Consider the following 113,873-nt stretch of genomic DNA (forward strand, 5'->3'; position numbering starts at 1 on the left):
CTGGCGCTACGTAGTGCCCGAAGAGGGCACGCTGCTCTGGGTCGATTGCCTGTCGATACCGGCCGGCACCGCGAAGAAGGCGCTGGCGCGACGCTTCCTCGACTTCCTCCAGCAGCCGGAAATCGCCGCCCTGAATGCCGCCGATCTGGGCGTCGCCACACCGAACGCTGCGGCGCGGGCACTGCTGCCGGCGGATATCCGCGCGGATTCGACCATATACCCGGCGGAAGCGGTACTGGAGAGAAGCCAGGTCTACGAGACGCGACCGCTGGAGGGCACGCAGACGCGGCGGCGCATCATCAGTGCACTGATCAACGCCCATGACGCTAGGTAAACGCACGCTGCTGGTGATCTTTCCGGTCATTCTGATCATCCAGCTGGTTGCCTCGACCTCCGCCTACCTGACCCAGCGCGCCTCGCTGCTGGGGCTGGAGCAGGCGCGCCTGGAGCAGCAGCTCTCGGCGCTGACCTCCGCCTACCTGGACTACGAGGCGTTCAATCGCAGCGTGCTCTACTCGATCATGGATAGCGAGGCGCTGCTGCTGTTCCTGCGCGAGTCGGACACCGACTTTCGCAACGACACCCTCGGGCTGCGCATCCAGCAGAGCATCCGCTCGCTATCCAATACCGAGCTGACTTTCGTTTCCCTCGCCGTCGTGCAGCCCGACGGCAGGCCGGCCTACTACTTCGAAAGCAGCCTGTCGCCATTCGCCTCGATGAATGCGAGCCAGCAGCGTATCGTCAGCGAAGCCAGACGGTCATCGGCATCCGGCAACACCCTCTATGTGGAGCAGGCCGATGACGACCCGCTGCTGATGAACACCGACTTCATCCTGCCGGCCTCCAGCAGCCGACCACTGCCGAGCCAGCGCGCTGAGGCCTTCGCCATTCAGCTGGCGGTGCGCCCGGAGCGCTTCCTCAAGCTCAAGCGCAGCCTGGAAAGCGAATACGGTGCGCCTGTCGAAATCTCCGACGAGCCGTTGCCGGCGGTCGCCGGGTTGTCCGCCGGGGTTTCGCTATCGCGCTCGCTGCATGCACGGCTGACACCGGCGCCACACTACACCGCCGAGCGCCTGCAGACCCTCGGGCTCGCCTTCATCGCCGGCGGTGCGCTGATCTGTCTGATCTCCATCGGCCTGCTGCTGTGGCTGATCCGCCGTTCCATTACCGGCCCCATCAGCCAGCTGGACGACCAGCTCACCGACCTGCTGCTGTGCAAGCGCGACGCGCTCGACGAGCCGACCGATGGCGGCGAGATCGGCCGGCTGACGGTGAACATGAAGACCCTGCACGACCGCAACACCGAAGCGCTGCAACGCATCCGCGAAATATCCTGGGAGGACAGCCTGACCCAGGTCAGCAATCGGGCGCACTTCGGCGTGCTGGCCAATACCATGTACGAGCAGTGCATGCGCACGCACAAGCGGCTGGCACTGCTGTTTCTCGATCTGGACAACTTCAAGCAAGTCAACGATCAATACGGCCACGAGGCCGGCGACGCTCTACTGCGAATCTTCGCCCAGCGTGCCCGCGGCGTGCTCGAACGGCATCGCACCGACTACCCGCAGACGGAAACGGCCCTGGCGCGCCTGTCCGGCGACGAGTTCGCCATCCTGCTGCTGAGCGAAACCGGCGACGGCGGCCTGCAGCAACTGTGCGACGCGCTGCTCGGCCTCTGCCGCGGCGGGTTTCGTCTGGAGGATCGCCTGTATCCGGTCAGCGTCAGCATCGGCACCGCCTGCTACCCGGAAGATGCGGACTCGATCACCCAGTTGCTCACCCGTGCCGACACTGCCATGTACCAGGCCAAGGCCGAGGGCAAGAACACCGCGGTGGCCTTCAGCGGCGAGCTGGAGCGACGCAACGAGCGAATCCGCCTGATCGAAGACCAGCTGCGCGAGCTCGACGGCGACGACCAGCTGCGGCTGGTCTACATGCCGGCGCTCGATCGCGAAGGCGCAGTGGTCAGTTGCGAAGTGCTGCTGCGCTGGCATTCACCGATCCTCGGGACGGTTTCGCCCGGCGAATTCATTCCCATCGCCGAGCGTGCCGGGCTGTTCCCGAAGATCGACAGCTGGGTCATTGATCATGCCCTGGCGGAGTACCCGAAACTGGTGCAGCTGTTCGGCGAAGGGGTGCTGCTGGCGATCAACGTGTCCTCCGCGCAGCTCAACGACGACCGCATCTGCCGCTATCTGGTCGAGCGCGCCGCCCATCACGGCGTCGAGCCGGGCAGGATCGAGATCGAGCTGACCGAAACCTACGCCGCCGAGCTGTGCAAGAACACCATGGAAGTGGTCCAGGCGATTCGCCGCGCGGGCTTCCGCGTCGCCATCGACGACTTCGGCGTCGGCTATACCTCGATCCAGCAGCTGCTCGAGTACCCCGCCGACACCATAAAGCTGGACATGGCGATTATCACCCGGCTGACCCGCCCGGAGATGCAGCAGAGCCTGAGCGCCCTCATCGCCTTCTGCCACGCCCAGGGCAAGCGCGTGAATGCCGAGGGCGTCGACAACATGGAAAAACAGTCGGCACTGCTGCAGGCCGGCTGCGACCTGTTCCAGGGCTACCTGATCTCGCCGCCGCGCTCGCTGGCAGCACTGGAGGACTGGATGGCGGTACGCAACCGCGCCCACGGCGCGCTGCGTCTGGAGCCGCTGCCGCCATCGGCTAGCCCGCTAGCCAACCCGGCAGCAGTCAGCAGCGACTACTAGATGGAATCCTCCTCGGCAGCGCCGGCGGGATTGGCGCGCGTCGACATGGCGAGGATTTCCGGCACCACGTCGCGCGCGAACACATCGTGCAGCCGGCGCAGCTCGGCGAACGGGTCTGGATGATGGTCGACGCGGATATCCCAGAGCGGGTATTCCTCGTTATCGACCACATACACCGTTGCCGATGATTCGCCATGGCGATCGCCACCCTGGGCGTCGCCGGCAGCGATCGCCGCCATCAAACGCTCCACCAGTGGCTGATGCGCGCTGCGCTCATAGGCTTCGCAGGCGGCCTCCAGCACCTCGCGCCCCTTGAGCCGGTTACCCTGCACACAGAACTGTTCGCCGGCGATCGAGCCGGCCCAGGGCAGGCACTTCTCTCCAGTCCAGCAGGCCGTGCGGCCCTTGCTGTCGATCACCGCGCACTGGCGCTGGCTCATACAGGGATCGGTGCGCCGCAGCCGCTCCAGCACCTCGGCCGCCGGGCTGAACTGGCGCAGGAAACGCAGGCCGTCGATACCCAGGTACGGATTGATCTGTGCCTGGGTCGCCACCGCCCCGACATGGGCCGCCGCGTGGGTCAGCAACTTGCCCACCGCGGGCATCGCCGTGGCCGCAGCCACGCCGAACTGACCGGTGCGCGGGCAGCGGGCGATGATGGAAAAGGTCATGGGCGTGCTCTCTGGATTCGTCAGGAGTTAGGCCGATGCAGAGGGATAAACGTTCCGGTGAGCGTTTGCGAGCCCGTCGACAGCGTACCGACGAATGGCTGTGACGCCTCGCACCTTGTCACCGCACCAGTGCTGGCACATTGCCAAAGGGATTTGTAGACTCGCCACCGCTCGGCACGGCTGCAAGGAACGGCAACGCGACCGGCGAAACGGCCAGGCACGATTCCCAGCCAAGCATCAGCAGGATCCGACACATGGAAGCGTCCGAATACCTACCCCGCCCCGCCGGCACCCGGCCGCATCGCCTGCAGCCGATTGCTGAAGCAACAGCACACATTCGCCCCAAGCCAGACCACAGGGACCTGTGACTCGGCGTCATTGATCGAGAACCCGATATGAAGAAGCATTTGATGGCCGCGCCTTTGATTGGCCTGAGCATCCTGTTTAGCGGCTGCGCTACAGAGCAGTCGCGTACGCTGGAGGTCGCCAAGGTGACTTCGGCACAGAGCGTCTACCATGGCCAGCGCAGCCCGATTGCGGTGGGCAAGTTCGACAATCGTTCGAGCTACATGCGCGGCTTGTTTTCCGATGGCGTCGATCGCCTCGGCGGCCAAGCCAAGACCATCCTGATCACTCATTTGCAGCAGTCGAACCGTTTCAACGTCCTCGACCGCGACAATATGTCCGAGATTGCCCAGGAAAGTGCCATCGCGGCCAGACGCGCAAACCTGCGCAGTGCGGATTTCGTCGTCACGGGCGACGTTACCGAATTCGGCCGCAAGGAAGTCGGCGATCATCAGCTGTTCGGCATCCTGGGCCGAGGCAAATCCCAGATCGCCTACGCCAAGGTCAACCTGAACATCGTCAATGTCAGTACCTCCGAGGTGGTTTATTCAGCACAGGGCGCTGGTGAGTACAGCCTTTCCAACCGTGAAGTTATCGGCTTCGGCGGCACCGCCAGCTATGACTCGACGCTCAATGGCAAGGTGCTGGATCTGGCCATCCGCGAAGCGGTGAACAACCTCGTCACCGGCGTCGACAGCGGCGCATGGCGCCCCGTGCAATAACCCTCAAGGACGAGAACGATGAATACCTATCTGAGAACCGGCGCGCTCGCAGTCGCACTGCTGTCGCTCGCCGCCCTGACTGGCTGTGCCAGCCAACCGAAAACCCTCTACCACTGGGCCGGCTACGAAGAGCAGGTCTATGAGCACTTCAAGAACGAAAAAGGCCCGCAGGAACAGATCGCCGCACTGGAAGCCAGCCTGCAGCAGGCCCGCGCGCGGGATGTGACGCCGGCACCGGGCTTTCACGCCCACCTCGGCATGCTCTACGCCGAAGTTGGCAAGGGCGATCAGGTTCGCCAGCAGTTTGAAACCGAGAAAACCCTGTTCCCAGAGTCCGCGCCCTACATGGACTTTCTGATGCGCAACTTCGAGAAATAAGAGGCCATGATGCCAAACATCAGTCTGAAAACCCTGCTGGTGCTCGCTGCCCTGAGCGTGCTCGGCGGCTGCGCGACACCGACACCCTACGACTACAGTGCATTCGAGCGGAACAATCCGGCATCGATTTTGGTATTGCCCCCGGTCAATCGCTCACCGGACATCAAGGCCAGCTACAGCGTGCTCTCGCAAGTCAGCTACCCGCTCGCCGAAGCCGGCTATTACGTGCTGCCGGTGGCTGTGGTGGACGAGACGTTCAAACAGAACGGCTTGATGAATGCCGACGAGATGCACATGGCCCCGCCGGCGAAACTTCGCGAGATTTTCGGCGCGGACGCAGCCCTGTATATCGAGGTCACCCGTTACGGCAGCAGCTACAAGGTACTGACTAGCGAAGTCGCAGTGGAAGCGCACGGCAAGCTCGTCGACCTGCGCAGCGGCGACCTGCTCTGGGAAGGGAAGGCGCTGGCCAGCTCGGCGGAAAACCAGAACCAGAGCAGCGGAGGCCTGGTGGGCATGCTCATCACCGCAGCCGTCAACCAGATCGTCAACACCCTCAGCGATCGCGGCCATGAGATCGCTGGCATCACCAGCCGTCGCCTGCTGACTGCCGGCATCCCTAACGGCATTCTCAGCGGGCCCCGCTCGCCGCAACACCCGAGCCGGTTGGCCAGCCGCTAACCAGGTGTCATGCGGGCGGCCGCGTAGAGAACGCTCAGCCGCCCTTGCCGCTCAACCCTGGCGCAGCGAAAGGCCCTTGAGGAAATTGCGCAGCAGCTGATCGCCGCAGGCGCGGTAGTTGCTGTGGCCGGGCTTGCGGAACAGCGCGCCGAGTTCGGATTTCGACAGCTGCAGGTCGGCGGCATGCAGGATCGCCTGCAGGTCTTCGTCGCGCAGCTCGAAGGCCACCCGCAGTTTCTTCAGGATCTGGTTGTTGCTGACCGGCAGCTCCAGCGGCGGTGCCGGACGGCTTTCGTCCTTGCCGCGCTTGAAGTAGATCAGCCCGTCGAGAAAACGCGCCATCGCTTCGTCCGGGCATTCCTGATAGCCGTCCTCGTCCTCGCGGCTGAGCCAGGCGCGAACCTCGGCATCGTCCACCGTGCAGCCACCCAGGGCGGCAATTTCGGCCATCTGTGCATCACTGGCCTTGAGGGTGTAGCGCAGGCTGCGCAGGACGTCGTTATTGAGCATGTTCGCTCCTCACTGAGAAAAGGCCGGCAGTGTGCGCTTTCGGGCGCCTTGCGGCGAGTCCGATCAACCGTCTTCACGCTCGCCGAGGCGACGGTACAACGTGCGCCGGCCGATGCCGAGCAGGGCCGCGGCGCGGCGCTTGTTGCCGTCCACCAGCTTCAGCACATGCTCGATATAACGCAGCTCCAGCTCCTCCAGAGTCGGTAGCAGCGGGCCATCGCTGAGCTGAGCGAGCAGTTCGGCGCCGGCACTGCGCGCCTTGTCATCACGATAGTCGGCGATGCGGCTGGGCAGGTGCTCCAGCTCGATGCTGCGTCCGTGGCAGAAGGTCACCGCACGCTCGATGGCGTTCTGCAGTTCGCGCACGTTGCCCGGGAACGGATAGCGTCGCAGCTGCGCCAGTGCCGCCGGCGCGATGCCGCGCACCGGCCGCCCGCTGCGCGCGGCAAAGTGGGCGACGAAGCCGGCGGCCAGCAGTTCGAGGTCCTCCTCGCGATCACGCAGCGGCGGCACCTGCAGGATGAAGGTTTCCAGGCGGAAGAACAGGTCCTCGCGGAAGGCCTCACGGCCGGCCTCGGTTTCCAGCGGGCGGTTGCTCGCCGCGATGATGCGCACATCCACGCTCAGCTCACGCTCGGCACCCACCGGGCGGATCGTGCCTTCCTGCAGCACGCGCAGGAGCTTGGCCTGCAGCGGCAGCGGCATCTCGCCGATCTCGTCGAGAAACAGCGTGCCACCGTCGGCCTGCTGGAAAAGTCCCTTGTGCGCGCGGTTGGCGCCGGTGAAGGCGCCAGAGACATGGCCGAAGAATTCGCTTTCCAGCAATTCGGCCGGCAGCCCGGCGCAGTTGATCGCAAGGAATGGCCCTCTGGCACGTTCGCTTTCCGCATGCACGGCGCGGGCGACCAGCTCCTTGCCGGTGCCGCTCTCGCCAATCACCAGCACCGGCCCCTCGGCGCGGGCAAGCTGGCGGATCTGATCGAACAAGCCGCGCATAACCCGGCTGCGGCCGAGCATGCCGTGGAAACGGTCGTCGCTGAGCAGCTGCTGGAAGCGCCGCACCTCGTCGCGCAGGCGTCGCGTCTCCAGCGCACGGGCCACCGCCAGGGCGAAGTGCTCGAGGTCCAGCGGCTTGGTAAGGAACTCGTCGGCGCCTTCCTTGAGCGCCGCTACCGCCTGCTGAATGCTGCCGAACGCGGTGATCACCAGGAATGCCGGCGCCGCCTGCATCGTCCTGACCCGTCGCAACAGCGCCATGCCATCGGCACCGGGCAGGCGCAGATCGCTGACCACCAGCGCCGGCTCCCAGCTTTCCAGCGAGCCGACCGCCTCCTCCGCACTGGCCAGCGCGCGCACCTGCAGGCCGCGGTCTTCCAGCTCCTCGACCAGCAACTGGCGCAGGCTGTCGTCGTCCTCGACCAGCAGGACCCGCTCCTGCGTCACTTCAGTCATGCTCAACCTCCTCGTCGATCAATGGCAATGCGATACGGAAGGCCGCGCCCGGCAGGCTGCCGTCGACCAGTTCGATTCGTCCACCGCACTCGCTGACCACGCCATGGGCAACCGCCAGCCCCAGCCCACTGCCCTCGCCCACCGCTTTGGTGGTGAAAAACGGCTCGAACAGCGCGACGCGGTTCGACTCGGCAATGCCGGGACCGTCGTCCTCGACCTGCAACATCAGCTCGGCAGCATCGCGCCACCAGCGCAGGCGCACCAATCCGCCAGGGCTGGCCTGGGCGGCATTGCGCAGCAGATTGGTCAGCGCCTGCTCGAAACGCGGCGGGTCGACCCGGCAGTACAGGGTTTGTGCCGGTGCCTGCAGCTCCAGCCGCACCTGCAGCGCGGCCAGCTCATCGGCCACCGCCGCGGCTGCCGAATGCGCCAGCACCTCGGCGGGCACCTTGCGCAGCGGCGAGCCTGCGGCGCGGCCGAAATCCAGCAACTGGCGGACGATGGCACTGAGCCGGGCCACCTGCTGGCGAATCTGCAACAGCGCACGGCGATGGGTTTCGCCCAGCTCGTCGTCGCGCAACACGCGCTGCGCCTTGCCGTCGATCACACTCAGCGGGCTGCCCAGCTCATGCGCGACACCAGCCGCCAGCCGCCCCACTGCCGCCAGTTGCTGACTCTGGCGCAGGCGCGCCTGCAACTGCTCTTCGCGGGCCTGCTGCTCGGCCACCTGGCGCTCGGCGGCGGCGATGCTGTCGAGCATCTGGTTCAGCGCGCCGGAGAGCACGACGATCTCCTGTGGCCCGCTGCGTGGCGCACGATGCTCGCGCTCGCCGGCCGCGACGCGCTCCATGCTGCGTGCCAGCTGCTGCAGATGCTTGCCCACCGCGGAGCGATGGCCGAGCAGGATCACCACCAGCGCCACCCCGGCGAGCAAGCCGCCCAGGCCCGCGGCGATCAGGCGCAGGCGGCGGATGTCCTGCTCGAAATCGCCCCAGCGCCGGGTTACCTGCAGCAGGCCATTGATCTGCCCGCCACTTTCCTCCAGCGGAACGAAGTAGGAATAAACCGGGCGGCCATTGATGCGCTGATAGGTGCCGGTCAGCTCGCCGCCGGCGGTGAGCTGCTGGATCGCCGACTCGTCCTGATCCGGTTCCACCGCACCGGCGTAGGCCGCGAGCTTGCCATCGCGGTCGTAAACATAGGCGCCATACACGCGACCGACGCCGAGCACCGATTCCAGCACCTGCTGCAGGGTGCGCTCGTGGTTCTTCTCCAGGCTGGCGCTGAGCGGCAGGCGCACCGCTCGCGCGACCAGCTCGACCTCGGCCTGCAGGCGCCGCTCGCTGCTGCGCTCGACCGTCCAGAGCACCACCGAACTGAAGCCGAACATGATCGCCATGAGCGGCACGATGACCTTGAGCAGAAGCGCGCCACGCAGGCTCGCCGGGCGCTGCCAGATTGATACATGTGTCATACCGGCACACTACATGACCTCGCGACGAGGGGCCACCGCGCGCCGATGAAAAGGACAATTAGTTATTTATCAATCGGTTATGCGATAGATGCAGACCTGGCACGGCTGCTGCACTGCTGAAGGCGTCTTTAACCGAAGCAGGAATGAACATGACCCAGCACAACGCTCGTCTCGCCTTCGCCGGAATCTTCTCGCTGTTCCTCGGCCTGGCCGCCCCCCTTGCATCGGCGCAATCAGCCAACCCGGCACCTACCGCGCAGCCAGCCGCCGGCGCACAGGTGCAGCAGTTCGGTGAGAAAAAACTGGAAAGCTTCGCCGAGTCGCTCGGCGAGATCATGGAGATCCGCGAGGAATTCACCGGCAAGCTGCAGAAGACCGAAGACGCCGACAAAGCCCGCGATCTTCAGCAGCAGGCCAACGAAAAGATGCTCGGCGTGATCGAGGAAAACGACATCAGCATCGACGAATACAACGCCATCAACGAAGCCGTGCAGACCGACCCGGAACTGCGCAATCGTGTGATCGCGATGATGCAGCAGTGATACACCGCTGACGCCGCGCGGCGCTGCCTGAGGCAGCTCGCGCAGGGTAACGAGGAAGCCCCGTTTGGCTGATGCCGGCGGGGCTTCTTGCGTCTGGATGCCAGAACCCTGAAGTTGCTGTATTCAAACGGGTATCTGACGGGAATAACCGGCCGGGCGACCTCCCCCAGGTCTTCATTCAGCAAGGCCTATCGCCCTTGTAGCCACTCCGACGCCGATGCACCACCGAACAGGCTAGCGTGCCGCCGACTCAACAGTCGCGGTGTACAGAGGCATGGCGCGTCGAAAGTCGAAGTAGTGTTCAAGCACCCGCTCAGGCGCCTCGACCTGCGGGTAGTGACCGATGCCCTCCAGCAGCACGGTGTCGGGCCTCGGAATCAGCTCGCGGTAGCGAGCGACCATATGTGCACCGGAGATCGGATCGGCCGCGCCGTCGATCACCCGCAACGGCACATTGCAGCGCTGCATGGCCGTAACCCAGCGCTCGCGTTGCCTGACCCGCTCGGGCATGTAGCGGATCAGCCGGTGCATCACCGCCGGTCCGTCGCTCTCGGCGATCAGTCGCCAGTAATCGTCCAGCTCAGCGTCGCTCGGCTGCGTCTGCGCACCGAACACCCGGCCGAAGGTCGTCCCGAGCGTACGCCGCGAGAACAGCCTGCCCAGCAGAAAGCCGAACGGGCCGAGCAGCAGTTTCTGCACCCGCACCGGATGATGGGTTTCCGGGAACAGCCCGCCATTGAGGAACACGCAACTGGCCAGCGCGATGCGCCCTTCGCAATGCCGCGCCAGCAGCTCCTGAGCGACGCTGTCGCCATAGTCATGCGCCAGCACATGGATCGCACCGTCTATACCCAGCTCCGCCAGCAGCGCCTGCTGCAGATCGGCCTGCTCGATCAGGCTGTAGGCGTGCCCGCGCGGCTTGGCCGAATAGCCGAAGCCGAGCATGTCGCAGGCAACCAGCCGATAGCGCGCCGCAAGTGGCTGCCAGACCTTGTGCCAGTCCCAGCTGGCGGTGGGAAATCCATGGATCAGCAGCAGCGGCTCACCTTCGCCAGCCGTCCAGTAGCGGATGCGCCTGCCGCCAAAATCGAACTCGCGAGCGCTGGCGCGCCAGGTATCCAGTGCCATGCCGTCGGTGCTACTCATTCGTTCTTCTTGTTTTCATGGAGACGAAGCCAGTCTAGCGGGCTGCTACGGCATGACGACTTGCCGTGCCGGCCAGCTTGGTGGCCCGGCGAGTCAGCTGGGCGCTGCTGGGAGGAAAAGGGGGGGCGAATCAATGGTTCTGCATACGCGGAAAACGCCATTACTGCGACGGAACCAAGGTTCGCCCAGTCCCTCTCGGGCGCCTGGAACGGTTACCGCCCGACCGCGCCACCAGGTCAGTTCACGGCTGCCCCGCCATGATCCGGGCCACCTCGCCTTCGGCCTGCAGATGCTCGAAGGCGGCCTGGGTGCGCAGCACGGTGTCGTCGTCGGTCTGGCGGCTGTAGGCCATGTAGAGCTGTGTCGAGGTGTGCGGGCTGAAGACCTTCTCGACCGTGGCCGGGTCGACGCCGGCCTCGGCGCACAGGGCGAGCATGTCGTGCTCGGGCATCGGCACCAGGTCGACCTGGCCGTTGACCAGGCGCTTGAAGTTGTCGCTGTTGTGCGCACTCACCACGATCTTGCTGAAGCCGTTGGCCTGCAGGTACTGGTGCCGGACGTCCTCGCGCATGACGCCGATCCGGTAGGCCTTGGCCGCCTCCAGGTCCGGCACCCGGATATCGCCCCGCTCGCTGAGTTTGTAAAAGTGGTAGTCGATGCGCATGATCTCGCCGACCCAGCGGAACAGCGCTTCGCGTTCGGAGGTGCGTGCGATCAGGTAAATCAGTACGCCGGGCTCGCGCAGGGCCATGTCATACGCCCGCGCCCACGGGTAGAGGCTGACCTGGTAGTCGTTGAGGCCGGCGCGCTGCAGGGTGGCCTCGACGACCCGGCTCGCCGTGCCGGCTACCTTGCCGTTCTCCAGGTAGCTGTAGGCGGTGTCTTCGGTCACCACGCGCAGCGGACCGGCGTTGGCCGTGGTGGTGCCGAGCAACGCAAGGAAGAAAGCGGTCCAGGCAAACGGATGCATCATGCAGTCCTCATGCGATCAGGCGGAAATGCAGTTGCGCCCGTGGGTCTTGGCCCGATAGAGGGCCTCGTCCGCGCGGTGCAGCAGTTGGTCGAATTGGTCCATGGTGTCCGGATCGAGCACGGCCAGGCCGATGCTGAAGGTCACGTAGGGTGAAACGGCGGAAGCCTCGTGGGGCAACTCGCGCTCGGCCAGGCGTTGCTGCAGGCGCACCGCCGCCCGCCGCGCGGCCTCGGCATCGACGCCGGGCAGCAGCACGACGAATTCCTCGCCGCCAAGCCGCGCGACCACCTCGCCAGCGCGGGCGAACACGGACTGCAACGTGTCGGCGACCATTCGCAGGCACTGGTCGCCCTGGGCGTGGCCGTAGTGGTCGTTGTAGCGCTTGAAGAAATCCACGTCGCACATCAGCACCGCCAACGGCTGGTCCTGACGCAGCGCACGGCGGAATTCGACTTCCTTGATCTCGTCGAACTGTCGCCGATTGGCCAGTCCGGTAAGCGGATCGCTGCGCGACAGCTCTTCCAGTTGCACATTGGCGGCGCGCAGTTCGGCAGTGCGCTCTTCAACCAGCTCGGCAAGGCGGTCCCGGTGCGCGGCCAGGGCCAGCTCATCCTGGTGCTGGCGCTCGAGATAGGCCGAGAGTTTCGCCTGCAGGCTGTTGACGCCGCCTTCCAGCAGGCTCAGCTCGTCGTGCCGCTTCGGCGAACGATCAAGGCGCAGGCTGCGATCGAGATTGTCCGGCGTCAGCCGCGTCAGGTGACGGGCAATGCGCCGCACATGCAGGGTGACCGTGCGGTTGAACATCCACATGATCAGCCCGGCCAGCAACAGCGACTGGATGACCTGGGTGATGACGATGTCGTAGACCTCGGCAAGCATGCGCTCCCAGAGCAGTTCTTCATTGCCTTCGAGCACCAGCTCGCCTACCGTCTCACTGGCGCCAGCGTAGGGTTCGTAGCTCAACTGATGCTGCAGGCGCGGCGCGCGATGCTCGGCCGGCTGCTCACCGCGTTGTCGCTGAACCAGTTCCGGCTCGCGGCCGGCGCGGATGATCCGCAGCTCGACGCGGCCGATGGGCGCGGCCTGCACCACGCTGTCGAGCTGCGAATGCAGGGAATCACTGTCCATTTCCCAGATCGCCTTGGACAGGGTGCTGCGGAACACCTGATCGATCAGCGCCAACTCGGCGTTCATCTCCGCCAGGTTGTTCTGCCAGGCGGTCCAGGTCCGCAGCCCGACGGTGGCGAGGGTGAACAGCAGGCAGAAACCGAGTGTGGCCAGCACCAGCCGGCGGCCGAGCGAACCCACCGGCCGCGGCACCGGCTCGCTGATCGTGCTGGTTGAGTCGTCGTTCATTTCAGCCATTTCGCGACAATCGCGTCGTAGCGCCCATCGGCCCGCACGCGAGCCAGCGCCTGGCGGAAGCGCTCGACGACCTCATCCGGCGTGTCGCGACTGAACGCCATGCACAGGCCATCCGCACCGCCAAGGTCGTCCAGGCCCAGCTGCGGCACCGCCGCCTCGTTCGGATCGCCACTGGCCTGGCGCACCAGGTAATGGGCATTGAGTTCGTTGGATATCCACAGATCCACCCGCCCCGCCTTGAGCTTCTGGTAGTTGTGCTCGTACTTGTTGCTCGACTGCAGGTTGCGGCCGACGGCGAAGCCCTTGTCGATCAGATACTGCTCGCCGACATCCGCCTTGACCGTGGCTATCTGGTATTGCCGGGCATCGTCCAGGGTTTTCAGGCCGAACTCGGTGCCGGGCAGCGAGAACAGGAACCAGCGGGTCGGCGCGATCACCCCGACCCACTTGAACAAGGGCTCGCGCTGCGGCGTGCGGGCGATGGAATAGATCAGCACGTTCTCGTTGTTCAAGGCGATGTCATAGGCACGGGCCCAGGGCATGGAACGGATGCGCACGTCCTCGCCGGCCTCCTCCAGTACCGCCTTCACCACCTCGGTGCCCATGCCGGTCAGCTCGCCATCGACGGTCATGTTGTAGGGCGGCAGCTCTTCGGTGACCGCGGTGATTGCATGGGCATAGGTGAGCGCGCTATAGGCCCCAGACACCAGCAGGACAAGGGCGACGCTCAGATCGCGGAGCCAGGACGAACGCATGCAGTGTCCTCGGAGGGATGCCGGCATCGGGGGCAGGCCACTAGAATCAATCAGATACCCCTTTCTCGGCGCCAGCCCATCACACTTGAGCAGATGGGCGTGCCCGTCCACAGCTCTCCGACGTATGGCGAGCCCGGTGGGGGCGGGAATGTGGGGGAAGAGGCGCCGCTCACATGGCGTAGATCGCCGGGCCAGCTTGTTCAACCGTCAGCCGGGCTATATCACGCGTTACGCGGCACGCCCGCGTTTCCCGCTCAGGGCCGCTGTCGCTTGTGCTCGAACGCCTCTACGCAGGCAGGCAAGTCATAGAAGCGAGGCGCACCGCCGGCGCGGTTGCCGTTTTCACCGGCGGTCTTGCGCCGACATTCGGTCTCGGCGCGACTGTTGCGGGTCGTTCTCATGCAGTCCTGAAACGCCGCTTCGCGCAGCGGCGCCAGCTTCGCCTCCCGGGCCGACTCGCAACGCTGGTCGAGCTCGGCCTGGCGCCTGTCGAACGCCTCCCTGTCCTTCTGGAAACCGGCCTGCGCCTGTGTCGCCAACACAGCCAGCAGCACCGTAGCCAACAATCCCTGTTTCATCGAATCGCTCCTTTGAATACCGGTGGCGAGCATGGCGCGGCGGTGGCGGCTTAGCAAGCAGCCGCGAGATGTGGCCGCGGGCAAAAGTCTTACGGCACACCTTCCGAGCGTTCAAACCCGCGCCCGCACCTGCCGCGGGCTGATGCCGAACTGGCGTTTGAACGCCGTGGCGAAGTTGGCCGGACTGTTGTAGCCGGCGCGCCAGGCCGCCTCGTTGACGCTGGCACCTTCACATTCCAATGCCTCCCGCGCCAGTTGCAGTCGGCGGGCACGCTGGTACTCGAACACGGTCATGCCCTTGAACAGGCGAAACTGCCGCTGCAGCGTGGTGGCATTGACGCCCATCTCCCGGGCGATGCGCTCCAGCGTCCAGTCGTCGGCCTCACCGCTGTCGAGGAGCGCGAGGAGGCGTTGCAGACGACGGTACTCCTGCGGGCGCAGGCCCTGTTCCGCCGACGCCGAGCCATCACCCAGGCTGATCAGTGCTTCGCAGGCGATGTCCAGTGCGCGGCTTTCCAGGTACAGGCCCTGAAGCAGCGCGCCATAGCCGGGCGGGTTGAGCATCTGCTCGGCCAGGGTCAGCAGCCGCGCCGAGGGCTTCCAGATGCGCGGCGTCAGATGACTGTCCATGAAGCGGCGGATCGCGCCATCACTCGAGTCGACACCCTCCCCGCGCCCTTCGAACCAGTCCGGCGTCAGGCTAACCACCAGCTTGCGGATATGACTGCCGCGGCGCGCCTGGCGGCGGAACAGCACGGGCTCGTTCATCGAAACCGCCACGCCCTCGGGGGCTCGCTGCGACGCCGACTGACCGAGCGTCAGCGACAGATCGCCATAGCTGACCCGGCTCTGGCCCTGCAGAAAGAGCACGAACGATACCCGCGGACCAACCACGTTTTCGGTGACGAAATCCTGCAGCTCTTCGCAATCGGACCAGTGCAGCGACAGGCCATCCCGCAGCTGCGCCCACTTCACCCGGCCGTAGAGCAGGCGGTCGTCATCCTCGTTGGGCAGGCGCAGCCCCGGCCTGCTCATGGCCGGCAACTCATCGCCACGAATGATGTGATCGGCTTGATTCATGCGGCGCTGCGCCTCGAACTGACGGGATTGCAAAGCAAATGTTCGGCCCCGCAAAGGTTCGCGGAGCGGCTGGGTGGCAGACTACGCGCCGACATCTTTTGATGCAAATCATTATCATTAAGCAGCGCGAACGTTTGCCAACACGTCGCCGCCGCTGCGACAGGAGCCGCCCATGGACAGAATTCTCCGCACCTCAAGCCTCAGACCATTGCTGCTCGCCGGCCTGCTCGCCCCGTTTCCGTTGAGCGCCCTGGCGCAGAGTGTCGCCGCTCAGGCCGAGCCGGTGCAGCTGGAGAGCATCACCGTCGAAGGCAACCGCCTGTACGACATGCCGTCTTCGGAGCAAAGCGGAGGCTACACCGTGCCGGCCGCCACCGTCGGCACCAAGACGCCGGCCGAACTGCGCGACATCCCGCAGTCGATCAGCGTGTACACCAGCGATTACATCCGCGACCGCCAGTTCGTGAACCTGGATGACCTGGCCAAGTACTCCACCGGCCTGCGCACCCTGAGCAACGACAGCGGGCGCTCGTCGATCTATGCGCGCGGCTACGAGTACGACGAATTCAACATCGATGGCCTGCCCGCGCCGATGGCCAGCATCAACGGTACGCTGCCGTCGCTGTCGCCGTTCGATCGGGTCGAGGTCATGCGCGGGCCGTCCGGGCTGTTCAACAGCACCAGCGAGATGGGTGGCATCGTCAACATGGTGCGCAAGCGCCCGACCCGCGAATTCCAGGGCAGCCTGACCGGGCGCTACGGCAGCTGGGACACAAATTACCTGGAAGCCGACCTGTCCGGCCCACTCGACGAGCAGGGGCGCGTGCGCGGCCGTACGGTGATCTCCCGCGCCGACACCAACGGCGAGGTCGACTACAACGCCAACACCAGCGAGAGCTTCTACGGCGCGCTGGACATCGACCTGTCCGACGCCACCGTCATGTCCTTCGGGCTGATTCACCAGACCAAGGACATCCTTCCGCACAACGGCTATCCGGCCGCCATCGACGGCAGCCTGGAAGACTTCAGCCGCTCGACCTACCTGGGCGCCGACTGGGGTGATTTCGACAGCCGCGGCACCGACGTCGTCGCCGAGCTGACCCATCGCTTCGACAATGGGGGCTACGGTCGCGTGGCGGTGCGCGGCTCCAGGCGCGCGACCGATTACCTCTATGCCTTCACCGCGCGCAACGTCAACAGCGGCGCGACCAGCCTGGCCTACACCGCCCGCGATCTGGAGCAGGACACCCTCGCGGTCGATGCCAACTACAGCCAGCCGTTCGAGCTGCTCGGGCAGGTCAGCGAGTTCGTCATCGGCAGCGATTTCAAACGCTACGAGACCGAGTATGCGGACGCCCGCGGCAATCTCGGCGCCATCGACGTCGCCAGCTACCAGCCGGGCGACACCAGCAAGCCGAACGTCACCTTCGGTACGCCGACCGAAACCGACGAGCGCGAAGTCGGCCTCTACGCCAAGCTGACCTTCCGCCCGATCCAGCGCCTGGCGCTGATCGGCGGCGCGCGGGTCAGCAGCTTCGAAGGCGAGAACAGCAGCGCCACGCAGGATGTGCGCGAATCCGGCTATGTCACGCCCTACGGCGGCCTGGTGTTCGATCTGGATGACCAGCACTCCCTCTACGCCAGCTACTCGCAGGTATTCAAGCCGCAGAGCGAAGCCGGCGCCGACGGCCGCATCATCGACCCGCGCGAAGGCGAACAGTACGAGGTCGGCATCAAGGGCAGCTATTTCGGCGGCGACCTGAACGCGCGCATCACCGCCTTCCAGCTCACCGACGAGAACCGCGCGGCCGGCGCCATTGATGACAGCGGCGCGCCGATCAGCGGCGTCTACGAGGCCACCGGCAAGACCCGCATCCGCGGTGGCGAACTGGAAATCAGCGGCTACCTGACCCCCGACTGGGAAGTGCTGGCCGGCTACACCTACATGAAGACCGAGAACCTGGCCGGTGACGACAACGCGCTCTTCGCGCTGATGCCCCAGCACCAGGCCTCGCTGTGGACCAAGTACACCCTGCCCGGCGGTGCCCTGCGCGGCCTGGGGATCGGTGGTGGCGTGACCGCGATGAGCGACTACTACATCGAACGCGCCGGCAGCCCGCGCCTCAGCGCACCGGGATATGCAGTGGTGGATGCCAAGCTGTCCTACCCGATCACCGACAAGCTGACCGGCACCTTCGACGTGAACAACCTGCTCGACCGCAAATACGTTTCGCGGGTTGGCAGCGTCGGCACCTTCAACTTCTACGGCCCGTCGCGCAGCTTCACGGTGGGCGCCCGTTACGAATTCTGATCCACCTGGCCGCCTGCGCCCGTAGGCGTCGGCGGCTGACTTCCGGAGATCACCATGCCCCAGTTTCACGCCCAGGTGGCGACACCCCGCGCGTCGCGCAACATGATGCGGCTGTGCAAGCACTTCGCGCACAAGGCCGAAGTCCAGCTGGACGAACGTCAGGCGCAGGTCGAATTCGCCTTCGGCCAGTGCCGGATGCTCGCCGATGACGAGCGACTGCTGATCGACTGCCAGGCCGAGGCCGGCGAGGCGGAAAAGCGCCTGCGCTTCGTCATCGACGACCACCTCCATCGCTTCTCGGGCGAGGAAGCACTGAAGGTGAACTGGCTGGACGGGCCGCTACCGCCAGGCCACAGGCAGGTCGAGCCATGAAAGGCGCCCTGCTCGTCGTGCTCGCCAGTCTGGGACTTGCCGCCGTACAGGCACACGCCGGGGAAGAAGCCGGCTGGCAGCCAGTTCAGCTACCGCACAGCAGCCAGCGTGACCTGCATTCGCAACGCACTGGCAAGGACTACCGCATCTTCGTCTCTGAGCCGCGACACGCGCCGCCGCCGGGTGGCTATCCGGTGCTCTATGTGCTGGATGGCAACGCCCTGTTTCCGGGGTTGGCGATCCAGGCCCAGGCCCTGGAGGATCGGCCCGACCCTAATCTTCGCGATTCGGTACTGGTGGTCGGCATCGGCTACCCCGGCGAGGCCCTGTACGACTTCAAGGCGCGTGCCGAGGATTACACGCCCAAAGCCGAGGATCGCCAGCGCCTGCCGGGCCGCGAACCGCCGCCATCGGGCGGTGCCGATGACTTTCTGGCCTTTATCGAGCACGAACTCAAACCGCTGATCGCCCAGCGCTACCCGGTCGACGCCCGACGGCAGATCCTGTTCGGCCATTCCTACGGCGGCCTGTTCACCCTCTACACACTGTTCACCAAGCCGCAGGCATTTCAGGGCTATGTGGCCGCCAGTCCGTCGATCTGGTGGTACCAGGGCTATGTCGAACGAACACTCGCCGCATTCGAACGGCAGCTCGCGGACCAACCTGTCGGTGCGCGCCTGCTGGTCACCGCCGGCGGCGCCGAACAGCCCGCGGCGGATGCCGCCATGGATGACCTGCGCCAGCGCCATATGGCCGAACGGCGCATGGTCGGCAATGCACGGGATCTGGTCGACCGTCTGCAGCGGCTGTCCGGCCACGGCCTGCACAGCGAATTCCAGCTGTTCCCGGGAGCCAACCACGGCACCAATGCCGCACACAGCTCGGTCGTGGCACTGGCGTTGGCGGCCGCGATCGGACGCCAGCCATCCCGCGATCAGGACGACTGAGGATGACGAAAGCGACGAGAACCGACCGGTCAGCCAGCCAGCGCCAGCGCCGGCACAGGCCCGGTGCTAGAGTCGGCGCTGCCTTTTCCATCACGGGAGATACCATGCGTCCTCTTTTCAATGCCCTGCTGCTGGCCCTGCCACTCTCGCTCTCGTCACTGGCCCTTGCCGCCGAATCACCTGCCGGCCGCTGGCAGACCATCGACGACGAAACCGGAAAGCCCAAGTCCATCGTCGAAATCCAGGAGGCCGCTGACGGCACACTGAGCGGCAAGGTCGCCGAAATCCTCAAGTCGGATCACGGGCCGAATCCGGTCTGCAGCGAATGCGACGGCGAGCGCAAGGACCAGCCCATCACCGGCATGACCATCCTCTGGGACCTCAAGCCGGACGGCGAACAGGCCTGGAGCGACGGCACCATTCTCGACCCGGCCAAGGGCAAGACCTACCGGGCCAAGGCAGAGCTGCTCGAAGGCGGCGACAAGCTGGAGGTTCGCGGCTACATCGGCATCGAGGCACTGGGCCGTACGCAGACCTGGATTCGCCAGTAACATCGATCACCTTCGCGGAGCCAGGCCACCGCCCGGCTCCCGGATTGCACGGTGGCGCCAGGCCAGGGTCGAACCCTGCATGCACTCACTTGCCCTGCGCCTCCCGCACCCATCACGACCTCACGCTCGCCGCGCTTTCTGCCTGGTGGCGCTGTTCCTGCTCTGCCCCCTGGCAGCCGCCGATGCCCGGCTGACCGCCGCGCTCGAGCAGGGCGAGCGTCTGGAGCAGCTGCACACCCTGATCATCGCCCAGCGTGGCGAGATCCTTGCCGAGCGTGGTTACCGCGGCCATCGCACGACCACGCCGAGCAACATCAAATCGGCGTCCAAATCGGTGGTTTCCGCGCTGGTCGGCATCGCCATCGACAAGGGCGTCATCGAGAGAGTCGAGCAGCCCATTGCGGAGCTGCTGAAAAGCGATCTGCCGAGCACGCCCGATCCACGTCTGCAGCAGGTGACGGTGGGCAACCTGCTGAGCATGCAGGCCGGGCTCGGCTCCACCTCCGGGCGCAACTACGGTGCCTGGGTGGCGAGTCGCAACTGGGTTCGAGCGGCACTCGCACGCCCGTTCGAGGCCGACCCGGGCACGGCGATGATCTATTCGACGGGCTCCAGCCATCTGCTCTCGGCCATCCTCACGCGGCGCACCGGCAAAACCACATTGCAGCTGGCGCGACAGTGGCTGGCGCCGCTCGACGACTTCGCCATCAGCGCCTGGACGCGCGACCCGCAGGGCATCTACCTGGGCGGCAACGAGATGGCGATGACACCTCGCTCGCTGCTGGCCTTCGGCGAGCTCTACCGCCGCGGCGGGCTCAGCGCATCCGGCGAGCGATTGCTCTCGCAGGACTGGATAGACGCGTCCTGGACGCCGCGCACCCGCTCGCGCTACACCGGGCACGGCTACGGCTATGGCTGGTTCATCACCGAGCTTGGCGGAGAAGCGGTGCGCTACGGCTGGGGCTATGGCGGACAGATGGTCTACGTGGTGCCAGGCCTCGAGATGACGGTGGTGATGACCTCCAACGCCCGACAACCCTCCAGTGGTGCCATGGGGCATCGCGACGCGCTGCACCGGCTGCTCGGCGAGATCATCGGCGCGTTGCATGCAGCAGGCACCCGTCCCTAACCCTGCACCAGCCTTTGCAACGCGGCGCGGTCCAGGCAGCGATAGCGAAACGAGGGCCGGCCGATCTGCCCGTAGTGAAAGGATTCTTCCAGCAGCTGTGCATCACTCAGATGCTTGAGGTACTTGCGCACCGACACGCGCGACATGCCGGTGGCCGGCAGCAGGGTTTCGCTGGTGAAGCTGTCCTCGTCCAGCGCCAGGATCGCCTGCGCCACCTGCGCCAGCGATGCCGGTGTCAGCCCCTTGGGCAGGTCGCCGGGGCGGCGCAGGTCGGTGGCGGGCGCTTGGCTGAACAGCCGGTCGATATCGCCCTGGCCGAGCTGATCCGGCAGGCGGGACAGCGCATCGCGCGCACGGCGGCAGGCCTCGACCGCATCGCGGAAGCGCTCGAAACTGAACGGTTTGACCAGGTAATCCCGCGCGCCGAGGCGTTGCGCCGCGCGCACGGTCTCGATCTCCGAAGCGGCGGTGATCAGCACGGCATCGGTGTTGCGGTCCTGCGCGCGCAGGTGGCGCAGTACCTCCAGCCCGGAGCGGTTGCGCAGGTAGACGTCGAGCAGAAGCAGGTCCACCGCCTCGCGCTCCAGCAATTCGAGCGCGGCCGGCACGCTCTCGCACTGGCCGACCAGCTCGACGCCCTCGAGCCGGGCCAGGTAATCGACGTTCAGGCGCATGACCATCGGGTCGTCCTCGACGATCAGCACGCGCATGGCTGCTTTCATGATTCGACGTCTCCCGCGGCGCTCCGATAGGGCAATTCAACCTCGAACAGGCTGCCACGACCGGCCTCGGAATACACCGCCAGGCTACCGCCCCAGGCCTCGACCTGCTCCTGCACCGCGGCCAGGCCGATGCCACGCCGCTCGCCCTTGGTGGATACGCCGCGCTGGAAGATCTGCTCGCGCACTGCGGCTTCGATTCCGCCACCGCTGTCCTGCACGTGCAGCGAGAGCAGCGCTTCGTCGTAGTCCAGCGTCAGGTTGACCCGTCGCTCGTCCTCTTCGGCCACCGCTTCGAAGGCGTTTTCCAGCAGGTTGCCGAGGATGGTCACCAGGCCATGGATCTGCTCGGGCGCGGCGGCAGGCACCGGGTGCTCGACATCCACCTGAAAGAGGATGCCGCGCTCGCGGGCCTCGCTCTGCTTGCCGAGCAGAAAGCCCGCCAGCACCGGCTCACCGATCCCCTCGACCAGGGACGTCGCCGGCGCCAGCTGGTGATCGGCGAGGTCGCGCAGATAGGCGCGCAGGGCATCCAGATCACCCATCTGTGCCAGGCCGAGCAGCACGTGCAGCTTGTTCTTGAATTCGTGGGTCGCCGCCCGCAACGCTTCGGCATAGCGGCTGACACCGGTCAGCTGCTCGGCTAGCGCGTTGACTTCGCTCTTGTCGCGGAAGGTCGCGATGGCGCCGATCACCCGGCCCTGATGACGGATCGGCGCACGATTGGCGAGGATCGCCCGCCCGTTGAGGCTGAACTCACGGTCCCGCTGCTCGGTTGCGCTGGCCAGCACTTCGGGCAGGCCACTGTTGGGCAGGTATTCGGCGATCGGCCGGCCTAGCGGTGGTTTGCCGAGGCCGGTGCTGGCCAGCAGGCGCTCGGCGGCGGGGTTGACCAGGGTGATGCGCGCCTGGTCGTCGACCGCCAGAACGCCTTCGCGCACCGAGGCCAGCATCGCCTGACGCTCCTCCACCAGCCAGGTGATCTCGTAGGGTTCCAGCCCCAGCAGCACGCGCTTGATATAGCGTGCCAGCATGTGCGCACCGAGGGCGGTGACCAGCATCAGCGCCAGTACACCGAGCACCACGCCGCGCTGATGAGCCTTGAGCAGTTCGCCGAGCGAAGCCAGGGTAACCCCCACCGAGACGGCACCGAGCACCGCTCCCTCGTCGTTCAGCACCGGCGCAAAGCCGCGAATACTGCGCCCCAGGCTGCCATCGGCACGCGAGGCATAGGTCTCGCCGGCCAGCGCCGGACCTTCGTCGTCACCACGAAAGGCCTGGCCGACGCGGGCCGGCTCCGGGTGCGTCAGGCGCAGGGCGCGCGGGTTCATCACCACGATGAAGTCCACGCCCAGACGCTGGCGCAGGCCATCGATGTCTCGTTGCAGCGGATTATCGGGACTGAATTCGGCATCCGGGTTGGCCAGCGCTCGCTGCACGTCGGTGCGTGCGGCCACGCTCTGCGCCAGGTTGGTCACCCGCGAAGCCTGCCCCTCTTCGAGAGTGTCCTGCAGCTGCACGTTGAACAGCCAGAGGGCGAGCGCCAGCGCCAGCACCACCATGACGGCGACCAGCAGCGAGATCAGCGTATTCAGGCGCAAGCGCACAGCCATCACTCCAGTGCATGAGCGGACGCTCGACGCGCCGCGCTAGAGGGCCGGATCGAGCCAGCCCTGTGCTCCAGGGTCAAGCTCGGCTCCACTTTTTTTAGTTTCGTAATGGTTTTTTAACTTCGCCAAACATTGGCCGCGAAGCATCTCTGCTTAAGGTAGCCCCGGCGTGGTTGTCCGACCGCGCATTCGCAAACATCACCCGTACGTGCGCCGCCTGGCCGCCACGTTCGAAGGAGTACAACAATGAATCGGACCACGCTGAGCGCTGCCGTGCCTGAAGGCAGCCCGAACATTCCCCTGCTGTCCCAACGCATCTTCAACCTGCCGTTGCCTCTGTTCGCCATCGCCTTGCTCGTCATGGCCGCCGCCATCGCTACCGACACGCTGCCCAGCGGCATGATCGGCGCGCTGCTGGTGATGATGCTGCTCGGCGAGCTGCTTGGCTTCGCCGGTGACCGACTACCGATCATCAAGACCTACCTCGGCGGCGGCGCGATCCTGGCGCTGTTCGGCGCCGCGGCGATGGTCTATTTCGGCTGGCTGCCGGCAGCCGTGGCCGATGACGTCGCCAGCTTCATGAAGGGCGGCGGTTTTCTAGACTTCTATATCGCCGCGCTGATCACCGGCAGCATCCTCGGCATGGACGCCAAGGTGCTGGTCAAGGTCGGCTCGCGCTACGCGTTGCCGCTGCTCTGCTCGGTGCTGTTCGCCGCGCTGTTCGCCATGGCCGTGGGCGCGCTGCTGGGTTTCTCGCCGCAGGATGCGGTGGTGGTCATCGCCATGCCCATCATGGGCGGCGGCATGGGCGCCGGCGCGGTACCGATGAGCCAGATCTACGAGCAGCTGCTCGGCCAGCCGGCCAGCTACTACATCTCGATCCTGGTGCCGGCCCTGGCGCTGGGCAACGTCTTCGCGATCATCATCGCCGGGCTGCTCAATGGCCTCGGCAACCGCTATCCATCGCTGACCGGCAACGGCCAGATGATGCCCGGCGTGGACGTCAACGAGAAGGAAGGGCCTATCACCCTGCCGGCGCTGGGCGTCGGTCTGGTCGCGGCGCTGAGCTTCTTCGTCGCCGGGCAGATTCTCGGCGAGTTCGTGCCGCTGCATCCCTACGCCCTGATGATCGTGCTGGTGGCGCTGCTCAAGGTGAGCAACCTGGTGCCCGAGTCGATCAACGACGCCGCCTCCCAGTGGTTCCGCTTCGTCGCGCGCAACTGGACCTTCGCCCTGCTGTTCGGCATCGGCGTGGCCTTCACCGACCTCGGTCAGGTGATCGACGCCATCTCGCTGACCTATGTGCTGATCGTTTTCGCCGTGGTCGCCGGTGCCGCCTTCGGCGCGGGCCTGGTGGGCAAGCTGGTGGGCTTCTACCCGATCGAATCGGCTATCACCGCCGGGCTGTGCATGGCCAACATGGGCGGCACCGGCGATGTCGCGGTATTGTCCGCCGCGCGTCGCATGTCGCTGATGCCCTTCGCACAGATATCCTCGCGCCTGGGCGGCGCGCTGATCCTGCTGATCTCCAGCGTGGTGGTGCCGCTGTTCTTTACCTGAGCGACGGTGACCCTGGAATGAAAAAGCCCCGGCCTTGCGGTCGGGGCTTTTTTTTTATTCGGCGAACGGGCTGCGTCAACCGCGGAAATAGTTGACCCGCCGATTCAGCTCCTCGGCCAGCATGGTCAGGTCCTGGCTGGAGGACGCCACCTGATTCGATGCAGCGGAACTGGCGACAGTCGAGTCGTGGATGCGCGTGACGCTCTGGTTGACCTCTTCCGCCACCGCGCTCTGCTCCTCGGAAGCCGTCGCGATCTGCGCGTTCATCTCGTTGATCGAGCCCACTTCCTGACGAATCTTGGTCAGCGCATTTTCCGCCTGCAGCGTCTGCTCGACGGTCTGCTGAGCCAGCAGCTTGCTCGACTGCATTACCTCCACCGCCCTGCCAGCGCCGGCCTGCAGCGAGGCGATCATCTCGCTGATCTCGCTGGACGACAGCTGCGTGCGATTGGCCAGCGAGCGCACCTCGTCGGCTACCACCGCGAAACCACGGCCATGCTCGCCGGCACGCGCCGCCTCGATGGCGGCGTTGAGCGCGAGCAGGTTGGTCTGCTCGGCGATAGCGGTGATGACCTGCAGGATCTTCTCGATGTCGCCGCTTTGCGCCGAGACCTGGTTGACGGTTTCGGTCGCGCTCTCCAGCACCTTGGCCAGGTTATGGATGGAGATGGCCGTCTCGCCGACGATCCGCGTACCGGTCTCGACCTGCTCGTCGGCGCTCTTCGCCGCAGCCGCGGCACGGGCGGCGAAGCTCGCCACCTCGTTCACCGTCGTGGCCATCTGGTTGATCGCCGTGGCGACCTGCTCAGCCTCGGCCGACTGGTGCTGGATCTGCTGATTGCTGTTCGCCGATGAGGTACGCAATTCACCCGAGGCGACGCCGACGCCATCGGCGGCCGCGCGCACCTCGGCGATGATCGAGGTCAGCCGGCTGGCCATCTTCGCCGTCGCACCCATGACGCTGTCTGGGTATGGCGTGACGATCAGCTGACCCAGATCGCCATTAGCCAGGTTGCCGATCACCCGCGCCACCTCGTCGGGCTCGGCACCGAGGGTCGAACGCAGCTTGCGAATGATCACCACGGCGATGGCCACACCCAGCAGAACCGCCACACCGGTCACCGCGACGATGAGCGCGAGGAAGCCGCTGGCGGTTTCGCGGACCACGGTCACGTCCTGATTGATGCTCGCTTCCTGGTGATCGATGAACGCATTGATCAGCCGCAGCCACTCGCTATAGGCCCCGGCGACGTTTTCCAGGAGGAATTCGTAGGCGCGCCCCGAGCCCTCGCTGAAGCGCAGTTCGACCACCTGCTGGGTCAGCGCGTTGGTCTTCGCCTCGATGGTCTCGATCTGCAGCATCAGCTGCTTTTCCACGGCGTCGGCGGAGGGCTGCGCAAGCATCGCCTTCATCGGCTGCGCCGAATCGGTGTACAGCTGCGCCAGCCCCTCGATCTCCGCCACCTGCTCACGGGCGAACGCCGGATCGGCCGCACTGACGGCGTCCCGCACGGCAATCGCACGATCGTGCACGCTGCCGCGGAAGTTGATCGCATAGCGTTGCTTCAGGCCGGCCTGCGAGCTGATCTGGCTCATGCTGCGGTCGATGACGTCGACTTTGAGCGCACTGACCACGGCGACCGCCACCATAAGCGCCAGGATCACCAGAAACCCCAGGCCCAGGCGCATGGATACCGACATCTGCTTGTTCATCGAACACTCCTCTAGCCAGACTGCGAGGCAGCCATTCAGTCAGTCGTTGATGCTCCGAGCAATACTCGGAGCGGGGCAAAACTTGTACAACATGATGTCACTGTGACATTGCTTGTACAAGTTTTATCGGCATCCTGATTACCCGAAACAGCTGAGTCCGGGCGTTCTAGTGTTCGCAGCGAGATATCGCAAGCTCAAGAACGGGACCTGTAGAAGCCTTGTACAATTTTCTGATTTGCCGGTCGCCGGTTTGCAATGACTGGTACGGCCGCACGCAGGAACTCCACGGCCGGCAATCTAGGCGAGCCCCCGGGCGTCTGTCGAAGGGGGGTACCAGCGGGCACCGCCCGAGCCTCCTTCGCTACATAGAAGGTATTGCTTTTATCGGCTTTTGGTATCGCTGCGCGCGCGGACGCCCAAGCCCCGCGGCATACCTGAGTATGCTCGTACATGCTAGCGCCGACTCCCTGTAGCTTGCCTGCGGAGGCGTGGCGACTCGCGCCATCTCATACAAGCCTCGTGCAGGACCCTCTCCATGAAAACAATAGCAATGTGCGCCGCTGTGCTTATCACCCTGGCGAATCCGACCTGGGCAGCCGACCCCATTGAGCGGCTCGCCGTCAGCGATATGCAGGCATTCCGCCTAGGACAGCTCGACTGGCAGGCCGAAACGAGCCTGCCGCCTGGGGCTCAGAGTGCGCTGCTTGTCGGCAACCCCAGCCAGGACGGGGTGTTCGTGGTCATGTTGAAGTTTCCGCCGAACTATCCGATTCCAGCCCACACGCATCCGTTCAGCGAGGTGATAACCGTACTCAAGGGCAAGCTCGGCAACGGCATGGGAAAGACATTCGATAAGGCCCGGGGGGAGGTTCTGCAGGCTGGTGACAGCTTTGCTCTGCCCGCCGAGCATGCCCACTACGTCTGGACCGAGGAAGAGGAAACCATCGTGCAGCTGATTGCCACCGGCCCCTGGGGCATCAGCTATCTCGACCCGGCGGATGATCCGCGCAACGGCTCAAAACGCTGAGCGATACGGCTTTCTTTTTTAGCTCCACGGCTCAGGCCTTTCGCCATATGAACGAAAGGTCAGACAGCAAAAAGGCGCCCGAAGGCGCCTTTCTGTTGTCTCGCAACGGGTGTCAGACCTTGCTGCGCTCGAAGCGCTTGCGGTCGTTCTCGTTGAGGTACTTCTTGCGCAGGCGGATCGACTTCGGCGTCACTTCCACCAGCTCGTCGTCGGCGATGAATTCCAGCGCCTGCTCGAGGGTGAACTTGATCGGCGGAACCAGGGCGATGACTTCGTCCTTGCCGGAAGCGCGCATGTTGTCGAGCTTCTTGCCCTTGGTGGGGTTGAGCACCAGGTCGTTGTCACGGCTGTTGATGCCGCACAGCTGGCCTTCGTAGATCTCGTCGCCCGGCGCCAGGAACAGCTTGCCGCGTGCCTGCAGGGTTTCCAGCGAGTAGGTCAGCGCGGTACCGGTGGCCATCGAGACCAGCACACCGTTCTGGCGGTTGGTCACTTCGCCGGCCTTGATCGGGCCGTAGTGGCTGAAGGTCGAGGTCAGGATGCCCGAGCCGGAAGTCAGGGTCAGGAAGTTGTTACGGAAGCCGATCAGGCCACGCGCCGGGATGGTGTACTCCAGGCGGACACGGCCCTTGCCATCCGGAACCATGTTGCTCAGGTCGCCCTTGCGCAGACCCATCTGCTCCATCACCGGACCCTGGTGCTGCTCCTCGATGTCGATGGTGACGTTCTCGTACGGCTCCTGCTTCTCGCCGTCCTCGTTCTCGATGATCACCACTTCCGGACGGCCTACGGCCAGCTCGAAGCCTTCACGACGCATGGTTTCGATCAGTACCGACAGGTGCAGCTCGCCACGACCGGAAACCTTGAACTTCTCGGGGCTGTCGCCCGGCTCGACGCGCAGGGCGACGTTGTGCAGCAGTTCCTTCTCCAGACGGTCCTTGATGTTGCGGCTGGTGACGAACTTGCCTTCCTTGCCAGCGAACGGCGAGTCGTTGACCTGGAAGGTCATGCTCACGGTCGGCTGGTCGACGGTCAGCGGCGGCAGGGCCTCGACGGCGTTCTGGTCGCACAGGGTGTCGGAGATGTACAGCTCATCCATGCCGGATACACAGACGATGTCACCGGCTTCGGCTTCCTGCACTTCAACGCGCTGCAGACCGGAGTGGCCCATGATTTTCAGAATGCGGCCGTTGCGCTTCTTGCCGTCGGCGCCGATGGCGGTGACCGGGCTGTTGGCCTTGATGGTGCCGCGAGCGATGCGGCCGATGCCGATCACGCCGAGGAAGCTGTTGTAGTCCAGCTGCGAGATCTGCATCTGGAACGGACCGTCGAGGTCGACCTTCGGGGCCGGAACGTGGTCGATGATGGCCTGGAACAGCGCATCCATGTTGTCGTCCATCTTCTCGTGGTCCATGCCGGCAATGCCGTTCAGGGCACTGGCGTAGACGATCGGGAAGTCCAGCTGCTCGTCGGTGGCGCCGAGGTTGTCGAACAGGTCGAAGATCTGGTCGATGACCCAGTCAGGACGCGCGCCCGGACGGTCGATCTTGTTCACCACGACGATCGGACGCAGGCCGGCCTTGAACGCCTTCTGGGTCACGAAGCGGGTCTGCGGCATGGGGCCGTCCTGGGCGTCGACCACCAGCAGCACGGAGTCGACCATGCTCATGACGCGTTCGACTTCACCGCCGAAGTCGGCGTGGCCGGGGGTGTCGACGATGTTGATGTTGTAGCCGTTCCACTTCAGCGCGGTGTTCTTCGCCAGGATGGTGATACCGCGTTCCTTTTCCTGGTCGTTGGAGTCCATCACGCGCTCGTTTTCCAGCTCCTTGCGATCCAGGGTGCCGGACAGACGCAGCAGCTTGTCGACGAGGGTGGTCTTGCCATGGTCAACGTGGGCGATGATGGCGATGTTGCGTAGATTCTCGATCACTGATTCTTTTCTCTGTAGATAGCTTCGAGCTGAGGCTGGAAGCTGGAAAAAGTCCGGACGAAGACAGTCTGTCCGAGGGTTGTACGGCCTGGCCTTGCGATCAGTGCCGGTCGGGAGGGCGGTGGCGGATGCTGCCGCCAAGCAGCCCCGGCTGTTTCACCGATGAGTCAGGCCGGACGATAGACGCGTACATTGACATGCCCCTCGCTCAGCAGATGGTGAGCATGCAGGCGGCTCATGACACCTTTGTCGCAATACAGCAGGTACTGGCGGTTTTCATCCAGCTCCTTGAATCGGTTGTTCAGTGCATAGAACGGTAGCGTCTGCACTTCGATGCCCGGCAGCTCGAGCGGTTCGTCCTCGGCGCTGTCGGGGTGACGAATGTCGAGGATGACCTGGCCAGCGCTCGGCTCGACGACTTCTTCCACCTGCAAATCCTGGCCCAGCTCGTCGATCACGCGGTCGATGGCAACCTGGCGGGCATTCGCCAGCGCACGCTCCAGGATAGCCATGTCGAACTGCTTTTCTTCGTGCTCTATACGATAGCGCTTGGCCTTGGTGGTCGGGTTCACCGAGATCACGCCGCAGTACTCGGGCATGTTCTTGGCAAACTCGGCGGTGCTGATCTCGAAGGCGGTGTCGATGATGTCCTGCTTGTGACTGGCGATCAGCGGGCGCAGCACCAGCATGTCGGTGGCCGAGTCGATTACCGAGAGGTTCGGCAGGGTCTGGCTGGAGACCTGCGAGATCGCCTCGCCGGTAACCAGCGCGTCGATGTGCAGGCGCTCGGCGATCTGCGTCGAGACGCGCAGCATCATGCGCTTGAGGACGACGCCCATCTGGCTGTTGTCGACCTTCTGCAGGATTTCGCCGACCACTTCCTCGAACGGCACGCTGATGAACAGCACGCGGTGCGAGCTGCCGTACTTCTTCCACAGATAATGAGCGACTTCCATCACGCCCAGCTCGTGGGCGCGGCCACCGAGATTGAAGAAGCAGAAATGCGTCATCAGCCCGCGGCGCATCATCTGATAGGCGGCCACGGTGGAATCGAAGCCACCGGACATCAATACCAGCGTCTGCTCCAGAGCGCCCAGCGGGTAGCCGCCGATGCCGTCATGCTGCTCGTGCACGACGAACAGGCGCTGGTCGCGGATCTCCATGCGCACTTCGACTTCCGGTGTTTTCAGCGAAATACCGGCGGCGCCGCACTGCTGGCGCAGCTGGCTGCCAACGTGGCGCTCGACGTCCATGGAGCTGAACGGATGCTTGCCGGCACGCTTGCAGCGCACGGCGAAGATCTTGCCTGGCAGGCGCTCGGCGTAGTGCGCCTTGCATCTGGCGACGATGTCATCAAGATCGCCCAGCGGGTACTCGTGCACTTCCAGGCAATGGGCGATGCCGGGCGTGCAGCGCAGGCGCTCGATCATCTCGCGCAGCAGCTTCGGCTCGCTGCGCACGGTTTCCACCTCGATGTTGTCCCACACGCCCTCGACCCGCAGGTCGGGATCGAGCTCGCGCAGCACGGTGCGGATGTTCTTCGCCAATTGGCGAATGAAGCCCTTGCGCACCGGCGGGCTCTTGATGGTGATTTCGGGGAAAACCTTGACGATCAGCTTCATGGAAACAGCGCGGCGCCGATGTGGCAGGAAAAGAGGGGCGCGGAGTATAGCGGAAACTGCTCAACATTTAACCGCTTTCTTCAAACGCAGCAGAACGCACCAAAAGAATGCACTTTACTGGCGAGCCGCACCAATACCGCGCATCAATCCAGTGCAGCAGCTACGCTTTGAGACGCGCAAACGCTGCCGCAGCGCTGCCAGAGGCCTGCAGTCCCAAGAAAGAGCACTGGCATGCAATTTGCTCCCTTGTGAGGCAGGTCGCCTTGGCGGAACATCGCCGCCCGGCTTCACCCTGATTCGGAAGCTCACTGTCACGCTTCCACCACTTGGAGAACACCATGTCGAAGTCGCTTCAACTGATCAAAGATTACGATGTGAAGTGGATTGATCTGCGCTTCACCGATACCAAAGGCAAGCAGCACCACGTCACCGTTCCGGCTCGTGATGCCCAGGATGAAGACTTCTTCGAGCACGGCAAGATGTTCGACGGCTCCTCCATCCATGGCTGGAAAGGCATCGAAGCCTCCGACATGATCCTGATGCCGGTCGACGAAACCGCCGTGCTGGATCCGTTCACCGAAGAGCCGACCCTGATCCTGGTCTGCGACATCGTCGAGCCGAGCACCATGCAGGGCTACGACCGCGATCCGCGCTCCATCGCCAAGCGCGCCGAAGAGTTCCTGAAAGGCACCGGCATCGGTGACACCGTATTCGTCGGCCCGGAGCCGGAGTTCTTCATCTTCGACCAGGTCAAGTTCAAGTCGGACATCTCCGGCTCGATGTTCAAGATCTACTCCGAGCAGGGCTCCTGGATGACCGACCAGGACGTCGAAGGCGGCAACAAGGGCCACCGCCCGGCCGTCAAGGGCGGCTACTTCCCGGTTCCGCCGTGCGATCACGACCACGAAATCCGTACCGCCATGTGCAACGCCATGGAAGAAATGGGCCTGGTCGTTGAGGTTCACCACCACGAAGTGGCGACTGCCGGTCAGAACGAGATCGGCGTGAAGTTCAACACCCTGGTTGCCAAGGCTGACGAAGTTCAGACCCTGAAGTACTGCGTACACAACGTCGCCGACGCCTATGGCAAGACCGCGACCTTCATGCCGAAGCCGCTGTATGGCGACAACGGTTCGGGTATGCACGTACACATGTCCATCTCCAAGGATGGCAAGAACACCTTCGCTGGCGAAGGCTATGCCGGCCTGTCCGAGACCGCCCTGTACTTCATCGGCGGCATCATCAAGCACGGCAAGGCGCTGAACGGTTTCACCAACCCGTCGACCAACTCCTACAAGCGTCTGGTCCCGGGCTTCGAAGCACCGGTCATGCTGGCCTACTCGGCCCGCAACCGTTCCGCCTCGATCCGTATTCCGTACGTTTCCAGCCCGAAAGCCCGTCGTATCGAAGCGCGCTTCCCGGACCCGGCTGCCAACCCGTACCTGTGCTTCGCTGCACTGCTGATGGCTGGCCTGGACGGCATCCAGAACAAGATCCACCCTGGCGATGCGGCCGACAAGAACCTGTACGACCTGCCGCCGGAAGAAGGCAAGCTGATCCCGCAGGTGTGCGGCAGCCTGAAGGAAGCCCTGGAAGAGCTGGACAAGGGCCGCGCGTTCCTGACCAAGGGCGGCGTGTTCTCCGACGAGTTCATCGATGCCTACATCGAGTTGAAGTCCGAGGAAGAGATCAAGGTGCGCACCTTCGTGCACCCGCTGGAATACGACCTGTACTACAGCGTCTGATCCAGCTCGCGTGACAGGAAGGCCACCCTCGGGTGGCCTTCTTCGTTTCTGCAGTCCGGCGGCGGTTCGTGCAGCTTGTCACGCCTCGCAAATCCCACCGATCGCACTTGCCTGCAACTCGGCGCAGTGCAAGGCTTCGGCAGTCCAACTCCGCGGAGCCTCCCATGCGTAGCGCACTGTTCAGCCTGCTGTTCATTCTCAGCCTTCCGGCCTTCGCCGAGATCTACAAGTACACCGATGCACAAGGCAATACGGTGTTCACCAATCAGCCACCTGAGGGTGTCCAGGCCGATACCGTCGACCTGCCGCCAGCCAATACGGTAAATATCCGCACGCCCGAACCGCCACCACCGCTGCCGGATAGCCAGCAAGCACAGCGAACCCCTTACCAGACGCTGATGCTGAGCGGGATTCCCGATGAAGAAGCCCTGCGCGCCAACAACGGGACCTTCGTCGTCAGCGCGCTGCTGGAGCCGCCGCTACGACCCGGCCACAGCTTGCGCTTCGTGCTGGACGGCATTCCCCAGGCTGCCGCCAGTGCCGCAACCTCGCTGCAACTGAACAATGTCGAGCGTGGCGAGCATCGCCTGCACGTCGAGGTGCTGAGCGGCGAGAAGGTCATCCAGCGCAGCCAGCCGGAGCTGTTCACCGTGCAACGGGTGAATACCTCCAGCCCGGCATTGCGTCCGAAGCCTCCGAGGCCTGCTCCTTGATCATCCTGCGGCAGACCCTGGCCGTCGCACTGCTGGCGGCCGCCCTGCCCTGCCTCGCCGGCGTCTACTCCTATGTCGACGCCGAGGGCAATCGGGTCTTCACCGATCGCCCGGCCGGCGAGGCGGCCGAAGAAGTACACCTCAAGCCGTCCAACAGCATGCCTGCGCCGCCGATGCCGACCGCACGCCCTACGGAGCCGGCAGCACCGAAAGCCGCGAGCATCATCTATCAGTTGCACATCCTCAGCCCGACGGCGGACGAAGCGATCCGCAACAACGCCGGCAATGTCAGCGTCACCGTGCAGGCCGAACCGACGCTGCACCCCGGCCACGCCTATCAGGTACTGCTCGATGACCAGCCGTTCGGCGCACCCGGCCAACAGACTTCCTTCGCCTTGAGCAACGTCGATCGTGGCACCCATCAGCTGGCGGTGGCTGTCGTGGATGAACAGGAGCGCGTCCTGCAACACACCGCGAACCAGCCCTTTCACCTGATCCGCACCTCGCTGGCCCAGCGGCGCATGGTCAATCCTTGCCAGAAGGCCGATTACGGCGTTCGCCCGGAATGCCCGCTAAAGGACAAGCCGGTGGAAAAACGCGACATTCCCTTCGTGCCCTTTCTATGATCATGGGGTGCACCTGTTTGGTGCGCCCATCAGGTGAGCGGATCGCTCGTCACCAATTTGGGTCACCGGACAGCCCGTAGGGCTGCAGCATCACGCCGATCCGCGCCGCAATGGCGCGTTTGGTTTGGTTCTTGCATTTCCTGCCTGACCTTCCGGACGCAGACCAGCCATGATCAACGAAGCCCTGCAACGCCTGCTGATCGAGAATCTGACTACCGCGACGCTGTTGCTCAACTCGCGCCTGCGCCTGGAGTACATGAACCCGGCTGCCGAAATGCTGCTGGCCGTCAGCGGCCAACGCAGCCACGGACAGTTCATCAGCGAGCTGTTCACCGAGTCGCCGGAAGCCCTGGCGGCCCTGCGCCAGGCGGTTGAAGAAGCCCATCCGTTCACCAAGCGCGAAGCCACCCTGACCTCCGCCACCGGCCAGACACTGACCGTGGACTATGCGGTGACCCCGGTACTGACCCGGCAGGAAACCATGCTGTTGCTGGAAGTGCTGCCGCGCGACCGACTGCTGCGCATCACCAAGGAAGAGGCCCAGCTGTCCAAGCAGGAAACCACCAAGATGCTGGTGCGCGGCCTGGCCCACGAGATCAAGAATCCGCTGGGCGGCATTCGCGGTGCGGCACAACTGCTGGCCCGCGAGCTGCCCGAAGAACACCTGAAGGACTACACCGAAGTCATCATCGAGGAGGCCGACCGCCTGCGTAATCTGGTCGACCGCATGCTCGGCTCTAACAAGCTGCCGTCGCTGTCGATGACCAACATTCACGAAGTGCTCGAACACGTCGCCAGCCTGATCGAGGCGGAATGCCAGGGAAGCATCATTTTGGTGCGCGATTACGACCCAAGCATTCCCGAAGTCCTGATGGACCGCGAACAGATGATCCAGGCCGTGCTCAATATCATGCGCAACGCCATGCAGGCACTGGCCGGGCAGAACGAGCTGGGCCTCGGCCGTCTCACCCTGCGCACCCGCACACTGCGGCAGTTCACCATCGGCCATATTCGTCATCGCCTGGTGACACGCATCGAGATCATCGACAACGGCCCGGGGATTCCCGCCGAACTGCAGAACACGCTCTTCTACCCGATGGTCAGCGGCCGCCCGGACGGAACCGGCCTGGGCCTTGCCATCACCCAGAACATCATCAGTCAGCACCAGGGTCTGATCGAATGCGAGAGCCATCCTGGCCACACCGTGTTCTCGATCTTCCTACCGCTGGAACAAGGAGCCACATCAGCATGAGCCGAAGCGAAAACGTCTGGATCGTCGACGACGACCGCTCCATCCGCTGGGTCCTGGAAAAGGCCCTGCAACAGGAAGGCATGGCCACGCAGAGCTTCGACAGCGCCGACGGTGTGCTGGCCCGCCTCGCCCGCCAGCAGCCGGATGTGATCATCTCCGACATCCGCATGCCCGGCCTCAGCGGTCTGGACATGCTCTCGCAGATCCGCGAGCAGTACCCGCGCCTGCCGGTGATCATCATGACCGCGCATTCGGATCTGGACAGCGCGGTGGCCTCCTACCAGGGCGGCGCCTTCGAATACCTGCCCAAGCCGTTCGACGTCGACGACGCCGTCTCGCTGGTCAAGCGCGCCAATCAGCACGCCCAGGAGCAGCAGAACCAGCAGGAACCGGCCAACCGCCACCACACCCCGGAGATCATCGGCGAGGCGCCGGCGATGCAGGAGGTGTTCCGCGCCATCGGCCGGCTCAGCCATTCCAACATCACCGTGCTGATCAACGGCGAGTCCGGCACCGGCAAGGAGCTGGTGGCCCATGCCCTGCACCGCCACAGCCCGCGTTCGGCGTCGCCATTCATCGCGCTGAACATGGCGGCTATCCCCAAGGATCTGATGGAGTCGGAGCTCTTCGGCCACGAGAAAGGCGCCTTCACCGGTGCGGCCAATCAGCGCCGCGGCCGCTTCGAGCAGGCCGACGGCGGCACCCTGTTTCTCGACGAGATCGGCGACATGCCGGCCGATACGCAGACCCGTCTGCTGCGCGTGCTGGCCGATGGCGAGTTCTACCGGGTCGGCGGCCACACGCCGGTGCGGGTCGACGTGCGCATCATCGCCGCGACGCATCAGGACCTGGAAACCCTGGTGCAGGCGGGCAAGTTCCGCGAGGACTTGTTCCACCGCCTGAACGTCATCCGCATCCACATTCCCCGCCTGTCCGATCGCCGCGAGGACATCCCGGCACTCGCCGAGCACTTCCTCGCCAGCGCCGCGCAGGAGCTCTCGGTGGAAACCAAGGTGCTCAAGCCGGAAACCAAGGAATACCTGCAGCACCTGCCCTGGCCGGGCAACGTGCGCCAGCTGGAGAACACCTGCCGCTGGATCACGGTGATGGCATCCGGCCGTGAAGTGCATGTCGACGACCTGCCGCCGGAGCTGCTCAACCAGCAGGCCGAGGCACAGCCCGCGCACAACTGGGAACAGGCACTGCGCAACTGGTCCGATCAGGCCCTGGCGCGCGGCCAGAGCAACCTGCTCGACGAGGCGGTGCCAGCCTTCGAACGCATCATGATCGAGACCGCGCTCAAGCACACCGCCGGTCGCCGCCGCGACGCCGCGCTGCTGCTCGGCTGGGGTCGCAACACCCTGACGCGCAAGATCAAGGAGCTGGGCATGCGCGTCGATGGCAGCGATGACGATGACGGCGACGACAGCTGAGCGCGGCTGCTGACACCGCATCGTTTTAGCGCCCTGCCAAGGGCGTCACCTGGATCATGGCTGCTTGTCGGCCGCCACCTGCACGGCGATACGCCAGCCACCATCGTGGCGTTCGCCGTGCCATTGCCCCTGCAGTCGCCGCGCCGCCACCAGATGCAGCAACAGGCCTTTCCCGGTCTGCTGCACGCGCCAGGCCACTGTCATGCCGTCGATCTGCAGCTGTCCGGATTGTGGCTCGCCTTCGGCCTGGAACAGCAGGGCGAACGCCCCTTCTAGATGCTCGTCATATACCTCGGGTTCGCGGTCGAACTGCAACGAAAGGCCTTGCGGCTGCACCTCCACCAGTGCCAGTTGCACCGGCCCGGGCGCGGTGAGCCGGCCGATCATCAGCCCCACCAGCAGCCCGATCAGCACCAGCGAACCGAAAAAGGTCCGGCGTATGCGGCGCATCGGGTCCTGCGCCCCGGTAGAATGCCGCCGGTCTTCAACCTCGGTGCTGCGCATGTTTCACGTGATCCTGTTCCAACCGGAAATTCCGCCCAATACCGGCAACATTATCAGGCTCTGCGCCAATACCGGCTGCCACCTGCACCTGATCGAGCCGCTGGGTTACGAGCTGGACGACAAGCGCCTGCGCCGCGCCGGCCTCGACTACCACGAGTACGCCACGCTGGAGCGCCACGCCGACCTGCCGAGCTGCCTCGCGCGGATCGGCATCGACGCCGCAAACGCGGACGGCCCGCGGCTGTTCGCATTCACCACCAAGGGCTCGCAGCCGTTTCACGAGGTGCATTACCGACGCGGCGACGCCTTGCTGTTCGGCCCCGAAAGCCGCGGCCTGCCGCCGGAGATCCGCGACGCACTGCCCAACGAGCAACGCCTGCGCCTGCCGATGCGCCCCGACAGCCGCAGCCTGAACCTGTCCAACACCGTGGCCGTCGCGGTGTACGAGGCCTGGCGCCAGCACGGCTTCGCCATGGAGTGAGCGGTACAACCTTGTGACAAAGGGTCCTGAACGATCCGCCACGGTCCCCGTCGTAAACAGACAAGCTCCCTTGGCAGCAGGAGAAACGACGTGTCCCAGACCAAGTTCAGGCCCTACCACGCGCCCGCGGGCGGCTGGGGATCAGCCTACTCCGTCGCCAATATCCTGCTGCGTGAGCGCGTTTCGCCGGCCGGTATCGGTCTGCTGCTCAAGCAGAACAAACCGATCGACGGTTTCGCCTGTGTCAGTTGCGCGTGGGCCAAGCCGCATCCGTCACGACCACTGTCCTTCTGCGAGAACGGCGCCAAGGCGACTGCGTGGGAAACCACGTCGCTGCGCTGCGGCCCGGAATTCTTTGCCAGGCACAGCGTTAGCGAACTGCTCAACTGGAGCGACTACGATCTCGAGCAGCAGGGCCGGCTGACCCATCCGCTGCGCTACGACGCCGCCAGCGATCACTATCAGCCGGTCAGCTGGGATGAAGCCTTCGCCGAGATCGGTGCCGAGCTCAAGGCCATGGCCGATCCCGATCAGATGGTGTTCTACATGTCCGGGCGCGCGGCGCTGGAAACGGCCTACATGTATGGCCTGCTGGCGCGGCTGTACGGCACCAACAACCTGCCGGACAGCTCCAACATGTGCCACGAGAGCACCTCGGTGGCGCTGCCGGAGAGCATCGGCGTGCCGGTGGCGACCGTCACCCTGAACGATTTCGAGCACACCGACGGGCTGTTCTTCTTCGGCCACAACACCGGCACCTCCAGCCCGCGGATGCTGCATCAGTTGCAGGAAGCCCGTGAGCGCGGCGCGCAGATTGTCACCTTCAACCCGCTGCGCGAGCGCGGTCTGGAGCGCTTCGTCAATCCACAGTCGCCGCGCGAAATGCTCACACCGGACAGCACGGTGATCAGCACCCAGTATCACCAGCTCGCCATCGGCGGCGACATGGCCGCCATCGCCGGCATGTGCAAGGCGCTGTTCGAAATGGACGACCAGGCCGTCGCCGAGGGTCGCAAGCGCGTGCTCGACGTGGGCTTCATCGAGCAGCACACCCATGGCTTCGAGGCTTTCGAACAGCGCATCCGCAGCTACAGTTGGGCGCAGCTGGAACGCCGTTCGGGGCTCAGCCGCGCCGCGCTGGAAGCGGCAGCGACCGTCTATGCACGCTGCGAACGGGTGATTGCGCCTTATGGCATGGGCCTGACCCAGCACCGCTACGGCGTGCAGACCATCCAGATGCTGGTCAACCTGCTGCTGTTGCGCGGCAACATCGGCAAGGAAGGCGCAGGCATCCTGCCGGTGCGCGGTCATTCCAACGTGCAGGGCCAGCGCACCGTCGGCATCACCGAAAAGGCGGCAAAGGTGCCGGCGGACAATCTGCGCCGGCAGTTCGGCTTCGAGCCGCCAAGCGATGACGGCGTGAACACCGTGGAGGCTTGCGAGGGCATTCTCGATGGCAGCATCCGCGGCTTCATCGGCCTGGGTGGCAACTTCGTCCGCGCCATTCCCGACACCCTGCAGATGGAGCCGGCCTGGCGCAGGCTGCGGCTGTCGGTGCAGGTCTCGACCAAGCTCAATCGCAACCACCTGATCGCCGGCGAGGTGTCCTACATCCTGCCCTGCCTGGGGCGCACCGAGATCGACCGTCAGGCCACCGGCGAGCAGCGTCACACCACCGAGGACAGCACCGGCTGCATCCGCGCCTGGCGCGGCGCCGCCGAGCCGGCCGGCGAACTGTTGCTATCGGAGCCGGCAATCATCGCGCGGCTGGCCAAGGCCACACTGACACCCAACCCGATGCTGGACTGGGACGCCTGGGTCGCGGACTACAGCCTGATACGCGACGCCATCGCCGAGAGCTACCCGGAGATCTTCCACGACTTCAACGTGCGCATGATGGAGCCCGGCGGCTTCCATCGCCCGCTTGGCGCCAGCGAACGACGCTGGGATACCGAGTCCGGCAAAGCCAATTTCATCAACCCGCCATCGCTGGTGGCCGACCCCGACACCGAAGAAGACGGCCACGAGCAGCACGACGTGCTGCAGATGATGACGCTGCGCAGCAACGACCAGTTCAACACCACCGTCTACGGCTACGACGACCGCTTCCGCGGCATCCATGGCACCCGCGCGGTGATCCTGATGAACCGCAACGACATCGTCCGCCTCGGCCTGGCCGAAGGCGACCGCATCGAGGCGATCACCGTGGTCGACGATGGCGTGCACCGCGCGGTCAGCCCGTTGCGGGTCACGCCGTACGATATCCCCGAAGGCTGCTGCGCCGGCTATTACCCGGAATGCAATGCCCTGCTGCCGGTCTGGCACCATGCCGAACGCAGCAAGGTGCCGGCGGCCAAATCGATTCCGGTGCGCCTGCGCAAGCTGATCGCCGCGTCGGTTGCCGGCGACGTGCCGCGCCAGCCCAGTCGCCCGCAGCGCAGCGAACAACCCGGGCCGGCCTAGCGCCTCGTGCAGACCACGGCTGTCGATGAACCTCGCCGACAGCCGTTGAAAAGCCGGCAGCAGTCCCCCATATCAACCGCATTCGGGCATTCATCGCCCCGCAGTGTGGAGATTTTCCTTTGACCACCATCGTTTCAGTACGCCGCAACGGCAAAGTCGTCATGGGCGGCGACGGCCAGGTTTCCCTGGGCAACACCGTCATGAAAGGCAACGCCAAGAAGGTCCGCCGCCTCTATCACGGCCAAGTTCTGGCGGGCTTCGCCGGCGCCACCGCCGACGCCTTCACCCTCTTCGAACGCTTCGAAGGGCAGCTGGAGAAACATCAGGGTCACCTGGTCCGCGCCGCCGTCGAGCTGGCCAAGGACTGGCGTACCGACCGCTCCCTGAGTCGCCTGGAAGCCATGCTGGCGGTGGCCAACAAGGACGCCTCGCTGATCATCACCGGCAATGGCGACGTGGTGCAGCCCGAAGACGACCTGATCGCCATGGGTTCGGGCGGCGGTTTCGCCCAGGCCGCGGCCAAGGCGCTGCTGCTCAAGGCCGGCGCCGACATGTCGGCCCAGGAAATCGCCGAGACGGCGCTGAACATCGCCGGCAGCATCTGCGTATTCACCAATCAGAATCTGACCATAGAGGAGCTGGACAGCGCGATCTGACAGGTCGATGAAAACCTAGCTGCGTTGCCTCGCCTAGGTTTTTCAAGCCGCCTGTTGTATCCCGCCCAGCCTTCCGGAGTAACGAAACAATGTCCATGACGCCCCGCGAGATCGTCCACGAACTCAACCGCCATATCATCGGCCAGGACGACGCCAAGCGTGCCGTCGCCATCGCCCTGCGCAATCGCTGGCGGCGCATGCAGCTGCCGGCCGAGCTGCGCCAGGAAGTCACCCCGAAGAACATCCTGATGATCGGCCCGACCGGCGTCGGCAAGACCGAGATCGCCCGCCGCCTGGCCAAGCTGGCCAATGCGCCATTCCTGAAAGTGGAAGCGACCAAGTTCACCGAGGTCGGCTATGTCGGCCGCGACGTCGAGTCGATCATCCGCGACCTAGCGGACGCCGCGCTGAAAATGCTGCGTGAACAGGAGGTGCACAAGATGCGCCACCGCGCCGAGGACGCCGCCGAGGAACGCATTCTCGACGCCCTGCTGCCGCCGGCACGTCCGGTGGGCTTCTCCGAGGAGCCAATGCAGCCGAGCGATTCCAACACCCGCCAGCTGTTCCGCAAGCGCCTGCGCGAAGGCCAGCTGGATGACAAGGAAATCGACATCGAGGTCGCCGAAAGCCCGGCCGGCGTGGAAATCATGGCACCGCCAGGCATGGAGGAGATGACCAACCAGCTGCAGAACCTCTTCGCCAACATGGGCAAGGGCAAGAAGAAGAGCCGCAAGCTGAAGATCAAGGAAGCCTTCAAGCTGATCCGCGACGAAGAAGCCGCGCGCCTGGTCAACGAAGAAGACCTCAAGGCCCGCGCCCTGGAAGCGGTCGAGCAGCACGGCATCGTCTTCATCGACGAGATTGACAAGGTCGCCAAGCGCGGCAACACCAGCGGCGCCGATGTCTCCCGCGAGGGCGTGCAGCGCGACCTGCTGCCGCTGATCGAAGGCTGCACGGTCAACACAAAACTCGGCATGGTCAAGACCGACCATATCCTCTTCATCGCCTCCGGCGCCTTCCACCTGTCCAAGCCCAGCGACCTGGTGCCGGAACTGCAGGGTCGCCTACCGATCCGTGTCGAGCTCAAGGCGCTGTCCCCGGAAGACTTCGAGCGCATCCTCACCGAGCCGCACGCGGCGCTCACCGAGCAGTACCGCGAGCTGCTGAAGACCGAAGGCCTGCACGTCGAATTCCTCGAAGATGGCATCAAACGCATCGCCGAGATCGCCTGGCAGGTCAACGAAAAGACCGAGAACATCGGTGCGCGTCGCCTGCACACGCTGCTCGAGCGCCTGCTGGAGGAGGTTTCCTTCAGCGCTGCCGATATCGCCGCCAAGCAGGACGGCGAGGCGATCCGCATCGACGCTGCCTACGTCAACGAGCATCTCGGCGAGCTGGCGCAGGACGAAGACCTGTCGCGCTACATCCTCTAACCGTCGCGGCCGTGGCAATCGCCACGGCCGGTTCTTCCGGAGCGTTGCATGCGCATCCCCACCGCAATCAAGCTGCACAAGGCGTCGAAAACCCTGGAGCTGGAATATGGCAGCGACGAGCGCCATGTGCTGTCCGCCGAATTCCTGCGCGTGCATTCACCCTCGGCCGAGGTGCAGGGCCACGGTAATCCGGTACTGCAGACCGGCAAGCTGAACGTAGGCCTGGAGCAGATCGAACCGGCCGGCCAGTACGCGCTGAAGCTGACCTTCAGCGACGGCCATGACAGCGGCCTGTTCACCTGGGATTACCTGGAGCGCCTGGCGCTGAATCAGCAGACGTTGTGGGAGGAATATCTCGCGGCACTGGCGGCCGCCGGCAAGTCACGCGACCCAAATGAATCGGTCGTCAAGCTGATGTTGTGAAGGCGAACCCGTAGGGTGGATCACGCTTCACCGATCCACCGGGTGACGGCACACCGGATGGCGATCCACCGGGTGGCGGCCCACCGATTGGAGTCGCGGCGGATGTAAAAAGCGACATCCACCCTACGCCCGGCACCTTATCGAGGCGCCCGCCAGGCTGACCGCCAGCTTAGGCCAGCGCCTTGTCCAGCGCCCGCTCGATCTGACCCTGAATGCTGCTGCCCATGGCCGAGAGCAGCAGGCCGAGGTTGAGCAGGACCTTCACGCTGTCCTCGTAGACTTCGATACGCCCATCCGCGCCGCTGCGCTTGACCGCCAGCACATCGCCCTGCCACTGACAGCTCACACCGAACTCGCGAGCCAGGCGTGCAGCCAGTTCATCGGCCTTCTCGCGTGCGGCCTCGCGGCCAAGATTGTGGGTACGTTCGACGATGATCTGGGCCATGAGGACTCCTGGCTGCGCCCGAAAAGGCGCGCACTATAACAAAGCGGCGCCGTCGATCGCCTGGCCGCCCCGCCTGCTAATGCCAGTGAACCCCCTGTCCCCCAGGCCTGTCGCCAGCGCCATCCTGCGACATGTCGCCGCTAGACCTTTTGCCCGCGGCCGCCAGCTCGACGCTTATCAGCCGCCTATTTAGGTTTAGAATGCCGGGCACATTCTTTCCGGCGAAAGTGACATGACCGACCCTCGCAAAGCGCATGACGCAGAACCGACCACCCATTTCGGCTACAAGAACGTGCCGGAAAGCCAGAAGGCGCAGAAGGTGGCCGAGGTGTTCCACTCCGTGGCCGCCAAGTACGACCTGATGAACGACCTGATGTCCGGTGGCGTGCATCGCCTGTGGAAGCGCTTCACCATCGAGCTGTCCGGCGCCCGCCACGGCAATCGCATCCTGGACATCGCCGGCGGCACCGGTGACCTGACCCGCCAGTTCTCGCGCATCGTCGGCCCCACCGGCGAGGTGGTGCTGGCCGACATCAATGCTTCGATGCTCAAGGTCGGCCGCGACAAGCTGCTGGACAAGGGCGTGGCCGGCAACGTCAGGTTCGTTCAGGCCGATGCCGAGAAGCTGCCCTTCCCGGACAATCACTTCGACGTGGTCACCATCGCCTTCGGCCTGCGCAACGTGACGCACAAGGAAGACGCCATCGCCTCGATGCTGCGCGTGCTCAAGCCGGGCGGCCGCCTGCTGGTACTGGAGTTCTCCAAGCCGACCAACCAGCTGTTTTCCAAGGCCTACGACGCCTACTCGTTCAGCCTGCTGCCGATGATGGGCAAGCTGATCACCAACGACGCCGAGAGCTATCGGTACCTGGCCGAGTCGATCCGCATGCACCCGGATCAGGAAACGCTCAAAGGCATGATGGAGACCGCCGGTTTCGAGCGCGTCCGCTATCACAACATGACCGGCGGCATCGTCGCCCTGCACCGCGGCATCAAACCCTGATGTTGCGCGCTGCCCTGCTGGCCGGTGCCGAGCGTGGCATCAATCGCGTCCTGCGCCTGGACCCCACGGCATTGCCACGACTGGCACGCCTGAGCGGCCGGATCATCGAGATCGACTGCACGGCGCCGGCCTGGCGGCTGTTCATCCTTGCCGACGACGAAGGCCTGCGCCTGGCCAGCAACTGGGGCGCGGATGCCGATTGCCGCCTGCGCGCGCCTGCGAGCAGCCTCTTGCGCCTGGCCGTCAGCCGCAACAAGACCGCCGTGCTGCATGGCCCCGAGGTCGAGATCGACGGCGACAGTGGGCTGCTGATGAACCTCGCTGAGGTGCTGCAGGATCTGGAGCTGGACTGGGAATACGAAATTTCCCGCTGGCTCGGCCCGGTCGGCGCACAGCTGCTCGGCTCCAGCCTGCGCAGCCCAGTGGACTGGGTGCGCGACAGCGCCGACTCGCTGCGTCAGGACCTTGCCGACTACCTCAGCGAGGAATCGCGGATGCTGGTCGGCCAGGCCGAAGCCCAGGCGCGTTTCAACGAGCTGGATGACATGAAACTTGCCCTCGACCGACTCGAAGCCCGCATCGAGCGCCTCGCCCTCAACCTGAATCCAGATCGCCCCGAATGAAGCTGTTCGCCGCCGCACGCCGCCTGTTTCGCATCCTGCTGGTGGTGATCCGCTACCGCCTCGATGACATCATCCTCGACCTGCCGATGCCGTGGTGGTTGCGCGCCACCAGCTACCTGCTGCCCTGGCGCTGGATTCCGCGACGCCACAGCGAGCTGTCGCGCGGCGCACGCCTGCGTCTGGCACTGGAGGGCCTGGGGCCGATCTTCATCAAGTTCGGGCAGATCCTCTCCACCCGCCGTGACCTGCTGCCGCCGGATATCGCAGAAGAGCTGGCGATGCTGCAGGACCGCGTGCCGCCCTTCGATTCAGCCGTCGCCACGGCACTCATCGAGCGCCAGCTGGGCGCTCCGGTAGGGGAAATCTTCGCCCGTTTCGACAGCAAGCCGCTGGCCTCCGCATCGGTGGCGCAGGTGCACGCGGCCAAGCTGCGTTCCGGCGAGGAAGTGGTGGTCAAGGTGGTGCGCCCGAACCTCCGGCCGATCATCAGCCAGGATCTCGCCTGGCTGTTCATGCTGGCCAACAGTGCCGAGCGCATTTCCATCGACGCGCGCCGCCTGCACCTGGTGGAAGTGGTCGACGACTACGCCAAGACCATATACGACGAGCTCGACCTGCTGCGCGAAGCGGCCAACGCCAGCCAACTCAAGCGCAACTTCGAGGGCTCGGCGCTGCTTTACGTGCCGCAGGTGTACTGGGACTACTGCCGCCCGCAGGTGCTGGTGATGGAACGCATCTACGGCGTACCGGTGACCGACATGGCTGGGCTGGCACGACAGAACACCGACATGCGCCAGCTGGCCGAGCGCGGGGTGGAGATTTTCTTCACCCAGGTGTTCCGCGACAGCTTCTTCCACGCCGACATGCACCCCGGCAACATCTTCGTCAGCACCCACCAGCCCTGGAGCCCGCAGTACATCGCGGTGGACTTCGGCATCGTCGGCAGCCTGACGCCCGAGGACCAGGATTATCTGGCGCGCAACCTGATGGCCTTCTTCAAGCGCGACTACCGCAAGGTCGCGCAGCTGCACATCGATTCGGGCTGGGTGCCGGCGGAAACCAAGGTCAACGAATTCGAGGCCGCGATCCGCACCGTCTGCGAGCCGATCTTCGAGAAGCCGCTGAAGGACATCTCCTTCGGCCAGCTGCTGGTGCGCCTGTTCCAGGTGGCGCGTCGCTTCAACATGGAAGTGCAGCCACAGCTGGTATTGCTGCAGAAGACCCTGCTCAACATCGAAGGTCTCGGCCGTGAGCTGTACCCGGATCTCGACCTCTGGAGCACCGGCCAGCCGTACCTCGAGCGCTGGATGCGCGAGCGCATGAGCCCCAAGCAGCTGATCAAGAACGTGCACGCGCAGATTGAACAACTGCCGCACCTGGCCAACATGACCCGCGAGCTGCTCGAGCGCATGGCGCACCCGCACGCGAACAACCCACCGCCGCCCTGGCGCGAGCGCCACCACGGCTGGCCGCTGCGTCTGATCGGCGCCGTACTGCTCGGCAGCGGCGCGACTCTGGCGGCCAGCGCCGACAGCCTGACCGCCGTAACCGCCTGGCCGGCGTGGGTGATGCTGGTAGCCGGCATCTTCATCGTGGTGCGCCGATAGCCATCGCTGGTGCAGGCTGGCACACTTGGCCCATTGAGCGGAGAATCCGATGAACTGGCTGGACGAAATCAACTGGAACGCCGACGGTCTGGTGCCGGCGATCGCCCAGGACCACAAGACCGGCCGCGTGCTGATGATGGCCTGGATGAATCGCGAAGCCCTGGCGTTAACTGCGCAGGAAAACCGCGCCATCTACTGGTCGCGTTCGCGCAACCGGCTGTGGCGCAAGGGCGAGGAGTCCGGACATGTGCAGCAGCTGCACGAGCTGCGCCTGGACTGTGACGCCGACGTGATCATCCTGATGGTCGAGCAGATCGGCGGCATCGCCTGTCACACCGGCCGGGAAAGCTGCTTCTACCGCGTGTTCGAGAACAACATGTGGAAGGTCGTCGAGCCGGTCCTCAAGGATCCTCACGCCATCTATGCGGAGCACAAGCATGAGTGACACCCTGACCCGTCTGGCCGAGGTGCTGGAAGCCCGCAAAGGCGCGGCGCCGGACAGCTCCTACGTTGCCAGCCTGTACCACAAGGGCCTGAACAAGATTCTCGAGAAGGTCGGCGAGGAATCGGTGGAAACCATTCTCGCCGCCAAGGACGCTGCCGTCAGTGGCGACTCCAGCGACCTGATCTACGAAACCGCTGACCTCTGGTTCCACAGCCTGGTCATGCTCGCCGCGCTCGGCCAGCACCCCCAGGCCGTACTGGATGAACTGGATCGACGCTTCGGTCTCTCCGGACACGCGGAAAAAGCCGCGCGTCCGCAAACCTGATTCACATCGGAGATATCACCATGGGTTTTGGCGGCATCAGCATCTGGCAACTCCTGATCATTCTGCTCATCGTCATCATGTTGTTCGGCACCAAGCGCCTCAAGGGCCTGGGCTCCGACCTCGGTGATGCGATCAAGGGCTTCCGCAAATCCATGGGCACCGACGAGGAAAAGCCCGGCGTCGAAGACAAGCAGAACCAGACCATTGACGCGCAGGCGCGCAAGGTCGAAGAACCGACCAAGAAAGACCAGTGATAACGTTCCATGCGGCCGAGCGGCGACCTTCGCTGCCCGGCCGCTCTCCCTATTGATGTGAGCACGTCCTGATGTTCGATATCGGTTTCACCGAACTGCTACTGGTCGGCCTGGTGGCATTGATGGTGCTCGGTCCGGAACGCCTGCCCGGTGCGGTTCGCACCACGGGACTGTGGGTTGGCAGGCTGAAACGCAGCTTCAGCAACATCAAGGCCGAGGTGGAGCGCGAGATCGGTGCCGACGAGATCCGTCGGCAGCTGCACAACGAGCGCATCCTCGACCTGGAACGGGAGATGAAGCAGAGCATCATGCCGCCGACCTCGACCACCAGTTCGAGCACCGCTAAGCCGCCGCTGACCGAAAGCCCGGCTAGCGGCACGGCGAACAATGCCGGCGCCGCCGTTACGCCCAGCCCCAGCCCGGAAGTGCCGCCAGCTGCACCTGTTGCTGAACCTGCACCTACCCCCCGCCCCGACAGATCGCCAGAACCATGAGCCAGTCTTCCATCGATGATCAGGAAATGCCCCTGATCGCTCATCTGACCGAACTGCGCAAGCGCCTGCTGCGCTGCGTCGTGGCCATCGGCCTGCTGTTCGGCGGGCTGTTCTACTTCTCCCAGCAGATCTACGCGCTGGTCGCGGCACCGCTACGCGCCTATCTGCCGGAAGGCGCGACCATGATCGCCACCGGCGTCGCCTCACCCTTCCTGACGCCGTTCAAGCTGACCCTGATGGTCGCGCTGTTCCTATCGATGCCGATCATCCTGCACCAGATCTGGGGCTTCATCGCCCCCGGCCTGTACAAGCACGAAAAACGCATCGCCGTGCCGCTGCTGGTGTCGAGCATCTTCCTGTTTTACGCCGGCATGGCCTTCGCCTACTTCGTCGTGTTCCCGATCATGTTCGGCTTCTTCGCCAGCGTGACGCCGGAAGGCGTGGCGATGATGACGGACATCGGCCAGTACCTGGACTTCGTGCTCACGCTGTTCTTCGCCTTCGGCGTGGCATTCGAGATTCCGGTAGCGACCTTCCTGCTGATCTGGGTGGGCATCGTCGATGTCGCCACCCTACGCAAGAGCCGTCCCTATGTGATCGTTGGCTGCTTCGCCGTCGGCATGGTGCTGACGCCACCGGATGTGTTCTCGCAGACGCTGCTGGCCGTTCCCATGTGGCTGCTGTTTGAAGCCGGGGTGATCTGCGGCAGCATGATCAACAAGCGCGACGAAGATTTCCGTGGCGATGCCGAGCAGGACGCGGCAGAACCCGGCGACCAGCCGCCCGCGCCGCGCCCGTGAACCTGCTGCTGCTCGACGCGGCCGATTTCGTCGCCGATAACCGCGTGCTGCTGCGTGACCGGCGCCTGACTCATCTGCAGCAGGTCCATCGCGCCGAGGCGGGCGAGCAGCTCAGAGTTGGCCGCGTGGGCGGCAACATGGGCAGCGGACAGCTCCTGCGCCTGGATGCTCACGAGGCAGAGCTGCAGGTCAGCTTCGACCAACCACCGCCGGCGAAGCTGCCGGTGACCCTGCTACTGGCGCTGCCACGACCTAAGATGCTGCGCCGCGTGCTGCAGACCGTGGCCGCCATGGGCGTGCCGCGGCTGGTATTGCTCAACAGCTATCGCGTCGAGAAAAGCTTCTGGCAAACGCCATTCCTCGAGCCCGCCGCCATCCACGAGCAGCTGATCCTCGGCCTGGAACAGGCGCGTGACACCGTCCTGTCGGAGGTCATTATCGAGAAGCGCTTCAAGCCCTTCGTCGAGGATCGCCTGCCTCAGCTTGCCGCAGACACCCTGGGGCTGGTCGGCCATCCCGGCGATTTTCCCCATTGCCCCCGTGCCGTAACGCAGCCTGTCACCCTGGCGATCGGCCCGGAAGGCGGCTGGATCCCCTACGAGGTAGACAAACTGGCTGCCGCCGGCCTGCGACCGGTTCAGTTGGGAGAGCGCATCCTGCGCGTGGAAACGGCGGTCAGCGCGCTGCTGGCCCGACTGTTCTGAGCCTGAACGGCTGACTCACCACTGTCACCGTTCGCCGCCTGACTGATGCGCCCCGATGAACGTAACGCACCCACCCGGTGCAAGGGAGTCACAGATTAGGACTGCTCACGCTTCAGTGCGTCTGCGCTGCGGCCTCGACACTCCAACGAATCCCTAAAAGAGCCGTTCTTGCCATGCGACCATTGACCATCGACATGCACCGTCTGGAGTACGCTCTGGATGGACGCGACAGCGCCGAGTACTACCTGGACCTGGAAAGCGGTGCCATCCGCGCCGTTTTTCCCAGCGAGCCAGCCCCCGGCGTCATGGAGAAATACGACGTACAGCAGGATCGCTATCTGCACATCGAACCGCTGGAGCTCGCGCAATCCATGGCGATGCGTGAGGCCTTCCTCTTCACCCAACACGACCCGATCGCCCACGCGGTGCTGAGCAGTGCGCTGAACGGCCGCAAGCCGCTGCGCACCTTCGACTTCAAGCTGGAGGATTTCCCTGCGGTGAGAGAGGCCTGGCTGGACTACCAGACCGTGCAGCTGCGCGAGTACGCGATCACCTGGCTGCGCGAGAACGACCTGGAACCGGTCCGGCACTGATTCACGCTCGTCAGCTTTCGAGGAGAAAGGTCACCGGACCGTCGTTGACCAGATGCACCTGCATCTCGGCACCGAAACGCCCGCAGGCCACCTGTGGATGCTGCTGGCGCGCCTGGGCCAACAGGTAGTCGTAGAGCGCTTCGCCGTGCGCTGGCGGCGCGGCGCTGGAGAAACTCGGCCGCAACCCGCTGCGGGTATCGGCCGCCAGGGTGAACTGCGATACCAGCAGCAGACCACCATCGATATCCTTCAGCGAGCGATTCATCTTGCCCTGCTCGTCGCTGAAGACGCGGTAGTTGAGCAGCTTGTGCAACAGCTTGTCGGCACGGGCATGATCGTCCTCGCGCTCGACGCCCACCAGCACCAGCAAGCCCTGATCGATGGCACCGACCACCTCGCCTGCGACCTCGACCCGTGCCTGACGGACACGCTGGATCAATGCTTTCATCGCTGGGCGGCTCCGTCAGGCGTCTGTCGGAGGCAGATCGAGCAAGCGGTGGGCGATCTCACCGGTAGCCCGTATCAGCGCATCGGTAATGCCTAGCTCCGCCGCCGAATGCCCGGCGTCGCGAATGATCTGCAACTCGCTGTTCGGCCACGCCTGATGCAGCGCCCAGGCATTGTCCAGCGGGCAGATGGCATCGTAACGGCCGTGCACGATAATGCCCGGCAGGTGGGCGATCTTCGGCATGTCGCGCAAGAGCTGATCCGGCTCGAGAAAGGCCTGATTGACGAAGTAGTGGCATTCGATCCGCGCCATCGACAGCGCCCGGTGCGCATCGGCAAACCGCTCGACCACGTTGTGATTCGGCCGCAGCGTGGCGGTGCGACCTTCCCAGCAGGACCACGCCTTGGCGGCGTGCATCTGGGCGATCTGGTCGTTGCCGGTGAGACGGCGGTAGAACGCTTGCATCAGGTCGTCGCGTTCCTCCAGCGGAATCGGCGAGAGGAAGTCCTGCCAGTAGTCCGGGAAGAGCCGGCTGGCGCCTTCCTGATAGAACCAGGCGAGGTCCTGCGGACGGCAGAGGAATATCCCTCGCAGGATCAGCGCATGCACATGTTCGGGATAGCGCTGCGCGTAGGCCAGGGAGAGCGTCGAGCCCCAGGAACCGCCAAACAGCACCCACTTGTCTATGCCCAGATGCTCGCGGATGCGCTGCATGTCGGCGATCAGATGTGCGGTGGTGTTGTTCTCCAGGCTGGCATGGGGCGTCGAACGTCCGCAGCCACGCTGATCGAAGGTGATGATGCGGTACAGGGTCGGATCGAAGAAGCGGCGGCTGAGGGCATCGCAGCCGCCGCCGGGACCACCATGGACGAACAATACGGGCAGACCATCCGGCGACCCACTCTCGTCGACATAGAGCACATGCGGTTCTTCCACCGCCAGCTCGTGTCGGGCGTAGGGTTTGATCTCCGGATACAAGGTCTGCATGGCACACTCCTGATCTGCGGCGGGCCGGCTGGCCCCCATGACGTTAGCGGCATCATAACGAGGTTCACGGAGTTGAGCATGTCAGCATGGAAAATAGCGGCACTGGCGCTATTAATGACTCTGGCCGGCTGCGGCCGGGACGACCCGGAAGCGGCGCTGCAGCAGGCCGCCGAGCAGTTGCAGACGACCCTGGAGAACAAGCAGGTCGGCGACCTGATGGAACTGCTGCACGCAGATTTCCAGGCGCAGCGGCAGTACGATCAGGAATGGGCGCGGCGCACGGCAACGCTGATGTTCCTGCGCCATCGCAATGTCCGGGTAATCGCCCTCAGCCAGCGCAGCTGGGTCGATCCGACCTATCCCGATCGCGGCCATACCGAGGCACAGGTGACGCTCGCCGGCGCCGAATCACTCCTGCCGCAGCAGGCGGGGCATTATCAGGTCAGACTCGAGTGGCGCCAGGACCGAGGCGAATGGCAGCTGGCGCGTCTGGAATGGGACTGAGCAGGCCAAACGATTACTGGCGCCAGATCAGTTCGCTGGTGTCGTAACCGCGCCGCTCGGCCTCGGAGAGCAGGCGATCGCGGGTCGCCTGGTCGACCTCGGTGTCCCGCGCAAGCAGCCAGAGATACTTGCGATCCGGGCTGCCGACCAGCGCAGTGCTGTAGCCCTCGTCCAGATAGAGCACCCAGTAGTGGCCCTTGGTCAGACCGGGAAAGAGCCGGCTGAACCAGTTGTCGAAGCGCACCCACAGCCGATCGGTAATACCGGCTTCCTGCGGCACCGCTTCGCCCTTGGCTTCCTGCCAGTCGCCGTCTTCTGTTTCGCAACGGTTGGTCACCGCCACGCTGCCATCGGCCTGCAACTGGTAGTTCGCTTCGGAGCGTATGCAATTGCGCTGAAAGAACATCGGCAAGCGCGCCAGCTCGTACCAGGTCCCCTGATAGCGTTGAAGGTCGACCTCGCCGACCGTTTCAGGGGGCTGTGCGCGCCCGCCTCCTGCGCAGCCGCTCAACAGCATCAGGCACAGCAGGGCAACGACACTCGCACGCATGGGATCTCTCCTGAGTTACATCAGCAGTTATTTCAGCCCCTTGCCGGAAAACATCATCACCTTGTCGCCCGCGAACTGGACGCTGATGAAGCGATTCTTCTCGCCCCAGGTGCAGCTCGACATCCCCAGCGCCCCGGCGCATTCGGAGGGTTTGCCGAGCAACTGCTCGACTTCCACCCGTTCCATGCCGGGCTTGAGCTTGGCGAAGTTTTCCTGGGTGATCGGACTGCAGCCAGCCAGAAGGACGACGCAGGCAATCAGCAATGGGGTACGCAATGGCATATCGAGCTCCTTGCTTGTTCTAAGGTTCAATGCCCCGCGGTAGCGGTGCCGCGGAGCCTTGGACAGAAATGGCATCCGCGCTCAGAAAGACGAGCCCGGCTGTTCCAGAAATAGTCGCTCGGCGTCGCTGGACTCGCGGCCGAGAATTGCATTGCGATGCGGAAAGCGGCCGAAGCGGGAGATCACCTCACGGTGACGCTCGGCATAGTCGAGAAAGCCGACGAACAGCGGCTGTTCCGACTCGTCGGCAATGTCGCGCAGGGCGGTGAACTGCGCGACGGCCAGATCCTGGGTTGCCAGGTTCTCAGCGTGCTCAAGCACCAAGTAGATGAACACGCGCTGGATCGGCGCCAACAGCATGTCGCCGCCGTGGGCCAGGCCATCGCGCACCAGTTGCTGGGCGCGCTCGTCGCCGGCGAACGCCTTCGGCGTGTTGCGATGGATCATGCGCGGCAGCTGATCGAGCAGCAGCACCAGTGCGAGCCAGCCCTCGGGCAATTCGGCCCAGTCCTGCAGCTCGCCGTTCAGAGCCTGTTCGACCAGTGCGCCGAAGCGCTGGCGCGCCTCGTCGTCCTGTTCTGCGCGGTAGCCAAACCAGAGTCGCTGCTTTTCAGCCGCGATCTCGCTGGCGCTGGTGCCCTGGCCGAACCACCAGTGGAGCAAGTCCTGCCAGGGCGCCTGCATCGGTCAGCCCTGGTGGTAGCCGGTGACGCGCTCGACTTCTTCCTTCGAACCGAGGAACACCGGCACGCGCTGGTGCAGGGACTCCGGCTGAATTTCCAGGATGCGCTGCGTACCGTTGGTGGCGGCGCCGCCGGCCTGCTCGACGATCATCGCCATCGGGTTGGCCTCGTACATCAGGCGCAGCTTGCCGGCCATGGAAGGGTCGCGGTTGTCACGCGGGTACATGAATAGGCCGCCGCGGGTGAGGATGCGATGCACGTCGGCCACCATCGAGGCGATCCAGCGCATGTTGTAGTTCTTGCCCAGCGGGCCGTCCTTGCCGGCCAGCAGCTCGCTGACATAGCGCTGCACCGGCTCTTCCCAGTGGCGCTGGTTGGACATGTTGATGGCGAATTCGGCGGTGCTCTGCGGAACGCTGAGGTTCTCGTGGGTAAGCACGAAGCTGCCCAGCTCACGATCCAGGGTGAAGCCCATCACGCCGTGGCCGAGAGTTAGAATCAACATGGTCTGCGGGCCGTAGATGGCGTAGCCGGCGGCAACCTGCTTGGTCCCCGGCTGCAGGAAGGCTTCCTCGCCGAGTGCGTCGTTCTGGCTGAAACAGGCATCCGGGCAGCGCAGCACGGAGAAGATGGTGCCGACCGAGACGTTGACGTCGATATTGCTCGAGCCGTCCAGCGGATCGAAGACCAGCAGATAGGCACCCTTCGGGTACTTGCCGGGAATCTGGTAGGCGTTGTCCATTTCCTCGGACGCCATGCCGGCCAGGTGGCCGCCCCACTCGTTTGCCTCCAGCAGGATTTCGTTGGAGAGCACGTCGAGCTTCTTCTGCACTTCGCCCTGGATGTTCTCGCTGTCGGCGCTACCCAGTACGCCACCGAGGGCGCCCTTGGATACCGCGTGGCTGATTTCCTTGCACGCTCGTGCCACGACCTCGATGAGAAAGCGCAGATCAGCAGGCGTGTTGTTACTGCGAGTCTGCTCGATGAGGTAGCGACTGAGGGTTACGCGTGACATGGAAATGACTCCGGAGGAAGGATAAACCCGCGCAGTTTAGCAGGCCGTAGGAAAACTAACTCCCCTCAGACAGGTCCGCCCCCTGCAGAGTTCAGCGAAGCGGCGGCCAGATTGCCAGCACGGTCGGCAACCCTCGCCATTTGTGGCTGCGCGCCGGCGGATGACCCTCCGGCGCGCCGACCATCACAGCACTTTCCAGATCTCCCGGGCGTACTCGCGAATGGTGCGGTCAGACGAGAACCAGCCGGTGCGGGCGGTGTTCAGCACGGAGGAACGCCACCAGCGTGCCGGATCACGCCAGCACTCCTCGACATCCAGCTGCGCCTGCCAGTAAGCCTCGAAATCGGCGCAGACCATGAAGGTGTCGTGCCAGCTGATGCCATCCACCAGCCCGGTGTAACGGCCCGGATCACCCGGCGAGAAGGCACCGCCACGAATCGCCGAGAGCACTTCGCTGAGCCGCGGTGAAGCGCCGATGATGGCTTCGGCGTTGTACTCGTTGGCCTGCTTGCGCACATTCACCTGCTGCGCGGTGAGGCCGAAGATGAACATGTGTTCAAGGCCGATCTGCTCGCTCATCTCCACATTGGCGCCGTCCAGGGTGCCGATGGTCAGCGCCCCGTTGAGGGCGAACTTCATGTTGCTGGTACCCGACGCCTCCAGGCCGGCGGTGGAAATCTGCTCCGACAGGTCCGCCGCCGGGATGATGTCCTCGGCCAGACTGACGTTGTAGTTGGGCAGGAACGCCACCTTGAGCAGGCCACGCACGGTGGGGTCGGCATTGATGGTGTTGGCGATGTCGTTGGTCAGCTTGATGATCAGCTTGGCCTGGTGATAGCTCGCCGCCGCCTTGCCGGCGAAGATCTTCACCCGCGGCACCCAGTTGCCGCCCGGATCGGAGCGAATCGCCTGGTACAACGCGACGGTGTGCAGCAGGTTGAGCAACTGGCGCTTGTACTCGTGGATGCGTTTGACGTGCACGTCGAACAGCGCGGTCGGGTCGACGCTGATGCCCAGCCGCTCCTGGATCACATTGGCCAGATGACGCTTGTTGGCCAGCCGCTGCTCGGCGAAACGCTGGCGGAACGCGGCCTGTTCGGCAAAGGGTTCGAGCTCGCGCAGGCGGGTTTCCGGCTCATCGAGCACCTCCTCACCGACATGCTCCACCAGCAACTGGGTCAGCTGCGGATTGGCCTGGTAGAGCCAGCGGCGGAAGGTAATACCGTTGGTCTTGCTGTTGATCCGCTGCGGGTAAAGACTGTGCAGATCGGTGAACACGGTCTTGCGCATCAGCTGGGTGTGCAGCCCGGATACGCCATTGGTGCTGTGCGAACCGAGGAAGGCCAGATTGCCCATGCGCACCCGGCGACCGTGATCTTCCTCGATCAGCGATACCGACCGCAGCAGCTCGGCATCGTGGACGCCACGCTCGCGCAGCTGGTCGAGATGGTAGGCATTGATCAGGTAGATGATCTGCATGTGCCGCGGCAGCAGGCGCTCCATCAGGCCCACCGGCCAGGTTTCCAGCGCTTCGGGCAGCAGCGTGTGGTTGGTGTAGGACAGCGTGGCCGTCGTCAGCCGCCAGGCATGCTGCCACTCGTAGCTGTGCACGTCGACCAGCAGGCGCATCAGCTCGGCCACGGCAATCGCCGGGTGGGTGTCGTTGAGCTGGATGGCGGTGTACTCGGGCAGGCTGTCCAGCGAACCGCGTTGCTTGATGTGGCGACGCAGCAGGTCCTGCAGCGAGGCGGCGACGAAGAAATACTCTTGGCGCAGGCGCAACTCCTGCCCGGCCTCGGTGCTATCGGCCGGATAGAGCACCCGTGAAATGCTTTCGGCGCGGGCCTCTTCGGCCGCTGCACCGATATGGTCACCGGCGTTGAAGCGCGCCAGATGGAAATCCGCCTCGGGTCGCGCACGCCAGAGGCGCAGCGTGTTCACCCCGGCGCCGCGCCAACCGACGATGGGGGTGTCATAGGCGATCGCCCGTACCCCTTCGGCCCAGTGCCAGAAATGCTGGACCTCGCCTTTCTCGTTGGTGGCCGCCGTGACGCTGCCGCCGAAGCCGATCAGATACTTCACCTCGGAGCGCTCGAACTCCCAGGGGTTGCCGAAATCCAGCCAGGTCTCGGTCTGCTCGTGTTGCCAGCCATCGACGATGGCCTGGCGGAACAGGCCGTGGTCATAACGGATGCCGTAACCATGGGAGACCACGCCGAGGGTCGCCATGCTCTCCATGAAGCAGGCCGCGAGCCGGCCGAGGCCGCCATTGCCGAGCGCCGCGTCAGGCTCCAGCAGGCGGATGCGTTCGATATCCACGTCGAGCCCGGCGAGCGCTTCACGCGCCACGTCGAGCAGGCCGAGGTTGCTCAGGCTGTCGACCAGCAGGCGGCCGATGAGAAACTCCAGAGAGAGGTAATACACCCGCTTCTGCCCGCTGGTGTAAGCCTCGCGCGTGCAATCCATCCAGCGGTCGATGGTGCTGTCGCGAGTAGCCAGGGCTACCGCATGGAACCAGTCGTAATCGGAGGCGTTCTCCGGATCCTTGCCAACCGAATAGGTGAGCTTGCGCAACACTCGCTCACGGAAAGCGGCAATTTCTTCAGCGGTGGCAATGGCTGTTTCCTGCGTCATGGACAGACCTCGGTTAGCGAAGACACACAAGAGGGACTCGCGGCAGCCATGCCCGTTCACCTCCATTCGACATTCCAGAAAAAGCGTTGCAGGTTTCCTTTACATCTGCGCTACCGCCCGTCCGGTCGCCGCCGTCGGAAGACGCTGGTAATCGCCGCGCGACTCGTTATGATCCGCGCGCCCGAACGCACCGAAGACTGCCCGTGAAGACAAGATTGATCGCCTCCGCCGACCCGGAACGCCTGGAAACCTGGGTGCGCTACAGCGCCGGCCTGTGCCGCGACTGCCATGCGACCTGCTGCACCCTGCCGGTGGAGGTACGCATCGACGACCTGATCCGGCTGGAGCTGGTCGATGCCTTCGAGCGCGACGAGCCGGCGAAGAACATCGCCAAGCGCCTGAGCAAGGCGGGCATCGTCGAGCACTTCAATCACAAGCACGAGATCTTCACACTGACCCGCCTGACCAATGGCGACTGTCTATATCTGGACCGCAAGACCCGGCTTTGCACGGTCTATGCCAAGCGCCCGGACACCTGCCGCAACCACCCGCGTATCGGCCCGCGCCCAGGTTATTGCGCCTACCGAAGCAAAACCGCCGGCTGACGCGGCGCACCATCGGACATCGCCGCTGCACCCGCCAGCACCGATGCGGAACACCGCAGGCAGCAGCGCGGCGTGCCCGGATTCGTCGCCACGGATAGCCTGAACGGACTGGCCAAAGCGTGACTCAGGAGTCATGCTTGGCGTCTGTCTGTATCTTCGTAACGTTTAGGAACCTCCCCGGCATGAGCCGCGATAGCCGCTACTTGGAAGCCATCCTCCATCACGACATTCCGCTGACCCGCTCGCTCGGGCTGCGCGTCGAGCAGTGGGAAAACCACGAGTTGCGCCTGCAGGTACCGCTGCAGCCGAACATCAACCACAAGAGCAGTATGTTCGGCGGCAGTCTGTATTGCGCTTCGGTGCTGGCAGGCTGGGGCTGGCTGCATCTGCGGCTGCGCGAGGCGGGCATCGAGGATGGGCACATCGTCATCCACGAAGGGCAGATCGAGTACCCGCTGCCGGTGGTGGACGATGCAATCGCCATCTGTTCAGCGCCGAGCCCCGAGGCCTGGGAGCGCTTCGAATCGATCTATCGTCGCCGTGGCCGTTCGCGGCTGGAGCTAAAAAGCCGCATCCTGGCGGCCGACGGCCGTGACGCGGTGCGCTTCACCGGGCAGTTCGTGCTGCACAAATAAGCGAAGGATTACATTGCACGCGTCTGCGACGGCTTGCTCAGTCGGCGCAATGCCCGCTCCAGGCAGGCGCGCTGGGGTTACTCGCGATTGGCCAGTTCGATCAGCCAGTCGCGCCAGTCGACGCCTCTGGGCAGGGCCAGGAAAGACGGGTTCAGATAGCTTTCCCGCGTGTCATAGCGCAGCGCCGCACCACTGACATCCAGCACCTCGCCACCGGCACCTTCCAGCACCCCCTGCGCGGCAGCGGTATCCCACTGCGAGGTCGGCGCCAGGCGCGGGTAGCAATCCGCAGCACCTTCGGCCAGCAGGCAGAGTTTCAGCGAACTGCCGACATTCGCCAGCGCCAGCTCACCGAAACGTTCGCCCAGACGACTCAACAGCTGCTCCTGCGCCGGACTGCTGTGGCGCCGGCTGGCAACCACGGTAAACGCTTGCTCCGGCTGCTGGCGCACGCGCAGCGGCTGAGTCGCGCCGGACACTTCGCTGCGCCAGGCGCCGAAATCCTCGCCGCCGTAGTAACAGCGTCCGGATGCCGGAATGCCGACCACGCCGAAGCGCACCTTGCCCGCCTCGATCAGCGCGACGTTGACCGTGAACTCCTCGCTGCCGGCGATGAATTCCTTGGTGCCATCCAGCGGGTCAACCAGCCACCAGCGCGTCCAGCCGGCGCGCTCGCTCAGCGGCACCTCGCAATCCTCCTCGGACAGCACCGGGATGGCGCTATCCAGCGCCAGCAGGCCGTCCAGCAACACCTGATGCGCCGCCATATCGGCGACGGTCACCGGCGATTCGTCGGTCTTGGTCTGGACATCCAGCTCGCTGCGCCAGTGCGGCAGGATCGCCTCGCCCGCCTGACGCACCAGATCGATGACCGACGACAGATAGGGATGACTCATTGGCCGAACTCTCCGCGCTGGGTCAACAGATCCTTGGCCAGGTACAACGCGGCCAATGCGCGCCCCTCGCTGAACTGCGGATGCTGCACCAGACTGGACAGTTCGTGCAGGTTGACCTTGTCGAGCCGCATCGGCTCCGGCTCGTCGCCGGGCAGCTGCTCCGGATACAGATCGCGCGCCAGCACCACCTGAATCTTCTGGCTCATGTAACCGGGCGACAACGACAGCTCGGTGAGCAGCTCCAGGCGGCGCGCGCCGAAGCCGGCCTCCTCCTTGAGTTCGCGGTTGGCCGCTTCGAGCACGTCTTCACCCGGCTCGATCAAGCCCTTGGGCAGCGACAGCTCATAGGTGTCGGTGCCGCCGCAATATTCTTCGACCAGCAGTGCATTCTCCGCATCGGCCAGCGCCACGATCATCACCGCGCCATAACCGCTGCCCTTGCCAACCAGGCGTTCATAGGTGCGCTCGACACCATTGGAAAAACGCAGCTGCAGCTCCTCGACACGGAACAGTCGGCTGCTGGCGACGATCTCACGGGCTAGCACGGTGGGTTTCTGGCGCATGGGAAACTCCTGGAAACGCGAGCGGCTATCATAACCCGGCTTTTTGCGCTGGCCGTGAGTGCTTTACGACCAGCTGACCGACGCCGTCCCGTCCATACACCGCTGACGCGAGCCCGCACATGACCGCCAACCTGCCCTGGTCCGATATCGATACTGTCCTGCTCGACATGGACGGCACGCTGCTGGATCTCCATTTCGACAATCATTTCTGGCTCGAACTGCTGCCGCAACGCTACGCCGAGCTGCACGGCATCAGCCGCGCCATGGCCGAGCTGGAACTGGCACCACTGTTCAACGAGCACGTCGGCAAACTCACCTGGTATTGCCTGGACTACTGGACCCGCGAACTCAACCTGCCGATCCGCGACATGAAACGCGAGATCGCCGAGCTGATCGCCCTTCGACCAAATGCCGACGAATTTCTCGCCGCGTTGCGCCAGACCGGCAAGCGCGTGGTGCTGATCACCAATGCGCACCGCGACTCGTTGTCGCTGAAGCTGGAGAAGATCGAACTGGCGCCCTGGTTCGACCGCCTGATCAGCTCCCACGACTACGGCTATCCGAAGGAGGAGCCGCAGTTCTGGCACGCACTGCGCCAGGATCTGGAGTTCGAGCCCGCACGTGCACTGTTCATCGACGATAGCCTGCCGATCCTGCGTAGTGCGCAGCGCTTCGGCATCGCGCATCTGCTGGCGGTGCGCGAGCCGGACAGTCGCAGCGCACCGAAGGACACCGAGGAATTCGCCGCGGTTGACGATTACCTCGACCTGATCCGCAGCCTGCACGGCGGTCCAGCGTGACGGCTGGCGCTGCCTTCGGCAGCCGGAAGCTTTACACTACGCAACAGTTGCCGTCGGCGGGAACCGGCTCAGGACGAGCCCGGGCCGGCACGCATCGAAACAGCGCAGCGGTGCGCAGCACATGCCCTGCCGCTCGTAGTTCGCCCACGGATGATCGATAGGAAGCAACATGGCAGCAGTAGGCGCCGAATTCTGGCCCCATAGTCACAGCGAGATGAGTGAGCGAATCCGCCGGCATGACTGGGGTGCGACTGCGCTCGGAACTCCTGACGCCTGGCCGGCTTCGCTACGGCTGCTGCTGGACACCATTCTCGAAGCACCCCTGCCGATGTGCATCCTCTGGGGCGACCAGGCGCTGCAGTTGTACAACGACGCCCACGCCGCACTGATCGGCGATCGCCACCCGGCCGAACTCGGCCAGCCCGCTTGCCACCGCTGGGGCGCGACCTGGGCCCTGCTGGAGCCGGCCTGCGACACTGCTCGCCGCGGTGAGCCACGGGTACTGCGCAATCAGCAACTGGTCATCGAACGCGATGGCGCTCCGGTGGAAGCCTGGTTCGACCTCGCCCTGAGCCCCATTCGCAACGCCTCGCACGGCATCGGCGGCCTGCTGCTGTGCCTCAGCGAAACCAGCGAACGCGTGCGCACCGAAACCCGCCTGTCGCAGACCGCCCTGCACTACAAGCTCAGCGCCGAGGTGCATCGCGCCAGCGAACAGCGCCTGCAACTGGCACTCGAGGCCAGCGACCTGATCGGCATCTGGGACTGGGCCATCCAGGCCAGCGAGATTCCGGCGGGGGCTGAGCTTTCCCGCATCCTGCCGGTGGCCCAGTCCGGGCCGAACGGCCTGAGCAGCGAAGCCTTTTTCGATCATGTCCATCCCGACGACGTGCCACTCCTGCGCGCCGCGCTGGAGCGCTGCATCGTCGAGCGCGGTACGCTCGACGAGCGCTACAGGCTGCGCAGCGACGATGGCGTCACCCGTTGGGCGCTGGCGCGCGGGCGCTGCCATTGCGACGAGCAGGGCTGGCCACAGCGCTTCCCCGGCGCAGTGATGAACATCACCGGACAGCAGGCCAGCGAAGATGCCCTGCGCCAGAGCGAAGCCGAGTTGAAGATGGTCACCGACGCACTGCCGGTGCTCATCGGCTACGTCGACGCCGAGGAACGTTTTCGCTTCAACAACCGCTACTACTCCGACTGGTTCGGCCACTCGACCGAATGGCTGCTGGGCAAGACTGCCCGCGAAGTGCTCGGTGAACGTGGCTATGCCGAGCGCCAGACAAGCATCCGTGATGCCCTCGCCGGCCGCGACGTGACCTTCGAGGCCCATAGCCCGCACCGCGACGGCCAGCCCCGACGCATGCTGGTGCACTACCTGCCGCGCCGTGACGGCCAGGGCAACGTGCTCGGCTTCTTCGTCATGGCGCTGGATGTCACCGAGCGCTGGCGCGCCGAACAGGCGCTGCGCGAACTCAACGAGACACTGGAAAGCCGTATTCAGGAGCGCACCCAGGCCCTGGCGGAAGTCTACGAACGCCTGCTCAAGGAAATGGCCAGCCGCGAGCAGGCACAGGAAGCGCTGCGTCAGGCGCAGAAGATGGAAGCAGTCGGCCAGCTGACCGGCGGCATCGCCCACGACTTCAACAACATGCTGACCGGCATCATCGGCGGCCTGGACCTGATCCAGCGCTACATCCAGTCCGGCCGCCACGGCGAAACACAGCGCTTCATCGATGCCGCGGTCACCTCGGCCAATCGCGCCGCGGCATTGACCCACCGCCTGCTCGCCTTCGCCCGGCGTCAGCCACTGAACCTCAAGCGCGTCGAACTCAATCAGCTGATCGAATCGATGCACGACCTGCTCAGCCGCACGCTGGGCCGCCATATCCAGATCCGCAATCAGTTGCAGCAAGGTCTGTGGCCGGTTTCCAGCGACGAAAACCAGCTGGAAAGCGCGCTGCTCAACCTGGTCATCAACGCCCGCGACGCCATGGCTGACGGCGGCACCCTGCTGCTGGAAACTCGCAATGTCGAACTGTACAGGCAGGGCGATGTGGGCGATCTGGCCGCCGGGCGCTACGTCATCCTCTGCCTGACAGACAGCGGCTGCGGCATGAGCCCCAAGGTGCTGGCCAGCGTCTTCGAACCGTTCTTCACCACCAAACCCATCGGCCAGGGCACCGGGCTCGGCCTTTCCATGGTCTACGGCTTCACCCGGCAGGCCGGCGGCCATATCCAGATCGCCAGCGAACCGGGCGAAGGCACCCAGGTCAGCCTGTACCTTCCCGTATTCGAGGACCAAGGCGTCAGCGTCGCGCCTGCCGGCGAAGACGACGGCCCGCTTCAGGCCCAGCAAGGTGAAACCGTCCTGGTGGTCGAGGATGATCCGGCGGTGCGCCTACTAGTCATCGACGTGCTACAGATGCTCGGCTATCAGACGCTGGAAGCCGCCGACGGCAATGCGGCGATCCGCCTGCTTGAGAGCACGCCCACCATCGACATGCTGGTCACCGATGTCGGACTGCCCGGCATGAACGGCCGGCAACTGGCGGATGTTGCGCGCCAGCATCGCCCCGATCTGCCGGTGCTGTTCATGACCGGCTATGCCAAGCAGGCCGCCAGCGCGGACTTCCTCGAACCGGGCATGGACATGATCAGCAAGCCGTTCAACCTCGATGCGCTGGCCAAGCGCGTACGCGACATGCTGGCGGATAGCGACCAGCGGTGAATCGTCCGCGGCCGGCTGGGGTCATAACTCTATCCGCCGGCCGCGAGCATGCACTGCAGTTGCAGCGATGCAGAACGCCGGTCTCGTCAGACCTCGTGGCCTGTGCGGTGAGTGGGTTGAGGCAGGTTCGGATGTAAATGGCCGAGACAAGGCGCTGCGACGAGTCATAGCGGGTTATGGCGAGGAGCAGCAACCCAGTATCGGGGCCATGGACGCCGAAATTGACCAACCGAACCTGCCAAACAGGCGACTAACTGGACCGAATTGCCGATGAACGCCCCGTCTCGCCTGAATGCCGGCGTCGCCGCTGCCGCGCAACCACCTGCCGGCGCCAGCCAGCGCTACTGCTACCAGCCGATCGACGATGTCGCGCAATGCGCAGTCGATCTTGCCGAGGAGTGCGCGCTGGCGATCGCCTACAACGGGCTGAGCCAGGCGGTGATGATGATCTCGCCGGCCGATCTGGAAGATTTCGTGGTTGGCTTCAGCCTGGCCAATGGCTTCGTCGAGTCGCTGGATGATATCTACGACATTCGCCTGCACGGCAGCGGCAGTGCCCGGCGCGCTGAGCTGGACATCGCCAGCCGCGCGTTCTGGCGCCTCAAGCAGCAACGCCGCCAGCTACCCGGCAACAGCAGCTGCGGACTCTGCGGGGTCGAAGCGCTGGAGCAGGCACTGCCGCGCCTGCCGATCATGCCGGCAGCACCACTGCCGCCCTCGCACTGGTTGCAGGACCTGCGTCAACGAATCGAAGCGTTTCAACCGCTGGGGCGCGACTGCGGGGCGGTGCACGCCGCATTGTTCATGGACGCCAACGGCGAGATCCGCCTGGGCCGCGAGGATATCGGACGGCATAACGCGCTGGACAAGCTGATCGGCGCCATGGCCCGCTCCGGCTGTGCAGCGGCCGGCGGCCTGGCGATCGTCACCAGCCGCTGCAGCCTGGAGCTGGTGCAGAAAGTTCAGCGGGCCGGGATTCCAGCGCTGGTAAGCCTGTCTTCACCCACCGGCCTGGCCGCCCAGTGGGCGCAGCGGCATAACCTCAACCTCATCCACCTGCCACAGCACAGCCCGCCGCGGATCTACAGCCCTGCCGCAGCGGTGCGCGCGCAAGGCTGATGCTGATTCCGAGGGGGTAAAGGCGCTGCGCTCAGGCCCCACAAGCAACTTGAGACCATTCGAAACATCCTCTTGTTCCTTATCGAAATCAAATAGTTAGCAAACGCCAACCGGATCACGCATTTCATCGGAACGCTCTTGCCGCAAGCGCAGCGGCGCGTGAGGATCGCGGCGCAATCCACATACGGGATCACTCCATGAAGTACGCCTCGATTTTCCTGTTATCCACCAGTCTGCTCAGCGCGGCAGCCTTCGCCGGCAGCAACACCGAAGCCGCCGTCGGCGGCGCGCTTGGCGGTGCACTGGGTTCAGTGGTGGGAGAGCATCTGGGGGGCTCGACCGGCGCCACCATCGGTGCCGGCGTTGGCGGCGCGGCTGGTGGCATGGTCGGTGCGGACAAACGCAGCCGTACCGAAGCGGCCATTGGTGGTGGCCTCGGCGCCGCTGGCGGTAATGTCATCGGCCAGCAGGTCGGTGGCAGCACGGGTGGGCTGATCGGCGCAGCCGTGGGCGGCGGCGCTGGCGGCGCGATCGGCAATGCCTACGGCGACGATGATGATGACTACCGGCGTGACCGTCGCTACCGGGATGATCGCCGCTACTATGGCCATCCAGGCAAAGCCAAGGGTCATTACAAGCACAAACACAAGCATCACTGAGGGCCGCAGACGGCAGGCATTGCCGTCTCGCAGCCATCACTGCCTCGCCCGGACCGGCCCAGCCGCTTCGGGCGAGCTCTTTTACGGGCTTCTGCTGGATGCGCCGAGCGGATTAACTCAAGGCTTCCAGCGCGGCGCGCAAGCGCCCGGGAATGGCGGTGGGACGGTTGCTTGCGCGTTCAACGAAGACATGCACGAAGCGACCCGCGGCGCACGCCTCCTGCTCACCCTCGCGGAAGATTGCCAGCTCGTATTGCACCGACGAGTTGCCCAGCCTGGCCACCCGCAGCCCGACCTCGATGACGTCCGGATAAGCGATCGACGCAAAGTAGTCGCAGGCGGAGCTGACCACGAAACCGACGATCTCACCGCCCTGGATATCCAGCCCGCCCTGCTGGATCAGATAGTTGTTCACCGCGGTATCGAAGAAACCGTAATAGACGACGTTGTTCACGTGGCCATAGATATCGTTGTCGTGCCAGCGCGTGGTGATCGGCTGAAAATGCCGGTAATCGTGGCGCAGGTGCTTGGGTTGCTCAGGCATGGGTGGTTTCCGCGTGCAGTAGTAAAAGGGGGCTCAATACGCCGCCTGATAGATCGCCAGCGCATCGGCTTCGGTGACTTCGCGCGGGTTGTTGACCAGCAGGCGCTGCTGCAGCATCGCCTCCTTGGCCAGCTGCGGCAGCATCTCCTCCGGCACGCCGGCATCGCGCAGCCGGGTCGGCAGGCCAACGCGCGCACTCATCTGCTCGAACTCCTCAATCAACTGCTCGGCATAGGTGGACGGGTCGTCGGCGCGCAAACGATCACCGAGGATGATCGGCGCCAGCTCGCCGTAATGAGTGGTCGCCGCGCTGACGTTGAAGCGCAGCACCTGCGGCAGCACCAGCGCATTCGACAGCCCGTGCGGAATATGAAAGTTGCCACCCAGCGGATAGGCCAAGGCATGCACCGCCGCTACTGGCGCATTGGCGAACGCCTGCCCGGCCAGGCAGGCGCCGAGCAGCATGGCCTGACGCGCCTCGCGATTGCTGCCGTTATGCACCGCCTCGTCGATGTTCGCCGCCAAGAGTCGCAGCGCTTCGCGGGCCAGCAGGTCGGACATCGGATTCTTTTTCAATGCGCTGGTGTAGGCCTCGATGGCGTGCACCATGGCGTCGATACCGGTGGCCGCGGTCACCGCTGGAGGCAGGCCGAGGGTGAGGTCGGCATCGAGCAGCGCCAGATCAGGCAGCAGCAAGGGCGAGACCACGCCCATTTTGGTCGTCTCACCAGTGGTGATGATCGCGATCTGCGTAACCTCGGAACCGGTGCCCGCAGTGGTCGGCACCTGGATCAGCGGCAGGCGCTGGCCCTTGGCATTGCCGACGCCGTAGATGTCCTGCAGTGATTGGGCACAGGCCGGATGAGCAAGCAGCGCCACCAACTTGGCGACGTCCATGGAGCTGCCGCCCCCAAAGCCGATGATGAGATCGGCGCTGCACGCTTTAGCCTGCTCGACCGCAGCCATTACGATATTTTCTGGCGGATCGGCGATGACCTGATCGTACACAGCGACCTGCAGCCCCTCCGTCTCGAAGCCAGGCAAGACCTCGTTGAGCAGGCCGAAACGGGTGATGCCCGGATCGGTGACGACCAATACGGAACGCGCCCCGCGCTCCTTGCAGAGGCTAGCCAAACGACGAGAAGAGCCGGGCTCACAGATCAATTGCGCGGTTGTGGCAAAGCTGAACGGATGCATGCTGCCTCCTGAGTGTTTTGATTCGGCGTCGGTGACAGCCCATCGAAAAGCGCCCTCACCCCAGTCCTCTCCCAAAGGGAGAGGGGGTAGTTCTGTGTTGTAGCCCAACACCGCGTCCTACCGTCACTCGTCAATCCTTCTCCCCACTGGGGAGAGGGTTGGGGCGCCCGGCTTAGGGGTGAAGGGAGCAAGGAATGGCCTCGCACAAAACCAGGCATCGCCAGTAAACCGACTTTGATCTACTGCGAGCCCCGCGCGGGTCAGCCTCACTCAAAACGCAAAATCCGTCTCCGGCAGCGCCATCAAACATTCGGCCCCACCCTGAATCGCTTCCCGATGCGCACTGGCCCGCGGCAGTACACGACGCAGATAGAAGTCCGCACTGGCTAGCTTGGCCTGATAGAACGCCTCTTCACCCGTACCCTGCTCCAACACATCCTGCGCGCGCGCCGCGGACTGCAGCCACAGCCCGGCCAACAAGACATAGGCGGAGTACTGGAGGAAGTCCACCGACACCGCGCCAATCTCCTGCGGATCACGCCCGGTGGCAGCAATGATCTCGGCAGTCAGCTCGCGCCATTCGCCGATGCGTGCCTGCACCTTGCTGGCCATGTCGTGCATTGCCGGCCGGTCGATCTGCCGATCGCAAATCTCGCTGAATTCCGCCTGCAGCGCCGACAGTTCCGCGCCGCCGTCGCCGAGCAGCTTGCGGCGGATGTAATCCAGCGCCTGAATGCCGTTGGTGCCCTCGTAGAGTTGGGTGATGCGGCTGTCGCGCATCAGCTGTTCCATGCCCCATTCGCGGATATAGCCGTGGCCGCCGTAGACCTGCACGCCGAGGCTCGCCACCTCCTGGCCCATGTCGGTGAAGAACGCCTTGACGATGGGGATCAGCAGCGCCGCGCGCTTGCTCGCCGCCTTGCGATAGCTCGGCTCGGGATGGCCGTGTTCGAGGTCCAGCTGGCGGGCGCAGTAGGCCGCCAGCATGCGGCTGCCTTCAACGAGCGTCTTTTGCGTCAGCAGCATGCGGCGCACGTCGGGGTGCACGATGATCGGGTCGGCGACCTTGTCCGGATGCTGCGCGCCTGCCAACCCACGAGACTGCAAGCGCTCACGGGCGTAGGCCAGCGAGCCCTGATAAGCCTGTTCGGCAATGCCAAGCCCCTGCAAGCCGACCTGGAAGCGCGCGTCGTTCATCATGGTGAACATGCACGCCAGGCCCTGGTTGGGCTCGCCGACGATCCAGCCGGTGGCGCCATCGAAGTTCATCACGCAGGTCGCCGCGCCCTTGATGCCCATCTTGTGCTCGATGGCGCCGCAGCTCAGCGCATTGCGCGCCCCCGGCGTGCCGTCGGCATTGGCGATGAACTTGGGCACCAGCAGCAGGCTGATGCCCTTCACCCCGGCCGGCGCATCCGGCAGGCGCGCCAGCACCAGGTGCACGATGTTCTCGCTCATGTCGTGCTCGCCGCCGGAGATGAAGATCTTGCTGCCGCTGATCTTGTAGCTGCCGTCCGCCTGCGGCTCGGCCCTTGTGCGCAGCAGGGCGAGGTCGGTGCCCGCCTGCGGCTCGGTGAGGCACATGGTGCCGCTCCAACTGCCGCTGACCAGCTTCTCCAGATAGGCATTCTTCAGCTCATCGCTGCCGTGCTTGTACAGCGCCAGCACCGCGCCCTCGGTGAGGCCGGAATAGATGCGAAAGGACAGCGACGCGCCCATCAGCATCTCGTGGAAGTTGCAGGCCACCAGCTGCGGGAAGCCCTGGCCGCCGTATTCGGTCGGCCCGGTCATGCTCGCCCAGCCGTTGTCGACGTACTGTTTGTAGGCCTCGACGAAGCCCTGCGGCGTGCGCACTTCGCCGTTTTCCAGGGTCACGCCCTCTTCGTCGCTGTTTCGATTGAGCGGCGCGATCTCGCCGCCGGTGTAGCGCGCCGCTTCTTCCAGCACGCCGTCGATCAGCTCGCGGTCCAGGCCGTTGCCGAGCAGCTCGCAATGGCCGGTGGCGTCGAACAGCTCGTGCAGGACGAAGCGCATGTCACGCAGGGGAGCCTTGTATTCCATGCTCACGCCTCCTTCTTGTGATCGGCGAAGCGGCCGCCAAGAGTGGCCAGGCTGTCGATCAGCTCGGCAGGCTTCCAGTGCTCGCCGCGCTGCTCGGCCAGGGCATTCAGGCGATCACGAATGGCCGGCAGGCCCTGGCGATCGGCCCAGGTCATCGGCCCACCGACTTCGGCCGGGAAGCCGTAACCGTAGAGGTAGACGGTGTCGATATCGGCGCTGGACTCAGCCACGCCCTCCTCGAGAATCTTCGCGCCCTCATTGACCAGCGCCAGCAGGCAGCGCTCAAGAATCTCCTCCGAGCCAATCTCGCGACGCTCATAGCCGAGCCGCTCGGACTCACGCTGCACCAGGGCGTCCACTTCCGGATCGTGCTCGGCCTGGCGGCTGCCCTCGGCATAGCGGTAGTAGCCCATGCGCGATTTCTGGCCGAAGCGGCCCAGCTCGCAGAGACGATTGTCGACCTGCACCTCAGGCTCATCCTGGCCCTTGCCGGACAGTTCACGGGCGCGCCACTCCAGGTCGATACCGACCACGTCGTACATGCGGAACGGGCCCATGGCAAAACCGAAGCCCTGCAGCGCGGCGTCCACCTGATGCGGATAGGCGCCTTCGAGCAGCATCATCCGCGCCTCGCGCACATAGGTGGCGAGCATGCGGTTGCCGATGAAGCCCGGGCAGTTGCCGGCGACCACGCTGACCTTGCCCATGCGCTTGCCGAGCGCGGTGGATGCTTCGAGCACCGCTTTGGAAGTCTTCGCGCCGCGGACGATCTCCAGCAGTTTCATGATGTGCGCCGGGCTGAAGAAGTGCAGACCCACAACTTGCTCAGGGCGCTTGGTGACCGCGGCGATGGCGTCGATATCCAGCGCCGAAGTGTTGCTGGCAAGGATGCCGCTCGGCTTCACGATGCCGTCCAACTCGCGGAAGATATTCTGCTTGAGCTCAAGATTCTCGTAGACCGCCTCGATCACCAGATCCACTTCGGCCAGTGCCTGGTAATCGGCCGCCTTGCTGACGCAGGCGCGTCGTGCAGCCGCCTGAGTCTCGTCGATCCGGCCCTGGCGCACATTGTGCGCGTAGGTGTCAGCTACCACGCTCAGCGCCTGTTCCAGCATCTCGGGGTTGTTGTCCAGCCAGCGCACCTGCACGCCGGCGTTGGCCAGGCTCATGACGATCCCGCGGCCCATGGTGCCCGCCCCGATCACGGCGGCGGTCTGGATATCGAAGCGGTCTTGGCTCATTGCAGCTGTCCTCGTTGCAAGGCTGGAAAAACTGGAGACCAACCATAGACGAAGACGCTACTATTTTTGAAATTTAGTCTTGTGATGTTTCGGATTCACCAAATGAATACCTACAACTTCGACCTCAACCTGCTCCGCGTGCTGGATGCCCTGCTGCGCGAGCGCAACGTCTCGCGCGCCGCCGAACGGCTGTCGCTCAGCCAGCCGGCAGTCAGCAACGCGCTCAATCGCTTGCGTGAGTTGCTCGACGACCCGCTGCTGGTGCGTGCCGGCCGAGCCATGCAGCCGACACCAAGGGCGCTGGCACTGGAAGCACCGATCCGTCACGCGCTGCAGCAGATCGAGCACAGCCTGATTGCCGACGAAGCCTTCGATCCGGCGCGCAGCCACCAGCGTTTCCGCATCGCCGTGACCGACTATGTCGAGCTGATCTGCATGCCGGCGCTGATGCGGCGTCTGGCCGAGCACGCACCCGGCATCCAGCTGGCGATCCAGCACCTGACGCCGACGCTGCCGGTCGAAGCGCTGGACAACGGCGAGGTCGACCTGGTGCTCGGGCGCTTTCTCGAGGTGCCGTCACGCCTTCACGTACGTCGCTGGGCCAGCGAGACGCTGCAGGTGGCGGTGCGGCGCGACCACCCGCTGCTGACGGCGGGGCTGGATCTGGATGCCTTTCTGCGCCTGCGCCACCTGTGGGTGCATGGTGGCCAGACCCGCGGCATGGTCGACCAGTGGCTGGAAGCCCAAGGGCTTGAACGCAAGGTTGTCTACACCACGCCGAACTACCTGCAGGCCGCGCATATCGTCGCCAGCAGCGACCTCGCTGCCGTACTGCCGACCCAGTTGGCGCGCTATTTCGCCACGCTGCTACCGCTGCAAACCTTCGAGCTGCCGTTCGATCTCGGCACCTTCGCGCTGGATATCGTCAGCGTCGCACAGCGACAGAACGACTCGGCGCTGCAATGGCTGATCGAGCAGATCGACGCCGTGGCGCCTGGCTGAGGCGCGAATCGAGCGCAACGAATCTCGCGCCTGGCTAATATCCATTTGCTAGTATCTCCCAGCGTTTCCGTCGGGAATTTCCCGAAAGCAGGCGACTGCGGCCGGCTGCGCGGAACATCGCAGCAAGGTGGATATCTACTCTTGCTAATGCGCCATGGTGAACATGGACGATCAAATCAAATCCGGAGCTAGACCTATGGCGGCCCTGCTGCAACGTACCACCGACACCATCACTCGCAATCAGGCCGAACTGCTCAGCAGCTGGAAGTCCGACCTGCAGAATCTGGGCGGCTATCACAACGTCAAGCCCGAAGAACTGGCCCAGCAGACCGTCGACTTCATCCGCCAGCTGATCAGCGGAACGGCAGACGGCTCGGCCGATATCAACGGTCCGGCCTGGGACGGCATGCGTCTGTATCTGGAAAAACTCTCGCGCAGCCGCGCACTGCTTGGCATGGATTCGCAACAGACCGCGGGCTTCATCTTCGCCATCAAGCGTCCGCTGATGGCCCTGCTGCAGAGCGAGTACGCCAATGAGCCGGCAGTATTCGCCGAGCAGCTGTGGGCGGTATCCGAACTGATCGACAGCCTGGGGCTGTACACCGTACGCACCTTCCAGAAGTCCCGCGAAGAGGTGATCAAGCGTCAGCAGGAAGAGCTGCTGGAGCTGTCGACTCCGGTGGTCAAACTGTGGGATGGCGTGCTCGCCCTGCCGATGATCGGCACCCTCGACTCGCAGCGCACCCAGGTGGTGATGGAATCGCTGCTGCAGCGCATCGTCGATACCGGTTCGGAAATCGCCATCATCGATATCACCGGTGTGCCGACGGTCGACACCCTGGTTGCCCAGCATCTACTGAAGACGGTCACCGCGATTCGCCTGATGGGTGCCGACTGCATCATCAGCGGCGTGCGTCCACAGATCGCGCAGACCATCGTGCACCTGGGCCTGGACCTGCAAGGCATCGTCACCAAGGCCAGCCTGGCCGACGCCCTGGCCCTGGCCCTGCGCCGTTCCGGCCTCACCGTGACGAAGGCCGTCTAATGGATCGCATACCCATTCTGCGGATGGGCGAGTTTCTGCTCGTCACCATCCAGGTCGACATGCACGACCAACTGGCGATGACCCTGCAGGACGACCTGGCCGAACGCATCAGCGCGACGTCGGCAAAGGCCGTGCTGATCGATATCTCCGCACTGGACATGGTCGACTCCTTCATCGGCCGCATGATCGGCACCATCTCCGGCCTGTCGCGGATCATGGATGCCGAGACCGTGGTGGTCGGGATGCAGCCCGCCGTGGCCATCACCCTGGTCGAACTCGGCCTCGAACTGCCCGGCGTCAGCACCGCGCTGAACGTCGAGCGCGGCATGCAGCTGCTGCGCGCCCGCGTGGCCGCGCAATGATCGTGCGCAGCAGCGGCAGCCAGCCGGTGCGCCTCGAACAGGATGTCGTGCTGGCGCGGCAGACCGTGCGCAAGCTGACCCAGGAATGCGCCATGCGCCTGATCGACCAGACCAAGCTGGTCACCGCGGTCAGCGAGCTGGCGCGCAACACCGTGGTCTACGGCGGCGGTGGCGACATGGATTGGCAGCTGATCGAGGACGGCACGCGGGTCGGCGTGCGCCTGACCTTCCGCGACGAAGGCCCGGGCATCGCCGACATCAAGCTGGCCATGACCGACGGCTGGACGTCCGGCAGTGGGCTCGGCCTGGGGCTGACCGGCGCCAAGCGGCTGGTTGACGAGTTCGAACTCGACAGCACGGTCGGCGCGGGCACCCGAATCACCATCACGCGGTGGACATGAACGTTCAGGGAAGCGTCACCCAGGTCCTGCTGATCGAAGACAACAGCCAGATCGGCCACGCCCGCCGGGTCGCCCAGCGGCTGGCCGAACAGCACGACTTCGACACCACCGATGCCGGGCGCGTCGCCCTGCTCGCCACCGAGTTGGGCAGTAACCTGCTCAAGCACGCCGGGCGCGGCGAGTTGCACTTGCGCGTAATTCCTGGACGAGAGGGGCGCGGCGTCGAAATCATCGCGATCGACCGCGGACCGGGCTTCGACCTCGATCAATGCCTGACCGACGGCTTTTCCACCCGCGGCACCCAGGGCATCGGGCTCGGCGCGCTGGCGCGTCAGGCCCAGGTGTTCGACTCCTATTCCGACGCCCGCGGCTCGGTGGTGCTGGCGCAGCTGTTTCCTCGCGGCGTGCAGCCGCCGCCGTGGCGCTATGGCGTCAGCCAGCATCCCTATCCAGGCGAAACAGCCTGTGGCGACGCCTGGCAGCTGGCCTTCGACGGGCAGCGCTGCAGCGCCCTGGTCATCGATGGCATCGGCCATGGCGAGCTTGCCCAACAGGCCGCACTGGCAGGTGCGGTGGCGTTTGCAGAATCCCCACTGGATTCCCCCTTTGCCTTGTTCAGCAATATGCACCAGGCGATGAACGGCACTCGTGGCGGCGCCGCAGCCATCGCGCACTTCGACGGCCAGCGTCAGACGCTGGATTTCGCCGGCATCGGCAATATCGGCGCCAGCCTGATCGCTAGCGAGGGCTCGCGTGGCCTGGCCTCACATCCTGGCATCGTCGGCGTGCGCTTTCGCAAGGCGCATGTCTTCGACTACCCGCTGGGCGAGGCGCGGCTCCTGGTGCTCTACAGCGATGGCCTGCAAACACGCTGGAATCTGCGCGACTACCCCGGTCTCGTTCACCGTCACCCGGCCATCATCGCCGCACTGTTGCATCGCGACTTCTGCCGCGGTCGCGACGACGTGACCGTGCTGGCACTCAATCTGGAGGCTCCCCGTGGCTGATCCGACGTCCCCCGAGACCGGCGACGCCGGCCAGCTCGAACAGCTGCGCCGGGCGAATGAATCGCTGCGCGCCGAACTGGAAGAAACCAATCAGGGTGTACTGGCGCTGTATGCCGAGCTGGACACCCAGGCCGAGCAGCTGCGCCAGGCCTCGGACCTGAAGAGTCGCTTTCTGTCGTACATGAGCCACGAGTTCCGTACGCCGCTGGGCTCGATCCTCAGCATCACCCGCCTGCTCAGCGACGAACTGGACGGCCCGTTGAGCCCGGAACAGCACACGCAGGTGCGTTTCGTCAGCTCGGCCGCCAGCGAGCTGAGCGAGATGGTCGATGATCTGCTCGACCTGGCCAAGATCGAAGCCGGCCGCGTCAGCATTTCCCCGGCCTGGTTCGACATGCTCGACCTGTTCTCGGCGTTGCGCGGCATGTTCCGCCCCATCGTAGAGGGCTCGCCGATCGACCTCATCTTCGAAGAGCCCGAAGGCATTCCGCGGCTCTATACCGATGACAAGAAGCTGGCGCAGATCCTGCGCAACTTCATCTCCAACGCGGTGAAGTTCACGCCTCAGGGGGTGGTGCGCGTGTCGGCCCGGATGGAAAACCCGCAGCAGGTCCGCTTCGCCGTCAGCGACACCGGTATCGGCATCGCCCCCGAGCTGCACGACCGGCTTTTCGAAGACTTCGCCCAGGTCGACTCGCCGCTGCAGAAGCGCCTGCGCGGCACCGGCCTCGGCCTGGCGTTGTGCAAGCGTTTCGCAGAACTGCTCGGTGGCCGTGTCGGTGTGGAAAGCGAACCAGGCAAGGGCTCGGAGTTCTATGTAGTCCTGCCTCTGGCGATTGATACGGAGCCTTCCGATGGAGCGTGACAGCCGTCTGTTGATCGTCGACGACAACGCGCCGACGCGCTATGCGATGCGCCGGGTACTGGAACGCCATGGCTATCAGGTGCTGGAAGCCGGCACTGGCAGCGAAGGCCTGGAACTGGTGGCCAACGCCGCGCCGGATGCGCTGATCCTCGACGTCAACCTGCCGGACATGAGCGGCTTCGACATCGCCCGCCAGCTGCGCGCCGATGCGAACACCGCCCTGCTGCCGCTGATTCACGTGTCCGCCGCCTCCATCGAGACCAACGACATCATCACCGGCCTCGATGCCGGCGGCGATGCCTACCTGATCCACCCGGTCGATCCCGACGTGCTGCTGGCGACGCTGCGCACCCTGCTGCGGGTGCGCGATACCGAGCGCGCACTGCGTGACAGCGAGGCGCGCTTCCGGGAAATCTTCTTCCATGTCGCCGCGCCCATCGCGGTGCTCGACGCCGAACTGCAGCTGCACGAGTGCAACCATGCGTTTGAACTGCTAGTGGGAGCCGTCGGCCCGACGGCTCCCCTGTCGCAACGTTTCGCCGCCGGCCAAGAAGCGATTCTCGCCGAGCTGAGCGCACATCTTCAGGCCGGCGAGCGCTGGCAAACGCCGCTGCAAATGCAGGTCAACGGCGATACCCGCGAGACCGAGTGGCAAATTTCGCCGTACCGCGCACAGGGCCTGGGCCTGGTGTTCGTTGAGGACGTGACCGAACAGCGTCTGCGTGAACGCGCACAGCGCCAGGAAATCGCGACTACCACCAGTCAGCTCGCCCACGAGGTCGCCGAGCGAGCGCGCACCGAAGAGCAGCTGCTGCAGGCGCAGAAGATGGACGCCCTGGGCAAACTCACTGGCGGTATCGCCCACGACTTCAACAACCTGCTCACCGGCATCATCACCGGCATCGAGCTGATGAAGCAGCGCATCATCGAAGGCCGCGCCGACAGCGTGCTGCGCTTTGCCGATGCCTCGCTCAGCTCGGCGCGCAGTGCAGCGTCGCTGACCAATCGCCTGCTGGCTTTCGCTCGCAAACAGCCGCTGGATGCACGGGCGCTGGATATCAACGAACGCATCCGCTCGCTGGAAGACCTGCTGCGGCGCACCATCGGCGAACGCATCACGCTGACCTTCGACTTCACCGCCGAGCCCGCGGTGGCGCGCGTGGACGTCAGCCAGTTCGAGAGCGCCCTGCTCAATCTGGTGATCAACGCCCGCGATGCGTTGCCCGAAGGCGGGCATATCCGCATCAGTACGTTCCCCTCGGATGGCGGCCAGAAGGCGGAACTCGCCGCAGGTCGTTACATCGGCCTGTGCGTGGGCGATGACGGAACGGGTATCGATCCCGGCGTGCTGGACAAGGTCTTCGATCCCTTTTTCACCACCAAGCCGCAGGGCCGCGGCACAGGGCTGGGGCTATCGAGCATCTACGGGTTTGCCCTGCAGTCGGGTGGCGATGCGAGCATTCGCAGCACGCTCGGCGCCGGAACCGAAGTCACCCTCCTGCTGCCCGCCGCCAACGGCGAACAGGCAGCGACGCCTGCCGCAGCGCCGGATAGTTCGATGCGGCTGGTCGGCCACGAGCACGTGCTGGTGGTGGAAGACATGCCCAGCGTGCGCATGCTGATCGCCGAGACACTGATCGAAGCCGGCTACCGCTGCAGCCAGGCGGGCGACGTGGAAACCGCCCAGTCTCTGCTCGAGGCCGACCCGTCGATTGACCTGCTGCTGAGCGATGTCGGGCTACCCCGTCTTTCCGGTCGCCAGCTGGCCGAATGGGCACGCCGTGAGCGTCCGACACTGCCGGTGGTGCTGATGACCGGCTATGCGGAGAGCGCATCCAGTCGCGAGGGCTTTGTCGATGAGCGCATGGAGCTGGTACTCAAGCCGTTCGAAGGTGCAGACCTGCTGATCAAGATCCGCGGTCTGCTCGACGAAGCCTGACGTTGCCGACCGGCCATCCACCGCCGCTTAAAAATTACCGATCTGCGCTTGATTCGCATGGCGCGGGCAACAAAAAACCCGCCGAAGCGGGTTCTTTCTGACCTATCCGAATCCTTCCGGCTGCCTTCCTGGCGTGGTCGATCGTCCTGATCCTGAGCACATCCTGCGCTTCAGAGTGGGCATAGATTAATCATCAGGCCGCAGGCAATGAAGAGCCAAAAACCGGGATTCTTGTAAGCCTTTCGCTATAGCTAAAACGAACGTGTCGTTTCACTGTCGCGCTTACCAGCCTGGCGGGACAGAAGGCGCCTTTGCGCGGCCACGCACCCCCGCTGCTTTGTCGGCAAGCGATGCTCCCGCTACGAACTATTAGCGTGGAACATTTGTTGAATTATTTCTCTTGCCTCCATAGCTCATACAATATTGATGATTAACAACTAGTTAAACCCTAAATATTTGAGCTCGCGGGCTCACTTAAAGGAGCCAAGTTATTTAAATCGCAAATAAAAGCTGTACATATATTTAAATCTACGTATATTCGCCCCCACTGCTTCGCAATTAACACTTCGACACCCGGCATGATGTTTCTCTGTTTCATCTCCTCGGTTCGTTTTGCTTCTCGCTTCTCAGTCTCGGCACCGAATGCTTCAGTGCTGCAGCCTTAAAACACCTTGGGAGATACTCATGTCTACTCGTCAAAATGGCACAGTCAAATGGTTCAACGATGAAAAAGGTTTCGGCTTTATTACGCCGACCGATGGCAGCGAAGATCTGTTCGTTCATTATCGTTCAATCGAAAGCACAGGCTTCAAAAGCCTGAGCGAAGGCCAAGCGGTTTCTTTCATGGCTACCAAAGGCCAGAAAGGGATGCAGGCTGATCAGGTTCAAGTCTCCTAAGACGCCTGATACAAAAAAGCCCCGCTTCGGCGGGGCTTTTTTTCGTCCGTAATATCTGACGCAACGGCTTTCCCATAATCGGAAAATAATGGGTGCGAATTCTGAATGTCGCAAATACGCGCGGTCGACGTACAGCGCCAGCGGCATATGAATACGTCAGAAAAGCAAAAACCCGCCGAAGCGGGTTTTTTCTGACCTTTCCGAATTCCCTTCGATTGCCGTCCTGGCGATGGTCGATCTTCCTGATCCTGAGCGCGTCCTGCGCTTCAGAGTGGGTGTAGATTAATTACACGCCGTGGACGGTAAAAGGGTCGAACGCCGCAGTCTCTTGTAAGCCTTTTGCTATAGCTGCAGGAGCCGGGGAACTTTCAGACCCAAGGAGCGCCTCGCAGTCGCCCTGAAAGGCCTGACTTAGAGCCATCCTGAGCAAGCGATGCACCGTATCGACGGTGCATCGCTGCGACGAGAGCCAAAACGCGCGAAACCTGTCCAGCAGACGTATTAGTCCTTGGACAGGTCAACCAGCGGCTCGTCACGAATTTCAGTGTCGCGACCGGCCTGTACCGCTTCGATCCGTTTGCGCGCGGCGTCGACTGCGGCGCTATTGACCAGCAGCTCGTAACTCACGCGAAAATGCTTCTGCTCACCCGGCTCGATCTTCGGCACCAATCCCAACGGCCGTTGATAGCGGCGGTTGTAGGAAAAGCTGGTACCCGGTTCGAGGCCGGTCACGTAGCCCTGCTTCTCGGTATCGGTGTTCTTCCACAGCGAGAACACCGGTAGCTCGGCGGTATTGAAGCCGACACTGACGCCGAGATTGCCGGCGCGGTTGTGCAGCATGGTCAGAGTCTGGCCCTGTTCGTCCGCATAGGGCACCACGTTGAACACCGTCTCGTCGTAGTCCCTGGTCGGGCCGCGATAGCGCTGCCAGTCGCTCAGCTCCTTCGCCGCGCGGGGGTTGAACGGTGAGACCTGTTTGACCGGCGCCACGAAGCGCGCGCCCTCCTCCAGCAGCGGCGTGCCGAAATTGGTGTGGTACAGCACCTGGTATTCCTTTGCGTAGTCACCCTGATTGGTCAGCGTGTCGTGCAGCGAGAAACCGGCACGACCCGGCTCGGTGCTGAGCTCGGTGAGAATCGCGAAGTCGAGTTTCTTGAAGGCCTTCTCCTGCAGCTCGCCTCGCAAGCGAATGGCATAGGGCGGCTTTTCATCGATCTGCAGCACCACGCGCGAGGCCGGAATGTTCGCCGCACGGCCATGCAGCGTGAGCAGTTCGCCGTTGTCTTCGCCGGGGTGGCCGACCCACTCGAAGCCGCAACGGGTGACCAGCTCGTTGAAGCCCTCGAGCCACCCCAGCCCGCCGCGCCCGTTGAGCTCGATAAAGGCCGGGTTGACCACTTCATCCACCGGCGAATCCCAGCCCAGGCGTACCTCGCCGGCCACCGCTTCCAGCACGTTCATGCCGCGCGTGGGCACAACGGTCATGCGCATGCTGCCGTTGTCGATCTCGATCAGGCTGACGCCTTCCTGCCGGCCGCCATGCAAGGTACGCATGCTGACCGAGAATGGCGTCGGCGCGTCGATGCCCAGCTCTTCGCTGGTGATGCGCCAGTTCTTCGCCGGCTTGTCGTGGTCGATCAGCACCTGTTCCCAGGCCATGGCAGGGGTGGCCAGGCAGATGCCCAGGCCGAGGAGAAGCTGCAAACGGGTCATGGGGGGTTCCCTTTGTTGTTATGACTCCTGCTCAAGGTAGCTGAAACGTTTCATCTGGCAAGCCAAAGCGGTTGCCGAATGACCGAAGGGAGGCGGAATGCAGCTTGACGGAGTGCTCTAGCTTGGCTTTCAGCCCTTGCTGTAGCGACTCGGCTGCCAGTAGCCGGTGAGCAGCGGCAGTGCGGGGCCACGCCAGCCGCGCTGACGAAGTTGCCGGGCGATCAGCGCATTCATGATCTTGTGCCCCATCAGCAACACGCTTTCATTGGCCTCGGCCAGCTCGATCAACCGATCGGCCGCTGCGCTGGCACGCCTTGTGGATTCTCGGATGTGCTCGGTATGGCTGGCGAAGCCGAGAAACCAGGCGGTGCGAAACGCCAGGCGCCAGAAGCGCGACGGCAACAGCGGCAGTCCCCACTCGGGATACGGCAGGTGCGGCTCGGCGAACAGCGGATCAGGTAGTTCACAGCAGTCGCATTCCAGATGCGAGCACGATTCGATGCAGCGCTGCAGGGAGCTGCAGACTACGATGCCAACCGAGCCTGCCAGTGCGACCAGACTGTCCGGGCGCTCGGCGGCGACGACCTCCGCAGCGTTGTAGCGCTCGACCCAGGTTTTCATGCCAACCGGCGTGCTCCAGCGCGCTGCGCCGTGGTCGGGTCTACCGTGCCGCACGAGGATGATCTGCATCTGGCTACCGGATACACGGGCCCGGCCGCCAAGACGCATGCCCGCCAGCAGGGGGATAGAAAGAGAATGAAGCGGGTGGAAACGCCCCGACCCGCGGCCGGGGCGACGGGGTCACTTGTCGAGCTCGTCCTGCTTTTCCAGGAATTCCTCTTCGAGCATCGCATCCTTGACGGCCTGAGGCTGCTCGTCGAGCAGCGGATCATTCAACTCGCCGCTGGACAGTACGCGGGTGTCCAACTTGCCCATCAGATGCTCCAGCGCGCGCTGCATCTTGTCCGCCGCGCCATCGACCGCCAGCTGCAGCGACTCGTCCTTGTGCGTCACCGACACCGCCTGATGCCCCTTGGGCCGCGCCTCGATCTGGCAACGCTTGTCATCGGCGCCGGCCTTCTGCGCGTTTTCATCGCTGACATGGACTTCCACTCGGGTGAGGAAGTCGTCGAAACGCTCGAGCCGATCCTCAACGGTCGTACCGACCCACTCGTGCAGCTCGACGCTGCCAGGGATGTGGTTGCTATTGACCTGCACTTGCATACGACTACTCCTGATAGATGACGTACCTACTAGGGTTCGAGGCGCGCGCGTCGGCGAGGTTCAGCTGCTTCGTCCGGTTGCGGGCCCAGGCGGGTCGGCGGGCGTGGCGCCCGCACGGTCAGCCCGACCACCGAGCAGCCAACCCAGCACACCCCAAACCGCCGCGCACACGGCGCCGACCAGGGCGATCAGCCAGACGCCCTGACCGAGACTGTCGAGCAGGCTCTTGGCCCAGCCGCTCAGGGCATCGCCGCCGCGATAGACCACGGTGTCGATGAAGTTTTTCGCCTTGTACTTGCTCTCGGCATCCAGCGGCGCGAAGAGCATCTCGCGGCCCGGGCGGACGAAGGCGTATTCGCCGATGCGACGCACGATCATCACGGCGGCCAGCACGGCAAAGGTCGGCGCCAGGGCCAGGCCGACGAACCCGAGGCAGACCAGCGCCGGTACGGCGGCCAGCAGAATCCGCACGCCGAGCCGCTGTGCGATGCGCCCGGTGATGAACAGCTGCGACAGCAAGGCACCTGCCTGCACCACGAAATCGATCGCACCGAACACCCGCACCTGCTCGGCACGATCCGGAAACAGCTCGGCGACCAGCCTTGCCTGTTCGAAATAGAGAAAGGTGCTGGCGGTCGTCAGCAGCAGCACGAACGCCGCGATGCCGAGCAGATAGCCCGAGCCCAGCACCCGCGTCAGGCCACTGAATGGATTGCCCGCTACCGGTCGCCGTGGACTTTCGGCATGTTCGGTGCCGGGACGGCCGGCACCCATCTCCTCGCGCCAGACCATCAGGTAGTGCTTGAGCGCGACCGCGGCGACCAGCAAAAGCGCCGCCAGCAGCATCAGCCCGAACTGACCGAGCACGCCGACCAACAGCGCGCTCGTCGCCGGTCCGACCAGACCGCCCACACTGGCACCAGCAGCGATGAAGGCGAACAGCCGGCGCGCCTGCGGAGCGTCGAACACATCGGCCATCAGGCTCCAGGCGACCGAGACCACGAACAGGTTGTAGACCGAGATCCACACGTAGAACACCCGCGCCAGCCAGACGCTGTCTCCGAGCAGGAAGAACAGCCCCGCGAACACGAGCAGGTTGACGCAGAAAAAGCCGTACACCCAGTCGATGTAATGGATGCGCGCGACCCGCGAGTTGAGCCAGGCGAACAGTGGCACCGCCACCAGCATGGCGATGAAGGTCGCGGTAAACAGCCACTGCAGGTTCTCGACGCCGCCCTGAATGCCCATAGACTCGCGAATCGGCCGCAGCATGAAGTAGCCAGAGAACAGGCAGAAGAACAGGCTGAACCCGGCCAGCGCGGCATGCAGTTCCCCGGGGCGGGCATTGATCAGCGCGGCCCCGCGAGCGGCTAGCGAAGTCGGCATTCGGCGCTCAGCGGAAGGCGTCGACGATCATCTGCCGCTGTCGCGCATCCGGCAGCCGCCCCTGGCCGGCGAGCAGGTTGTCGGCCATGTAGCGCGGGTTGGAAGTCGCCGGTATGACCGCAGTTACAGCCGGCTCGGCAAGGATGAACTTGAGCAGCAGCTGCGCCCAGGAGCTGGCATCGATCTCCACCGCCCAGGCCGGCAGCGGCTTGTCCTTGACCCTGGACAGCAGGTTGCCACGGGTAAACGGCCGGTTGATCAGCGTGGCGATGCCGTGGTCGGCGCAGTACGGCAGCAGCTGCTTCTCGGCGTTGCGCTCGCCCACCGAATAGTTGAACTGCACGAAGTCGACCTTCTCCTGCTTCAGCGTCTCCAGCAGGCGGTCGTGGGCCGACTCCAGATAATGGGTCACGCCGATGTAGCGCACCCGCCCCTCCTGCTTGAGTTCGCGCAGCAGGCCGAGCTGGGTGCGGGTGTCCTGCAGGTTGTGCACCTGGATCAGGTCGATGGTGTCGGTCTGCAGCGCCTTGAAGCTCGCTTCGATCTGCGCCAGGCCGCGTTCGCGACCGCTGGAGGATACCTTGCTGGCGAGGAAGACCTTGTCGCGCTGGCCGTGCCGCTCGACCAGCTCACCGACGACGCGCTCGGAATTGCCGTAGCTCGGCGCGGTATCGATCAGCGATGCGCCGCCATCGAGCAGCACGCGCAGCACCTCGAGCAGCCGCGCCATCTCGGGATCATCCAGGCCTATGTCATGTGTCCGCGAAGTGCCAAGGCCGATGACGGGTAGCATCTCGCCGGTGGAAGGAATCTCGCGTCGACGCAGCGCCTCGGCTGCCCGCACCAGCGACGGCAACAGCGGACCGAGCGCCAGCATCGCTGCGGCCACGGCTGTACGTTGAATGATCTGGCGGCGCGTCGGCATGGGTGGGGGTCTCCGGTCGTTTGCGGTATCGACCTCTGAGTATGGTCGAGTCATTTCGCGATACCGGTCCGGCGACGTACGGAGCTTTTCCTGATGTTTCATGTGGCGCCGAAGCGTACGATAACGATGTCGCAATAGTGGCAATATGCCCTTATTTGCGCTTTACTGCGCCGCTTCCGATGCCTGCTGCGCTGACGGCGGGTTGGTAACTGTCGAGACGAACATGTCCTTCAACCTACGCCAGTCGCGCCAGCAGAGTCCCGATGGCCAGGCACCCGCCGCGCCGCGCCCCTGGGTACGCTCCCGGCTGAGCAGTCTCTGCTATGCCGCAGGACTGCTGTTGGTGTTCATTCTCAGCCTGCTTCTGCTGCCGAACGACAGCGGCCTGGGCCGGCTGCTGTGGGGCGCGCTGTAAGACAGCGCCCAGATATCAGGTCTCAGGTACGAAAACGGCCAACCAGTTCCGCCAGCGTCTTCGACAGCCCGGACAGCTGTTGACTGGCGAGCATGCTCTGCGAGGAATAAGTGGCCGCCTCGTTGGACAGGTCACGGATATCGGTGATGTTGCGCGCGATTTCCTCGGTAACGCTGCTCTGCTCCTCGCACGCGGTGGCGATCTGGGCGGCCATATCGTTGATGCGCTGCACCGACACGGAGGTTTCCGCCAGCACCTGATCGACGCCGGATGCCCGCTCGACACTGTCTCGCGCCTTGTCACTGCCGGTCTGCATGGCCTGTACGGCCTTGTCTACGCCGCTCTGCAGGCGCTCGATGCGCGCTTGGATATCCTTGGTCGAATCCTGCGTGCGCGCGGCCAGTGCCCTTACCTCGTCGGCCACCACGGCGAAACCGCGGCCCTGCTCACCGGCGCGCGCGGCCTCGATGGCGGCGTTGAGCGCGAGCAGATTGGTCTGCTCGGCGATGCCGCGAATCACTTCGAGCACCGCGCCGATGCTGGCGGTTTCCTCGGCAAGCGCACCGATGGTCTGCGAAGCGCCTTCGACCTCCCCGGCCAGCTGGCGGATCGACTGGATGGTACTGCTGACCACCGACGCGCCCTGGCGTGACTGGGTTTCCGCCGCACGCGCGGCGTCCGATGCGTTTTGCGCATTGAGCGCGACTTCATGCACCGCCGCGCTCATCTCGGTCGCGGCAGTGGTCACCTGATCGACCGCGGCGTGTTCGCTGCTGATCAGCTGATCGTTGGTTTCAGCCATCGCCGCCATGCCACGCGCGGCGGTCTCGACCTCAGCGGTAACCCGTCCGACCTCAGCGATCAGCGGCTGTAGTTTGTCGAGAAAGCGATTGAAGGCATTCCCGAGCTGGCCCAGCTCGTCAGCCGAATGCACCTCCAGACGGGCGCGCAGGTCGCCATCGCCATCGGCGATCTGCTTCAGCCGATCGAGCAGTCGGCGCATCGGGCGCAGCACCACCAGCGGCAGGCCGAGGATGAGCAGTGCGCAGCCCAGCAGGCCGATGATCAGCACCGCGGTCTGCTGGCTGGATGTGGCGGCGCCCTCGGCGATCGCCGCCGCGCCCTCGGCCTCGGCGGCTGCGCCTTCGAGTTCGCCGAGTTTGTCGATGGCATCGCGCATGGCATCGAAGCGCACCTCGCTGTCACCAAAGCTCAACGCGCTGGCGGCCTGAGGATCGAGATCGACCTGCTCGATGACCCGCTGCGATACCGCGGACCATTGCTGAAAGCCGCCATTGAACTGCTCGACCAGCGCCAGTGCCTCGGCGCCCGGTTGCATGGCTGCGTACTTCTGCACACGATCGTAGGCCTGCTTGAGGTTTTCCGCATGGCTGGCCTTGAGTGCCTGCACATGCTCGCCAGCATCGCTGTCGAGCAGGCTGCGCTCGGCGACGAAGGCCTGATACAGGTCGCGATCGGCATTGAGCAGCAAGCCGATGGCCGGCAGATGGCGCGTGGCCAAGACCTCGCTGGAGTCGGTGACGCGTTCGATGCCACGCATCCCGAAAACGCCCATCAGCACCAGCAATAGGGCCAGCGCCGCAATGGGCAAGGTGATCTTCCAGCGGAATCCGAGATCGGTGAACAGGCGGGGCATGGCGTCGCTCCTCGAGAGGCTTTCCTTGCTATCGGCTACAACAACTGCGGCAACAGGTCACCGGTCGACAATTGCACAGCCGCGCGCGATTTCCGTTGCGCCACATCAAGAGGAATCGCCGCCTCACCCAGTACTTCCGGATGAAGACCATGGTTGCATGGCGATCTTCGATCCGGCGGCCGATAACGTGGCTGACGGTGACGGCGCCGAACGGGCATGCAGCTCGCGGCCGGGGTGCCGATAACAAAAAATGTAGCCTCTGATCGACGGCTGATCAGTGCGGGAGCGGCCGAGTTTCCCGCTTCCCTTCCTCAAGCGAGTAACGCCCATGATTTCGCTCTCCCGATTCAAGCCAGGCCACACGCAATCCAGCGGCACGGCGAGCCTGCTCTGCTCGGCTCACCAGCTTGCCCAGCAGCTCGCCACCCTGCGCTTCAACCCGACCTACATTGCCGGTTTCGTCTCGCCGCACGTGGATCTGGATGAGGTCGCCAGGCAGATAGCGCAGCGCTTTCCGCAGGCGACGATCAGCCTGTGTACCACCGCGGGCGAGCTGTCCAGCGAGGGCCAGCGGCTTTACTGTGCCACCGGCGCGCAGTGGGATCGGGTGGTGTTGCAGCTGTTCGACGCCAGCGTCATCGCCGCCGCCGAGATCGTCCGTGTGCCGCTGGAGTGCGAGGACATCCGCGGCCAGGGTCAGCGGCTGTCGATGGGCGAGCGCATCGCGCGCCTCACGGCGTCGATCAAGCGGGTGCAGGTGTCGATGAAGATCGATTACCGCGACACGCTGGCGAACATCTTCTTCGACGGCCTCTCCGCTTCGGAATCCTTCTTCATGGAGGCGCTGTACGAGTCCGGTCGTTTCCCCTGCCTGTTCGTCGGCGGCTCGGCCGGTGGCAAGCTGGATTTTCAGAAGACCCAGCTGCATGACGGCAAACGCAGCTACCAGAACCACGCGCTGATCGTCTTCCTCAAGTGCGCGCGGGACGTACGCTTCGGCGTGTTCAAGAGCCAGAACTTCGAGCCGACGCCACTCAGCCTGAACGTACTCAGCGCCTCCCTGGAGGACCGTTACATCAGCCAGGTGGTCGACTCACGCGGCAACATCCGCACGATGGTCCAGGCGCTGTGCGAGGCGCTCAAATGCGCGCCGCAGGAGCTGGAGCAGCGGCTCTCGGACTACTCCTTCGCCATTCGCGTCGGCGAGGAAGTGTTCGTCCGCTCGATCTCGCAGATCGACTTCGCCAACGAGCGCGTGCACCTGTTCTGCGACGTCGCCCCCGGCGAAGAGCTGATCATGGTCAAGCGCACCCCGCTGGCCGAGACCACCCGCCGCGACTATCAACAGTTCATGCGCAACAAGCCCGGCAAGCCGCTGGTGGGCATCCTCAACGACTGCATCCTGCGCCGACTGAACAACGAGCAGGCACTGGGCGGCATGGACCCGGTGTTCGATGACGTGCCGGTGGCCGGTTACTCGACCTTCGGCGAGATCCTCGGCCTCAACCTCAACCAGACCCTGACGGCGGTGTTCTTCTTCCGCACCAACGGCAAGGAAGAGTTCCACGACGAGTACACCGACAACTTCATCGCCTACCACGGCGAGTTCAAGGCATTCTTCCTGCGCCGGCAGATCAAGAAGCTGACCGGCCTGAGCCAGGTGGTGGTCAAGCAGATCGAGCAGTTCAAGCGCCAGGACTACAGCAGCGCGGTGGACATCAATGGCCTCGACGAACACATCCGCCCGGTGTTCCGCGGCCTGGCCGACCTTGGCCAGGTCCTGTCTCAGGCCGACCATGAGCGGCAGTCCATGTCCGAGCAGCTGAGCCAGTGCGCCAACGAGCTGCACGGCTCGATGGACGATCTGACGCTGAACATCAACCAGCAGGGTACCGTCATCGAACAGGCCGGCAGCTCGGTCAAGCAGATGGTCCACCAGGCCGACGAGGTGGTCAGCAGCGCCCGCGACCTGGCGCAGTCCAGTCAGCGCATCCAGTCGGTGGTGCAGACTATCCAGCAGATCGCCGGGCAGACCAACCTGCTGGCGCTCAATGCGGCGATTGAGGCGGCGCGCGCCGGTGACATGGGCCGTGGCTTTGCGGTGGTGGCGGATGAGGTGCGCAAGCTGGCCGAGATCACCGGCAAGAACGCGGAGGAAATCGGCACCGACATCGACCGCCTGGCCAGCGAGATTCGCGCGGTGGCGCAACACATCGAGACGCAATCGGCCGGTGTCGGCTCGCTGACCGGGCTGCTCGATGCGCTGGAAAATTCGAGCAACCTCACCGCAGGCACCTCACGCCAGACCAAGGGCGTCGCCGACCGGCTGATCGGCCTGACCGCGCGCTAAGGCTGTTCGCCGATGGCCAGGGTCAGGCGCGCGCGAACCTCGGCGTAGGGATAAGCCTCCAGCGAGGCGAAGCCTGGGATCTGGCGCGCCTTGAGCTTGGTGAACACCGGCACGCTGATGCCGCAGAGAAAGCGCGTCAGGCACTCGGCGCTGGGCGCACCGCCCTTCAGCTGCGCGAAGCGCTGACTGAATTCGGCGCAGCGGGCGGCCAGGTCAATCTGTTCCAGTGGCGCCATTGCCGACGGTTCCGGCAGTTTCGCGACCTGTCCGTTGCAGACAGAGCAATGCCCGCAGTGCTGCGGCGCCTGCAAGTCACCGAAATACCCGGCCAAGCGCTGGCTCAGGCATTCACTGGATTCGAACAGCGCCAGCATGTTGTCGATGCGGGTGATCTCGCTCGCTTCGTGCTGTTTGAAGTATTCATGCAGTTCGATGCTCAACCCCTCTGCGTCGAAGTCTGGATCGAGCAGCGCATAGACATCGGTCATCTGCTTGCTCTCCAGCTCGATCCAGCCCTTTTCCTGGAAGTACTCCAGGGCCTTTACCACCCGCCCACGGTCCGCACCGTGCTGCTGGTAGAGTGCATCGAAATCCAGCGTGCACCAGGTCCTTGCCCGCGCCGAGCTGTGCACGATGGCCTCGACGAACTGCCGCCGCTCACCTTCGAATTTCGCGACCAGCACCTCGGGTTCGAGCAGGTACTTGAAGCGGTATTCGGCGAAATAGGCGAAGCGTGGAGCGATGATGCCGCGCAGCTCCAGCTGCACCAGCAGGGTTTTCAGCGGCAGCTGGCGGATGTTGCTCTGGTCCGATAGCTGGTTGAGCATCAGCTCCCACTGTCCGCTGCCCTTTTGATCAGGAGCAGCCGCCTGCAGCAGCTCGTCGAGCACGCAGCGGATGCCCTCGCGCTCCGGCGTATCGCCATAGACGAAGTTCTGCAGCACGCTGAGGCTGTCGCGATTGGCCAGCACCAGGCAGTCGGAGGGCTTACCGTCGCGCCCGGCCCGGCCGATCTCCTGGCTGTAATTCTCCACCGACTTGGGCAGGTCGTAGTGCACCACATTGCGAATATCCGCCTTGTCGATGCCCATGCCGAAGGCGATGGTGGCGACGATGCAGTTCAGCTCGCCGGCCATGAAGCGGCGCTGGATCGACTCACGCCGCTCGTGCGCCATGCCCGCGTGATAGGCGCTGGCCGGGAAGCCGCACTGCGCCAGGTGCTCGGCAATCTGTTCGGCGGTCTTCTGCTGGGTAACGTAGACGATGGTGGGCTGGCCGCTCCTGTCGCCCAGCCATTCCACCAGCCGGCGCTGCTTGTTGAAGCCGCTGACCGGCTCCACCAGCAGATTGAGGTTGGGCCGGTAGAAGCCGGTAGTCACCACGTCGTCCGGCGCAATCGAGAATTTGGCCTGCATATCGGCGATCACCGGCGGTGTCGCCGTGGCGGTCAGCAGCAGCACCTGCGGGATATTGAATTGACGCTGGTAGTCGGGAAGCTTGAGGTAATCCGGGCGGAAGTTGTGCCCCCATTCGGAGATGCAGTGCGCCTCATCGACGACCAGCAGCGAGATCGGCACCTGGCTGATGAAGTTGCGGAAGCGTTCGTTCTTCAGCCGCTCCACCGAGATCATCAGGATCTTCAGTTCACCGGACTTGGCGCGGGCCATGGTTTCGCTGGCCTGCTCGCGGCTCTGCGCCGAATCGATGCTTGCCGCCGCGATGCCGTGCCGGTGCAGGAACGCCAGCTGGTCCTGCATCAGCGCCAACAGCGGCGAAACGACCAAGGTGAGATGAGGCAATAGCAGCGCCGGCAGCTGATAACACAAGGACTTGCCCGACCCGGTGGGAAAGATCGCGGCCGCCGAGCGCCCGGCCACCACGGCGCGAATGGCCTGATCCTGGCCGGGACGAAAGCCGTCGTAGCCGAAAGTCTGCCTGAGGGTCTGTTCGATCATGCTGAGTCACTCCTTTGACTGGAGGCCGGAGGGTAGCAAACGGAGGGAGACGGTACTGCAAAGCGGCTGACATGTGCGGCCGGTCGTCGGAGCGCGTGGCCATCAGCCCGGCGATGGCGCTGGGCGCCGGATGGGACTTTGAGGTGGGCAAATTTGGCGGCCAGCGGGCCCAGGTGGAAGGACGCATTGCGCGCCCTTCGCCAGAAGACTCAGAAGCGGTCGCGAATCACCACCTCATCGAACGGCAACTTGCCGATCCGCGGCTTCGGCTCGGCAGCGCGCTTGCCCACCGCGACCATCAGCGCGATGACATGGTTGTCCGGCAGGTTGATCAGCTTGCCGACCGCGTCGAAATCGAAGCCATCCATCGGGCAGGAATCCAGGCCCTTGGCCCGTGCCGCGAGCATCAGCGTCTGCGCCATCAGGCCGCAACTGCGCATGGCTTCGTCACGCTGGACCTGCGGCTTGTCGCGGTAGTAGGCATCAATGGCGCCGGCCATAAAGTTCTGCACCTCGCCTGGCGCACCATCCCAGACCCGGCGGACATTCTTTTCCCAGCTGTCGACCTGCGCGCAGATCACCACCAGCATCGAGGCATCGGTCATCTGCGCCTGGTTCCAGCCCACCTCGCGGATCTGCGCCCGCAGTTCAGGGTCGCTCACCTCGACGAAGCGCACGTGCTGCAGGTTGAAGGCAGAGGGTGCCAGCAGTGCCAGTTGCAGCAGCTCGTCCTTCTCCTCCCGGCTGAGCTGGAAGCTCGGGTCGTAGACTTTGACGGCGCGACGGGTGCGGATGGCTTCTACGGTATTCATGACGCTTCCTCGTGATCAACAGTGGCGCCATGCTAAGGGCGCCGACCAATCGAATCCATGCGCCTTGACCGATAAGAATCATCGACGCCTTTGATCCGAATCACCACCCGGCACAAACGAAAAAGCCGCCCGGAGGCGGCTTTTCGATCACGCGGCGGGCAGCTTAGAGCTGCGGGCCGGCGTTGCGGATGGCGTCGGAGACATCGAACTTCTTGAAGTTCTCGACGAACTTGGCTGCCAGTTCCTTTGCGGCATGGTCGTAGGCGCTCTTGTCGGCCCAGGTGTTGCGCGGGTTCAGCAGCTGGGTATCGACGCCGGAGACGGCCTTCGGCACGTCCAGATTGATGATCGGCAGGTGCTCGGTCTCGGCACCGATCAGCGCGCCGCTCTGAATCGCCGCGATCACCGCACGGGTGGTCGGGATGTTGAATCGCTTGCCGACGCCGTAGCCACCACCGGTCCAGCCGGTGTTGACCAGGTAGACCTTGGAGCCAAAGCCGTTGATACGCTTGATCAGCAACTCGGCGTACTCGCCAGCCGGACGCGGGAAGAACGGCGCGCCGAAGCAGGTGGAGAAGGTCGACTTGATGCCGCTGCCCGAACCCATTTCGGTCGAACCGACCAGCGCGGTGTAGCCGGACAGGAAGTGGTAGGCAGCTTGCTCGTTGTTCAGGATCGACACGGGCGGCAGTACGCCGGTCAGGTCGCAGGTCAGGAAGATCACCGCGTTCGGCTCACCGCCGAGGTTCTTCTCGGAGCGCTTCTCGACATGCTGCAGCGGGTACGCGGCGCGGCTGTTCTGGGTCAGGCTGGCGTCGGCGTAGTCGGGCAGACGGGTGCGCTCGTCGAGCACCACGTTCTCCAGCACGGCGCCGAACTTGATAGCCTTCCAGATCACCGGCTCGTTCTTCTCGGACAGGTCGATGCACTTGGCGTAGCAGCCACCCTCGATGTTGAACACGCGGCCAACGCCCCAGCCGTGCTCGTCATCGCCGATCAGGTAGCGGCTCTCGTCGGCCGACAGGGTGGTCTTGCCGGTGCCGGACAGACCGAAGAACAGAGTGGTGTCGCCATCTTCGCCGATGTTGGCGGCACAGTGCATCGGCAGCACGTCGACGTCCGGCAGCAGGAAGTTCTGCACGGAGAACATGGCTTTCTTCATTTCACCGGCGTACTGCATGCCGGCGATCAGCACCTTCTTCTCGGCGAAGTTGATGATCACGCAGCCATCGGAATTGGTGCCGTCACGCTCGGGTACGCACTGGAAGAACGGTGCGTTGAGGATGCGCCACTCGCTCAGGCTGGCCTGGTTGAACTGTTCCGGGGTGATGAACAGGCAACGGCCGAACAGGTTGTGCCAGGCGGTCTCGGTGGTCATCTTGACCGGCAGGTAGTGCTCGGGATCGGCACCGACATGGACGTAGGAGACGAAGCTGTCACGCTCGGCGATGTAGGCTTCGACGCGGTTCCACAGTGCTTCGAAGTTGCCGGCCGGGAACGGACGGTTGATCGGGCCCCAGGCAATCTTGTGCTGGGTGCTCGGCTCTTCGACGATGAAGCGGTCAGCCGGAGAACGACCCGTGCGGTGCCCGGTCTTCACCACCAGAGAGCCATTGGCGGACAGTTCGCCCTCTCCGCGCTTGACGGCTTCTTCAATCAGTTGAGCGGTGCTGATGTCGGTGTACACGGCGTTGGTGGCTTGCGTCATGAGTGTTCCCGTCGGCCTTGGGCCGATTCCTCCATGCTGTTGTAGCCCGCCGAGCGACGAACTACATCGAAAAAAGTGCGCGCGATTATGCCAGATAATGCACCGCGCTGGGTATGAGGCCGTGATGGCCAAATAGTTCACTGGCTGGCTGCAGGTCCATCCCTGTCTCATTCCTTAGCGTACTGGCGCTCCGCGGATGGCTGCCGAGCGCCAGGCGCCGCTCAATGACGGGTGCCCGAGGGCGCGTCGCTGCCGCCACCGGCGAAAAGCTGGGCCACGTCCGCGGCATCATAGGTGTACTTCTCGTTGCAGAACTGGCAATCGATGCTCACCGCACCGCCCTGCTCGACCACGAGTTGCTGGGCGTCTTCCTCGCCCAGGCTGATCAGCGCACGGGCCGAGCGCTCCCGCGAGCAGCTGCAGCGAAAGCGGATCGGCAGCGCGTCGAACAGGCGCAGCTGCTCCTGATGGTAGAGCCGGTGCAACAGCGTCTCGGCATCCAGCCCGAGCAGTTCCTCGGCCGTCAGGGTGTCGGCCAGGGTGCGCAGGTGCTCCCAGCTGGCGTCACGCTCGTCGGCATCCTTGATTCGATCGGCCGGCAACTGCTGCAGCAGCAGGCCGCAGGCCCGGCGGCTGTCGGCATTGAGCCAGAAGCGCGTCGGCAGCTGCTCGGACGCAACGAAGTAGTTGGTCAGGCATTCCGCCAGGTTGACCCCGTCCAGGCCGACGATGCCCTGGTAGCGCTGGCCGTTGGCCGGATCGACGGTGATCGCCAGCATGCCCTCGGGCATCAACTCGGCCAGCGTTGCGCCCGTCTCGATCTGCTCGGCGTGGTAGCGCGCGATGCCGCGCACCTCCCGGGCACTGGAGCACTCGACCATCAGCAGCGGGACAGCTCCGCTGGAACGCGCCTGGAGAATCAGCAGCCCGTCGAACTTGAGCGTGCCGACCAGCAGCGCGGCAGCCGCGAGCAGCTCGCCAAGCAGCTGGGCGACGGGCTCGGGGTAGGTGTGCTTGGCCAGCACGTGCTGGAAGCTTTCGTCCAGCGTGGCGATTTCGCCGCGAACGTCGGAATCGTCGAAGATAAAGCGCTGAGTTTGGTCGGACATGCCGGGGCTCGCTGGAACGGCGGAGGAAGCCGGCGATTTTAGGCGCAAAGCCGGCCCGGACCAAGGGCGGCTGCCGGACGGCCTCGTGAGTGATGCAGCTCGCCAGCGTTGCGAAGATCAGTCCGGTTTGTAGTCGCGCAGGTACTGGATCTGCCGGCGCTGCTTCTTGCTCGGCCGCCCATCGGTCTGCAGCCCCAGCGCGCCGGCCTTGCGCTGCGCCGCCGCTTCCTCGCGCGCGGCCAGGCTTTGCGGCGTCTCCTCGTAGAGTGTTTGCGCCTCGGGCGCTCCGCGGCGCACCGCCGACAAAGCGCGGACGACCACCGTGCGCTCGTCGAAACCGATGCGGATCAGCAGCTCGTCGCCCACCTTCGGTTCCTTGCTCGGCTTGCAACGCTCGCCACGACAGTGCACCTTGCCACCCTCGATGGCCGCCTTGGCCAGCGCACGGGTCTTGAAGAAGCGCGCAGCCCACAGCCACTTGTCCAGGCGCACCTTGTCGTCGTCTTTTTCGGCCATCGTCCAGCTCTATCCTCTACACGTCGTTCTAGGGTGTTACAGACGGATGCAGTTGTCATGCACCCCGACTAGAATGCCGGCAAATTCTTCGGACGCTCCCATTGAAGAGACTCGACCCCCATACCGTGATCGGTCTGCGTGAATGGATCGCCCTGCCGGATCTCGGCGTGGTGGGCCTGCGCGCGAAGGTCGATACCGGGGCCAGCACATCGGCGCTGCATGCTACCGAGATCAGCGAGTTCGAACGCGACGGTCAGCGCTGGGTCCGATTCACCGCCCACCTGGGCACGCTGGTACAGCGCCGCCACCGCTGCGAGGCACCGCTGGTCACGCGCAAGCTGATCAAGAGTTCCAACGGGCAGGTGCAGACGCGCTACGTGGTGCGAACATTGCTTGCACTCGGCAGTCATGTCTGGCCGGTGGAGTTCACCCTGACCTGCCGCAAGACCATGCGTTATCGCCTGCTGCTCGGTTCAAAGGCACTGGTCGAAGGGCAATGGCTGATCGATCCGTCGCGAACCTATATTCAGGACAAACCCCAGATCCTCACTTCCTCCGGTGCTCCATGAAAATCGCCGTGCTGTCGCGCAATCCGCGCCTGTATTCCACCCGACGCCTGGTCGAAGCCGGCCAGCAGCGGGGCCATGAGGTGGTGGTGATCGATACGCTACGCGCGTACATGAACATTGCCAGCCACAAGCCGCAGATCCATTACCGCGGCAAACCGCTGGACGGCTTCGACGCGGTGATCCCGCGCATCGGCGCCTCGGTGACCTTCTATGGCTGTGCGGTGCTGCGCCAGTTCGAGATGCAAGGCGTGTTCCCACTCAACGAGTCAGTCGCCATCGCCCGCTCGCGGGACAAGCTGCGTGCGCTGCAACTGCTGTCGCGCCGCGGCGTCGGCCTGCCCGTGACCGGCTTCGCCCACTCGCCGGATGACATTCCCGACCTGATCCAGATGGTCAACGGCGCCCCCCTGGTGATCAAGGTTCTGGAGGGCACCCAGGGCATCGGCGTGGTGCTCTGTGAAACCGAGAAGGCCGCCGAATCGGTGATCGAGGCCTTCATGGGGCTCAAGCAGGACATCATGGTGCAGGAGTACATAAAGGAAGCCGGCGGCGCCGACATCCGCTGCTTCGTGGTCGGCGACAAGGTCATCGCGGCGATGAAGCGCCAGGCCAAGCCCGGCGAGTTCCGCTCCAACCTGCACCGTGGCGGCTCCGCCAGCCTGATCAAGATCACCCCGGAAGAACGCATGACCGCCATCCGTGCGGCGAAGGTGATGGGCCTGAACGTCGCCGGCGTCGACATCCTGCGCTCAAACCATGGCCCGCTGGTGATGGAGGTCAACTCCTCGCCGGGCCTGGCCGGCATCGAAGAGACCACCGGCAAGGACGTCGCCGGGCTGATCATCCAGTACCTGGAGAAGAACGGCGGGCCGCACCTGACCCGTACCAAAGGCAAGGGCTGATTCCGCCTCGTGGCGAACCGGCTACTCGGCCGGTTTGCCCTGCACCGCATCGCGCGGCAGCAGCAATCCCAGCGGCAGGCTGACGCGCGCCTCCAAACCACCGCCCTCACGGTTGCGCAACTCGACGATGCCGCCGTGCTGTGAAGCGATGCGTTTGACGATCGCCAGACCCAGCCCGGCGCCCTGCCCGCCACGAGCGCGATCACCGCGGATGAACGGATTGAAGATGCCTTCCAGCTCGGCGGGATCGATCCCCGGGCCGCGGTCGAGCACGCTCAGCACCACGTAGGGCGCGTGCTGGTCGCCCGACACATAAGCCGCCACCTCCACCCCGCCGCCGCCGTAGCGCAAGGCGTTCTCGATGAGATTCACCAGCAGCCGCTTGACCGAAACCCGACGCAGGGCGAACGGCGGCATCGGCTCGACGCAAAGGCGAACGATCTCCTGTTGCTGGTTGTAGGGCGCCACCACTTCACGGATCAGCTCCCCGAGGTCGGTGGTTTCCACCGGTTCATCGCTGCCGTCGCGGACGAAGGCGAGGAACTGATCGAGGATCGCATTCATGTCCTCGACATCACGAATCATGTCGTCGGTCAGCTCGTCATCGCTGCTCATCAGCTCCAGCGACAGGCGCAGGCGCGTCAATGGCGTGCGCAGATCGTGGGAAACCCCGGCCAGCATCAGTTCGCGCTCCCGGCCAGCCTGCTCGACGTCCTCGGCCATCTGGTTGAAGGCGCGATACACCTCGGTCATCTCGCTCGGCGTATCGCTGATCGGCAGGCGCACGCGCCGGCCCTTGCCGATCTGCCGTGCGGCGAAGACCAGGCGCTTGAGCGGCAGATTGAGCTGGCTGACGAAGATCCACGCCGCCCCGGTGGACAGCAGGCCGATACCGAGGAACCAGCCGAGCACGCTCCAGATGCGCTGGCCACGCAGCGGATAGGCGTACAGCGGCACCTGCACCCAGTCCGGCCCCAACGCAGGCGCGCGCACCCAGATCGCCGTGGACGGCTGGATACGCACGCGCACCTCGGTATCGTCGCCCAGCTCGTCGCGCATCTGCCGCTGGAAGATCTCGGTGTAGGGCCAGTGGTATTCGCTGCGCGGCACGTTCTGCTCGGCCACCAGCTGCAGGCCGGCGGCGCGACCGATACGGTCTCGGTCTTCGAGATCGGCGGCCCAGTAGGCACGCAGCGTCAGTGCCGCGCCGTGGCTGTACTGGCGGTCAACCAGCACGTCCTCGTTGGTCATCAGGTAGACCAGCGTCAGGACCTTGGAGAACAGCACCACGATCAGCACCATCCACAGGGTGCGGGCGAAGAAGCTTTGCGGGAACCAGAGCGGAGTTTTCATGAAGTCCCGGCGGCAGGCCCAGAACGGCAGGCCGCGAGCGTAACGCGCTCGCAGCCTGCAGCAGGCCGCAGCCAACTCACTTGTTGCCGTCCGGCACGAATACGTAACCCACACCCCAGACGGTCTGGATATAGCGCGGCTTGGACGGGTCCGGCTCGATCAGCCGGCGCAGGCGGGATATCTGCACGTCGATGGAGCGCTCCAGTGCATCCCACTCGCGCCCGCGGGCGAGGTTCATCAGCTTGTCGCGGGTCAGCGGCTCGCGTGCATGCTGGACCAGCGCCTTGAGCACGGCGAACTCACCGGTGGTGAGCATGTGCACTTCGTTGCCTTTCTTCAGCTCACGGGTCGCCAGCGATAGCTCGTACTCGCCGAAGGTGACGGTCTCGTCCTCGCTGGCCGGCGCGCCCGGAACCTGCGGCGCCTGCCGACGCAGCACCGCACGAATGCGCGCGAGCAGCTCGCGGGGGTTGAAGGGCTTGGCCAGGTAATCATCGGCGCCCTGCTCCAGGCCCTGGATGCGGCTGGCCTCGTCGCCCTTGGCGGTGAGCATGATGATCGGAATCTGGTTGTTACCCTCGCGCAGCCGGCGGCACGCGGAAAGCCCGTCCTCACCCGGCATCATCAGGTCGAGCACCACCAGCTGGAATAGCTCGCGGCTGAGCAAACGATCCATCTGCTCGGTGTTTTCCACGGTACGGACGCGGTAGCCCTGCTCGTCGAGAAAACGCTCGAGCAGACGTCGCAGACGGGCATCGTCATCGACGATGAGGATTTTTTCGCCTTCGCTGGCTGGCGCAGTGCTGCTCATGGAAACTCCCAGATGGTCGACGGCGCATTATTGCGCAGTGTGGAACGGCCCTACTGACAGCCATTGTTAGCAGATTTTTCGTCGAACGGCCGATTCCCGCAGCATTCGACCAGACCGGCGACCGCTCACCGGCAATCGGTTGAGGCCGGCCGCCGCAGTTCCCCTATAATCGCCGGCTTTCGCGCAGGCCCGGCCTGCATGGTTTGACTGACCCAGGTAGGTTCATGGACAGCATCAATTCCCGTATCGCCAACGAGCTGGGCGTGCGCCCGCAACAGGTCGCCGCCGCCGTGGCGCTGCTCGACGAAGGCTCCACCGTTCCCTTCATCGCCCGCTACCGCAAGGAAGTCACCGGCAGCCTCGACGATACCCAGCTGCGCAACCTGGAAGAGCGCCTGCGTTACCTGCGCGAGCTGGACGAGCGCCGCGTCTCGATCCTCGCCAGCATCGAGGAACAGGGCAAGCTGACCCCCGAGCTCAAGCGCGAGATTGATCTCGCCGACACCAAGACCCGCCTCGAAGACCTCTACCTGCCCTACAAGCAGAAGCGCCGCACCAAGGGCCAGATCGCCCTCGAAGCCGGTCTTGGCGAGCTGGCGGATGCGCTGTTCGGCAACCCGGACCTTACGCCAGAGCAGCAAGCCGAGCGCTTCGTCGACGCCGAGAAGGGCTTCGCCGATGTGAAAGCCGTCCTTGAAGGCGCCAAGTACATCCTCATGGAGCGCTTCGCCGAAGATGCCGACCTGCTGGCCAAGCTGCGCGACTTCCTCAAGCACAACGCCACCCTCAGCGCTCGTGTGGTGCCGGGCAAGGAGAACGAGGGCGCCAAGTTCAGCGACTACTTCGAGCATGACGAAGTGCTGAAGAACACCCCTTCGCACCGCGCGCTGGCGATCTTCCGCGGCCGCAACGAAGGCATCCTCAGCGTCAGCCTCAAGGTCGGTGACGAAACGCCCGGCGGCATGCACCCCGGCGAAGGCATGATCGGCGAGCGCTTCGGCATCGCCAACCGCGGCCGCGCCGCCGACAAGTGGCTCGGCGAGGTGGTGCGCTGGACCTGGAAGGTCAAGCTCTACACCCACTTGGAAACCGACTTGCTCGGTGAGCTGCGCGACAAGGCCGAGGACGAAGCCATCTCGGTGTTCGCCCGCAACCTGCACGACCTGCTGCTCTCCGCCCCGGCTGGCCCGCGCGCGACCCTGGCGCTGGACCCAGGCCTGCGCACCGGTTGCAAGGTCGCGGTGGTCGACGCCACCGGCAAGCTGCTGGAAACCGCCACCGTCTACCCGCACGCACCGCGCAACGACTGGGACGGCACCCTGGCGATTCTCGCCAAGCTGTGCGCCAAGCACGCCGTCGACCTGATCGCCATCGGCAACGGCACCGCCAGCCGCGAATCGGACAAGCTGGCCGGCGAGCTGATCAAGAAAGTACCCGGACTCAAGCTAACCAAGATCATGGTCAGCGAAGCCGGCGCCTCGGTGTATTCGGCCTCGGAACTGGCGGCCAAGGAGTTCCCGGACCTGGACGTCTCCCTGCGCGGCGCCGTGTCCATCGCCCGCCGCCTGCAAGATCCGCTGGCCGAGCTGGTGAAAATCGACCCGAAGTCCATCGGCGTCGGTCAGTACCAGCACGACGTGTCCCAGCTCAAGCTGGCGCGTTCGCTGGACGCGGTGGTCGAGGATTGCGTGAACGCTGTCGGCGTCGACGTGAATACCGCTTCCGCCGCCCTGCTGGCGCGCATTTCCGGCCTCAACTCGACGCTGGCGCAGAACATCGTGCAGTTCCGCGATGCCAACGGTGCGTTCAAGTCGCGCAGCGAGCTGAAGAAGGTGCCGCGCCTGGGCGACAAGACCTTCGAACAGGCCGCCGGCTTCCTCCGCGTGATGAACGGCGACAACCCGCTGGACGCCTCCGCCGTGCACCCGGAAACCTATTCGCTGGTCAAACGCATCGCCGCCGATACCAACCGCGACATCCGCTCGCTGATCGGCGACTCGGCGTTTCTCAAGCGCCTGGACCCCAAGCAGTTCACCGACGAGACCTTTGGCTTGCCGACTGTCACCGACATCCTCAGCGAACTGGACAAGCCCGGCCGCGATCCGCGCCCGGAGTTCAAGACCGCCGAGTTCCAGGAAGGCGTCGAGAAGCTCAGCGACCTTGAGCCGGGCATGGTGCTCGAGGGTGTGGTGACCAACGTGACCAACTTCGGCGCCTTCGTCGACATCGGCGTGCATCAGGACGGTCTAGTGCACATCAGCGCGCTGTCGGAGAAGTTCGTCAAGGACCCGTACGAAGTGGTCAAGGCCGGTGACATCGTCAAGGTCAAGGTCATGGAAGTGGACATCCCGCGCCAGCGCGTCGGCCTTTCCATGCGCATGAGCGATACGCCCGGCGCCAAGACCGACGGCCCGCGTGGCGGCGCCGGCAAGCCACGCGGCAACGCGCCGCGCAGCGAGCGCCATGCCAAGGAAGAAAAGCCGGCACCGGCCAATGCCGCCATGGCCGCGCTGTTCGCCAACGCCAAGCAGCTGAGGAAGTAGGCATGAGCATTCAAGTCGAGGCGGTGGGCAGCTCCAGCGCCTTCGGCCGCCTGCTCGGCCTGGAGATTCACCAGGTCGGCAACGGCGAGGCGGTGCTCGGCCTGACCATGCACGACGGCCTGCGCAACCTGCACGGCAAGCTGCACGGCGGCGCGCTGTTCTCGCTGATCGACACCGCCATGGGGCAGGCCAGCCACAGCCTCGGCGATGGCTCGCCGAACAGCGTGACGCTCGAATGCAAGGTCAACTACATCCGCCCGGTGACCGAGGGCGAACTGCGCTGTCGCGCCTGGGTGGTGCATGGCGGCCGGCGGACTCAGGTGCTCGAAGCCGAGGTGCATCAGGGCGAAAAACTGATCGCCAAGGCCCAGGCGACCTTCGCCTGCCTCTAGTGGCCTGTGCCACTGGCCGCTAGCGGAGTCGGCATGCGTCGACAGCGATCGAAGCAACGCTGCCTCTTGTGAAGCGGCGTTTCCATCCCCATATTGGGCCGACTGTCGCGTGAAGGAATCCACAAGTTGAGCGCTCTTCTCACCCACCGCCTGGCATTGCTGGCCGAGCCGTCCCACCTGCCGCTGCTCAGTCAATGCCTGCACGGGATCGAACGCGAATGCCTGCGCGTCGACGCTCGCGGTCAGCTGGCGATGACCCCGCACCCCGCCGCACTGGGCTCGGCGCTGACCCACCCGCAGATCACCACGGATTATTCCGAGGCGCTACTGGAATTCATCACCGGCACCGACCAGGACCCGCAGAACACCCTGGCCGAGCTCGAAGCGATCCACCGCTTCACCTATGCCAAGCTCGGCGAAGAATTCCTCTGGAGCCCGTCGATGCCCTGCCCGCTGCCGAGCGAGGCGGACATCCCGATCGCCGAGTACGGCAGTTCCAACATCGGCCGGCTCAAGCACGTCTATCGCCAGGGCCTGGCCCTGCGCTACGGCAAGACCATGCAGTGCATCGCCGGCATCCACTACAACTTCTCGCTGCCCGAGGCGCTGTGGCCGGTACTGCAGGCCGATGATGGCGATATCCGCTCGGCCCAGGACTACCGCTCGACGCGCTACATCGGCGTGATCCGCAACTTCCGTCGCTACAGTTGGCTGCTGATGTACCTGTTCGGTGCCTCACCGGCGCTGGACGCCGGCTTCCTGCGCGGACGTCAGCATCAGCTCGAGACGCTCGACGCTGACACCCTGTACCTGCCGTACGCCACCAGCCTGCGCATGAGCGATCTGGGCTACCAGAACAATGCCCAGGCCGGGTTGACGCCCTGCTACGACGACCTGGCGAGCTACACCGAGAGCCTGTTCCGCGCCGTCTCCACGCCGTATGCCCCCTATGAGGCGATGGGCATCAAGGATGCCGCCGGCAACTGGCAGCAGCTCAACACCAACGTGCTGCAGATCGAGAACGAGTACTACTCGAACATTCGCCCGAAACGCGTCACCGCCACCGGCGAACGACCGTTGCAAGCGCTGCGCGCGCGCGGCATCCAGTACATCGAAGTGCGCTGCCTGGACATCAACCCCTTCCTGCCGCTGGGGATCGACCTCAACGAAGCGCGCTTCCTCGACGCCTTCCTGCTGTTCTGTGCGCTGGACGACAGCCCCTGCCTGGCCGACGGCGAATGCAGCGCGGCCACCGACAACTTCCTCAGTGTGGTCAAGGAAGGCCGGCGTCCGGGACTCGAGCTGCAGCGTTGTGGCGAGAACGTCATGCTCAGTGACTGGGCCAACCAGTTGCTCGACGAGATCGGCCAGGTTGCCGCCCTCCTCGACCGCAGCCATGCTGACTCCCGGCACGCCGAGGCGCTCGCCGAGCAGCGCGCCAAGGTCGCCGACAGCAGCCTGACGGCGTCCGCCCGCGTACTTGACGAGCTGCGCCGCAGCGGTGAGAGCTTCAGCCAGTTCGCCATGCGCCAGACCCTGGCCCACGCCGACTACTTCCGCAGCCAGGCACCGAGTGCAAGCGAGCTGGATCAGTTCGAATCCGCCGCGCATCAGTCGCTGGAGCGCCAGGCGGAGATGGAAGCGACGGACGAGCTGGATTTCGACAGCTTCGTCGTCGAGTACCAGCGCGGTCTTAGTCTCTAAGCAAACGGCGGGCGCAACGCCCGCCGGCACACTTCAGAGCGGTTTCTCGAAGATCTTCGAATTACGCTGGAAGTTGTACAACGAAGCCCGCGCGGCCGGCAGACGGTCGACGCTGATCGGCTCGAAGCCGCGCTCCTGGAACCAGTGCGCGGTGCGTGTGGTGAGCACGATCAGCTTCTTCAACCCCAGCGCCCGGGCACGCTCCTCGATGCGTTCGAGCAGCTCATCGCCGCGACCGCCGTGGCGGTATTCCGGATTGACCGCCAGGCAGGCCAGCTCGCCGGCATCCGAGTCGGCGATCGGATAGAGCGCTGCGCAGGCGATGATCAACCCGTCGCGCTCGACGATGCTGAACTGCTCGACCTCGCGTTCCAGCACCTCGCGTGAGCGCCGCACCAGAATGCCCTGCTCTTCCAACGGGGTGATCAGGTCGATCAGCCCGCCGACATCCTCGATGGTCGCCTCGCGCAGTTGCTCGAACTGCTCCTGGGTCACCAGCGTGCCCGCACCGTCGCGGGTGAACAGTTCGTTGAGCAGCGCACCGTCGTCGACATAGCTGACCACGTGGCTACGCCGCACGCCGCCGCGGCAGGCCTGTGCCGCGGCATCCAGCAGCTCGGCCTGGTACTGGCTGCCGAGGCGCTCGACGTAGGCCGGGATCTGCTGCGGACGCAGCTCACGCACCAGCTTGCCGCTTTCGTCGAGCAGGCCGGTCTCGGCGCCGTAGAGCACCAGTTTGTCGGCCTGCAGATCGATGGCGGCGCGGGTGGCGACGTCCTCGCAGGCCAGGTTGAAGATTTCCCCGGTGGGCGAATAGCCCAGCGGCGAGAGCAGCACGATGGTGCGCTCGTCCAGCAGCCGGCCGATGCCCTTGCGATCGATGCGCCGCACCTCGCCGGTGTGGTGCAGGTCGACGCCGTCGAGCACGCCGATCGGTCGCGCGGTGACGAAGTTGCCGCTGGCCACCCGCAGGCGTGCGCCCTGCATCGGCGAAGCGGCCTTGTCCATGGACAGCCGCGCCTCCATGGCGATGCGCAGCTGGCCGACCGCATCGATCACGCACTCCATGGTCGGACCATCGGTGACGCGCAGGTCGCGATGGAAACGCGGCGTGATACCGCGCGCCGCCAGCCGCGCCTCGATCTGCGGACGCGAACCGAACACCAGCACCAGGCGCACGCCAAGGCTGTGCAGCAGCACCAGGTCGTGGACGATATTGGCGAAGTTGGCATGCTCCACGCCGTCGCCCGGCAGCATGACGACGAAGGTGCGGTCACGGTGCGAGTTGATGTAGGGCGAGGAATCGCGGAGCCAGGTGACGTAGTCGTGCATGGATGAGCCTTTGTGGCAGGTCTTGTTCGTCTGGTGGGCGGCCGGTCAGGCCTGGGGTTGCAGGCAGTAGTGCTCAATCATCCGACGCAGCAGCTGCACGGTCGGTTCGATGCGCTCGAGCTGCAGGTACTCGTCTGGCTGGTGCGCGCAGGCGATGTCGCCGGGGCCGAGCACCAGGGTCTCGCAGCCGAGCTGCTGAAGATAAGGCGCTTCGGTGGCAAACGCCACCGCCTCGGCGCGGTGCCCGGTGAGGCGCTCGGCCAGGCGCACCAGCTCGCTTTCGGCCGGCTGTTCGAAGGGCGGCACCGCCGGAAACAGCGGCGCCAGGTCGATCTTCACCTGGTGCTGCTCGGCCAGCGGTTGCAGGCGCTGGCGAATGATCCCGCGCAGCTGCTGCGGGTCCATGCCCGGCAGCGGGCGCAGGTCGAATTCCAGCGCGCATTGCCCGCAGATGCGGTTGGGGTTGTCGCCACCGTGGATACAGCCGAAGTTGAGGGTCGGCTTGGGCACGTCGAACAGCGGATTGTCATACTCGGCCTGCCACTGCCGACGCAGCGTCATCATCTCGCCGATCACGCCGTGCATGGCTTCCAGCGCGCTGTGGCCGTAGGCGGGGTTGGAGGAATGCCCGCTCTGCCCGAGGATGTCGATGCGCTCCATCATGATGCCCTTGTGCAGACGCACCGGCCGCAGCCCCGTGGGTTCGCCGATCAGCGCCGCGCGCCCGAGCGGCCGGCCGGCTGCGGCCAGGGCGCGGGCACCGGACATCGAGCTTTCTTCGTCGCAGGTGGCGAGGATCAGCAGCGGACGACGGAACGGCTGCTCCAGCAAAGGCCGCACCGCCTCGATGATCAGCGCGAAGAAGCCCTTCATGTCGCAACTGCCGAGCCCGTACCAGCGGTCATCGGCCTCGCGAAGGCGCAGCGGATCGGCCGTCCACAGTTCACCATCGAACGGCACGGTGTCGCTGTGTCCGGCCAGCACCAGGCCACCGGGACCGCTGCCGTAGCTGGCCAGCAGGTTGAATTTGCCGGGCGCGATCTCCGGCGTCTCGCAGGCGAAGCCCAGCTCGCCGAGCCAGGCGGCCAGCAGCTCGATCACCGGACGGTTGCTCTGATCCCAGCCAGGCTGCGTGCAACTGACGGAAGGCGCGGCAATGAGCGCGGCGAACTGCTCCTTGAGCGAAGGAATGGGCACCGGTGACCTCCCGTGATGCGATCGGAACGAAGGTGCAGTGAAGCACGAAACGCGCGACGGCGGGACCCGCAAACGAAAACGCCCCGCCGAGGCGGGGCGTCGATCGCGTCGGCTCGACTCAGGTGAAGATGAACTTGAGCACGGTGAAAAAGACGATCGCGAGGAAGGCACCGGCCGGCAGAGTGATCAGCCAGGACATGAAGATCGAACCGACCACGCCCAGGTTCAGCGCACCGATACCGCGAGCGATACCGATGCCAAGCACGGCACCCACCAGCGTATGGGTGGTGGAAACCGGCAGGCCGATGGCCGAGGCGCCGACCACGGTGGTCGCGGTGGCCAGTTCGGCGGCGAAGCCGCGGCTCGGGGTCAGCTCGGTGATTTCCTTGCCAATGGTGGCGATCACCTTGTAGCCGTAGGTGGCCAGACCGATGACGATACCGAGCGCGCCCAGCAGCAGCACCCAGCCCGGCACCGCGGACTTGGCGGCGACGTCGGCAGCACCACCGGACTCGATCACACCGACGATGGCGGCCAGCGGACCGACGGCGTTGGCCACGTCGTTGGCGCCGTGGGCGAAGGCCATCGAACAGGCGGTAAAGATCATCAGCACGGCGAAGACCTTCTCCACGCTGGCGAAGTGGAAGGTCTTGTCCGCCTCCACGTCCAGCTTGATGCGGCTGAGCAGCGCCACGCCGAGCAGCGCTACCAGCAGGCCGATGCCGAAGGCGATGACCACACCCTGCTGGCTGCTCAGGTGCAGGCCAACATGTTTGAGGCCTTTGGTCACCGTCATCAAGGCGACCATGAAGCCGGTCAGGAACATGTACAGCGGGACGAACCGTTTGGCGTTCTCGAAGGGATGATCGGTGTTGATGATCAGTTTCTGCACGCTCATGAACAGGCCGAAGGCCACGATCCCTGAAAGCATTGGCGTGACCACCCAGCTGGCGACGATCGGCCCGATGGCCTCCCAGTGCACCGCATCGGTGGACACGCCGACGGCCGCGAAGCCGATGACCGCGCCGATGATCGAATGCGTGGTGGAAACCGGCCAGCCCTTCATCGTCGCGATCATCAGCCAGGTACCGGCCGCCAGCAGCGCCGACATCATGCCCAGCACCATCAGATCGGGCGGGATGACCTCGGCATCGACGATGCCGTTCTTGATCGTCTCGGTAACCTCGCCGCCGGCCAGGTAGGCCCCGCAGAACTCGAAGATCATCGCCACGATGATCGCCTGCTTGATGGTCAGCGCACGGGAACCGACCGAAGTGCCCATGGCGTTGGCGACATCGTTGGCGCCGACGCCCCAGGCCATGAAGAAACCGAATGCGCAGGCGAGAATCAGGAGTACGAAGCCGTAATCCGCAATAAGAGACATAAGGAATTACCTGTTGAACCCAGAAAGGATGCCGGCGCCTCAGCGCGCCAGCAGTTGTTCCAGACGGTTGCCGACGCGCTCTGCGCGGTCGGCTACATCACCGATCCATTCGATGATCTTGTAGAGAAAGATCACGTCGACTGCTGGCAAATCCTTTTCCAGGTGGAACAGCGCACGGCGAACCGTGATCTGCATGCGGTCGGTTTCCCGCTCGATTTCCTCGAGCTCTTCGACCATCTTCTCGACGAGAGTGGCTTCGCGGCCGCTGAAGCCGGTTTCCAGCAGCGAATCCAGTTCCTTCAGCGCTTTCAGCGCCTGGGCGCTGGCATCCACGGTGCGTTGCACGTAAGCCAACATCTGCGGCTGCAGTGCCTGCGGGATGGTCATGCAGCGACCCAGCATCAGGCCGGCGATGTCCTTGGCGCGGTTGGCGATCTTGTCCTGTACACTCAGCAGATCAAGCAGATCGGAACGCGGCACCGGCAAGAACAGGCTCTTGGGCAGGTGCTGGCGAACGCTCTTCTTCAGCTTGTCGGCCTCGTTTTCCAGCTGCGCCATCTGCTGCTGGATCTGCTCGACCTTCTCCCAGTCTTCGGCCATGACCGCCTGGAACAGCGGTACCAGGTTCGCTGCACACTCATGCGACTTGGCCATATGCTGCTGCATCGGGCCGATTGGCGAACGTCCGAACAAGCTGACGAAAGGATTGACTGGCATAGGGTAAAGCCCCGGCTTGAAAGAGGCGGCAAGTATACGGACAGGCCATCACGCCTGCTACCGTGCGTCATCAGGCTGCAACATCCACACATCATAGGCACCCAGTCGGCACCATGCAGAAAGAAACCGAAATCAAGCTACGCGCCAGCCGCGAAACCCTGCTCGCCCTGCGCGATCATCCGCTGCTGAAGAAGCGCAACAAGAGTGGCTGGTCGCGCCATGAGCTGTTCAACCAGTATTACGACACCGCCGAGCGCGCCCTCGCCCAGGCCCGCGTCGCGCTGCGCCTGCGCCGCGACGGCGAGCAGTTTATCCAGACCCTGAAAAGCCGCGGCCAGAGCGTCGCCGGGCTTTCCGAGCGCAACGAGTGGGACTGGTATCTGGACAAGGCCAAGCTCGACACCAAGAAGCTTGACGACGACTGCTGGCCGGCCAGCCTCGCCGAGCTGGACAAGAAAAGCCTCAAGCCGATCTTCACCACCGACTTCGTGCGCGAGAAAGCCGAAATTGCCTGGGGCCGCGGCAAGACCAAGGTGGTGATCGAGGCGGCGCTGGATCTGGGCCAGGTCAAGGCCGGCAAGCAGTCCGAGGAAATCTGCGAGCTGGAGCTCGAGCTGCGCCAGGGCGATCCGGAAGCGCTGCTGGAATTGGCGGCCGAGCTGGCCGCCGACCTGCCGCTGATGCCCTGCGACATCAGCAAGGCCGAGCGCGGCTATCGCCTGCATGACGCCGATGGCTACAACCTGCAGCTGCCGGCGCCGGCACTCGACGCTACGATGCCGCTGGACAACGCGGTGGTAGCCCTCGGCTGGCAGCTGCTGGGCAACAGCCAGCGTCTGGCTGAGCAGTACCGCTTCAATGGCCGCTGGAAACTGCTGAGTGACTGGCTGCAGCAGCTGATCGAGCTGCGCGCCCTGCTCGGCAGCCTCGGCCAGGCCGCCCCGCGCGCCAGCAGTCGTGAGCTGCGTGAACTGCTCGACGCGCTGATCCAGGACTGGCGCCCACGGGTCGAAGCCGGCCAGGACGATGAAGGCGTGCGCAAGGCCGCACCAGTGCAGTTCGCCGAGGAACTGGGCCAGACCCGCTGGGGCCTGCTGTCGCTGAAAGCCTCGCTCTGGCTGCTGCAGCGCAGCTGGACCGAAGGCCGCAGTGCGCGCGGCGATCGCCAGGGCGCTGCCGAGCTGGGCAAGTGGCTGCTGCATCTGCTGGCGGAAGAAGCCAAGGCCCTGCAACTGCCGCGCTACCAGCAACAACCCGAAGACCTCGCCGAACAGAGCCCGCGCATGGAGCGCCTGCTGGTCTGGCTGCATCTGGCCCGCAGCGTGCTGGAGTTGCCGGAAGTCGATCGACTGTACGGCGAGCTGGCCAAGCTGCATGAACTGGCCCGCCAGCCCATCGACGAGCAAGCGCTGGAAATGCGCGTCGAGCAGGCGCACCTGGTCTGGACGCTCAAGGCCTGGAAGCAGCTGGAGAAATAGCGTCCCAGACGGCGCAAGCTGCGCAAAGTTGAACCCCGGCAGCAGACAGCGTCGGGGCTTTAGCGGCAAGCTTGGTTTTTTGCGCCGCCACGTCGAAGGAACTCCATGTCCGTGCTGAACTCGCCCACTCAGGACCGCCCTCTCGATCTAGCCGACCTGTTGCGTGAGCTGGTCGCCCAGGGGCGGGTCGCGCAGGACAGCGCCGAGCAGTGCCTGACGGTACGCCGCAGCGCGGTCGCCAACCAGCAGCATCCGCTGGAATTCCTCGCCGCGCAGCAGCTTGATGATCTGCAGAGGCCGGGCAAGAAGCTCGATCTGGAAACACTGACCGTCTGGCTGGCGGAACGCGCCGGCCAGCCGTATCTGCGCATCGACCCGCTGAAGATCGACGTCGCCGCCGTCACCCCACTGATGTCCTACGCCTTCGCCCAGCGCCACAGCATCCTCGCAGTGGCGGTGGACAGCAGCGCCGTCACCATCGCAAGCAGCCAGCCCTTCGTGCAGGGCTGGGAAGCCAACCTGACCCACGTGCTCAAGCGGCCGATCAAGCGTGTGGTGGCCAACCCGACGGACATTCAACGCTTCACCGTCGAGTTCTACCGTCTGGCCAAGTCGGTCAGCGGTGCCAGCAGCACGGATCAGAAGATCAGCGGCGTCGGCAACTTCGAGCAGCTGCTCAACCTCGGCGCCAGCGATCAGGAGCCGGATGCCAACGACTCGCACATCGTCAACATCGTCGACTGGCTGTTCCAGTACGCCTTCCAGCAGCGCGCCAGCGATATCCACATCGAACCTCGCCGCGAGCAGGGCACCGTGCGCTTTCGCATCGATGGCGTGCTGCACAACGTCTACCAGTTTCCGCCGCAGGTGACGATGGCGGTGGTCAGCCGACTAAAGTCTCTCGGCCGGTTGAACGTCGCCGAGAAGCGCAAACCGCAGGATGGCCGGGTCAAGACCAAGACGCCGGAAGGCGGCGAAGTCGAGCTGCGCCTGTCGACGCTGCCAACGGCATTCGGCGAGAAGATGGTGATGCGTATCTTCGACCCCGAAGTGCTGCTCAAGGGCTTCGACCAGCTGGGCTTTTCCGCCGACGACCTGCGCCGCTGGCAGAGCATGACCGGCCAGCCCAACGGCATCATCCTCGTCACCGGGCCGACCGGCTCGGGCAAGACCACCACGCTGTACACCACGCTCAAGCAGCTGGCGACGCCGGAGGTGAACGTCTGCACCATTGAGGACCCGATCGAGATGATCGAGGGCGCCTTCAACCAGATGCAGGTGCAGCACAACATCGACCTGACCTTCGCCAGCGGCGTGCGCGCACTGATGCGTCAGGACCCGGACATCATCATGGTCGGCGAGATCCGCGATCTGGAAACCGCCGAGATGGCTATTCAGGCGGCGCTGACCGGTCACTTGGTGCTCTCCACCCTGCACACCAACGACGCGCCCAGCGCGATCACCCGCCTGCTGGAACTGGGCGTGCCGCACTACCTGCTCAAGGCCACACTGCTCGGCGTCATGGCCCAGCGTCTGGTGCGCACGCTGTGCCCGCACTGCAAGGCGCCGATGCAGCTGGATGCAGACGACTGGAGCGCATTGACCAAACCCTGGAACGCCCCGCTGCCGACCACCGCGCAACGGGCGGTAGGCTGCCTGGAATGCCGCGACACTGGTTTCCGCGGTCGCGCCGGGGTCTACGAGATCATGCTGCTGAACGACGCGATCAAGCCGCTGATCACCGCCGACACCGACATCGTCGCCCTGCGCCGCCAGGCCTTCAAGGATGGCATGCGCAGCCTGCGCCTCTCAGGCGCCCAGAAGATCGCCGCCGGCCTCACCACCGTGGAAGAAGTGCTGCGGGTGACGCCGCAGAGCGAGCAGAAATAGCCGGAGGCTCGAGGCGTTTGTAGGGTGGGTGTCGCTTTTTACATCCACCACAACTCCGTCCGGTGGATCGGTGAAGCGTGATCCACCCTACGCCACCTCGGACCGCACCTGCGTCAGTGCCCGCACTTGCGCCGATGAGGCCGACCCTAGCGACGATCCGAATGCTGCATCAGCCGCCCGAACGTGCAGCGAGAATGGTCGCGACCTGGTTGGGCTTGCAGTTGAGATACGCCGAGGATTGCAGCCATTGCTGGTCGGGGTACCAGGAGAACATGAACTGGCCGCCCTTGAGGCTATCGACCACCATCCGCGCCACCTCAGGCCGTACCGCCGGGCAGCCCTGACTGCGGCCGATGCGGCCCTGGGTGGCAATCCAGGAAGGATTCACGTAAGCCGCCGGGTGGATGACGATGGCGCGTTCGCGGGCGCGGTCATTGATTCCCGGCTCCAATCCGTCCATGCGCAGCGAGTAGCCATGCTTGCCGCTGTAGCTTTCGGCGGTGCGGAACAGACCGATGCTGGACTGGTGACTGCCTACCGTATTGGAGAACTGCGTGGCGTGGTTGTCGCCGGACTTCTGGCCATGGGCGACCAGGTCCTCGAGCAACAGCTCCTCCTTTTCCAGGTCGAAGATCCACAGACGGCGTTCGCTGGAAGGCAGCGAAAAATCGATCACCGCCAGACGCTGGGCAGCACTTGCACCGTTGTTGACGGCGCATTGCATGGCCGCGACGGCGTGGGTCAGAACCTGGCGGTCGAGCGTGGGCGCCAATCGGGCCAGGCTGTCGACCATCGGCTGATAGGTTCCACCAGCCGCCCAGACAGGCGAAGCGAGAATGAAAAGTCCCGCCGCCAGGCAGGCACGTCGAAGCATGGACATCATCGAGCAAGCAACCTCGTCGGGCCCGGCCTGACGACTTCCTGTCTGACCGGCGCCGCATACTCGCTGCCGAACACAGCAGCAGCGCAACAAAGCCGGGCGGGACGAACGTGCGCCCAATGCCCGGCAGGATATGTTTTTATGGGCCCGAAAGAATGCCGGCAGACACCGGAACGGCGGCCCTACAGGCGCGCAGTCTAGCAGTCACGGGAATGGCCTGGAGCGATAAATTGTTCAAAAAATGTGCATTTCGTCTTGCCGTCTGGCTCTGCCTCGCCCCGATCGCGGCCTCGGCAGAGCCGCTCGTCGCGCCGCCGACGCCGCTCGAAACCGCGCTGACAAACCTGCCAGAGCTCTGCACGGCGATGCCGGACAGGCCGGAGCCAGAGGCGCTGCAGCGACTGTCGGCATTCTATGCAGCCGTGCATCACCAACCGGTGTGGAATTCCTATGCGACGCTCGACGGCTTGCTGCAGCAGCTCGCGCAACTGGCCGATGACGGTCTGGACCCGGCGCAGTATCAGCCGGCGCGCATACGCGAGCAGCTCTATCAGTCTTCGACCGCGCCGCTGCATCGCGAATGCGCTGACATCCTCACCAGCCACGCCTATCTGGAAGCGCTGCACCATCTGGCCCGTGGCCGCCTGCGCCAGGCCGATGTCGAGCCGATCTGGCGCAGCCCCGACGCCGCGGAGCGCGACGATAGCCAGCAATTGCTGCAGATCGCCGTGCAGGGCCTTACCGATCTGCCGCAGGCCTTCGAGCGCGCCCGCCCGGCCCTTGCGCTGTACCGCGACTTGCGCGCCGCCTATGCGCGGTTGCGCCTGGCGCCGCTGCCCGCCTGGCGGCCATTGCCGGACGGCACGACGCTGCGACCCGGCATGAGCGATGAACGTGTGCCGCTGCTGCGCGAAATGCTGCTCGCCGGCGCCGCCAGTACGGCGGCGCTGGAGCCGCGCTACGACGACGAGCTGGTCGAGGCGGTGCGCCGCTTTCAGACGCGACATGGCTTGGAAGCCGACGGCGTGATCGGCGCCGGCACTCTGGCTGCATTGAACGTCAGCCCGGCCAGCCGTCTCGATCAGGTGCGTATCAATCTGGAGCGCCTGCGCTGGATCAGCCGGGACATCGAGCCGCAATCGCTGCTGGTGGATATCGCCGGCGCACGGCTGATCTACTACCGCGACAGCTGCCCGTTCTGGCACACGCGCACCCAGGTCGGCCGCCAGACGCGGCAGACGCCGCCGCTGAAATCGCAGATCACCCGACTCACGCTCAACCCCACCTGGACCGTACCTCCGACCATCCTGCAGCAGGACAAGCTGCCGTTGATCCGCGAGGACGCCGGCTACCTCGCGCGTCACGGGATGCGCGTGCTCGATGCCCAGGGCAACGACCTGGACCCGGCCAGCATCGACTGGCATGCACCGCGCAACATCATGCTGCGCCAGGAGGCAGGTCCGGCCAATCCGCTCGGACAGGTGGCGATCCGCTTCGCCAACCCGTTCTCGGTGTACCTGCACGATACGCCGAGCAAGCCGCTGTTCGATCTCAGCCAGCGTGCCCTCAGCTCCGGCTGCGTGCGCGTCGAAGGGGCGCTGCAGCTGGTCGATCTGCTACTCGACGAAGACGAGCGCGAGACCGTCGCCAGACTGCTGCAGACCGGCAAGACCCACGAGTACCGCCTGGCGCGCCGCACGCCGATCCTGATGGCCTACTGGACCGCGGCCGTCGACGACACCGGCCAGCTGCGCTATCGCCCGGACATTTACCAGCGCGATGCCGCGCTCCTCAGGGCGCTGGACGCGGCGCGTTAGCGCAACGCTGACGACCCGGTGCGGGCACCCGCGCGGCGTTCCGTTCGTCGGGAGTTTCGTCGCCTGCTGCCTGAACCAAGCAGGCTCGGCGTAGTCTTTTGCTGACCGCTCGACACACCCGCCGCTGAAGGGTGGTCGACTGACAGACCCGTCTGAATTACTCAGTGCCATGGATAGCCGAGCAGGACACCTTGAACGCCGAACACAGCGCCCTCACAGCGACCTGGAATGAAGCTGAACGGCTGATCGCATTGGCTCGTTATGCCGCGCTCGACGCCTCGTGCGACGCGGAGCTGGATGAGCTTGCCGCCATGGCTGCGGACCTCTGTGCCTGTCCGGCGGCGGCGATCCATTTCATCGATGACCAGTACCAGTACTGCAAGGGCGCCTTCGCGCTCCAGCGCGAGCCCGTTCCGCTCGCGCGCTCGCTCTGTGCCCGCGCGATCCTGCAATCCGAGCCGCTGATCACCAGGCACAGCGGCGAGCTCAGCGCACCCGTGGAAATGCCACGTCTCGCCGCAGGCGAGCCCGCTCGCTTCTATGCCGCGGCGATCCTGCGCGACGACGACGGCCTGCCGCTGGGTACGCTGTGCGTCTGCGACCGCCAGCCACGCGAGCTCTCGCCACGTCAGGGTGCGCAACTGCAGGCAGTGGCACGCCAGGTCATGGCGCTGCTGGAACTGCGGCGCTTGCGCGGCGAAGACGCGCGCAGCCGCCAGATCATCGACAGCGCCCAGGACTACGCCATTCTCGCCAGCGATCCGCGCGGGTGCATCACCAGCTGGAACAGCGGTGCGCAGCGCATGCTCGGCTGGACTGCCAAAGAGATGATTGGCCAGCCGCTCGCCCGCATCTTCACCGAAGAGGATTGCGCACAACACGCCCCTGAGCAGGAAATGCGCACGGCACGCGAGAAAGGCAGCGCCATCGATGAGCGCTGGCACCAGCGCAAGGACGGTTCCCGCTTCTGGGCCAGTGGAGTGCTTACCCCGCTTTTGCACGACGGCAAGACGCAGGGCTTCGTCAAAATTCTCCGCGATTTGACCGAAGCGCGTCTGCAGCAGAGCTTCGCCCGGGAAATGGAGGAGCGCTACCGCACGCTGGTCGACCTCAGCCCACAGGTGGTCTGGCAATGCGATGCCGATGGCAGCCTGAGCTATTGCAACAGCTACTGGTGCGAATTCACCGGCCTGGACGAGCAGCAATCACGTGGCGACGGCTGGCTTGTCGCAGTCTCCGCGAACGATCGCCAGCGTACGGCCGAACAATGGCAGGCCGCGCTGCAACGCCAACTACCGTTCAAGCTCGAACTGCCCCTGCGCGACATCGATGGCCAGCCGCGTTGGTTCCAGGTCAGCGCTGCACCGATCTACGATGCCGACGGACAATTGCTGCACTGGGTCTGCGTGGCCCAGGACGTCGACAGCCGCCGGCGCTCGGAGATGCAGCGGCTGGAGAGCGAAGCCTTCACCCGCCTGTTGCTGGATTCGGCCAACGAAGGTTTCTACTCCATCGACCGCGGCGGCATGGTCACCCTGTGCAATGATGCCTTCCTCA

General features: G+C 64.7%; 107 protein-coding genes (2 of these 107 running past the window's edge). 59 read left to right on the top strand and 48 right to left on the bottom strand.

Translation table 11 applies throughout. The features are described from left to right. Positions 1-334 carry the 3' portion of an ABC transporter substrate-binding protein gene (locus LW136_RS20350; protein WP_234173885.1) on the top strand. The gene continues 752 nt to the left of window position 1, outside the view, so only the last 334 of its 1,086 coding nucleotides appear in the window; its start codon lies off the left edge, out of view; the stop codon is at positions 332-334. Continuing rightward, positions 321-2,717, top strand: a complete 2,397-nt coding sequence (locus LW136_RS20355; RefSeq protein ID WP_234173887.1) for a putative bifunctional diguanylate cyclase/phosphodiesterase — start codon at positions 321-323, stop codon at positions 2,715-2,717. The genes LW136_RS20350 and LW136_RS20355 overlap by 14 nt, the downstream gene beginning before the upstream one ends. On the opposite strand, the gene LW136_RS20360 is transcribed toward LW136_RS20355, so the two are convergent. Next, the gene (locus LW136_RS20360; protein WP_234173888.1) at positions 2,714-3,388 is read right to left on the bottom strand and encodes a DUF1028 domain-containing protein; all 675 of its coding nucleotides are present in this window, start codon (positions 3,386-3,388) and stop codon (positions 2,714-2,716) included. The genes LW136_RS20355 and LW136_RS20360 overlap by 4 nt on opposite strands. Before the next feature lie 395 nt (positions 3,389-3,783). On the opposite strand from LW136_RS20360, the gene LW136_RS20365 reads away from it, so the two are divergent. Genes LW136_RS20365 through LW136_RS20375 form a run of 3 tightly spaced genes read left to right on the top strand, consistent with a single transcriptional unit; the run spans position 3,784 to position 5,514 of the window. Next, complete coding sequence (locus tag LW136_RS20365) at positions 3,784-4,455, top strand: CsgG/HfaB family protein (RefSeq protein ID WP_090521812.1); 672 nt, start codon at positions 3,784-3,786, stop codon at positions 4,453-4,455. Between the two features lie 18 nt (positions 4,456-4,473). Continuing rightward, positions 4,474-4,833: a DUF4810 domain-containing protein gene (locus LW136_RS20370; RefSeq protein ID WP_045666569.1), complete on the top strand. Its 360-nt coding sequence runs from the start codon at positions 4,474-4,476 to the stop codon at positions 4,831-4,833. Between the two features lie 9 nt (positions 4,834-4,842). Next, positions 4,843-5,514, top strand: coding sequence for a DUF799 domain-containing protein (locus tag LW136_RS20375; RefSeq protein WP_234175292.1), 672 nt, complete (start codon positions 4,843-4,845; stop codon positions 5,512-5,514). Positions 5,515-5,565: 51 nt separating this feature from the next. On the opposite strand, the gene LW136_RS20380 is transcribed toward LW136_RS20375, so the two are convergent. The 3 genes from LW136_RS20380 to LW136_RS20390 form a co-directional block, all read right to left on the bottom strand. Then, complete coding sequence (locus LW136_RS20380) at positions 5,566-6,024, bottom strand: YehS family protein (RefSeq protein ID WP_125861078.1); 459 nt, start codon at positions 6,022-6,024, stop codon at positions 5,566-5,568. A gap of 63 nt (positions 6,025-6,087) precedes the next feature. After that, on the bottom strand, positions 6,088-7,476 hold the full coding sequence (locus LW136_RS20385) for a sigma-54-dependent transcriptional regulator (protein ID WP_044314683.1): 1,389 nt from the start codon (positions 7,474-7,476) through the stop codon (positions 6,088-6,090). Further along, entirely contained in the window at positions 7,469-8,950 is a 1,482-nt protein-coding gene (locus LW136_RS20390; RefSeq protein WP_234173889.1) for a sensor histidine kinase, read from the bottom strand. Before LW136_RS20390 ends, LW136_RS20385 begins: the two co-directional genes overlap by 8 nt. Positions 8,951-9,099: 149 nt before the next feature. Here LW136_RS20390 and LW136_RS20395 point away from each other — a divergent pair, with 149 nt between their 5' ends. Then, positions 9,100-9,492, top strand: a complete 393-nt coding sequence (locus tag LW136_RS20395; RefSeq protein ID WP_234173895.1) for a DUF4168 domain-containing protein — start codon at positions 9,100-9,102, stop codon at positions 9,490-9,492. Positions 9,493-9,726: 234 nt separating this feature from the next. Here LW136_RS20395 and LW136_RS20400 read toward each other — a convergent pair whose 3' ends face one another. The 6 genes from LW136_RS20400 to LW136_RS20425 all read right to left on the bottom strand — a co-directional run bounded on the left by LW136_RS20400 (position 9,727) and on the right by LW136_RS20425 (position 15,389). After that, on the bottom strand, positions 9,727-10,638 hold the full coding sequence (locus tag LW136_RS20400) for an alpha/beta fold hydrolase (RefSeq protein ID WP_234173897.1): 912 nt from the start codon (positions 10,636-10,638) through the stop codon (positions 9,727-9,729). Between the two features lie 241 nt (positions 10,639-10,879). Then, a complete protein-coding gene (locus tag LW136_RS20405; RefSeq protein WP_234173900.1) occupies positions 10,880-11,611 on the bottom strand; it encodes a substrate-binding periplasmic protein in 732 nt (243 codons plus the stop codon). 15 nt (positions 11,612-11,626) lie between these two features. Next, the gene (locus tag LW136_RS20410; RefSeq protein ID WP_090521794.1) at positions 11,627-12,967 is read right to left on the bottom strand and encodes a GGDEF domain-containing protein; all 1,341 of its coding nucleotides are present in this window, start codon (positions 12,965-12,967) and stop codon (positions 11,627-11,629) included. Beyond that, positions 12,964-13,731, bottom strand: a complete 768-nt coding sequence (locus LW136_RS20415; RefSeq protein WP_044315363.1) for a substrate-binding periplasmic protein — start codon at positions 13,729-13,731, stop codon at positions 12,964-12,966. Before LW136_RS20415 ends, LW136_RS20410 begins: the two co-directional genes overlap by 4 nt. 254 nt (positions 13,732-13,985) lie before the next feature. After that, positions 13,986-14,309, bottom strand: a complete 324-nt coding sequence (locus tag LW136_RS20420) for a hypothetical protein (RefSeq protein ID WP_014821890.1) — start codon at positions 14,307-14,309, stop codon at positions 13,986-13,988. Between the two features lie 111 nt (positions 14,310-14,420). After that, positions 14,421-15,389, bottom strand: a complete 969-nt coding sequence (locus LW136_RS20425) for a helix-turn-helix transcriptional regulator (protein WP_234173902.1) — start codon at positions 15,387-15,389, stop codon at positions 14,421-14,423. Positions 15,390-15,561: 172 nt separating this feature from the next. Here LW136_RS20425 and LW136_RS20430 point away from each other — a divergent pair, with 172 nt between their 5' ends. From LW136_RS20430 to LW136_RS20450, 5 genes are all read left to right on the top strand, one after another. Then, on the top strand, positions 15,562-17,700 hold the full coding sequence (locus tag LW136_RS20430; RefSeq protein ID WP_234173904.1) for a TonB-dependent siderophore receptor: 2,139 nt from the start codon (positions 15,562-15,564) through the stop codon (positions 17,698-17,700). A 54-nt stretch (positions 17,701-17,754) separates the two neighbouring features. Next, positions 17,755-18,072, top strand: a complete 318-nt coding sequence (locus LW136_RS20435) for a DUF2218 domain-containing protein (RefSeq protein ID WP_101276265.1) — start codon at positions 17,755-17,757, stop codon at positions 18,070-18,072. After that, positions 18,069-19,019 (top strand): alpha/beta hydrolase, encoded by a 951-nt coding sequence (locus LW136_RS20440; protein WP_234173905.1) that lies wholly within the window; start codon positions 18,069-18,071, stop codon positions 19,017-19,019. Before LW136_RS20435 ends, LW136_RS20440 begins: the two co-directional genes overlap by 4 nt. A 104-nt stretch (positions 19,020-19,123) precedes the next feature. Continuing rightward, a complete protein-coding gene (locus tag LW136_RS20445; protein ID WP_234173908.1) occupies positions 19,124-19,570 on the top strand; it encodes a DUF2147 domain-containing protein in 447 nt (148 codons plus the stop codon). A 79-nt stretch (positions 19,571-19,649) separates the two neighbouring features. Continuing rightward, the gene (locus LW136_RS20450; RefSeq protein ID WP_234173910.1) at positions 19,650-20,699 is read left to right on the top strand and encodes a serine hydrolase domain-containing protein; all 1,050 of its coding nucleotides are present in this window, start codon (positions 19,650-19,652) and stop codon (positions 20,697-20,699) included. On the opposite strand, the gene LW136_RS20455 is transcribed toward LW136_RS20450, so the two are convergent. Together LW136_RS20455 and dcuS are read right to left on the bottom strand one after the other, a co-directional pair. Further along, positions 20,696-21,421, bottom strand: a complete 726-nt coding sequence (locus tag LW136_RS20455) for a response regulator (protein WP_234173911.1) — start codon at positions 21,419-21,421, stop codon at positions 20,696-20,698. The two genes, LW136_RS20450 and LW136_RS20455, sit on opposite strands and share 4 nt — an antisense overlap. Beyond that, positions 21,418-23,025, bottom strand: coding sequence for a DcuS/MalK family sensor histidine kinase (dcuS, locus tag LW136_RS20460; protein ID WP_313403451.1), 1,608 nt, complete (start codon positions 23,023-23,025; stop codon positions 21,418-21,420). The genes LW136_RS20455 and dcuS overlap by 4 nt, the downstream gene beginning before the upstream one ends. A 249-nt stretch (positions 23,026-23,274) precedes the next feature. On the opposite strand from dcuS, the gene LW136_RS20465 reads away from it, so the two are divergent. Beyond that, positions 23,275-24,588 carry a 2-hydroxycarboxylate transporter family protein gene (locus LW136_RS20465; RefSeq protein WP_014821899.1) on the top strand — a complete coding sequence of 438 codons (1,314 nt, stop codon included), beginning with the start codon at positions 23,275-23,277 and terminating at the stop codon, positions 24,586-24,588. Between the two features lie 75 nt (positions 24,589-24,663). On the opposite strand, the gene LW136_RS20470 is transcribed toward LW136_RS20465, so the two are convergent. Then, positions 24,664-26,301, bottom strand: a complete 1,638-nt coding sequence (locus LW136_RS20470) for a methyl-accepting chemotaxis protein (RefSeq protein ID WP_234173920.1) — start codon at positions 26,299-26,301, stop codon at positions 24,664-24,666. 562 nt (positions 26,302-26,863) lie between these two features. On the opposite strand from LW136_RS20470, the gene LW136_RS20475 reads away from it, so the two are divergent. Further along, entirely contained in the window at positions 26,864-27,328 is a 465-nt protein-coding gene (locus LW136_RS20475) for a cupin domain-containing protein (protein WP_230697671.1), read from the top strand. Between the two features lie 112 nt (positions 27,329-27,440). Here LW136_RS20475 and typA read toward each other — a convergent pair whose 3' ends face one another. Both typA and thiI read right to left on the bottom strand, forming a co-directional pair. Continuing rightward, on the bottom strand, positions 27,441-29,261 hold the full coding sequence (gene typA, locus LW136_RS20480) for a translational GTPase TypA (protein WP_090521779.1): 1,821 nt from the start codon (positions 29,259-29,261) through the stop codon (positions 27,441-27,443). A gap of 167 nt (positions 29,262-29,428) precedes the next feature. Beyond that, positions 29,429-30,883, bottom strand: a complete 1,455-nt coding sequence (thiI, locus tag LW136_RS20485; RefSeq protein ID WP_234173922.1) for a tRNA uracil 4-sulfurtransferase ThiI — start codon at positions 30,881-30,883, stop codon at positions 29,429-29,431. A 338-nt stretch (positions 30,884-31,221) separates the two neighbouring features. Here thiI and glnA point away from each other — a divergent pair, with 338 nt between their 5' ends. From glnA to ntrC, 5 genes are all read left to right on the top strand, one after another. Beyond that, the gene (gene glnA / locus LW136_RS20490) at positions 31,222-32,628 is read left to right on the top strand and encodes a glutamate--ammonia ligase (protein ID WP_014821904.1); all 1,407 of its coding nucleotides are present in this window, start codon (positions 31,222-31,224) and stop codon (positions 32,626-32,628) included. A 164-nt stretch (positions 32,629-32,792) separates the two neighbouring features. Continuing rightward, positions 32,793-33,341 (top strand): DUF4124 domain-containing protein, encoded by a 549-nt coding sequence (locus tag LW136_RS20495; protein WP_234173924.1) that lies wholly within the window; start codon positions 32,793-32,795, stop codon positions 33,339-33,341. After that, positions 33,338-33,967: a DUF4124 domain-containing protein gene (locus LW136_RS20500; protein ID WP_234173925.1), complete on the top strand. Its 630-nt coding sequence runs from the start codon at positions 33,338-33,340 to the stop codon at positions 33,965-33,967. The genes LW136_RS20495 and LW136_RS20500 overlap by 4 nt, the downstream gene beginning before the upstream one ends. 169 nt (positions 33,968-34,136) lie before the next feature. Further along, positions 34,137-35,219: a nitrogen regulation protein NR(II) gene (gene glnL / locus LW136_RS20505; RefSeq protein WP_014821907.1), complete on the top strand. Its 1,083-nt coding sequence runs from the start codon at positions 34,137-34,139 to the stop codon at positions 35,217-35,219. After that, entirely contained in the window at positions 35,216-36,652 is a 1,437-nt protein-coding gene (ntrC, locus tag LW136_RS20510) for a nitrogen regulation protein NR(I) (protein ID WP_014821908.1), read from the top strand. The genes glnL and ntrC overlap by 4 nt, the downstream gene beginning before the upstream one ends. Before the next feature lie 54 nt (positions 36,653-36,706). Here the strand turns inward: ntrC and LW136_RS20515 are convergent, their stop codons facing one another. Further along, a complete protein-coding gene (locus LW136_RS20515; protein WP_226686766.1) occupies positions 36,707-37,156 on the bottom strand; it encodes a hypothetical protein in 450 nt (149 codons plus the stop codon). Between LW136_RS20515 and LW136_RS20520 the strand changes: the two genes are divergently transcribed. From LW136_RS20520 to LW136_RS20540, 5 genes are all read left to right on the top strand, one after another. Next, entirely contained in the window at positions 37,155-37,637 is a 483-nt protein-coding gene (locus LW136_RS20520) for a tRNA (cytidine(34)-2'-O)-methyltransferase (RefSeq protein WP_014821910.1), read from the top strand. The two genes, LW136_RS20515 and LW136_RS20520, sit on opposite strands and share 2 nt — an antisense overlap. Positions 37,638-37,727: 90 nt before the next feature. After that, positions 37,728-40,100: an FdhF/YdeP family oxidoreductase gene (locus tag LW136_RS20525; protein WP_234173927.1), complete on the top strand. Its 2,373-nt coding sequence runs from the start codon at positions 37,728-37,730 to the stop codon at positions 40,098-40,100. A 119-nt stretch (positions 40,101-40,219) separates the two neighbouring features. Next, positions 40,220-40,756, top strand: a complete 537-nt coding sequence (gene hslV / locus LW136_RS20530) for an ATP-dependent protease subunit HslV (protein WP_014821912.1) — start codon at positions 40,220-40,222, stop codon at positions 40,754-40,756. Positions 40,757-40,845: 89 nt separating this feature from the next. Then, positions 40,846-42,189: an ATP-dependent protease ATPase subunit HslU gene (hslU, locus tag LW136_RS20535; RefSeq protein ID WP_014821913.1), complete on the top strand. Its 1,344-nt coding sequence runs from the start codon at positions 40,846-40,848 to the stop codon at positions 42,187-42,189. A gap of 48 nt (positions 42,190-42,237) precedes the next feature. Next, on the top strand, positions 42,238-42,612 hold the full coding sequence (locus LW136_RS20540) for a gamma-butyrobetaine hydroxylase family protein (RefSeq protein ID WP_046618537.1): 375 nt from the start codon (positions 42,238-42,240) through the stop codon (positions 42,610-42,612). Between the two features lie 169 nt (positions 42,613-42,781). On the opposite strand, the gene LW136_RS20545 is transcribed toward LW136_RS20540, so the two are convergent. Continuing rightward, complete coding sequence (locus tag LW136_RS20545; RefSeq protein ID WP_014821915.1) at positions 42,782-43,057, bottom strand: polyhydroxyalkanoic acid system family protein; 276 nt, start codon at positions 43,055-43,057, stop codon at positions 42,782-42,784. Positions 43,058-43,289: 232 nt separating this feature from the next. Between LW136_RS20545 and ubiE the strand changes: the two genes are divergently transcribed. The 10 genes from ubiE (at position 43,290) to LW136_RS20595 (ending at position 49,905) form a co-directional block, all read left to right on the top strand. Next, positions 43,290-44,060 carry a bifunctional demethylmenaquinone methyltransferase/2-methoxy-6-polyprenyl-1,4-benzoquinol methylase UbiE gene (gene ubiE / locus LW136_RS20550; protein WP_234173929.1) on the top strand — a complete coding sequence of 257 codons (771 nt, stop codon included), beginning with the start codon at positions 43,290-43,292 and terminating at the stop codon, positions 44,058-44,060. Then, a complete protein-coding gene (locus LW136_RS20555) occupies positions 44,060-44,683 on the top strand; it encodes a ubiquinone biosynthesis accessory factor UbiJ (RefSeq protein ID WP_023447083.1) in 624 nt (207 codons plus the stop codon). Before ubiE ends, LW136_RS20555 begins: the two co-directional genes overlap by 1 nt. Continuing rightward, entirely contained in the window at positions 44,680-46,290 is a 1,611-nt protein-coding gene (gene ubiB, locus LW136_RS20560) for a ubiquinone biosynthesis regulatory protein kinase UbiB (RefSeq protein ID WP_044315788.1), read from the top strand. The genes LW136_RS20555 and ubiB overlap by 4 nt, the downstream gene beginning before the upstream one ends. 49 nt (positions 46,291-46,339) lie before the next feature. Further along, on the top strand, positions 46,340-46,735 hold the full coding sequence (gene hisI / locus LW136_RS20565) for a phosphoribosyl-AMP cyclohydrolase (RefSeq protein ID WP_234173930.1): 396 nt from the start codon (positions 46,340-46,342) through the stop codon (positions 46,733-46,735). Beyond that, positions 46,728-47,060, top strand: coding sequence for a phosphoribosyl-ATP diphosphatase (locus LW136_RS20570; RefSeq protein ID WP_011911574.1), 333 nt, complete (start codon positions 46,728-46,730; stop codon positions 47,058-47,060). The genes hisI and LW136_RS20570 overlap by 8 nt, the downstream gene beginning before the upstream one ends. Before the next feature lie 20 nt (positions 47,061-47,080). After that, on the top strand, positions 47,081-47,314 hold the full coding sequence (gene tatA / locus LW136_RS20575) for a twin-arginine translocase TatA/TatE family subunit (RefSeq protein WP_014821919.1): 234 nt from the start codon (positions 47,081-47,083) through the stop codon (positions 47,312-47,314). A gap of 71 nt (positions 47,315-47,385) precedes the next feature. Further along, the gene (gene tatB / locus LW136_RS20580) at positions 47,386-47,808 is read left to right on the top strand and encodes a Sec-independent protein translocase protein TatB (RefSeq protein ID WP_234173931.1); all 423 of its coding nucleotides are present in this window, start codon (positions 47,386-47,388) and stop codon (positions 47,806-47,808) included. Then, a complete protein-coding gene (tatC, locus tag LW136_RS20585) occupies positions 47,805-48,608 on the top strand; it encodes a twin-arginine translocase subunit TatC (protein ID WP_023447080.1) in 804 nt (267 codons plus the stop codon). The genes tatB and tatC overlap by 4 nt, the downstream gene beginning before the upstream one ends. Then, positions 48,605-49,312: a 16S rRNA (uracil(1498)-N(3))-methyltransferase gene (locus LW136_RS20590; protein WP_234173935.1), complete on the top strand. Its 708-nt coding sequence runs from the start codon at positions 48,605-48,607 to the stop codon at positions 49,310-49,312. Before tatC ends, LW136_RS20590 begins: the two co-directional genes overlap by 4 nt. Positions 49,313-49,485: 173 nt before the next feature. Continuing rightward, positions 49,486-49,905, top strand: coding sequence for a UPF0158 family protein (locus LW136_RS20595; protein ID WP_014821923.1), 420 nt, complete (start codon positions 49,486-49,488; stop codon positions 49,903-49,905). A gap of 10 nt (positions 49,906-49,915) precedes the next feature. Here the strand turns inward: LW136_RS20595 and dtd are convergent, their stop codons facing one another. Both dtd and pip read right to left on the bottom strand, forming a co-directional pair. Next, on the bottom strand, positions 49,916-50,353 hold the full coding sequence (dtd, locus tag LW136_RS20600; RefSeq protein ID WP_003303036.1) for a D-aminoacyl-tRNA deacylase: 438 nt from the start codon (positions 50,351-50,353) through the stop codon (positions 49,916-49,918). 15 nt (positions 50,354-50,368) lie between these two features. Continuing rightward, a complete protein-coding gene (pip, locus tag LW136_RS20605) occupies positions 50,369-51,340 on the bottom strand; it encodes a prolyl aminopeptidase (protein ID WP_014821925.1) in 972 nt (323 codons plus the stop codon). Positions 51,341-51,418: 78 nt separating this feature from the next. Here pip and LW136_RS20610 point away from each other — a divergent pair, with 78 nt between their 5' ends. Further along, the gene (locus LW136_RS20610; RefSeq protein ID WP_041754610.1) at positions 51,419-51,844 is read left to right on the top strand and encodes a hypothetical protein; all 426 of its coding nucleotides are present in this window, start codon (positions 51,419-51,421) and stop codon (positions 51,842-51,844) included. A gap of 13 nt (positions 51,845-51,857) precedes the next feature. On the opposite strand, the gene LW136_RS20615 is transcribed toward LW136_RS20610, so the two are convergent. The 5 genes from LW136_RS20615 to LW136_RS20635 form a co-directional block, all read right to left on the bottom strand. Then, positions 51,858-52,394 (bottom strand): lipocalin family protein, encoded by a 537-nt coding sequence (locus LW136_RS20615; protein WP_234173937.1) that lies wholly within the window; start codon positions 52,392-52,394, stop codon positions 51,858-51,860. 27 nt (positions 52,395-52,421) lie between these two features. Continuing rightward, entirely contained in the window at positions 52,422-52,676 is a 255-nt protein-coding gene (gene bamE, locus LW136_RS20620; protein WP_023447075.1) for an outer membrane protein assembly factor BamE domain-containing protein, read from the bottom strand. A gap of 81 nt (positions 52,677-52,757) precedes the next feature. Next, complete coding sequence (locus LW136_RS20625) at positions 52,758-53,360, bottom strand: DUF924 family protein (RefSeq protein ID WP_234173938.1); 603 nt, start codon at positions 53,358-53,360, stop codon at positions 52,758-52,760. A gap of 3 nt (positions 53,361-53,363) precedes the next feature. Next, positions 53,364-54,374 carry a class 1 fructose-bisphosphatase gene (locus LW136_RS20630; protein WP_234173940.1) on the bottom strand — a complete coding sequence of 337 codons (1,011 nt, stop codon included), beginning with the start codon at positions 54,372-54,374 and terminating at the stop codon, positions 53,364-53,366. 183 nt (positions 54,375-54,557) lie between these two features. Then, the gene (locus LW136_RS20635; RefSeq protein WP_234173941.1) at positions 54,558-57,008 is read right to left on the bottom strand and encodes a glycogen/starch/alpha-glucan phosphorylase; all 2,451 of its coding nucleotides are present in this window, start codon (positions 57,006-57,008) and stop codon (positions 54,558-54,560) included. 197 nt (positions 57,009-57,205) lie between these two features. Here LW136_RS20635 and LW136_RS20640 point away from each other — a divergent pair, with 197 nt between their 5' ends. Both LW136_RS20640 and LW136_RS20645 read left to right on the top strand, forming a co-directional pair. After that, entirely contained in the window at positions 57,206-57,613 is a 408-nt protein-coding gene (locus LW136_RS20640; RefSeq protein WP_226686942.1) for a YkgJ family cysteine cluster protein, read from the top strand. 182 nt (positions 57,614-57,795) lie between these two features. Continuing rightward, the gene (locus LW136_RS20645) at positions 57,796-58,248 is read left to right on the top strand and encodes a thioesterase domain-containing protein (RefSeq protein ID WP_003303048.1); all 453 of its coding nucleotides are present in this window, start codon (positions 57,796-57,798) and stop codon (positions 58,246-58,248) included. Positions 58,249-58,325: 77 nt separating this feature from the next. On the opposite strand, the gene cysQ is transcribed toward LW136_RS20645, so the two are convergent. After that, positions 58,326-59,144 (bottom strand): 3'(2'),5'-bisphosphate nucleotidase CysQ, encoded by an 819-nt coding sequence (gene cysQ, locus LW136_RS20650; RefSeq protein ID WP_234173946.1) that lies wholly within the window; start codon positions 59,142-59,144, stop codon positions 58,326-58,328. Then, complete coding sequence (gene nudE / locus LW136_RS20655) at positions 59,141-59,707, bottom strand: ADP compounds hydrolase NudE (RefSeq protein WP_041015291.1); 567 nt, start codon at positions 59,705-59,707, stop codon at positions 59,141-59,143. Before nudE ends, cysQ begins: the two co-directional genes overlap by 4 nt. Before the next feature lie 119 nt (positions 59,708-59,826). On the opposite strand from nudE, the gene yrfG reads away from it, so the two are divergent. The 4 genes from yrfG to LW136_RS20675 all read left to right on the top strand — a co-directional run bounded on the left by yrfG (position 59,827) and on the right by LW136_RS20675 (position 65,016). Beyond that, entirely contained in the window at positions 59,827-60,507 is a 681-nt protein-coding gene (gene yrfG / locus LW136_RS20660) for a GMP/IMP nucleotidase (RefSeq protein ID WP_046618565.1), read from the top strand. A 169-nt stretch (positions 60,508-60,676) separates the two neighbouring features. Next, on the top strand, positions 60,677-63,238 hold the full coding sequence (locus tag LW136_RS20665) for a PAS domain-containing hybrid sensor histidine kinase/response regulator (protein ID WP_234173952.1): 2,562 nt from the start codon (positions 60,677-60,679) through the stop codon (positions 63,236-63,238). A gap of 270 nt (positions 63,239-63,508) precedes the next feature. Then, a complete protein-coding gene (gene fdhD / locus LW136_RS20670; protein WP_228207688.1) occupies positions 63,509-64,357 on the top strand; it encodes a formate dehydrogenase accessory sulfurtransferase FdhD in 849 nt (282 codons plus the stop codon). A gap of 197 nt (positions 64,358-64,554) precedes the next feature. Beyond that, positions 64,555-65,016 carry a glycine zipper domain-containing protein gene (locus tag LW136_RS20675; protein ID WP_003303059.1) on the top strand — a complete coding sequence of 154 codons (462 nt, stop codon included), beginning with the start codon at positions 64,555-64,557 and terminating at the stop codon, positions 65,014-65,016. A gap of 112 nt (positions 65,017-65,128) precedes the next feature. Here the strand turns inward: LW136_RS20675 and LW136_RS20680 are convergent, their stop codons facing one another. The 4 genes from LW136_RS20680 to LW136_RS20695 form a co-directional block, all read right to left on the bottom strand. After that, complete coding sequence (locus LW136_RS20680; protein ID WP_044316037.1) at positions 65,129-65,560, bottom strand: acyl-CoA thioesterase; 432 nt, start codon at positions 65,558-65,560, stop codon at positions 65,129-65,131. Between the two features lie 33 nt (positions 65,561-65,593). Beyond that, positions 65,594-66,757, bottom strand: a complete 1,164-nt coding sequence (locus LW136_RS20685) for an iron-containing alcohol dehydrogenase (protein WP_234173953.1) — start codon at positions 66,755-66,757, stop codon at positions 65,594-65,596. A gap of 270 nt (positions 66,758-67,027) precedes the next feature. Then, complete coding sequence (locus LW136_RS20690) at positions 67,028-68,818, bottom strand: acyl-CoA dehydrogenase C-terminal domain-containing protein (RefSeq protein WP_234173954.1); 1,791 nt, start codon at positions 68,816-68,818, stop codon at positions 67,028-67,030. A 2-nt stretch (positions 68,819-68,820) separates the two neighbouring features. Continuing rightward, positions 68,821-70,059 (bottom strand): 3-hydroxyacyl-CoA dehydrogenase, encoded by a 1,239-nt coding sequence (locus LW136_RS20695; protein WP_234173955.1) that lies wholly within the window; start codon positions 70,057-70,059, stop codon positions 68,821-68,823. Positions 70,060-70,161: 102 nt separating this feature from the next. Here LW136_RS20695 and LW136_RS20700 point away from each other — a divergent pair, with 102 nt between their 5' ends. The 8 genes from LW136_RS20700 to LW136_RS20735 all read left to right on the top strand — a co-directional run bounded on the left by LW136_RS20700 (position 70,162) and on the right by LW136_RS20735 (position 77,577). Next, on the top strand, positions 70,162-71,061 hold the full coding sequence (locus tag LW136_RS20700; RefSeq protein WP_234173957.1) for a LysR family transcriptional regulator: 900 nt from the start codon (positions 70,162-70,164) through the stop codon (positions 71,059-71,061). A gap of 196 nt (positions 71,062-71,257) precedes the next feature. Further along, entirely contained in the window at positions 71,258-72,106 is an 849-nt protein-coding gene (locus LW136_RS20705; RefSeq protein WP_042922653.1) for an STAS domain-containing protein, read from the top strand. Continuing rightward, positions 72,106-72,468, top strand: coding sequence for an STAS domain-containing protein (locus tag LW136_RS20710; protein WP_041015300.1), 363 nt, complete (start codon positions 72,106-72,108; stop codon positions 72,466-72,468). Before LW136_RS20705 ends, LW136_RS20710 begins: the two co-directional genes overlap by 1 nt. Further along, positions 72,465-72,869, top strand: coding sequence for an ATP-binding protein (locus LW136_RS20715; RefSeq protein WP_003281109.1), 405 nt, complete (start codon positions 72,465-72,467; stop codon positions 72,867-72,869). The genes LW136_RS20710 and LW136_RS20715 overlap by 4 nt, the downstream gene beginning before the upstream one ends. Continuing rightward, positions 72,866-73,876: an ATP-binding protein gene (locus LW136_RS20720; protein WP_042922650.1), complete on the top strand. Its 1,011-nt coding sequence runs from the start codon at positions 72,866-72,868 to the stop codon at positions 73,874-73,876. Before LW136_RS20715 ends, LW136_RS20720 begins: the two co-directional genes overlap by 4 nt. Further along, positions 73,869-74,741 carry a sensor histidine kinase gene (locus LW136_RS20725; protein WP_014821947.1) on the top strand — a complete coding sequence of 291 codons (873 nt, stop codon included), beginning with the start codon at positions 73,869-73,871 and terminating at the stop codon, positions 74,739-74,741. The genes LW136_RS20720 and LW136_RS20725 overlap by 8 nt, the downstream gene beginning before the upstream one ends. Next, complete coding sequence (locus LW136_RS20730) at positions 74,731-76,680, top strand: response regulator (protein ID WP_042922648.1); 1,950 nt, start codon at positions 74,731-74,733, stop codon at positions 76,678-76,680. Before LW136_RS20725 ends, LW136_RS20730 begins: the two co-directional genes overlap by 11 nt. A 684-nt stretch (positions 76,681-77,364) precedes the next feature. Beyond that, positions 77,365-77,577, top strand: coding sequence for a cold-shock protein (locus tag LW136_RS20735; protein ID WP_014821949.1), 213 nt, complete (start codon positions 77,365-77,367; stop codon positions 77,575-77,577). 501 nt (positions 77,578-78,078) lie between these two features. Here the strand turns inward: LW136_RS20735 and LW136_RS20740 are convergent. The 5 genes from LW136_RS20740 to LW136_RS20760 all read right to left on the bottom strand — a co-directional run bounded on the left by LW136_RS20740 (position 78,079) and on the right by LW136_RS20760 (position 82,825). After that, entirely contained in the window at positions 78,079-79,290 is a 1,212-nt protein-coding gene (locus LW136_RS20740) for an aldose 1-epimerase family protein (protein ID WP_042922647.1), read from the bottom strand. 129 nt (positions 79,291-79,419) lie between these two features. Next, positions 79,420-79,980: a histidine phosphatase family protein gene (locus tag LW136_RS20745; protein WP_234173958.1), complete on the bottom strand. Its 561-nt coding sequence runs from the start codon at positions 79,978-79,980 to the stop codon at positions 79,420-79,422. A 111-nt stretch (positions 79,981-80,091) separates the two neighbouring features. Continuing rightward, entirely contained in the window at positions 80,092-80,514 is a 423-nt protein-coding gene (locus LW136_RS20750; protein ID WP_234173960.1) for an HPF/RaiA family ribosome-associated protein, read from the bottom strand. 60 nt (positions 80,515-80,574) lie between these two features. Beyond that, positions 80,575-81,900, bottom strand: coding sequence for an NTP/NDP exchange transporter (locus LW136_RS20755; RefSeq protein WP_234173962.1), 1,326 nt, complete (start codon positions 81,898-81,900; stop codon positions 80,575-80,577). A gap of 7 nt (positions 81,901-81,907) precedes the next feature. Then, complete coding sequence (locus LW136_RS20760) at positions 81,908-82,825, bottom strand: aldo/keto reductase (protein WP_234173964.1); 918 nt, start codon at positions 82,823-82,825, stop codon at positions 81,908-81,910. Positions 82,826-83,048: 223 nt separating this feature from the next. Here LW136_RS20760 and LW136_RS20765 point away from each other — a divergent pair, with 223 nt between their 5' ends. Beyond that, positions 83,049-83,240, top strand: a complete 192-nt coding sequence (locus tag LW136_RS20765) for a hypothetical protein (protein ID WP_044315161.1) — start codon at positions 83,049-83,051, stop codon at positions 83,238-83,240. Between the two features lie 22 nt (positions 83,241-83,262). Here the strand turns inward: LW136_RS20765 and LW136_RS20770 are convergent, their stop codons facing one another. Beyond that, a complete protein-coding gene (locus LW136_RS20770) occupies positions 83,263-84,897 on the bottom strand; it encodes a methyl-accepting chemotaxis protein (protein WP_228207697.1) in 1,635 nt (544 codons plus the stop codon). A 328-nt stretch (positions 84,898-85,225) separates the two neighbouring features. Between LW136_RS20770 and LW136_RS20775 the strand changes: the two genes are divergently transcribed. Next, positions 85,226-87,247: an FIST N-terminal domain-containing protein gene (locus LW136_RS20775; RefSeq protein ID WP_234173965.1), complete on the top strand. Its 2,022-nt coding sequence runs from the start codon at positions 85,226-85,228 to the stop codon at positions 87,245-87,247. Here LW136_RS20775 and LW136_RS20780 read toward each other — a convergent pair. The 5 genes from LW136_RS20780 to LW136_RS20800 all read right to left on the bottom strand — a co-directional run bounded on the left by LW136_RS20780 (position 87,244) and on the right by LW136_RS20800 (position 93,347). Continuing rightward, the gene (locus LW136_RS20780; RefSeq protein WP_234173967.1) at positions 87,244-89,202 is read right to left on the bottom strand and encodes a RecQ family ATP-dependent DNA helicase; all 1,959 of its coding nucleotides are present in this window, start codon (positions 89,200-89,202) and stop codon (positions 87,244-87,246) included. The genes LW136_RS20775 and LW136_RS20780 overlap by 4 nt on opposite strands. Positions 89,203-89,411: 209 nt before the next feature. Further along, positions 89,412-90,014, bottom strand: a complete 603-nt coding sequence (locus LW136_RS20785; protein ID WP_042922639.1) for a nitroreductase family protein — start codon at positions 90,012-90,014, stop codon at positions 89,412-89,414. Positions 90,015-90,177: 163 nt separating this feature from the next. Continuing rightward, positions 90,178-91,722 carry a phosphoenolpyruvate carboxykinase gene (locus LW136_RS20790; protein ID WP_234173969.1) on the bottom strand — a complete coding sequence of 515 codons (1,545 nt, stop codon included), beginning with the start codon at positions 91,720-91,722 and terminating at the stop codon, positions 90,178-90,180. A gap of 221 nt (positions 91,723-91,943) precedes the next feature. Continuing rightward, a complete protein-coding gene (hslO, locus tag LW136_RS20795; RefSeq protein WP_046620817.1) occupies positions 91,944-92,831 on the bottom strand; it encodes an Hsp33 family molecular chaperone HslO in 888 nt (295 codons plus the stop codon). A gap of 117 nt (positions 92,832-92,948) precedes the next feature. Next, positions 92,949-93,347, bottom strand: a complete 399-nt coding sequence (locus tag LW136_RS20800; protein ID WP_014821963.1) for an RNA-binding S4 domain-containing protein — start codon at positions 93,345-93,347, stop codon at positions 92,949-92,951. A gap of 101 nt (positions 93,348-93,448) precedes the next feature. On the opposite strand from LW136_RS20800, the gene rimB reads away from it, so the two are divergent. Further along, complete coding sequence (rimB, locus tag LW136_RS20805) at positions 93,449-93,916, top strand: retropepsin-like aspartic endopeptidase RimB (RefSeq protein ID WP_031298444.1); 468 nt, start codon at positions 93,449-93,451, stop codon at positions 93,914-93,916. Beyond that, positions 93,913-94,818 carry a 30S ribosomal protein S6--L-glutamate ligase gene (gene rimK, locus LW136_RS20810; protein ID WP_023447046.1) on the top strand — a complete coding sequence of 302 codons (906 nt, stop codon included), beginning with the start codon at positions 93,913-93,915 and terminating at the stop codon, positions 94,816-94,818. The genes rimB and rimK overlap by 4 nt, the downstream gene beginning before the upstream one ends. A 21-nt stretch (positions 94,819-94,839) precedes the next feature. Here rimK and LW136_RS20815 read toward each other — a convergent pair whose 3' ends face one another. Beyond that, positions 94,840-96,171: an ATP-binding protein gene (locus LW136_RS20815; RefSeq protein ID WP_125860995.1), complete on the bottom strand. Its 1,332-nt coding sequence runs from the start codon at positions 96,169-96,171 to the stop codon at positions 94,840-94,842. A 76-nt stretch (positions 96,172-96,247) separates the two neighbouring features. Next, positions 96,248-96,982 (bottom strand): osmolarity response regulator transcription factor OmpR, encoded by a 735-nt coding sequence (gene ompR, locus LW136_RS20820; RefSeq protein WP_014821967.1) that lies wholly within the window; start codon positions 96,980-96,982, stop codon positions 96,248-96,250. A gap of 224 nt (positions 96,983-97,206) precedes the next feature. On the opposite strand from ompR, the gene LW136_RS20825 reads away from it, so the two are divergent. From LW136_RS20825 to gshA, 3 genes are all read left to right on the top strand, one after another. Next, entirely contained in the window at positions 97,207-99,525 is a 2,319-nt protein-coding gene (locus LW136_RS20825; protein ID WP_234173971.1) for a Tex family protein, read from the top strand. Between the two features lie 2 nt (positions 99,526-99,527). After that, positions 99,528-99,917 (top strand): PaaI family thioesterase, encoded by a 390-nt coding sequence (locus LW136_RS20830; RefSeq protein WP_234173973.1) that lies wholly within the window; start codon positions 99,528-99,530, stop codon positions 99,915-99,917. A gap of 126 nt (positions 99,918-100,043) precedes the next feature. Further along, entirely contained in the window at positions 100,044-101,621 is a 1,578-nt protein-coding gene (gshA, locus tag LW136_RS20835) for a glutamate--cysteine ligase (protein ID WP_234173975.1), read from the top strand. A 33-nt stretch (positions 101,622-101,654) separates the two neighbouring features. Here the strand turns inward: gshA and argA are convergent, their stop codons facing one another. The 4 genes from argA to LW136_RS20855 form a co-directional block, all read right to left on the bottom strand. Beyond that, positions 101,655-102,953, bottom strand: a complete 1,299-nt coding sequence (gene argA / locus LW136_RS20840) for an amino-acid N-acetyltransferase (RefSeq protein ID WP_208217262.1) — start codon at positions 102,951-102,953, stop codon at positions 101,655-101,657. Between the two features lie 45 nt (positions 102,954-102,998). Further along, the gene (argE, locus tag LW136_RS20845) at positions 102,999-104,150 is read right to left on the bottom strand and encodes an acetylornithine deacetylase (RefSeq protein WP_208217261.1); all 1,152 of its coding nucleotides are present in this window, start codon (positions 104,148-104,150) and stop codon (positions 102,999-103,001) included. 118 nt (positions 104,151-104,268) lie between these two features. Continuing rightward, the gene (locus LW136_RS20850; RefSeq protein ID WP_102839399.1) at positions 104,269-105,534 is read right to left on the bottom strand and encodes an inorganic phosphate transporter; all 1,266 of its coding nucleotides are present in this window, start codon (positions 105,532-105,534) and stop codon (positions 104,269-104,271) included. A 39-nt stretch (positions 105,535-105,573) separates the two neighbouring features. Beyond that, on the bottom strand, positions 105,574-106,251 hold the full coding sequence (locus LW136_RS20855) for a TIGR00153 family protein (RefSeq protein ID WP_014821982.1): 678 nt from the start codon (positions 106,249-106,251) through the stop codon (positions 105,574-105,576). Positions 106,252-106,364: 113 nt separating this feature from the next. Here LW136_RS20855 and LW136_RS20860 point away from each other — a divergent pair, with 113 nt between their 5' ends. Together LW136_RS20860 and tfpB are read left to right on the top strand one after the other, a co-directional pair. Further along, positions 106,365-107,729 carry a CYTH domain-containing protein gene (locus tag LW136_RS20860; RefSeq protein WP_234173983.1) on the top strand — a complete coding sequence of 455 codons (1,365 nt, stop codon included), beginning with the start codon at positions 106,365-106,367 and terminating at the stop codon, positions 107,727-107,729. 105 nt (positions 107,730-107,834) lie between these two features. Further along, on the top strand, positions 107,835-109,619 hold the full coding sequence (tfpB, locus tag LW136_RS20865) for a type IV pilus assembly ATPase TfpB (RefSeq protein ID WP_234173984.1): 1,785 nt from the start codon (positions 107,835-107,837) through the stop codon (positions 109,617-109,619). A 169-nt stretch (positions 109,620-109,788) separates the two neighbouring features. Here the strand turns inward: tfpB and LW136_RS20870 are convergent, their stop codons facing one another. After that, positions 109,789-110,502 (bottom strand): murein L,D-transpeptidase catalytic domain family protein, encoded by a 714-nt coding sequence (locus tag LW136_RS20870; protein ID WP_234173986.1) that lies wholly within the window; start codon positions 110,500-110,502, stop codon positions 109,789-109,791. A gap of 227 nt (positions 110,503-110,729) precedes the next feature. Between LW136_RS20870 and LW136_RS20875 the strand changes: the two genes are divergently transcribed. Both LW136_RS20875 and LW136_RS20880 read left to right on the top strand, forming a co-directional pair. Beyond that, positions 110,730-112,316 carry a L,D-transpeptidase family protein gene (locus tag LW136_RS20875; RefSeq protein WP_473774561.1) on the top strand — a complete coding sequence of 529 codons (1,587 nt, stop codon included), beginning with the start codon at positions 110,730-110,732 and terminating at the stop codon, positions 112,314-112,316. 191 nt (positions 112,317-112,507) lie between these two features. Then, positions 112,508-113,873, top strand: partial view of a PAS domain S-box protein gene (locus LW136_RS20880; RefSeq protein ID WP_234173996.1) — the beginning only. 3,344 nt of this gene lie beyond the right edge of the window; 1,366 of the gene's 4,710 nt are visible here — the first part of the coding sequence; the start codon lies at positions 112,508-112,510; its stop codon lies beyond the right edge, outside the window.

Source organism: Stutzerimonas kunmingensis, assembly GCF_021432085.1.
Classification (GTDB): Bacteria; Pseudomonadota; Gammaproteobacteria; order Pseudomonadales; family Pseudomonadaceae; genus Stutzerimonas.

Bases quoted from the DNA above. Each gene is read 5' to 3' on its own strand.
- LW136_RS20470 (WP_234173920.1), bottom strand. From the start codon at position 26,301: ATGAACAAGCAGATGTCGGTATCCATGCGCCTGGGCCTGGGGTTTCTG.
- ntrC (WP_014821908.1), top strand. From the start codon at position 35,216: ATGAGCCGAAGCGAAAACGTCTGGATCGTCGACGACGACCGCTCCATC.
- LW136_RS20825 (WP_234173971.1), top strand. From the start codon at position 97,207: ATGGACAGCATCAATTCCCGTATCGCCAACGAGCTGGGCGTGCGCCCG.
- LW136_RS20870 (WP_234173986.1), bottom strand. From the start codon at position 110,502: ATGATGTCCATGCTTCGACGTGCCTGCCTGGCGGCGGGACTTTTCATT.
- LW136_RS20365 (WP_090521812.1), top strand. From the start codon at position 3,784: ATGAAGAAGCATTTGATGGCCGCGCCTTTGATTGGCCTGAGCATCCTG.
- LW136_RS20595 (WP_014821923.1), top strand. From the start codon at position 49,486: ATGCGACCATTGACCATCGACATGCACCGTCTGGAGTACGCTCTGGAT.
- LW136_RS20355 (WP_234173887.1), top strand. From the start codon at position 321: ATGACGCTAGGTAAACGCACGCTGCTGGTGATCTTTCCGGTCATTCTG.
- cysQ (WP_234173946.1), bottom strand. From the start codon at position 59,144: ATGAGTCATCCCTATCTGTCGTCGGTCATCGATCTGGTGCGTCAGGCG.
- hisI (WP_234173930.1), top strand. From the start codon at position 46,340: ATGAACTGGCTGGACGAAATCAACTGGAACGCCGACGGTCTGGTGCCG.
- LW136_RS20800 (WP_014821963.1), bottom strand. From the start codon at position 93,347: ATGGCCGAAAAAGACGACGACAAGGTGCGCCTGGACAAGTGGCTGTGG.
- ompR (WP_014821967.1), bottom strand. From the start codon at position 96,982: ATGAGCAGCACTGCGCCAGCCAGCGAAGGCGAAAAAATCCTCATCGTC.
- LW136_RS20540 (WP_046618537.1), top strand. From the start codon at position 42,238: ATGCGCATCCCCACCGCAATCAAGCTGCACAAGGCGTCGAAAACCCTG.
- rimK (WP_023447046.1), top strand. From the start codon at position 93,913: ATGAAAATCGCCGTGCTGTCGCGCAATCCGCGCCTGTATTCCACCCGA.
- nudE (WP_041015291.1), bottom strand. From the start codon at position 59,707: ATGCGCCAGAAACCCACCGTGCTAGCCCGTGAGATCGTCGCCAGCAGC.
- LW136_RS20630 (WP_234173940.1), bottom strand. From the start codon at position 54,374: ATGTCACGCGTAACCCTCAGTCGCTACCTCATCGAGCAGACTCGCAGT.
- LW136_RS20515 (WP_226686766.1), bottom strand. From the start codon at position 37,156: ATGCGCAGCACCGAGGTTGAAGACCGGCGGCATTCTACCGGGGCGCAG.
- LW136_RS20710 (WP_041015300.1), top strand. From the start codon at position 72,106: ATGGATCGCATACCCATTCTGCGGATGGGCGAGTTTCTGCTCGTCACC.
- LW136_RS20610 (WP_041754610.1), top strand. From the start codon at position 51,419: ATGTCAGCATGGAAAATAGCGGCACTGGCGCTATTAATGACTCTGGCC.
- LW136_RS20700 (WP_234173957.1), top strand. From the start codon at position 70,162: ATGAATACCTACAACTTCGACCTCAACCTGCTCCGCGTGCTGGATGCC.
- LW136_RS20765 (WP_044315161.1), top strand. From the start codon at position 83,049: ATGTCCTTCAACCTACGCCAGTCGCGCCAGCAGAGTCCCGATGGCCAG.
- LW136_RS20405 (WP_234173900.1), bottom strand. From the start codon at position 11,611: ATGATGCATCCGTTTGCCTGGACCGCTTTCTTCCTTGCGTTGCTCGGC.
- tatB (WP_234173931.1), top strand. From the start codon at position 47,386: ATGTTCGATATCGGTTTCACCGAACTGCTACTGGTCGGCCTGGTGGCA.
- LW136_RS20420 (WP_014821890.1), bottom strand. From the start codon at position 14,309: ATGAAACAGGGATTGTTGGCTACGGTGCTGCTGGCTGTGTTGGCGACA.
- glnA (WP_014821904.1), top strand. From the start codon at position 31,222: ATGTCGAAGTCGCTTCAACTGATCAAAGATTACGATGTGAAGTGGATT.
- LW136_RS20675 (WP_003303059.1), top strand. From the start codon at position 64,555: ATGAAGTACGCCTCGATTTTCCTGTTATCCACCAGTCTGCTCAGCGCG.
- LW136_RS20815 (WP_125860995.1), bottom strand. From the start codon at position 96,171: ATGAAAACTCCGCTCTGGTTCCCGCAAAGCTTCTTCGCCCGCACCCTG.
- LW136_RS20400 (WP_234173897.1), bottom strand. From the start codon at position 10,638: ATGAGTAGCACCGACGGCATGGCACTGGATACCTGGCGCGCCAGCGCT.
- LW136_RS20770 (WP_228207697.1), bottom strand. From the start codon at position 84,897: ATGCCCCGCCTGTTCACCGATCTCGGATTCCGCTGGAAGATCACCTTG.
- ubiB (WP_044315788.1), top strand. From the start codon at position 44,680: ATGAAGCTGTTCGCCGCCGCACGCCGCCTGTTTCGCATCCTGCTGGTG.
- LW136_RS20785 (WP_042922639.1), bottom strand. From the start codon at position 90,014: ATGAATACCGTAGAAGCCATCCGCACCCGTCGCGCCGTCAAAGTCTAC.
- LW136_RS20830 (WP_234173973.1), top strand. From the start codon at position 99,528: ATGAGCATTCAAGTCGAGGCGGTGGGCAGCTCCAGCGCCTTCGGCCGC.
- thiI (WP_234173922.1), bottom strand. From the start codon at position 30,883: ATGAAGCTGATCGTCAAGGTTTTCCCCGAAATCACCATCAAGAGCCCG.
- LW136_RS20760 (WP_234173964.1), bottom strand. From the start codon at position 82,825: ATGCCGACGCGCCGCCAGATCATTCAACGTACAGCCGTGGCCGCAGCG.
- LW136_RS20720 (WP_042922650.1), top strand. From the start codon at position 72,866: ATGAACGTTCAGGGAAGCGTCACCCAGGTCCTGCTGATCGAAGACAAC.
- LW136_RS20730 (WP_042922648.1), top strand. From the start codon at position 74,731: ATGGAGCGTGACAGCCGTCTGTTGATCGTCGACGACAACGCGCCGACG.
- LW136_RS20445 (WP_234173908.1), top strand. From the start codon at position 19,124: ATGCGTCCTCTTTTCAATGCCCTGCTGCTGGCCCTGCCACTCTCGCTC.
- LW136_RS20645 (WP_003303048.1), top strand. From the start codon at position 57,796: ATGAGCCGCGATAGCCGCTACTTGGAAGCCATCCTCCATCACGACATT.
- LW136_RS20685 (WP_234173953.1), bottom strand. From the start codon at position 66,757: ATGCATCCGTTCAGCTTTGCCACAACCGCGCAATTGATCTGTGAGCCC.
- LW136_RS20780 (WP_234173967.1), bottom strand. From the start codon at position 89,202: ATGATCGAACAGACCCTCAGGCAGACTTTCGGCTACGACGGCTTTCGT.
- LW136_RS20545 (WP_014821915.1), bottom strand. From the start codon at position 43,057: ATGGCCCAGATCATCGTCGAACGTACCCACAATCTTGGCCGCGAGGCC.
- LW136_RS20775 (WP_234173965.1), top strand. From the start codon at position 85,226: ATGATTTCGCTCTCCCGATTCAAGCCAGGCCACACGCAATCCAGCGGC.
- LW136_RS20430 (WP_234173904.1), top strand. From the start codon at position 15,562: ATGGACAGAATTCTCCGCACCTCAAGCCTCAGACCATTGCTGCTCGCC.
- LW136_RS20440 (WP_234173905.1), top strand. From the start codon at position 18,069: ATGAAAGGCGCCCTGCTCGTCGTGCTCGCCAGTCTGGGACTTGCCGCC.
- LW136_RS20375 (WP_234175292.1), top strand. From the start codon at position 4,843: ATGCCAAACATCAGTCTGAAAACCCTGCTGGTGCTCGCTGCCCTGAGC.
- LW136_RS20425 (WP_234173902.1), bottom strand. From the start codon at position 15,389: ATGAATCAAGCCGATCACATCATTCGTGGCGATGAGTTGCCGGCCATG.
- LW136_RS20740 (WP_042922647.1), bottom strand. From the start codon at position 79,290: ATGACCCGTTTGCAGCTTCTCCTCGGCCTGGGCATCTGCCTGGCCACC.
- LW136_RS20385 (WP_044314683.1), bottom strand. From the start codon at position 7,476: ATGACTGAAGTGACGCAGGAGCGGGTCCTGCTGGTCGAGGACGACGAC.
- tfpB (WP_234173984.1), top strand. From the start codon at position 107,835: ATGTCCGTGCTGAACTCGCCCACTCAGGACCGCCCTCTCGATCTAGCC.
- LW136_RS20370 (WP_045666569.1), top strand. From the start codon at position 4,474: ATGAATACCTATCTGAGAACCGGCGCGCTCGCAGTCGCACTGCTGTCG.
- glnL (WP_014821907.1), top strand. From the start codon at position 34,137: ATGATCAACGAAGCCCTGCAACGCCTGCTGATCGAGAATCTGACTACC.
- hslO (WP_046620817.1), bottom strand. From the start codon at position 92,831: ATGTCCGACCAAACTCAGCGCTTTATCTTCGACGATTCCGACGTTCGC.
- LW136_RS20735 (WP_014821949.1), top strand. From the start codon at position 77,365: ATGTCTACTCGTCAAAATGGCACAGTCAAATGGTTCAACGATGAAAAA.
- tatC (WP_023447080.1), top strand. From the start codon at position 47,805: ATGAGCCAGTCTTCCATCGATGATCAGGAAATGCCCCTGATCGCTCAT.
- LW136_RS20705 (WP_042922653.1), top strand. From the start codon at position 71,258: ATGGCGGCCCTGCTGCAACGTACCACCGACACCATCACTCGCAATCAG.
- LW136_RS20435 (WP_101276265.1), top strand. From the start codon at position 17,755: ATGCCCCAGTTTCACGCCCAGGTGGCGACACCCCGCGCGTCGCGCAAC.
- LW136_RS20410 (WP_090521794.1), bottom strand. From the start codon at position 12,967: ATGAACGACGACTCAACCAGCACGATCAGCGAGCCGGTGCCGCGGCCG.
- LW136_RS20625 (WP_234173938.1), bottom strand. From the start codon at position 53,360: ATGCAGGCGCCCTGGCAGGACTTGCTCCACTGGTGGTTCGGCCAGGGC.
- LW136_RS20790 (WP_234173969.1), bottom strand. From the start codon at position 91,722: ATGACGCAAGCCACCAACGCCGTGTACACCGACATCAGCACCGCTCAA.
- LW136_RS20455 (WP_234173911.1), bottom strand. From the start codon at position 21,421: ATGAAAGCAGCCATGCGCGTGCTGATCGTCGAGGACGACCCGATGGTC.
- LW136_RS20665 (WP_234173952.1), top strand. From the start codon at position 60,677: ATGGCAGCAGTAGGCGCCGAATTCTGGCCCCATAGTCACAGCGAGATG.
- LW136_RS20680 (WP_044316037.1), bottom strand. From the start codon at position 65,560: ATGCCTGAGCAACCCAAGCACCTGCGCCACGATTACCGGCATTTTCAG.
- LW136_RS20855 (WP_014821982.1), bottom strand. From the start codon at position 106,251: ATGCCAGTCAATCCTTTCGTCAGCTTGTTCGGACGTTCGCCAATCGGC.
- LW136_RS20450 (WP_234173910.1), top strand. From the start codon at position 19,650: ATGCACTCACTTGCCCTGCGCCTCCCGCACCCATCACGACCTCACGCT.
- yrfG (WP_046618565.1), top strand. From the start codon at position 59,827: ATGACCGCCAACCTGCCCTGGTCCGATATCGATACTGTCCTGCTCGAC.
- LW136_RS20380 (WP_125861078.1), bottom strand. From the start codon at position 6,024: ATGCTCAATAACGACGTCCTGCGCAGCCTGCGCTACACCCTCAAGGCC.
- LW136_RS20360 (WP_234173888.1), bottom strand. From the start codon at position 3,388: ATGACCTTTTCCATCATCGCCCGCTGCCCGCGCACCGGTCAGTTCGGC.
- LW136_RS20755 (WP_234173962.1), bottom strand. From the start codon at position 81,900: ATGCCGACTTCGCTAGCCGCTCGCGGGGCCGCGCTGATCAATGCCCGC.
- ubiE (WP_234173929.1), top strand. From the start codon at position 43,290: ATGACCGACCCTCGCAAAGCGCATGACGCAGAACCGACCACCCATTTC.
- LW136_RS20715 (WP_003281109.1), top strand. From the start codon at position 72,465: ATGATCGTGCGCAGCAGCGGCAGCCAGCCGGTGCGCCTCGAACAGGAT.
- LW136_RS20415 (WP_044315363.1), bottom strand. From the start codon at position 13,731: ATGCGTTCGTCCTGGCTCCGCGATCTGAGCGTCGCCCTTGTCCTGCTG.
- tatA (WP_014821919.1), top strand. From the start codon at position 47,081: ATGGGTTTTGGCGGCATCAGCATCTGGCAACTCCTGATCATTCTGCTC.
- LW136_RS20750 (WP_234173960.1), bottom strand. From the start codon at position 80,514: ATGCAAGTGCAGGTCAATAGCAACCACATCCCTGGCAGCGTCGAGCTG.
- LW136_RS20615 (WP_234173937.1), bottom strand. From the start codon at position 52,394: ATGCGTGCGAGTGTCGTTGCCCTGCTGTGCCTGATGCTGTTGAGCGGC.
- LW136_RS20745 (WP_234173958.1), bottom strand. From the start codon at position 79,980: ATGCAGATCATCCTCGTGCGGCACGGTAGACCCGACCACGGCGCAGCG.
- dtd (WP_003303036.1), bottom strand. From the start codon at position 50,353: ATGAAAGCATTGATCCAGCGTGTCCGTCAGGCACGGGTCGAGGTCGCA.
- LW136_RS20860 (WP_234173983.1), top strand. From the start codon at position 106,365: ATGCAGAAAGAAACCGAAATCAAGCTACGCGCCAGCCGCGAAACCCTG.
- LW136_RS20850 (WP_102839399.1), bottom strand. From the start codon at position 105,534: ATGTCTCTTATTGCGGATTACGGCTTCGTACTCCTGATTCTCGCCTGC.
- LW136_RS20495 (WP_234173924.1), top strand. From the start codon at position 32,793: ATGCGTAGCGCACTGTTCAGCCTGCTGTTCATTCTCAGCCTTCCGGCC.
- LW136_RS20690 (WP_234173954.1), bottom strand. From the start codon at position 68,818: ATGGAATACAAGGCTCCCCTGCGTGACATGCGCTTCGTCCTGCACGAG.
- LW136_RS20520 (WP_014821910.1), top strand. From the start codon at position 37,155: ATGTTTCACGTGATCCTGTTCCAACCGGAAATTCCGCCCAATACCGGC.
- LW136_RS20570 (WP_011911574.1), top strand. From the start codon at position 46,728: ATGAGTGACACCCTGACCCGTCTGGCCGAGGTGCTGGAAGCCCGCAAA.
- hslU (WP_014821913.1), top strand. From the start codon at position 40,846: ATGTCCATGACGCCCCGCGAGATCGTCCACGAACTCAACCGCCATATC.
- bamE (WP_023447075.1), bottom strand. From the start codon at position 52,676: ATGCCATTGCGTACCCCATTGCTGATTGCCTGCGTCGTCCTTCTGGCT.
- fdhD (WP_228207688.1), top strand. From the start codon at position 63,509: ATGAACGCCCCGTCTCGCCTGAATGCCGGCGTCGCCGCTGCCGCGCAA.
- pip (WP_014821925.1), bottom strand. From the start codon at position 51,340: ATGCAGACCTTGTATCCGGAGATCAAACCCTACGCCCGACACGAGCTG.
- LW136_RS20695 (WP_234173955.1), bottom strand. From the start codon at position 70,059: ATGAGCCAAGACCGCTTCGATATCCAGACCGCCGCCGTGATCGGGGCG.
- LW136_RS20395 (WP_234173895.1), top strand. From the start codon at position 9,100: ATGACCCAGCACAACGCTCGTCTCGCCTTCGCCGGAATCTTCTCGCTG.
- LW136_RS20390 (WP_234173889.1), bottom strand. From the start codon at position 8,950: ATGACACATGTATCAATCTGGCAGCGCCCGGCGAGCCTGCGTGGCGCG.
- LW136_RS20465 (WP_014821899.1), top strand. From the start codon at position 23,275: ATGAATCGGACCACGCTGAGCGCTGCCGTGCCTGAAGGCAGCCCGAAC.
- LW136_RS20555 (WP_023447083.1), top strand. From the start codon at position 44,060: ATGTTGCGCGCTGCCCTGCTGGCCGGTGCCGAGCGTGGCATCAATCGC.
- LW136_RS20635 (WP_234173941.1), bottom strand. From the start codon at position 57,008: ATGACGCAGGAAACAGCCATTGCCACCGCTGAAGAAATTGCCGCTTTC.
- argA (WP_208217262.1), bottom strand. From the start codon at position 102,953: ATGCACGACTACGTCACCTGGCTCCGCGATTCCTCGCCCTACATCAAC.